Annotated in this window: 85 protein-coding genes, 1 tRNA gene and 3 pseudogenes; 50 read left to right on the forward strand and 39 right to left on the reverse strand. The window is 67.3% G+C overall.

Going from position 1 to position 88,916, the window contains the following annotated elements:
* Positions 1–69 precede the first annotated feature (69 nt).
* A complete protein-coding gene (locus FOZ70_RS30970; protein WP_219707488.1) occupies positions 70–873 on the reverse strand; it encodes a phosphoribosyltransferase family protein in 804 nt (267 codons plus the stop codon).
* An 81-nt stretch (positions 874–954) separates the two neighbouring features.
* Here FOZ70_RS30970 and FOZ70_RS30975 point away from each other — a divergent pair, with 81 nt between their 5' ends.
* From FOZ70_RS30975 to FOZ70_RS31010, 8 genes are all read left to right on the forward strand, one after another.
* The gene (locus FOZ70_RS30975; protein WP_042978153.1) at positions 955–1,920 is read left to right on the forward strand and encodes a methyltransferase domain-containing protein; all 966 of its coding nucleotides are present in this window, start codon (positions 955–957) and stop codon (positions 1,918–1,920) included.
* Between the two features lie 195 nt (positions 1,921–2,115).
* Entirely contained in the window at positions 2,116–2,640 is a 525-nt protein-coding gene (locus tag FOZ70_RS30980) for a DUF2244 domain-containing protein (RefSeq protein WP_021163744.1), read from the forward strand.
* A gap of 57 nt (positions 2,641–2,697) precedes the next feature.
* Positions 2,698–4,296 (forward strand): cytochrome c oxidase subunit II, encoded by a 1,599-nt coding sequence (coxB, locus tag FOZ70_RS30985; RefSeq protein WP_059489832.1) that lies wholly within the window; start codon positions 2,698–2,700, stop codon positions 4,294–4,296.
* 43 nt (positions 4,297–4,339) lie between these two features.
* On the forward strand, positions 4,340–5,947 hold the full coding sequence (gene ctaD, locus FOZ70_RS30990) for a cytochrome c oxidase subunit I (protein ID WP_021163746.1): 1,608 nt from the start codon (positions 4,340–4,342) through the stop codon (positions 5,945–5,947).
* An 80-nt stretch (positions 5,948–6,027) separates the two neighbouring features.
* Positions 6,028–6,168 carry a cytochrome oxidase small assembly protein gene (locus FOZ70_RS30995; protein ID WP_027789063.1) on the forward strand — a complete coding sequence of 47 codons (141 nt, stop codon included), beginning with the start codon at positions 6,028–6,030 and terminating at the stop codon, positions 6,166–6,168.
* Positions 6,169–6,203: 35 nt separating this feature from the next.
* Positions 6,204–6,812, forward strand: coding sequence for a cytochrome c oxidase assembly protein (locus FOZ70_RS31000; RefSeq protein WP_011353276.1), 609 nt, complete (start codon positions 6,204–6,206; stop codon positions 6,810–6,812).
* Positions 6,813–6,828: 16 nt separating this feature from the next.
* On the forward strand, positions 6,829–7,029 hold the full coding sequence (locus FOZ70_RS31005; protein ID WP_021163748.1) for a DUF2970 domain-containing protein: 201 nt from the start codon (positions 6,829–6,831) through the stop codon (positions 7,027–7,029).
* 166 nt (positions 7,030–7,195) lie between these two features.
* The gene (locus tag FOZ70_RS31010; protein ID WP_021163749.1) at positions 7,196–8,053 is read left to right on the forward strand and encodes a cytochrome c oxidase subunit 3; all 858 of its coding nucleotides are present in this window, start codon (positions 7,196–7,198) and stop codon (positions 8,051–8,053) included.
* A gap of 174 nt (positions 8,054–8,227) precedes the next feature.
* Here the strand turns inward: FOZ70_RS31010 and FOZ70_RS31015 are convergent, their stop codons facing one another.
* Positions 8,228–8,437 (reverse strand): twin transmembrane helix small protein, encoded by a 210-nt coding sequence (locus FOZ70_RS31015; RefSeq protein ID WP_011353273.1) that lies wholly within the window; start codon positions 8,435–8,437, stop codon positions 8,228–8,230.
* Between the two features lie 84 nt (positions 8,438–8,521).
* Between FOZ70_RS31015 and FOZ70_RS31020 the strand changes: the two genes are divergently transcribed.
* The 5 genes and pseudogenes from FOZ70_RS31020 (at position 8,522) to FOZ70_RS31040 (ending at position 12,603) form a co-directional block, all read left to right on the forward strand.
* On the forward strand, positions 8,522–9,232 hold the full coding sequence (locus FOZ70_RS31020; RefSeq protein ID WP_042978157.1) for an SURF1 family protein: 711 nt from the start codon (positions 8,522–8,524) through the stop codon (positions 9,230–9,232).
* Between the two features lie 114 nt (positions 9,233–9,346).
* Positions 9,347–9,919: pseudogene (locus FOZ70_RS31025) on the forward strand (cytochrome C oxidase subunit I); the annotation flags it as partial.
* 24 nt (positions 9,920–9,943) lie between these two features.
* Positions 9,944–11,056 (forward strand): COX15/CtaA family protein, encoded by a 1,113-nt coding sequence (locus FOZ70_RS31030; protein WP_021163752.1) that lies wholly within the window; start codon positions 9,944–9,946, stop codon positions 11,054–11,056.
* 8 nt (positions 11,057–11,064) lie between these two features.
* A complete protein-coding gene (cyoE, locus tag FOZ70_RS31035) occupies positions 11,065–11,967 on the forward strand; it encodes a heme o synthase (protein ID WP_006477738.1) in 903 nt (300 codons plus the stop codon).
* A gap of 18 nt (positions 11,968–11,985) precedes the next feature.
* On the forward strand, positions 11,986–12,603 hold the full coding sequence (locus FOZ70_RS31040) for an SCO family protein (protein WP_042978155.1): 618 nt from the start codon (positions 11,986–11,988) through the stop codon (positions 12,601–12,603).
* A 144-nt stretch (positions 12,604–12,747) separates the two neighbouring features.
* Here the strand turns inward: FOZ70_RS31040 and FOZ70_RS31045 are convergent, their stop codons facing one another.
* Complete coding sequence (locus FOZ70_RS31045; protein WP_021163754.1) at positions 12,748–13,038, reverse strand: YciI family protein; 291 nt, start codon at positions 13,036–13,038, stop codon at positions 12,748–12,750.
* A 225-nt stretch (positions 13,039–13,263) separates the two neighbouring features.
* Here FOZ70_RS31045 and FOZ70_RS31050 point away from each other — a divergent pair, with 225 nt between their 5' ends.
* Positions 13,264–14,901 carry a methyl-accepting chemotaxis protein gene (locus FOZ70_RS31050; RefSeq protein WP_219707489.1) on the forward strand — a complete coding sequence of 546 codons (1,638 nt, stop codon included), beginning with the start codon at positions 13,264–13,266 and terminating at the stop codon, positions 14,899–14,901.
* 204 nt (positions 14,902–15,105) lie between these two features.
* On the forward strand, positions 15,106–15,921 hold the full coding sequence (locus FOZ70_RS31055) for a MetQ/NlpA family ABC transporter substrate-binding protein (RefSeq protein ID WP_048025688.1): 816 nt from the start codon (positions 15,106–15,108) through the stop codon (positions 15,919–15,921).
* Positions 15,922–16,029: 108 nt separating this feature from the next.
* Here FOZ70_RS31055 and FOZ70_RS31060 read toward each other — a convergent pair whose 3' ends face one another.
* Positions 16,030–16,338 carry a VF_A0006 family four-cysteine protein gene (locus tag FOZ70_RS31060; RefSeq protein WP_021164244.1) on the reverse strand — a complete coding sequence of 103 codons (309 nt, stop codon included), beginning with the start codon at positions 16,336–16,338 and terminating at the stop codon, positions 16,030–16,032.
* A 333-nt stretch (positions 16,339–16,671) separates the two neighbouring features.
* Between FOZ70_RS31060 and FOZ70_RS31065 the strand changes: the two genes are divergently transcribed.
* The 11 genes from FOZ70_RS31065 to nagE all read left to right on the forward strand — a co-directional run bounded on the left by FOZ70_RS31065 (position 16,672) and on the right by nagE (position 32,870).
* Positions 16,672–17,637: an ABC transporter substrate-binding protein gene (locus FOZ70_RS31065; protein WP_059498612.1), complete on the forward strand. Its 966-nt coding sequence runs from the start codon at positions 16,672–16,674 to the stop codon at positions 17,635–17,637.
* 139 nt (positions 17,638–17,776) lie between these two features.
* Entirely contained in the window at positions 17,777–18,673 is an 897-nt protein-coding gene (locus FOZ70_RS31070; RefSeq protein WP_021163152.1) for an ABC transporter permease, read from the forward strand.
* Between the two features lies 1 nt (position 18,674).
* The gene (locus FOZ70_RS31075) at positions 18,675–19,469 is read left to right on the forward strand and encodes an ABC transporter ATP-binding protein (protein WP_021163153.1); all 795 of its coding nucleotides are present in this window, start codon (positions 18,675–18,677) and stop codon (positions 19,467–19,469) included.
* A 322-nt stretch (positions 19,470–19,791) separates the two neighbouring features.
* Positions 19,792–20,499, forward strand: coding sequence for a translesion DNA synthesis-associated protein ImuA (gene imuA, locus FOZ70_RS31080; RefSeq protein ID WP_027789072.1), 708 nt, complete (start codon positions 19,792–19,794; stop codon positions 20,497–20,499).
* On the forward strand, positions 20,432–21,937 hold the full coding sequence (locus tag FOZ70_RS31085) for a DNA polymerase Y family protein (RefSeq protein ID WP_219707490.1): 1,506 nt from the start codon (positions 20,432–20,434) through the stop codon (positions 21,935–21,937). Before imuA ends, FOZ70_RS31085 begins: the two co-directional genes overlap by 68 nt.
* A 6-nt stretch (positions 21,938–21,943) precedes the next feature.
* Positions 21,944–25,147, forward strand: coding sequence for an error-prone DNA polymerase (locus FOZ70_RS31090; RefSeq protein WP_175896558.1), 3,204 nt, complete (start codon positions 21,944–21,946; stop codon positions 25,145–25,147).
* Positions 25,148–25,467: 320 nt separating this feature from the next.
* Complete coding sequence (locus FOZ70_RS31095; RefSeq protein WP_048025682.1) at positions 25,468–26,202, forward strand: GntR family transcriptional regulator; 735 nt, start codon at positions 25,468–25,470, stop codon at positions 26,200–26,202.
* 99 nt (positions 26,203–26,301) lie between these two features.
* Positions 26,302–27,405 carry an N-acetylglucosamine-6-phosphate deacetylase gene (gene nagA / locus FOZ70_RS31100; protein ID WP_048025681.1) on the forward strand — a complete coding sequence of 368 codons (1,104 nt, stop codon included), beginning with the start codon at positions 26,302–26,304 and terminating at the stop codon, positions 27,403–27,405.
* On the forward strand, positions 27,398–28,405 hold the full coding sequence (locus tag FOZ70_RS31105) for an SIS domain-containing protein (protein ID WP_048025680.1): 1,008 nt from the start codon (positions 27,398–27,400) through the stop codon (positions 28,403–28,405). The genes nagA and FOZ70_RS31105 overlap by 8 nt, the downstream gene beginning before the upstream one ends.
* A gap of 15 nt (positions 28,406–28,420) precedes the next feature.
* Positions 28,421–31,003 (forward strand): phosphoenolpyruvate--protein phosphotransferase, encoded by a 2,583-nt coding sequence (gene ptsP / locus FOZ70_RS31110; protein WP_059498607.1) that lies wholly within the window; start codon positions 28,421–28,423, stop codon positions 31,001–31,003.
* Between the two features lie 97 nt (positions 31,004–31,100).
* Positions 31,101–32,870 carry an N-acetylglucosamine-specific PTS transporter subunit IIBC gene (gene nagE, locus FOZ70_RS31115; protein ID WP_175926825.1) on the forward strand — a complete coding sequence of 590 codons (1,770 nt, stop codon included), beginning with the start codon at positions 31,101–31,103 and terminating at the stop codon, positions 32,868–32,870.
* Between the two features lie 154 nt (positions 32,871–33,024).
* Here the strand turns inward: nagE and FOZ70_RS31120 are convergent, their stop codons facing one another.
* The 6 genes from FOZ70_RS31120 to rpoH all read right to left on the reverse strand — a co-directional run bounded on the left by FOZ70_RS31120 (position 33,025) and on the right by rpoH (position 40,601).
* The gene (locus FOZ70_RS31120) at positions 33,025–35,508 is read right to left on the reverse strand and encodes a family 20 glycosylhydrolase (protein ID WP_219707491.1); all 2,484 of its coding nucleotides are present in this window, start codon (positions 35,506–35,508) and stop codon (positions 33,025–33,027) included.
* Positions 35,509–36,098: 590 nt separating this feature from the next.
* Positions 36,099–36,215, reverse strand: a complete 117-nt coding sequence (cydX, locus tag FOZ70_RS31125) for a cytochrome bd-I oxidase subunit CydX (protein WP_021163033.1) — start codon at positions 36,213–36,215, stop codon at positions 36,099–36,101.
* 55 nt (positions 36,216–36,270) lie between these two features.
* On the reverse strand, positions 36,271–37,407 hold the full coding sequence (gene cydB / locus FOZ70_RS31130) for a cytochrome d ubiquinol oxidase subunit II (RefSeq protein ID WP_059498605.1): 1,137 nt from the start codon (positions 37,405–37,407) through the stop codon (positions 36,271–36,273).
* A gap of 31 nt (positions 37,408–37,438) precedes the next feature.
* The gene (locus FOZ70_RS31135; protein WP_021163035.1) at positions 37,439–39,019 is read right to left on the reverse strand and encodes a cytochrome ubiquinol oxidase subunit I; all 1,581 of its coding nucleotides are present in this window, start codon (positions 39,017–39,019) and stop codon (positions 37,439–37,441) included.
* Positions 39,009–39,293 carry a cytochrome oxidase putative small subunit CydP gene (cydP, locus tag FOZ70_RS31140; RefSeq protein ID WP_175849481.1) on the reverse strand — a complete coding sequence of 95 codons (285 nt, stop codon included), beginning with the start codon at positions 39,291–39,293 and terminating at the stop codon, positions 39,009–39,011. Before cydP ends, FOZ70_RS31135 begins: the two co-directional genes overlap by 11 nt.
* A gap of 372 nt (positions 39,294–39,665) precedes the next feature.
* The gene (gene rpoH / locus FOZ70_RS31145) at positions 39,666–40,601 is read right to left on the reverse strand and encodes an RNA polymerase sigma factor RpoH (RefSeq protein WP_021163037.1); all 936 of its coding nucleotides are present in this window, start codon (positions 40,599–40,601) and stop codon (positions 39,666–39,668) included.
* Positions 40,602–40,959: 358 nt separating this feature from the next.
* Between rpoH and FOZ70_RS31150 the strand changes: the two genes are divergently transcribed.
* Positions 40,960–41,529, forward strand: a complete 570-nt coding sequence (locus FOZ70_RS31150) for an acyloxyacyl hydrolase (RefSeq protein ID WP_021163039.1) — start codon at positions 40,960–40,962, stop codon at positions 41,527–41,529.
* A 45-nt stretch (positions 41,530–41,574) separates the two neighbouring features.
* On the forward strand, positions 41,575–41,958 hold the full coding sequence (locus FOZ70_RS31155; RefSeq protein ID WP_027789089.1) for a nuclear transport factor 2 family protein: 384 nt from the start codon (positions 41,575–41,577) through the stop codon (positions 41,956–41,958).
* A 140-nt stretch (positions 41,959–42,098) separates the two neighbouring features.
* Here FOZ70_RS31155 and leuA read toward each other — a convergent pair whose 3' ends face one another.
* Together leuA and ybiB are read right to left on the reverse strand one after the other, a co-directional pair.
* Entirely contained in the window at positions 42,099–43,745 is a 1,647-nt protein-coding gene (gene leuA / locus FOZ70_RS31160) for a 2-isopropylmalate synthase (RefSeq protein ID WP_124590258.1), read from the reverse strand.
* A 380-nt stretch (positions 43,746–44,125) separates the two neighbouring features.
* Positions 44,126–45,100: a DNA-binding protein YbiB gene (gene ybiB, locus FOZ70_RS31165; protein ID WP_021163043.1), complete on the reverse strand. Its 975-nt coding sequence runs from the start codon at positions 45,098–45,100 to the stop codon at positions 44,126–44,128.
* A 193-nt stretch (positions 45,101–45,293) separates the two neighbouring features.
* Between ybiB and maiA the strand changes: the two genes are divergently transcribed.
* A complete protein-coding gene (gene maiA / locus FOZ70_RS31170; protein WP_059498604.1) occupies positions 45,294–45,938 on the forward strand; it encodes a maleylacetoacetate isomerase in 645 nt (214 codons plus the stop codon).
* An 83-nt stretch (positions 45,939–46,021) separates the two neighbouring features.
* On the opposite strand, the gene ftsY is transcribed toward maiA, so the two are convergent.
* Positions 46,022–47,176: a signal recognition particle-docking protein FtsY gene (gene ftsY / locus FOZ70_RS31175; protein WP_021163045.1), complete on the reverse strand. Its 1,155-nt coding sequence runs from the start codon at positions 47,174–47,176 to the stop codon at positions 46,022–46,024.
* A gap of 216 nt (positions 47,177–47,392) precedes the next feature.
* Here ftsY and rsmD point away from each other — a divergent pair, with 216 nt between their 5' ends.
* From rsmD to FOZ70_RS31190, 3 genes are all read left to right on the forward strand, one after another.
* Positions 47,393–48,007, forward strand: coding sequence for a 16S rRNA (guanine(966)-N(2))-methyltransferase RsmD (gene rsmD / locus FOZ70_RS31180; RefSeq protein ID WP_048025675.1), 615 nt, complete (start codon positions 47,393–47,395; stop codon positions 48,005–48,007).
* 111 nt (positions 48,008–48,118) lie between these two features.
* Positions 48,119–48,616: a pantetheine-phosphate adenylyltransferase gene (gene coaD, locus FOZ70_RS31185; RefSeq protein WP_021163047.1), complete on the forward strand. Its 498-nt coding sequence runs from the start codon at positions 48,119–48,121 to the stop codon at positions 48,614–48,616.
* A 59-nt stretch (positions 48,617–48,675) separates the two neighbouring features.
* Positions 48,676–48,942, forward strand: coding sequence for a YfhL family 4Fe-4S dicluster ferredoxin (locus FOZ70_RS31190; RefSeq protein WP_006477774.1), 267 nt, complete (start codon positions 48,676–48,678; stop codon positions 48,940–48,942).
* 84 nt (positions 48,943–49,026) lie between these two features.
* Here the strand turns inward: FOZ70_RS31190 and hisC are convergent, their stop codons facing one another.
* From hisC to FOZ70_RS31230, 8 genes are all read right to left on the reverse strand, one after another.
* Positions 49,027–50,094: a histidinol-phosphate transaminase gene (gene hisC / locus FOZ70_RS31195; RefSeq protein WP_219707492.1), complete on the reverse strand. Its 1,068-nt coding sequence runs from the start codon at positions 50,092–50,094 to the stop codon at positions 49,027–49,029.
* A gap of 113 nt (positions 50,095–50,207) precedes the next feature.
* Positions 50,208–50,807, reverse strand: coding sequence for an aminoacyl-tRNA hydrolase (pth, locus tag FOZ70_RS31200; protein ID WP_021163050.1), 600 nt, complete (start codon positions 50,805–50,807; stop codon positions 50,208–50,210).
* Between the two features lie 132 nt (positions 50,808–50,939).
* Positions 50,940–51,545 (reverse strand): 50S ribosomal protein L25/general stress protein Ctc, encoded by a 606-nt coding sequence (locus FOZ70_RS31205; protein WP_021163051.1) that lies wholly within the window; start codon positions 51,543–51,545, stop codon positions 50,940–50,942.
* Between the two features lie 161 nt (positions 51,546–51,706).
* Entirely contained in the window at positions 51,707–52,669 is a 963-nt protein-coding gene (locus FOZ70_RS31210) for a ribose-phosphate pyrophosphokinase (RefSeq protein ID WP_027789096.1), read from the reverse strand.
* 44 nt (positions 52,670–52,713) lie between these two features.
* Positions 52,714–52,790: transfer RNA gene (locus tag FOZ70_RS31215), tRNA-Gln, on the reverse strand.
* Positions 52,791–52,845: 55 nt separating this feature from the next.
* A complete protein-coding gene (ispE, locus tag FOZ70_RS31220) occupies positions 52,846–53,727 on the reverse strand; it encodes a 4-(cytidine 5'-diphospho)-2-C-methyl-D-erythritol kinase (protein WP_219707493.1) in 882 nt (293 codons plus the stop codon).
* Between the two features lie 25 nt (positions 53,728–53,752).
* Positions 53,753–54,373: a lipoprotein insertase outer membrane protein LolB gene (gene lolB / locus FOZ70_RS31225; protein WP_021163054.1), complete on the reverse strand. Its 621-nt coding sequence runs from the start codon at positions 54,371–54,373 to the stop codon at positions 53,753–53,755.
* Positions 54,373–56,196: a tetratricopeptide repeat protein gene (locus FOZ70_RS31230; RefSeq protein ID WP_059587262.1), complete on the reverse strand. Its 1,824-nt coding sequence runs from the start codon at positions 56,194–56,196 to the stop codon at positions 54,373–54,375. Before FOZ70_RS31230 ends, lolB begins: the two co-directional genes overlap by 1 nt.
* Before the next feature lie 86 nt (positions 56,197–56,282).
* Here FOZ70_RS31230 and mutM point away from each other — a divergent pair, with 86 nt between their 5' ends.
* Together mutM and mutY are read left to right on the forward strand one after the other, a co-directional pair.
* Positions 56,283–57,110, forward strand: coding sequence for a bifunctional DNA-formamidopyrimidine glycosylase/DNA-(apurinic or apyrimidinic site) lyase (gene mutM, locus FOZ70_RS31235; RefSeq protein WP_042977157.1), 828 nt, complete (start codon positions 56,283–56,285; stop codon positions 57,108–57,110).
* A gap of 38 nt (positions 57,111–57,148) precedes the next feature.
* The gene (gene mutY, locus FOZ70_RS31240; RefSeq protein ID WP_219707494.1) at positions 57,149–58,255 is read left to right on the forward strand and encodes an A/G-specific adenine glycosylase; all 1,107 of its coding nucleotides are present in this window, start codon (positions 57,149–57,151) and stop codon (positions 58,253–58,255) included.
* A gap of 107 nt (positions 58,256–58,362) precedes the next feature.
* Here mutY and FOZ70_RS31245 read toward each other — a convergent pair whose 3' ends face one another.
* The 11 genes from FOZ70_RS31245 to kdsD all read right to left on the reverse strand — a co-directional run bounded on the left by FOZ70_RS31245 (position 58,363) and on the right by kdsD (position 67,610).
* The gene (locus FOZ70_RS31245; protein ID WP_021162603.1) at positions 58,363–58,998 is read right to left on the reverse strand and encodes an LON peptidase substrate-binding domain-containing protein; all 636 of its coding nucleotides are present in this window, start codon (positions 58,996–58,998) and stop codon (positions 58,363–58,365) included.
* A gap of 27 nt (positions 58,999–59,025) precedes the next feature.
* Positions 59,026–59,934: an RNase adapter RapZ gene (gene rapZ, locus FOZ70_RS31250; RefSeq protein ID WP_021162602.1), complete on the reverse strand. Its 909-nt coding sequence runs from the start codon at positions 59,932–59,934 to the stop codon at positions 59,026–59,028.
* Positions 59,935–60,009: 75 nt separating this feature from the next.
* A complete protein-coding gene (hprK, locus tag FOZ70_RS31255) occupies positions 60,010–60,978 on the reverse strand; it encodes an HPr(Ser) kinase/phosphatase (RefSeq protein WP_011353227.1) in 969 nt (322 codons plus the stop codon).
* 131 nt (positions 60,979–61,109) lie between these two features.
* Positions 61,110–61,649, reverse strand: coding sequence for a PTS sugar transporter subunit IIA (locus tag FOZ70_RS31260; RefSeq protein ID WP_034195946.1), 540 nt, complete (start codon positions 61,647–61,649; stop codon positions 61,110–61,112).
* Between the two features lie 169 nt (positions 61,650–61,818).
* Positions 61,819–62,178 carry a ribosome-associated translation inhibitor RaiA gene (gene raiA, locus FOZ70_RS31265; RefSeq protein ID WP_006477786.1) on the reverse strand — a complete coding sequence of 120 codons (360 nt, stop codon included), beginning with the start codon at positions 62,176–62,178 and terminating at the stop codon, positions 61,819–61,821.
* 158 nt (positions 62,179–62,336) lie between these two features.
* Positions 62,337–63,842, reverse strand: coding sequence for an RNA polymerase factor sigma-54 (locus tag FOZ70_RS31270; protein WP_042977154.1), 1,506 nt, complete (start codon positions 63,840–63,842; stop codon positions 62,337–62,339).
* Positions 63,843–64,013: 171 nt separating this feature from the next.
* Positions 64,014–64,790 carry an LPS export ABC transporter ATP-binding protein gene (lptB, locus tag FOZ70_RS31275; protein ID WP_021162599.1) on the reverse strand — a complete coding sequence of 259 codons (777 nt, stop codon included), beginning with the start codon at positions 64,788–64,790 and terminating at the stop codon, positions 64,014–64,016.
* Positions 64,787–65,452 (reverse strand): lipopolysaccharide transport periplasmic protein LptA, encoded by a 666-nt coding sequence (lptA, locus tag FOZ70_RS31280; protein WP_021162598.1) that lies wholly within the window; start codon positions 65,450–65,452, stop codon positions 64,787–64,789. The genes lptB and lptA overlap by 4 nt, the downstream gene beginning before the upstream one ends.
* 20 nt (positions 65,453–65,472) lie before the next feature.
* Positions 65,473–66,087 (reverse strand): LPS export ABC transporter periplasmic protein LptC, encoded by a 615-nt coding sequence (gene lptC, locus FOZ70_RS31285; RefSeq protein WP_021162597.1) that lies wholly within the window; start codon positions 66,085–66,087, stop codon positions 65,473–65,475.
* 3 nt (positions 66,088–66,090) lie between these two features.
* Positions 66,091–66,627 (reverse strand): HAD family hydrolase, encoded by a 537-nt coding sequence (locus FOZ70_RS31290; RefSeq protein WP_021162596.1) that lies wholly within the window; start codon positions 66,625–66,627, stop codon positions 66,091–66,093.
* Positions 66,627–67,610 carry an arabinose 5-phosphate isomerase KdsD gene (kdsD, locus tag FOZ70_RS31295; RefSeq protein WP_021162595.1) on the reverse strand — a complete coding sequence of 328 codons (984 nt, stop codon included), beginning with the start codon at positions 67,608–67,610 and terminating at the stop codon, positions 66,627–66,629. Before kdsD ends, FOZ70_RS31290 begins: the two co-directional genes overlap by 1 nt.
* Before the next feature lie 126 nt (positions 67,611–67,736).
* Between kdsD and FOZ70_RS31300 the strand changes: the two genes are divergently transcribed.
* The 5 genes from FOZ70_RS31300 to purU all read left to right on the forward strand — a co-directional run bounded on the left by FOZ70_RS31300 (position 67,737) and on the right by purU (position 72,878).
* Positions 67,737–69,743 carry a monovalent cation:proton antiporter family protein gene (locus FOZ70_RS31300; RefSeq protein WP_048028905.1) on the forward strand — a complete coding sequence of 669 codons (2,007 nt, stop codon included), beginning with the start codon at positions 67,737–67,739 and terminating at the stop codon, positions 69,741–69,743.
* A gap of 82 nt (positions 69,744–69,825) precedes the next feature.
* Positions 69,826–70,392, forward strand: a complete 567-nt coding sequence (locus tag FOZ70_RS31305; RefSeq protein WP_219707495.1) for an adenine phosphoribosyltransferase — start codon at positions 69,826–69,828, stop codon at positions 70,390–70,392.
* A gap of 41 nt (positions 70,393–70,433) precedes the next feature.
* Positions 70,434–71,048, forward strand: a complete 615-nt coding sequence (locus FOZ70_RS31310) for a LysE family translocator (RefSeq protein ID WP_021162592.1) — start codon at positions 70,434–70,436, stop codon at positions 71,046–71,048.
* Between the two features lie 5 nt (positions 71,049–71,053).
* Positions 71,054–71,920 carry a DUF4743 domain-containing protein gene (locus tag FOZ70_RS31315; protein ID WP_060225309.1) on the forward strand — a complete coding sequence of 289 codons (867 nt, stop codon included), beginning with the start codon at positions 71,054–71,056 and terminating at the stop codon, positions 71,918–71,920.
* Positions 71,921–71,993: 73 nt separating this feature from the next.
* On the forward strand, positions 71,994–72,878 hold the full coding sequence (purU, locus tag FOZ70_RS31320; protein ID WP_021162590.1) for a formyltetrahydrofolate deformylase: 885 nt from the start codon (positions 71,994–71,996) through the stop codon (positions 72,876–72,878).
* Between the two features lie 86 nt (positions 72,879–72,964).
* Here the strand turns inward: purU and FOZ70_RS31325 are convergent, their stop codons facing one another.
* Together FOZ70_RS31325 and uvrA are read right to left on the reverse strand one after the other, a co-directional pair.
* The gene (locus FOZ70_RS31325; RefSeq protein ID WP_048025668.1) at positions 72,965–74,050 is read right to left on the reverse strand and encodes an AI-2E family transporter; all 1,086 of its coding nucleotides are present in this window, start codon (positions 74,048–74,050) and stop codon (positions 72,965–72,967) included.
* 253 nt (positions 74,051–74,303) lie between these two features.
* On the reverse strand, positions 74,304–77,189 hold the full coding sequence (gene uvrA / locus FOZ70_RS31330; protein WP_219707496.1) for an excinuclease ABC subunit UvrA: 2,886 nt from the start codon (positions 77,187–77,189) through the stop codon (positions 74,304–74,306).
* Positions 77,190–77,454: 265 nt separating this feature from the next.
* Here uvrA and FOZ70_RS31335 point away from each other — a divergent pair, with 265 nt between their 5' ends.
* The 4 genes from FOZ70_RS31335 (at position 77,455) to FOZ70_RS31350 (ending at position 80,206) form a co-directional block, all read left to right on the forward strand.
* Positions 77,455–78,642: an MFS transporter gene (locus FOZ70_RS31335; protein WP_219707497.1), complete on the forward strand. Its 1,188-nt coding sequence runs from the start codon at positions 77,455–77,457 to the stop codon at positions 78,640–78,642.
* Between the two features lie 101 nt (positions 78,643–78,743).
* On the forward strand, positions 78,744–79,295 hold the full coding sequence (locus FOZ70_RS31340) for a single-stranded DNA-binding protein (RefSeq protein WP_175865171.1): 552 nt from the start codon (positions 78,744–78,746) through the stop codon (positions 79,293–79,295).
* A gap of 300 nt (positions 79,296–79,595) precedes the next feature.
* A complete protein-coding gene (locus tag FOZ70_RS31345; protein WP_244113407.1) occupies positions 79,596–79,826 on the forward strand; it encodes a hypothetical protein in 231 nt (76 codons plus the stop codon).
* 98 nt (positions 79,827–79,924) lie between these two features.
* Positions 79,925–80,206, forward strand: coding sequence for a hypothetical protein (locus FOZ70_RS31350; RefSeq protein ID WP_021162582.1), 282 nt, complete (start codon positions 79,925–79,927; stop codon positions 80,204–80,206).
* 12 nt (positions 80,207–80,218) lie between these two features.
* Here FOZ70_RS31350 and FOZ70_RS38280 read toward each other — a convergent pair.
* Positions 80,219–80,369, reverse strand: a pseudogene (locus tag FOZ70_RS38280) (IS5/IS1182 family transposase); the annotation flags it as partial.
* 229 nt (positions 80,370–80,598) lie between these two features.
* On the opposite strand from FOZ70_RS38280, the gene mug reads away from it, so the two are divergent.
* The 7 genes from mug (at position 80,599) to FOZ70_RS31390 (ending at position 86,464) form a co-directional block, all read left to right on the forward strand.
* Positions 80,599–81,147 (forward strand): G/U mismatch-specific DNA glycosylase, encoded by a 549-nt coding sequence (mug, locus tag FOZ70_RS31360; RefSeq protein ID WP_219707498.1) that lies wholly within the window; start codon positions 80,599–80,601, stop codon positions 81,145–81,147.
* Positions 81,134–81,757: a DNA-3-methyladenine glycosylase gene (locus tag FOZ70_RS31365; RefSeq protein WP_219707499.1), complete on the forward strand. Its 624-nt coding sequence runs from the start codon at positions 81,134–81,136 to the stop codon at positions 81,755–81,757. The genes mug and FOZ70_RS31365 overlap by 14 nt, the downstream gene beginning before the upstream one ends.
* 101 nt (positions 81,758–81,858) lie before the next feature.
* Positions 81,859–82,623, forward strand: coding sequence for a ParA family protein (locus FOZ70_RS31370; RefSeq protein ID WP_048025661.1), 765 nt, complete (start codon positions 81,859–81,861; stop codon positions 82,621–82,623).
* Positions 82,624–83,130: 507 nt separating this feature from the next.
* Positions 83,131–83,715: a TIGR01841 family phasin gene (gene phaP, locus FOZ70_RS31375; protein WP_021162577.1), complete on the forward strand. Its 585-nt coding sequence runs from the start codon at positions 83,131–83,133 to the stop codon at positions 83,713–83,715.
* Between the two features lie 291 nt (positions 83,716–84,006).
* Positions 84,007–85,188, forward strand: a complete 1,182-nt coding sequence (locus tag FOZ70_RS31380; protein WP_219707500.1) for an acetyl-CoA C-acetyltransferase — start codon at positions 84,007–84,009, stop codon at positions 85,186–85,188.
* A 217-nt stretch (positions 85,189–85,405) separates the two neighbouring features.
* Positions 85,406–86,149 (forward strand): acetoacetyl-CoA reductase, encoded by a 744-nt coding sequence (gene phbB, locus FOZ70_RS31385; RefSeq protein ID WP_219707501.1) that lies wholly within the window; start codon positions 85,406–85,408, stop codon positions 86,147–86,149.
* Between the two features lie 108 nt (positions 86,150–86,257).
* Complete coding sequence (locus tag FOZ70_RS31390) at positions 86,258–86,464, forward strand: hypothetical protein (protein ID WP_048025658.1); 207 nt, start codon at positions 86,258–86,260, stop codon at positions 86,462–86,464.
* A gap of 91 nt (positions 86,465–86,555) precedes the next feature.
* On the opposite strand, the gene FOZ70_RS31395 is transcribed toward FOZ70_RS31390, so the two are convergent.
* The 4 genes and pseudogenes from FOZ70_RS31395 to FOZ70_RS31410 all read right to left on the reverse strand — a co-directional run.
* On the reverse strand, positions 86,556–86,846 hold the full coding sequence (locus tag FOZ70_RS31395) for a hypothetical protein (RefSeq protein WP_059589684.1): 291 nt from the start codon (positions 86,844–86,846) through the stop codon (positions 86,556–86,558).
* Between the two features lie 30 nt (positions 86,847–86,876).
* Positions 86,877–87,380: a hotdog family protein gene (locus FOZ70_RS31400; protein ID WP_219707502.1), complete on the reverse strand. Its 504-nt coding sequence runs from the start codon at positions 87,378–87,380 to the stop codon at positions 86,877–86,879.
* Positions 87,380–88,195, reverse strand: a complete 816-nt coding sequence (locus FOZ70_RS31405) for a beta-ketoacyl synthase chain length factor (RefSeq protein ID WP_219707503.1) — start codon at positions 88,193–88,195, stop codon at positions 87,380–87,382. Before FOZ70_RS31405 ends, FOZ70_RS31400 begins: the two co-directional genes overlap by 1 nt.
* A gap of 8 nt (positions 88,196–88,203) precedes the next feature.
* Positions 88,204–88,704 (reverse strand): annotated as a pseudogene (locus tag FOZ70_RS31410) (beta-ketoacyl-[acyl-carrier-protein] synthase II); the annotation flags it as partial.
* Positions 88,705–88,916 lie beyond the last annotated feature (212 nt).

Here is an 88,916-nt window from a genome sequence, read left to right on the forward strand (position 1 = left end):
GCGCGCGTTCCCGGCCGGCCGGTTCGTGACGGCCGCCGCCGTGTCCGGTCGGTCGGCCTCTCTATCTAATTAATCCCTGGCGGTGCGCAGCGCAACCAGATTCGTCACGCGTGCGGCACCCGCCGCCTTCAGTGCGTGCGCGGCGGCCGCGAGCGTCGCGCCGGACGTCATCACGTCGTCGACGAGCGCAACGTGGCGGCCGGCGACGCCGCCCGCCACTGCGAATGCCGCGATCACGTTGTCGCGCCGTGCGTGCCGGTCGAGCCGCGACTGCGGCGCGGTGTCGGCGATGCGCGCGAGCAGCGCCGCATCCGCGCGCACGCCGAGCCGCCGCGCGAGCGGGCGCGCGATCGCCCACGCCTGGTTGTAGCCGCGCGCGACGAGCCGCCGGTGCGACAGCGGCACCGGCGCCACCAGGTCGAAGCCGCTGGCGCCGGGCGTATCGTCGATCAGCCGCGCGAGCCGTGCCGCGAATTCGGTGCCGAGCGCGAGTTGCCGGTGAAACTTCAGGCCGCGCGCGAGCCCGTCGAGCGGCGCGCGGTAATCCGCCAGCGCGAGCGTCGCATCAAACGGCGGCGGTGCCGCACGGCACGCGTCGCAACGGTACGCGGCCGCGCTGCCGGCGCCGGCGTGAGCCCCGCGTGCCCGGTGCGAACGCGGTTGCCCGATGCCCAGCGGTATCGCGCAGACGCCGCAGCGCAGCCGCGCTTCGTTCCAGTACGCGGCGTCGCAGGCGACGCAAATCATCGTGTGTGACAAATTGCCGCACAGTGCGCAGCGATTCGGCAGCGCGACCGCGGCGACGCGCGCGGCCAGCGCGCGAACCTGCGACAAAGCGACGCGCATCGTGCGCCGGGCGGAACTGCGGATCATCGCAACACTCCTGACACCCCGCCTCAATGAAGCCTGCGGGGCGAGCGAGTATACTTCGGGCTCTTCGCCAGTGTGCCCGACATGTCCCCAGCTTCGACTTCAACCGGCCGTCCGGCCAATGACGCAAGGCGCCTGCGGCGGATCTTCGACCGCCGCGCCGCCACGTTCGACGCGGTCGCGTTCCTGCCGCGCGAGATCGCGCAGCGGATGAACGAGCGCCTCGAATACATCAAGGTCAGCCCCGCGGCCGTGCTGGACGCGGGCTGCGGCCCGGGGGACGACCTGCCGGCGCTGCGCGCGCGCTTTCCGGAGGCACCCGTATTCGGCGTCGACCTGTCCGGCGCGATGCTCGCGCGAGCCGGTCAGCGCGAGGTCGAGCAGACGAGCTGGCGCCGCTGGCTGCCGGCCTCGCTCGGCCGTGCGCTCGGCCAGCGCGGCCCCCGCGTCGCCCAGGCCGACTTCGCCGCGCTGCCGTTCCCGGGCGGCGCGTTCGACCTGATCTGGTCGAATCTCGCGCTCCACTGGCATTCGCGTCCGGACACGGTGCTGCCCGAATGGCAGCGCGTGCTGCGCGTGAACGGGCTGCTGATGTTCAGCACGCTCGGCCCCGACACGCTGCGCGAACTGCGCGCGGCCTGCGCGGATGCGGAAGCGGCGCTCGGCATCGTGCCGTCCGCCGCGCGCGTGATCGATTTCGTCGACATGCACGACCTCGGCGACATGCTCGTCGAGAGCGGCTTCGAGATTCCCGTGATGGATCAGGAAGTGCTGACCGTCACCTACAAGACCCCCGATTCCCTGCTGGCCGACGTGCGCCGCTGGGGCGCCTATCCGTTCGAGCGCGAGGCGCCGCAGCGCGCGACCCGGCGCTTTCGCGCGGCGCTCGGCGACGCGCTGGAGGCGCGCCGGCGCGCGGACGGCACGATCGCCCTGACGTTCGAAGTGATCTACGGCCACGCGTGGAAGGCCGTGCCGCGCACGACCGCCGAGGGGCACGGGATCGTGCGCATCGAGGACATCGGAAAGGGGCGTCCGAAGAATCGGTAGAGCGGTAAAGAGGGGTTTTGTTATGTCTGAAATTAGCGGCGCAAAGCGGGGTCGAATTGGCGTCTGAAATGGCCGGAAAGCTTGTCGCGCTTGGCTTGCGGGGCGATAGCCGCTTGCTTGTGGATGCCATTGAACCCGCCTATAATGCGTCAGCTTGTCGTCCCGGGGTCCCCGCAATACGGGGCGACGAGTCCGATGCAGGCATGCATCGCATGCCATTCGCGTGAGGCGGCGATGGAAGCAGCGAGGGTTTTGGCGGAGACGACGAACGGCGAGCCGGTCCTCGAAGACTGGCTGATGAAACGCAACTGTTCGGCGTCGCCGCGCCAGTTCGTGCTGTTTTACGCGTCGCTCGCGGGCTTCTCGCTGGTGATCGCGACATTGCTGATGTGGCGGGGGGCCTGGCTCGTCATGCCCTTCACCGGAATCGAGTTGCTGGCGGTGGGTGTCGCATTTGCGATCTATGCTCGCCATGCGGTCGATTACGAGCGCATCAGGCTGTATCCGCACCGGCTCGTGATCGAGCGGATGGATGCGGAGCGGCTCACGCAGATCGAATTCAACCCGCGCTGGGTGCGGGTCGAGCCGGGTGCGACGCCACGCGATCCGATTCGGCTGGTATCGCGCGGGCAGACCGTCGTAATCGGGCAGCATCTCGCGCAGTACAAGCGTGCGCAGTTCGCCGACGAACTGCGTGCATCGCTCAGGCGCTGCGGCTGACGAGGCGCGGGCACTGGCCGGAAACGGGCCGGGGGCTTGCGACGGGGGAGGGTTTGAATGGAAATTTTGGGTAAGGATGCTATGAAAACAATCAAGCGAGCCCTCACGGGCGTGCTGGCATGCAGCGGATTGCTCTTTGCCGGTGCCGCCCTGGCGGTCGGTGATAGCCCGGGCGGCCCCCGCGTCAACGAGATCAACTTTCAGCCGCCGGTCACGAAAATCGCCGAGGAGCTCTACGATCTCCACACGATGATGCTGATCCTGTGTACGGTGATCTTCGTCGGCGTGTTCGGTGTGATGTTCTATTCGATCTTCGCGCACCGCAAATCCAAGGGCCACAAGGCCGCCAATTTCCATGAAAGCACGACCGTCGAGATCATCTGGACGATCGTGCCGTTCGTCATCGTCGTGCTGATGGCGCTGCCGGCGACGAAGGCCGTCGTCGCGATGAAGGACACGACCAACGCCGATCTCACGATCAAGGTCACCGGCTACCAGTGGAAGTGGGGCTACGACTACGTGAAGGGCCCGGGCGAGGGCATCGGCTTCCTGTCGACGCTGTCCACCCCGCGTGACGAAGTGATGGGCAAGAAGCCGATCACCGACACCTACCTGCAGGAAGTCGACAACCCGCTCGTCGTGCCGGTCAACAAGAAGATCCGCATCATCACGACCGCGAACGACGTCGTCCACTCGTGGTACGTGCCCGCGTTCGGCGTGAAGCAGGATGCGATTCCCGGCTTCGTGCGCGACACGTGGTTCAAGGCCGACAAGGTCGGGACGTTCCGCGGTTTCTGTACCGAGCTGTGCGGCAAGGAACACGCGTACATGCCGGTCGTCGTCGAAGTCCTGTCGGACGACGACTACGCGAAGTGGGTCACCGCGCAGAAGGCCAAGCTGGCCGGCGCCGCAGTCGATCCGAACAAGGTCTACACGATGGCCGAACTCGTCGCGCACGGCGAGGAAGTCTACAAGGCGAACTGCGCGGCCTGCCACCAGGTGAGCGGCAAGGGCCTCGGCGCATTCCCGGCCATGGACGGCAGCCCGATCGTGAACGGCCCGATCGCCGGCCACGTCGAGCGCGTGCTGCACGGCAAGGGCGCGATGCCGTCGTGGGCGTCGCTGTCGGATCTCGACATCGCTTCGGTCATCACGTACGAACGCAACTCGTGGGGCAACCACAAGAACGACCTGCTGCAGCCGAAGCAAGTGGCCGACGCGCGTAACGGCAAGATGCCGGAAGATGCGGCGGGCGCGGCAGCGGCACCGGCAGAAGCGGCTTCGGCGCCGGCGCAAGCCGCGTCGGGCGCCGCTGAACAGCCGGCGGCGGCAGCGGCATCGGCCGCGCTGTCGACGATCTACTTCGAGACGGGCAAGAGCGTGCTGCCGGCCGACGCGAAAGCGGCGATCGCCGCCGCGGCCGACTATGCGAAGGCACATCCGGACGCGAAGCTCGCGCTGTCGGGCTTCACCGACAAGACGGGCTCGGCCGACGCGAACGCCGAACTGGCGAAGCATCGCGCGCAAGCCGTGCGCGACGCGCTGAAGGCAGCAGGCGTGGCGGAAGACCACATTATTCTCAAAAAGCCGGAAACGATCACGGGCGGGGCGGACGCGAAGGAAGCCCGGCGTGTCGAGATCGGGCCGGCGGCTTGACGTGTCGCTGAGTTAGTCGACGTATTCGCATTAGGAGATTCTCATGTCTAGCATCGGGCACGACGTAGCCGCGGACCACGCGCACGACGACCACGCGCACGAAATGCCGCACGGCTGGCGGCGCTGGCTGTTCGCCACCAACCACAAGGACATCGGTACGCTGTACCTGCTGTTCTCGTTCATCATGTTCCTGTCGGGCGGCGTGATGGCCCTCGGCATCCGGGCCGAGCTGTTCGAGCCGGGCCTGCAGATCATGCGTCCGGAGTTCTTCAACGAACTCACGACGATGCACGGCCTGATCATGGTGTTCGGCGCGATCATGCCGGCGTTCGTCGGCTTCGCGAACTGGATGATTCCGCTGCAGATCGGCGCATCCGACATGGCGTTCGCGCGGATGAACAACTTCAGCTTCTGGCTGCTGCCGGTCGCTGCCGTGCTGCTGGTCGGTTCGTTCTTCGCGCCGGGCGGCGCGACGGCCGCCGGCTGGACGCTGTACGCGCCGCTGTCGACGCAGATGGGCCCGGGCATGGACTTCGCGATCTTCGCGGTGCACATCATGGGTGCGTCGTCGATCATGGGCGGGATCAACATCGTCGTGACGATCCTGAACATGCGCGCACCGGGCATGACGCTGATGAAGATGCCGATGTTCGCATGGACGTGGCTGATCACGGCGTACCTGCTGATCGCGGTGATGCCGGTTCTGGCGGGCGCGATCACGATGGTGCTGTTCGACCGTCACTTCGGCACGTCGTTCTTCAACGCGGCAGGCGGCGGCGACCCGGTGATGTACCAGCACATCTTCTGGTTCTTCGGCCACCCCGAGGTGTACATCATGATTCTGCCGGCGTTCGGGATCGTGTCGCAGGTGATCCCGGCGTTCGCACGCAAGACGCTGTTCGGCTATAGCTCGATGGTGTACGCGACGGCTTCGATCGCGATCCTGTCGTTCATGGTCTGGGCGCACCACATGTTCGCAACGGGCATGCCGGTCACCGGCCAGCTGTTCTTCATGTACGCGACGATGCTGATCGCGGTGCCGACGGGCGTGAAGGTGTTCAACTGGCTCGCGACGATGTGGCGCGGCTCGATGACCTTCGAAACCCCGATGCTGTTCGCGATCGGCTTCCTGTTCGTGTTCACGTTCGGCGGCCTCACGGGCCTGATGCTCGCGATGGCGCCGCTCGACATCCAGTATCACGGCACCTACTTCGTGGTGGCGCACTTCCACTACGTGCTGGTGGCGGGCTCGCTGTTCGCGCTGTTCTCGGGCTGGTACTACTGGGCGCCGAAGTGGACGGGCTGGATGTACAACGAGACGCGCGGCAAGATCCACTTCTGGGCGTCGATGATCTTCTTCAACCTGACGTTCTTCCCGATGCACTTCGTCGGTCTCGCCGGCATGCCGCGTCGTTATGCGGACTACCCGGCGCAGTTCACGGACTTCAACCAGGTCGCGACGATCGGCGCATTCGGCTTCGGCCTCGCGCAGGTGTACTTCCTGTTCGCGGTCGCGCTGCCGGCCTACCGTGGCGGCGGCGAGCTGGAAAAGGCGTCGGACAAGCCGTGGGACGGCGCGACGGGCCTCGAGTGGACGGTGCCGAGCCCGGCTCCCTTCCATACGTTCGAGCAACCGCCGCACGTCGAATAAGTTTCACCCTGCGCTCCGCCGTTGCCTGCCGCGCAGGCAGGCGCGGCGGGCGCGGAATTGAAATGTCAGCGAAGTTTCAGATGAACCGGAATCCACAACAAAGACGAACGCCCGAGCAGATCCGCGCGGGCAACAAGCGGCTCGGCCTCATCCTGCTCGTCATCGCCGCCGTTTTTTTTGTGGGTGTCGTGATCAAGCAGTGGTGGCTGTCCACTCACTGATGCAGCAACAGACGCAGTAGCGAGGAAGTTGTCGTATGTCGAAGCCGGAAGAGGGCGCCGTCGATCGCGCGTTCAATCGTTCGATGCTGGTGAAGCTCTTCGTCGTGGCCGGGCTGATGTTCGGTTTCGGCTTCGCGCTGATCCCGATGTACCGGGCGATCTGCCAGATCACCGGCATCAACAACCTGGTGCAGCGCGATGTGAGCGAGCGCGAGGTGAAGAATTCGCAGGTCGACACCAGCCGCACGGTGTCGGTCGAGTTCGACGCGAATGCGCGCGGCCCGCTCGGTTTCAAGCCGGAGCACAACAGCCTCGACGTGCATCCGGGTGAGCTGACGACGATCGTGTACGACGTGACGAACGGGCAGGGCAGGCCGGTCGTTGCACAGGCGATTCCGAGCTACGCGCCGAAGCAGGCGACGGAGTTCTTCAAGAAGATCGAGTGCTTTTGCTTTACGCAGCAGACGCTGGCCGCGAACGAATCGCGCAAGATGCCGGTGGTGTTCGTGATCGATCCGAAACTGCCGAAGGACGTGAAGACGATCACGCTGTCTTACACGTTCTTCGAGCTGAATACGCCGGCCACGCCGGCGCCGGCGCCGGGCAAGACCGCGGCGCAGGGCGCGGCGAAGCCGGACGCATGACGACGGAGGCGGGGCGATGACGGAGGTCAAGCGGGGCGGGTCGTTCGGTCAGGCGCTGAAGGCCGTGCTGTGGTCGTTCTTCGGGGTGCGCAAGCGGCGCGACCTGGAGGCCGACGCGACGCAGCTGAATCCGCTGCACGTGCTGATCGTCGCGTTGCTGGCGGCCGGTGTGTTCATCGGCGTGCTGATCCTGATCGTGCGTGCCGTCGTGGGCTGAGGCGTGCGGCTAGCGGCGCGCGGCTAGCGGCCCACGGCCACGAAAGAATGCAGTGCGCGGCGCCACGGCGCCGCGTGCAGGAAAGAGCGGTGGCGGTCACGCCGCGCAAGAAATAAAGCCGGAGCGGTTTCCGGTACACAAATTGGACAGAAGTGGAGAATCAAGCATGAGCGGTCAAAACCAGACCCCGTACTATTTCGTGCCGCATCCGTCGCACCATCCGATCAGTGCGGCCACCGGCCTGCTGGTCATGCTCGGATCGGCGGCGCTGTGGATCAACGGTCACGACTGGGCGCCGTTTACGGCACTGCTCGGCCTGCTGTGGTTGCTCTTCACGCTGTATCACTGGTTCGGCGACGCGATCGCCGAGTCGGAAGGCGGTCATTACGGCAAGAACGTCGACAAGTCGTACCGCTGGAGCATGAGCTGGTTCATCTTCTCGGAAGTCATGTTCTTCGGCGCGTTCTTCGGCGCGCTGTTCTATGCACGTGAAATCGCGCTGCACCAGCTCGGCAGCCTCGACTACAAGCTGATCTGGCCGGATTTCTCCGCCGTGTGGCCGAACGAAGGCCCGGCAGCACTCGCCGGTCACTTCAAGACGATGGGCCCGTGGCCGATCCCGACGCTGAACACCGCGTTCCTGCTGTCGTCGGGCGTGACGCTGACGATCTCGCACCACGCGCTGCGTGACGACCATCGCAAGAAGGCGATCGCATGGCTGGCCGCGACGCTCGTGTTCGGTATCTGCTTCCTGTTCCTGCAGGGCTTCGAGTACTACCACGCGTACAACGAACTGAACCTGACGCTGAACTCGGGCGTGTACGGTTCGACGTTCTTCCTGCTGACGGGCTTCCACGGCTTCCACGTGTTCCTCGGCGGCACGATGCTCGCGGTGGTGCTGGTGCGGATGATCCGCGGCCACTTCAAGCCCGATCACCACTTCGCATTCGAAGGCGCCGCGTGGTACTGGCACTTCGTCGACGTCGTCTGGCTCGGCCTGTACGTCGTCGTCTACTGGCTGTAAATGGAAAAACGGCCCGCGCAGCAATGCGCGGGCCGTTTTCATTGGTGTCGTGGGCGCGGCAGCGAGGCTGCGAGCGACACCACCCTGGCGCCGCCGCGACTCAGTCAGGCGGCGCTTTTGCTTGGTGGCGCGGCCGTGCGGCGAAATGTCACAGCGGCAGCCGCGGCAGCGACATCAACGCCCGATCGGCAGGCCGGTCGAATGGATCCAGCCCATCCAGTTCGCGATCAGGATGAGCAGGAACAGCGAGACCGACAGCCCGACGCGGGTGGCGAGCGACCAGACCATGCGTTTCGTGTGGCCGCGGTCGTGCATCATGAAGTAGAGCGCCGAGCCCATGCTGGCAATGATGAGGACGAAGGCGATGGGAACGAGTATGTGCATGACACGAACCGGACGACGGCAATTCGGAAGGAAGAGGATAATTATCGCACTTCGCATTCCGGCACATGCCGGGCGGGCCGCATGATGAAGATTCGCTGGCTGCCTGCGCTGCTGATTCTCGTCGTCGTCGCGGTCACGATCCGTCTCGGTTTCTGGCAGCGCGACCGCGCGCACCAGAAGGAAGCGCTGCAGGCGAGCATCGAGCGCTACGAGCAGGCGGCGCCCGTCGACGTCGGCGCGCAGCCGATGCCGCTCGCGTCGATCGAGTTTCACCGCGTGCGGGCGAAGGGCCGTTTCCTGCCTGAACAGGCGGTGTTCCTCGACAATCGGCCGTATAACGACCAGCCGGGTTTTTACGTCGTGATGCCGTTTAAACTCACGGGCGGCGGCGTCGTGCTCGTGAACCGCGGCTGGCTGCCGCGCAATATCGCCGATCGCACGGCGATCGAGCCGTTCGCGACGCCGGCGGGCGACGTCGAGATCGTGGGCATCGCGCGTGCCGACGCGTCGCGTGCGTTCGAGCTCGGCGAAGGCGGGTCGGCGGCGCACCAGAAGATCCGGCAGAACCTGGACGTCGCCGCGTATGCGAAGGAAACCGGGCTGCCGCTGCAGCCGTTCGTGATCCAGCAGACGAGCGACGACGGCGACAAGCTCGTGCGCGACTGGCCGGCGGCGACGACCGGCGTCGAGCGCAATTACGGTTACATGTTTCAGTGGTGGGCGATGGCGGCGGCCGCGCTCGGCTTCGGCCTGTACGCCGCGCGGCGTGCGGCGAAGAAGTCGTCCGGCGCGTGAGCGCCATGCCAGGACGCGGCGCCGGCGCCGCGGGTTCGTTTCGAGAGGTCTGATTTGTCCATGCAATCTTCCCGTCAGGGTTCGGCCGCTGCGCCGATGTCGCCGGCGGCCCGCAAGCGCGGCCGCTGGATGCTCGTGCTGCTGGGTCTCGTGTGCGCGGCACCGATGATCGCGTCGTACTTCACCTATTACGTGATCAAGCCGAAGGGCGGCTCGACGAACTACGGCACGCTGATCGAGCCGCAGCGTCCGATCCCCGCGGATCTGCAGGTGACCGACGAAACCGGCAAGACCGTGCCGCTGTCGTCGCTGCGCGGCGTGTGGCTGTTCGTGATGACCGACCGCAGCGCGTGTGACGACGCATGCGCGCAGAAGCTCTATTTCATGCGCCAGATCCGCGTCACGCAGGCAGGCGAGCGGCACCGGATCACGATGGTGTGGCTGCGCAGCGACGCGGGCGCGATGCCGCAGAAGGTGCTGGATGCCTATCCCGACACGCGCCGGCTCGTCGCCGATCCGGCCGCGGTGGCCGCATGGCTGCCGGCCGATGCCGGCACGAAGGACAGCGACCACCTCTACTTGGTCGACCCGAACGGCAACCTGATGATGCGTTTCCCTAAGGATCCGAACCCCAGCAAGATCAAGTCGGACGTGACGAAGCTGCTGAAGTGGTCGAGCATCGGCTAAGGCAAGACGAGAGGCAAAGAACCGATGTCGTATCTACTGCAACTCGGCCTGATCGGCCTGTGCATCGCGCTGCTGCCGCTGTCGTACGTGTGGGTGAAGGCCGACGACAACAAGTTTCGCAAGCTGGTGTGGATCACCACCTTCCTGACGCTCGACCTCGTGATGTTCGGCGGCTTCACGCGGCTGACCGACTCGGGGCTCGGCTGCCCTGACTGGCCGGGCTGCTACGGCACGTCGTCGCCGTTCATCGCGCACGCCGCGATCACGGCCGCGCACCAGGCGATGCCGACGGGCCCCGTCAGCATGACGAAGGCGTGGATCGAGATGATCCACCGCTATTTCGCGATGGCGATCGGCGTGCTGATCATCGCGCAGGTCGTGATCGCGTGGTCCGCGAGGCTGCGCCGCCGCCCGCTGCACGTGTCGCCGTGGTGGCCGACGAGCCTGCTGCTGCTGATCCTCGTGCAGGGCGCGTTCGGCGCGTGGACGGTCACGATGAAGCTGCAGCCGGTGATCGTCACGATCCACCTGCTGCTCGGCCTCACGCTGCTCGGCACGCTCGGGTGGCTTGCGGCGCGGCAGACGCCGCTGCCGTCGTACGATCCGGAAGCCGGCCGTTATCGCGCGGCCGCGCTCGCGGCGCTCGTGCTGCTGGTCGTGCAGATCGCGCTCGGCGGCTGGGTGAGCACCAACTACGCGGTGCTCGCATGCACCGACTTCCCGACCTGCAACGGCCAGTGGATTCCGCCGATGGACTTCCAGCACGGCTTCCACCTGTGGCGCGCGCTCGGAATGACGAAGGACGGCGACGCGATCACGCAGGACGCGCTGGTCGCGATCCACTGGACGCACCGCACGTTCGCGTTCGTCGTGGTCGCGTATCTGGTCGCGTTCGCGCTGAAGATGCGCCGCTTCGAATCGCTGCGGCGGCCCGCGAACGGCGTGCTGCTGGTCGTCCTGCTGCAGTTCGTGACGGGCCTGACCAACATCGTGCTGCAGTGGCCGCTGCCGGTCGCCGTCGCGCACAACGGCGGGGCCGCGATCCTGCTGCTGCTCGTCGTCATGTTAAACTTTCGCATCCTTTCAAGCCGCCCCGGCCGTGTCGCGCAGCCTGCGCGCGACGCCGCCCCGGCGTGACCGCCCCCATGCAAAGCACCCTCTCCCAATCGCCCGGTAGCCGCTTTTCCCAGTACATGGCGCTGACGAAGCCGCGTGTCACGCAGCTCGCGGTGTTCTGCGCGGTGATCGGCATGTTCCTCGCGACGCCGGGCATGGTGCCGTGGCACGTGCTGATCGGCGGTACGGTCGGCATCTGGCTGCTGGCCGGCGCGGCGTTCGCGATCAACTGCCTCGTCGAACAGAAGATCGACGCGATGATGCGCCGTACCGCGTGGCGCCCGTCCGCGCGCGGCGAGATCACGACGCCGCAGATCCTGCTGTTCTCGGCCGTGCTCGGCAGCGTCGGCGCATGGACGCTCTACACGTTCACGAACCCGCTGACGATGTGGCTGACGATCGCCACCTTCGTCGGTTATGCGGTGATCTACACGCTGCTGCTCAAGCCGATGACGCCGCAGAACATCGTGATCGGCGGCGCGTCGGGCGCGATGCCGCCGGCACTCGGGTGGGCCGCGGTCACCGGCGCGGTGCCGGGCGACGCGTGGATCCTCGTGCTGATCATCTTCGTGTGGACGCCGCCGCATTTCTGGGTGCTCGCGCTGTATCGCCGCAAGGATTACGAAAACGCGGGGCTGCCGATGCTGCCCGTCACGCACGGCGAGAAGTTCACGCGGCTGCACATCCTGCTGTACACGGTGATCCTGTTCGCGGTCACGCTGATGCCGTTCATCTCCGGGATGAGCGGGGCCGTCTACCTGACGAGCGCGGTGCTGCTCGGCGCGGTGTTCCTCGCGTATGCGTGGAAGATCCATCGCGACTATTCGGACGAACTCGCCCGCAAGGCCTTCCGCTACTCGATCGTCTACCTGTCGCTGCTGTTTGCCGCGCTGCTCGTCGATCACTATGCACGCCCGCTGCTCGGCGTGTAACCGCACGGTTTGAACGCAATGCTCCAATCACGGTTCGGGCGCCGCGCGCGCCAAGGCTGGATGCTCGCATGCGCATTCACGGCAGCGCTGCTGCTCGCCGGATGCGACAACGCGCCGAAATTCCAGAATCTCGACATCACCGGCAACACGCAGTTCGGCAGCGACTTCTCGCTGCCCGATACGGCCGGCAAGGTGCGCACGCTCGGCGATTTCAAGGGCAAGGCCGTCGTGATGTTCTTCGGTTATACGCACTGCCCGGACGTGTGCCCGACGACGATGGCCGAGCTGTCCGAAGCGTTGAAGCAGCTCGGGCCCGATGCCGCGAAACGCGTGCAGGTGCTGTTCGTCACCGTCGACCCGGAGCGTGACACGCCGGCGCTGCTCGGCCAGTACGTGCCCGCGTTCGATCCGTCGTTCATCGGCCTGCGGCCGGCCGACGAAGCCGCGCTGAAGAAGGTCACGAAGGATTTCCGCGTGTACTACGCGAAGGTGCCCGGCAAGACGCCCGGCAGCTACACGATGGATCACACCGCCGCGAGCTACGTGTTCGACCGCGACGGCAAGCTGCGCCTGTTCGTGCGTGACGGCCAGGGCCCCGGCCCGTGGGTCCACGACCTGAAGCTGCTGGTCGACTGACCGGCAGCCGCCGGGCGCCCGGCCCGGCGTTGCGTGTGACGGCCGTCACGCGCCGTCACCCTGGTTCTCTCCTCGTTGTTCGCATGCGCCGCCCGTCGGGCGGCGTGTCGGCGCGCGCGCATCGCGCACGCGTCGCATGTCGCGTTACGGCAGCGCGGGTACGTTGAAGCCGGATGCGGCACGCGTGATCCGGAATTCCGTCACGCGATACGTGGCAAGCCCCTCGGTGACGAACGGATCGGTCTTCAGGATCGCGTCCAGCTCGTCGCGATCGATGCGGGCCGCGAGGATCACGCCGCCTTCGCGCGGCACCTTCGGCCCGGCCGCGATGAAGATGCCCTTGTCGAACTGCGGCTGCAGGAATGCGCGATGGCGTTCGAGCGCATCGTCGATGTGTTCGAGCGATGCGGTGTAGTGGATGTCGATGACGTACATGGATGGCCCCCGGAATGGTGCCGGCTCCTCGTGTGCCGGCGAGCCGGTCTTTTTAGCACAGCGGATGCGGGCTGTCGCGCTGCGGGCGGCCGGCCGACCGGCGGTTTGCCGCACCCGCGCGTATTCAAGTTGTAAGCCTCGGTGCCGTAAATAAAAAGGCAAGCGTTTGCGCGGGGCGGGCCGTTCGCGCGCAGCGTGCGCATCGACATCGACAAAGGCACGCAGATGAGCAGAATGAGTTTGAACCGCAAGCTGTGGCTCGCGCTTGCGCTGGTATGGGTCGGTCTGCTGGGCGTCGGCGCATGGAGCGCATACGAGACGCGCGCGACGATGCTCGCCGAACGCAAGGCAGGCATCGCGAATCTCGTCGACTCGGCGGCGGGCATCGTGAAGGCGTATCACGCACTCGCGCAGGGCGGCACGTTGCCCGAGGCCGACGCGAAGCGCGACGCGCTCGCGAGCCTGGCCGCGATGCGCTATGGCGATTCGGGCTATGTGTTCGTGATGGACTCGAAGCCGGTCGTGCTGATGCATCCGACGCTGCCGAAGCTGGTCGGCACGCAGGTCGGCGACTATCTCGACCCGGACGGCAAGCCGCTGTTCGTCACGATCCTGAACGCCGCGAAGGAAACCGGCAGCGGCTTCGCCGAGTACCGCGGGCGCCTGCCGCACAGCGAAACCGCCGTGCCGAAGATCAGCTACGTCACGCGCTTCACGCCGTGGGACTGGAACATCTCGAGCGGCGTCTTCCTGAAGGACATCGACACCATCTATTACCGGACGCTGCTCGGCCACCTCGCGGTCGTGTTCGTGATCGGCTTCGTGATCAGCGCGGCGATGCTGGTGATCATCCGCAACGTGCGCGGCAGCCTCGGCGGCGAGCCCGACGAAGCGGCCGCGCTCGCGGCGCGCATCGCGCAGGGCGACCTGACGCAGCCGGTGCCCGTGCGCGCGGGCGACCGTACGAGCATGATGGCCGCGATGCACGACATGCAGGCCCGCCTGCAGGCGACGATCGGCGGGATTCGCCAGTCGGCCGGATCGATCGCATCGGCGAGCCGCCAGATCTCCGCCGGCAACGACGACCTGTCGCAGCGCACCGAGGAGCAGGCCGCGTCGCTGGAGGAAACCGCCGCGAGCATGGAGCAGCTGACCGCGACGGTGAAGCAGAACGCCGACAACGCGCGACAGGCGAGCGGGCTCGCGAACAACGCATCGGAGATCGCGCGCACGGGGAGCGACGTCGTGAACCGCGTGATCGGCACGATGGGCGAGATCGACGACAGCTCGCGCAAGATCGCCGACATCATCGGCGTGATCGAGGGCATCGCGTTCCAGACCAACATCCTCGCGCTGAACGCGGCGGTCGAAGCCGCGCGCGCGGGCGAGCAGGGCCGCGGCTTCGCGGTGGTCGCGGGCGAAGTGCGCTCGCTCGCGCAGCGCAGCGCGACGGCTGCGAAGGAGATCCGCGAGCTGATCGTCGACTCGGTCGAGCGCGTGCGCAACGGCTCGACGCTGGTCGGCCAGGCCGGCACGACGATGGGCGAGATCCTGCAGGCCGTCGCGCGCGTGACCGACATCATGGGCGAGATCGCGGCCGCGTCCGAGGAGCAGGCGAGCGGCATCACGCAGGTCGGGCGCGCGGTCACGCAGATGGATCAGGTGACGCAGCAGAACGCGGCGCTCGTCGAAGAAGCGGCGGCGGCGGCCGCGTCGCTGCAGGAACAGGCCGCGCGGCTGCGCGATGCGGTCGGCGCGTTCCGGGTCGTCGATGCAGACGGCCTGTCGTCGCGCCGGGCCGGCGGGCAGACGGGCGAGCCTGCATTCGGCACGAAGGCGGCCGACCATGCGACGGCGGCGTGACGCGCACCGGCTGACGCGCACGTCGCTCAAACGCAACTAACGGCCGAGTCGCGCAGCTTCCGCCGGCACCGCTGCGGTGCATACCCATATGAGCGGGATGTATTTCACTTCCCGCCGATCCTGTGACACCATTTGCCCCTTCCTGCGAGTCGGGGCTTACCCGTATCGCGCCCTATTTTCAGTAAGCAAGAAAGCGAGAAACAGATGAAGCGTCGCAGTCTCCTGAAGGTATTTTCCGTGCTGGCCACCGGCGCAGCGCTGACGCTGTCGGCAGGCGCGCACGCCGAAGACAAGGTGATCAAGGTCGGCACGGTGGCCGGCCCGGATGCGGAAGTGTGGCAGCTCGTGCAGAAGGTCGCGAAGGAGAAGGAAGGCCTGAACGTGAAGGTCATCGAGTTCAACGACTACGTGCAGCCGAACGCGGCGCTCGATTCGGGCGACCTCGACGCGAACAGCTTCCAGCACCAGCCCTACCTCGACAGCCAGGTGAAGCAGCGCGGCTACAAGATCGTCAGCGCGGGCCTGACCTACATCTCGCCGATCGGCGTGTACTCGAAGAAGTTCAAGACGCTGAAGGACCTGCCGCAAGGCGCGAAGCTCGCGGTGCCGAACGATCCGTCGAACGAGAACCGCGCGCTGCTGCTGCTGCAGACGCAAGGCGTGATCAAGCTGAAGGCGGGCGCCGGCACGGGCGGCAACAACGCGACGGTGCTCGACATCGCCGAGAACCCGAAGAAGCTGAAGATCTCCGAACTCGACGCCGCGCAACTGCCGCGCGTGCTGTCGGACGTCGACGCGGCCGTGATCAACACGAACTACGCGCTCGCCGCGAACCTGCAGCCGACCAAGGACGCGATCGCGCTCGAATCGCTGACGAGCCCGTACGCGAACCTGATCGCCGTGCGCGCGAAGGACAAGGACCAGCCGTGGGTGAAGAAGCTGGTCAAGGCGTACCAGTCGCCGGAAGTGCGCGAATTCATCAAGAAGCAGTTCAAGGGCTCGATGGTCGCGTCGTTCTGAACGCCGCACACCGGCCAGACAGCTGAACGAAAGGGCCTGCATCGCGCAGGCCCTTTTTCATTGGCGCGGCCGGGCGGGGGGCCGCGGGATGCCGCGTTCGGCGCCGTCTCACATCTCGCCGCGCCGCGAGCAGATCGACATGATCTGCTGGATCGCATAGTTGTCGCGCACGCCTGGCAGCGACTGCACGACGCACTCGTGAAAGCGCCGCTCGCGCGGCAGCAGCATCGCGTTGTTGCGGTACAGCGCGTCGCACGAGCGCTGGATCAACTGGGCCGCCGCACCGTTGCGGCTCTCGCGCAGCGCATTGAGCATGCAGTCGTCGTATTGCGCGCTGCCGTCGGTCAGCGCGAACGCCGCTCCCGGCAACGCCAGCGCGACAGCCGCGAATGCGATGGCTCGGATCCCCCGTTTCATGTCGCCTCCGATGGCGTGGACTGGGTCGGCCGACAGCATAACGTAAAGCCGCGAGCACGGCTGACGCGTTGCGCCGGCCCCGGCCGAAACCGCCGCCGGCCGGGCTTCGCGCGCGGTCGCGGCGCCCCGGCGGGCGCCGCGGCCCGGCCTCTTCAAGAAAGCCGGGAGTCAGGCGGTGGTCTGCGGAAATGGTATCCTCGTGCGTTCGCCGCTGCGCGCCTTCCCGGGGCGCGCACGGGCCGGCCGCCACCGCGTCGCACGCGTGGCGGCGCCCGCACGACGGCGGCGGGAATCCATCATCCAGAACCGACACAATACGGGGGAGACACACCCATGAAGCGTTTCAAGACTTTCGCGATCCGTTCGATCACGGCCGGCGTGGCCGCACTCGCGCTGGCCGGTGCCGCGCACGCCCAGACCGTCAAGGTGCTGTCGATCGTCGACCACCCGGCGCTCGATGCGATCCGCGACGGCGTGCGCGCCGAACTGAAGGCGGAAGGTTACGGCGACGACAAGCTCAAGTGGGAATACCAGAGCGCGCAGGGCAATACGGGCACGGCCGCGCAGATCGCGCGCAAGTTCGTCGGCGACCAGCCCGACGTGATCGTCGCGATCGCGACGCCGGCCGCGCAGGCGGTGGTTGCATCGACGAAGAGCGTGCCGGTCGTCTATTCGGGCGTGACCGATCCGGTCGCCGCGCAGCTCGTGAAGGGCTGGGGCCCGTCGGGCACCAACGTGACGGGCGTGTCCGACAAGCTGCCGCTCGATCGCCAGGTCGCGCTGATCAAGCGCGTCGTGCCCAACGCGAAGACGGTCGGCATGGTCTACAACCCGGGCGAGGCGAATTCGGTCGTCGTCGTGAAGGAGCTGAAGGACATCCTCGCGAAGCAGGGGATGACGCTGAAGGAAGCGGCCGCGCCGCGTACCGTCGACATCGGCCCGGCCGCGAAAAGCCTGATCGGCAAGGTCGACGTGATCTACACGAACACCGACAACAACGTCGTGTCCGCGTACGAAGCGCTCGTGAAGGTCGCGAACGAAGCGAAGATCCCGCTCGTCGCCGGCGACACCGACAGCGTGAAGCGCGGCGGCATCGCGGCGCTCGGCATCAACTACGGCGACCTCGGCCGCCAGACGGGCAAGGTCGTCGCGCGCATCCTGAAGGGCGAGAAGCCGGGCGCGATCGCGTCGGAAACGAGCAGCAACCTCGAGCTGTTCGCGAACACGGGCGCGGCCGCGAAGCAGGGCGTGACGCTCGCGCCGGATCTGCTCAAGGACGCGAAGACGGTCATCAAGTAAGCCGCGGCCCGAGCGCCGCGCCTGCAGGCCCGATCCGGGCCTGAACGACACCGCCGGACGGGCGGCTCCCACCCGGGGCCGCCCGTTCGCTTCGCCCGGCCGTACACGTCCGGCCGGGAAGCAACAGGATTTCCCCATCATGTCTCTGTTCTCGTTTCTGGGCGCCCTGGAGATCGGCCTGATCTTCAGCCTCGTCGCCCTCGGGGTGCTGATCTCGTTTCGCATCCTCAACTTCCCCGACCTCACCGTCGACGGCAGCTTTCCGCTCGGCGGCGCCGTCGCCGCGACGCTGATCTCCGCCGGCTACGACCCGTTCAGCTCGACCTGCATCGCGATCGTCGCGGGCGCGGTGGCCGGCTTCATCACCGGCTGGCTCAACGTGCGCCTGAAGATCATGGACCTGCTCGCCAGCATCCTGATGATGATCGCGCTCTATTCGGTGAACCTGCGGATCATGGGCCGGCCGAACGTGCCGCTCATCACCGAGCCGACCGTCTTCACCGTGCTGCAGCCCGACTGGATGCCCGATTACGTGCTGCGCCCCGCGCTGCTCGCGATCGTCGTCGTGGTCGCGAAGCTCGGCCTCGACTGGTTCTTCTCGTCGCAGCTCGGCCTCGCGATGCGCGCGACCGGCGCGAACCCGCGGATGGCGCGCGCGCAGGGCATCGCGACCGGCCGCGCGACGCTCGCCGGGATGGCGCTGTCGAACGCGCTCGTCGCGCTCGCCGGTGCGTTGTTCGCGCAGACGCAGGGCGGCGCGGACATCTCGATGGGGATCGGCACGATCGTGATCGGGCTGGCCGCGGTGATCATCGGCGAGACGCTGCTGCCGGCGCGCCGGCTCGTGCTGACGACGCTCGCCGTCGTGCTCGGCGCGATCGTCTACCGCTTCTTCATCGCGCTTGCGCTGAACAGCGAATTCATCGGGCTGAAGGCGCAGGACCTGAATCTCGTGACGGCCGCGCTCGTCACGATCGCGCTGGTGCTGCCGGCAACGCGCAAGAAGCTGTTCGCGCGCAAGAACGGAGGGGCCTGACATGCTGTCCGCACAAGACCTGAAACTGACGTTCAATCCCGGCACGCCGATCGAGACGCGCGCGCTGCGCGGGCTGTCGCTCGAGATTCCCGACGGCCAGTTCGTCGCGGTGATCGGCTCGAACGGCGCCGGCAAATCGACCTTCCTCAATGCGATCAGCGGCGACCAGGCCGTCGATGCGGGACGCATCTCGATCGACGGCACGGACGTCACGCGCAAGGCCGCGTGGGATCGCGCGCACCTCGTCGCGCGTGTGTTCCAGGATCCGATGGCCGGCACCTGCGAGGCGTTGACGATCGAGGAGAACATGGCGCTCGCGATGGCGCGCGGCGCGCGGCGCGGCTTTCGCGCGGCGCTCGACCGGCCGTCGCGCGAGCTGTTCCGCGACAAGCTGCGGCTGCTGAACCTCGGGCTGGAAAACCGGTTGACCGACCGGATCGGGCTGCTGTCGGGCGGCCAGCGGCAGGCGGTGAGCCTGTTGATGGCGTCGCTGCGGCCGTCGCGGATCCTGCTGCTCGACGAGCACACGGCCGCGCTCGACCCGAAGACGGCCGCGTTCGTGCTGGAGCTGACCGCGCGCATCGTCGCCGAGAGCAAGCTGACGACGATGATGGTCACGCACAGCATGCGGCAGGCGCTCGACTACGGCGACCGCACGGTGATGCTGCACCAGGGGCAGGTCGTGCTCGACGTGTCGGGCGACGCGCGCAAGGGGCTCGACGTGCCGGACCTGCTGCAGATGTTCGAGAAGGTGCGTCACGAGCAGCTCGACGACGACGCGCTGCTGCTCGGCTGACGGGCGGCTGGCGGGCCGGCGCGGCGCGGGGTGTTGCATCGTGCCGGTTCGCGTGAGGGGTGGCGTGCCGGCCCGGCGAATCAGCCCGACGAGTCAGCCCGACGAATTGGGGTGGCGCGGTGGGGCGGCAATTCGGCCCGGTTGGCGGTGGCGCGCGTTCGGGCGGCACGATCCGGCCATACCCGCTCCGGTGCGGCGTAACATGACGACCGCGCCGGCTTGCCCGTCGTTTTTCCTCTGACGAAAACCGGTTTCGCGCCGGTGCTGTGCGACGCGAGCGCATTGCCATATACTGTATATCCATACAGTTGTGGGTGGCGTCATGCTCGCATCCTCCATTTCTCCCGAATCCCTTCATCCGTCGCTTTGGCGCGGTTCCCAGCTCGCGCGCGGCGGCCCGCGCACGATCGATACCGGCTTCGCCCCGCTGTCGGCCGAGCTGCCGGGCGGCGGCTGGCCGGTCGGCGGGCTCGTCGAACTGCTGGCCGCGCAGCCGGGCTGCGGCGAGATGCGGCTGCTCGCACCCGCGCTCGCCCGCACCGTCAGCGCGCGCCGTCCGCTTGCGCTCGTCGCGCCGCCTCAAGCGCCGCATGCGACCGCGCTCGCCAGCCTCGGCGTACCGTCCGACGCACTGCTGTGGCTGCGTGCCGGCAGCCGCACCGATGCGCTGTGGGCTGCCGAGCAGGCGCTCAAGACGGGGTGCTGCGGCGCGCTGCTGCTCTGGCAGGACGCCCGGCCCGATGCGCTGCGGCGCCTGCATCTCGCGGCCGCGCGCACGGGCGACACGCTGTTCGTGATGCTGCGTCCGCTGTCGGCCGCGCGGCAACCGTCGCCGGCCGTGCTGCGTGTCGCGCTGTATCCGGTGCCGGGCGGCGTGTCGCTCGACATCGTCAAGCGTCGCGGCCCCGCACGCGGCGAGCCGCTCGTGCTCGACCTGCCGTCGCCCATCGTGGAGAGCCGCTATGCGCGTCTTGCTCGGCATCCATCTGCCGCGCCTGCCGCTCGACGTGTGCGCCCCGCCGCCGTCTGACGGCGCGGCGCAACGCGTAGACGAAGCGGACGAAGCAGGCTGCGCGGTGCTCGAGCAGGGTGTCGTGCTGATCGCCGATGCACCCGCGCGCCGGCAGGGCGTGCGCGCGGGCATGAAGCGCGGCGGCGTGCTCACGCTCGCGCCGCACACGCGGCTCGTCGAACGCGACTCCGCGCGCGAGGCCGATGCGCTGCGCGCGGTCGCGCTCGCGTTGCTGCGCTTTTCGCCGTGCGTCGCGCTCGACGACGAAGCCACGCTGATCGTCGACGTCGGCCCGAGCCTGCGCCTGTTCGGCGGCCTGCCGTCGCTGTGCCGACAGGTGCGCGCGACGCTCGCGGCGCTCGGTTATGCGGCGCGCCTGTCCGCCGCACCGACCGGGCGGGGCGCGTGGCTGCTCGCGCGCGTGTCGGCCCGTGCACGCATCCGGCGCCGCGTCGCCGGCCAGGTGTCGCTCGTGCGTTCGCTCGACAGGCTGCCGTGCGTGCTGCTGCCCGAGGCGCGTCCGTATGCGGGCTGGTTCGACGGCCTCGGCTGCCGCACGCTCGCCGACCTGCGCAACCTGCCGCGCGCGGGGCTGCAGCGCCGCTGCGGTCCCGCGTTGCTGGCCGCGCTCGATCGCGCGTACGGCGATGCGGTCGAGCCGCTCGCATGGATGGCGGTGCCGCCGGTGTTCGACGTGCGGCTCGAATTGCCGGAGCGCGTCGAATACGCGGAAGCCGTGCTGTTCGCCGCGCGGCGGCTCGTCGTGCAGCTGTGCGGCTGGCTGGCCGCGCGGCAGCTGTCGCTGGCCGCGATGACGTTCGATCTCGAGCACGAGCGCGGCCGCCAGGCCGTGCCGCCGACGCCGCTCGAATTCGCGTTCGCCGCGCCCGTGCGCGACGAGACGCACTTCATGCGGCTGCTCGGCGAGCGGCTCGCGCGCGTCGAGTTGCCGGCCGCGGTGATCGCGGTGCGTCTGACGGCCACGCGCGTCGAATCGGTCGCGCCGCCGGCCGACGATCTGTTCCCCGAGCCGGGCGGCACGAAAGAGACGCGCGCGCGGCTGTTCGAGCTGCTGGTCGCACGGCTCGGCGCGGAGAACGTGCTGCGCGCGGCACCCGTCGCCGATCACCGGCCCGAGGCCGCGAACCGCTGGCTGCCGCTCGATGCGCAGGCCGGCAAGCCGGCCGGCGGGCCGCCGGCCGTGCCGCCGAGGCCCGCATGGTTGCTGGACGAGCCGCTGCCGCTGTTGATGCGGGGGGAGCGGCCGGTATTTCATACGCCGCTCAGGATGATGTCGTCGGTGGAACGGATCGAGGCCGGGTGGTTCGATGGGCAACTCGCCGCACGCGATTACCACGTCGCGCAGGACGAAACCGGTGCGTGCTACTGGGTGTTCAAGGAGCGGGCAGCGAGCGAGGCCGAGCCGCGCTGGTTCCTGCACGGCCTGTTCGGGTGAACGGTCATGGTTGCGGAATTCAGCTGGCTGCCCGATTACGCGGAGTTGTTCTGCCGTTCGAACTTTTCGTTCCTGCATGGCGCGTCGCATGCGGAAGAACTGGTCGAGCGTGCGGTGGAACTCGGCTATCGCGGGATCGCGATCACCGACGAATGCTCGCTCGCCGGTGCACCGCGCATGCACGTCGCGGCGAAGGCGAAAGGGTTGCCGCTCGTCATCGGTTCGTACTTCGAAGTCACACCGGATGAAGTTGCACCGGGCCACGATCCGGGCCCCGGCGCGTTCGGGCTCGTGCTGCTCGCGCAGAATCGGGAAGGCTACGGCAACCTGTCCGAGCTGATTTCGTGGCGGCGGATGGAAGCGCCGAAGGGGACGTACACGCTGACGTCGCACATGCTGTCGAGGCCGCCCGAGGCATTCGCACACCTGCGCGGCATGCCCGACTGCTTCGCGATTCTCGTGCCCGCGTACCCGGTGCGCGCGGACGTGCTCGATGCACAGGTCGCGTGGTTTCGCGCGACGTTCGGCGAGCGTGCACGGCTCGGGCTCGTGCAGTTGCAGCGCGCGCTGGACGGTGCGCAGCGCGAGGAGATTCGTGCGGCCGGCGAGCGGCGCGGCGTGCGCATCGTCGCACTCGGCGACGTGACGATGCACCGGCGCTCGTGCAAGGAACTGCAGGACGTGATGACGGCGATTCGTGTCGGGATGCCTGTCGCGGAATGCGGTTATGCGCTCGCGCCGAATGCGGAGCAGCATCTGCGTGCGCGCGGGCGGATCGGGAAGCTGTTTGCGCCGGAGGAGATCGCGCAGACGTGCGCGATGCTCGACGGCTGCAATTTCTCCCTCGACGACCTGAAGTATGAATACCCGCTCGAACTCGTCCCGCGCGGGCATACGCCGACGAGCTACCTGAAGCAGGAGACCTGGGCGGGTGTGGCCCGGCGTTACTGGAATGGTGTGCCGGAGAAAGTCGCCAGGCAGATCCGGCATGAACTCGCCCTGATCGCGAAACTGAATTACGAGCCGTTCTTCCTGACCGTCTACGACATCGTCAAATTCGCGCGCAGCCAGAACATCCTGTGCCAGGGACGCGGCTCGGCGGCGAACTCGGTGGTCTGCTATTGCCTCGGCATTACCGAGGTCGATCCCGATCAGAGCACGATGCTGTTCGAGCGCTTCATCAGTGTGGAACGCGGCGAGCCGCCCGATATCGACGTCGATTTCGAGCATCAGCGCCGGGAAGAAGTGATTCAGCATATCTACGAGAAGTACGGGCACGATCGCGCCGCACTGGCGGCCGCCGTATCGACCTATCGTCCGCGCGGCGTGCTGCGCGAGACCGGCAAGGCGCTCGGTGTCGATCCGGTGCTGGTCGATCGCGTCGCGAAAGCGCATCGCTGGTTCGACGGCAGTCGCGACCTGCTGCAGCAATTCTCGACGACCGGGCTCGATCCCGAGACGCCGCTCATCCAGGCGTGGGCCCGGCTCGCCGCGCGGCTGCTGAACTTCCCGCGCCATCTGTCGCAGCACTCGGGCGGTTTCGTGATCAGCCGCGGCAAGCTCACGCGGCTCGTGCCGGTCGAGAACGCGGCGATGGACGGGCGGCGCGTGATCCAGTGGGACAAGGACGATCTCGAAGCACTCGGGCTGATGAAGGTCGACGTGCTCGCGCTCGGCATGCTGTCGGCGCTGCATCGCGCGTTCGACATGCGCACCGCATGGCGAGGCCCGCCGAAGGCAGACGGCAAGCCGTTCACGTTGAAGCACATTCCGAAGGATGACGTCGCAACCTACGACATGATCTGCCGCGCCGACACGGTCGGCGTGTTCCAGATCGAATCGCGCGCGCAGATGTCGATGCTGCCGCGCCTGCGGCCGCGCACTTATTACGACCTGGTGATCGAGGTGGCGATCGTGCGGCCGGGGCCGATCCAGGGCGGGGCAGTGCACCCCTATCTGAAACGACGCCAGGGCCTCGAAAAGGTCAGTTATCCAAAGGAGGACCTGAAGCCCGCACTCGAACGGACGTACGGCGTGCCGATCTTCCAGGAACAGGTGATGCAGATCGCGATGATCGCGGCCGGCTTCACGGCCGGCGAGGCCGACCAGTTGCGTCGCGCGATGGCCGCGTGGAAGCGCAAGGGCAATCTGGAGCAATATCACGGCAAGATCGTCGACGGGATGCGCGAGCGCGATTACCCGCCCGAGTTCGCCGAACAGATCTTCGAGCAGATCAAGGGTTTCGGCGATTACGGTTTCCCCGAGAGCCACGCGGCGAGCTTCGCGAAGCTCGCCTACGCCAGCAGCTGGCTCAAATGCCACGAACCGGCGATCTTCCTCGCCGCATTGCTGAACAGCCAGCCGATGGGTTTCTATCCGCCGTCGCAACTCGTGCAGGACGCGAAGCGTCACGGCGTGCAGGTCCTGCCGATCGACGTCACGCAAAGCGGCTGGGAGGCATCGCTCGAAGCGCTGCCCGGCCAGCCGCCTCCGCACGGACAGCCGGCCGTCCGGCTCGGGCTGTCGCTCGTGAGCGGTCTGGGAGAAGCCGCTGTCCGCAGGATCGAAGCCGCACGCGCGGCAGGCCCCTTCGACAACGTCGACACTCTCGCGCGCCGCGCGCAGCTCGAACGCCGCGATCTCGAGGCGCTCGCCGCCGCGAACGCGCTCGCGACCCTCGCCGGCCACCGCCGCGACGCGCTGTGGCAAGCGGTCGCCGCGGCACCCGAGCGCGACCTGCTCGCGACCGCACCGATCGACGAAGCGGAGAAGCCGGCACTCGGCGCGCCGTCGGAGGCCGACGACATCCTCGCCGACTATCACACCACCGGCCTCACGCTGAACCGCCACCCGGTCGCACTGCTGCGGCCCGAGCTGCGCGCGCGGCGGCTGTCGTCCGCGGCCGAACTGCACGACCGCCCCGACGGCCGGCTCGCGCGCGCGTGCGGGCTCGTGACCGCACGGCAGATGCCGGGCACCGCGAAAGGCGTGATGTTCATGACGCTCGAGGACGAAACCGGCTGCGTGAACCTGATCGTCCGGCCCGAGCTGCTCGCGCGGCAGCGCCGTGAAACCCTCGATTCGCGGCTGCTCGCCGTGTCCGGCGTGTGGCAGGTCGCGAGCGACGTGAGGCACCTCGTTGCGCAGCATTTCGAGGATCTGACGCCGCTGCTCGGCGGCCTGCGCACGTCGAGCCGCGAGTTCCATTGATGCCGGGGTGCACCCGTCGTACCGGCCCCCCTACGCCGATGCATACCAGTCGGCCGAACTGGTTCTATTCCGGTATCGTTTCCACCCCTCCAAGCCCGGCAAATCCGGCTCTTGAACTGTCCCCTTGCATACCAATCCGGGTAAATCCCTATCCCGCATCGCGTTGTAAACAAAGGCTTTCTCGCAACTAAAACGCTTACCGGGCAAGGCTTTCGGCGATTTCCGCGTCGCTAATACCAGTTCGTTGACTGGTATTATTGTGGTTATATAATGCCCTCACTTTCGACGGCCCGAGGTCGTCGTCCGACACCCGGAGGCACATGGAAACCGGCTGGTCCGAACTGGCGCCCGATCCCCTCAGCGACACGCCGCTCTATCTGCAGCTCGCCCGCAATCTGGCGAGCGCGATCCACGCCGGCGCGTGGCGGGCCGGCGAGGCGCTGCCGTCGGAGCGGCTGCTGTCGGTGTCGGTCGGCGTATCGCGGATCACGGCCCGTCGCGCACTCGCGCTGCTGGTCGAGCAGGGGCTGATCAAGCGGGCGCGCGGGGCGGGCAGCTTCATCACGCCGCGCGTCGCCGATCCGCTGTCGCGTCTCGTCGGCTTCACCGCGAAGATGAAGCAGCGCGGCTTCGTGCCCGATTCGGTATGGCTGTCGCGCACGCTGCGCGCCGCGACCCGCGACGAGATTACGCATCTCGGCCTCGCCCCCGGCGCGACGGTGGCGCGGCTCGAACGGCTGCGCCGCGCGGACGGCATCGTGATGGCGGTCGAGCATTCGACGCTGCCGGCCGCGGTGGTGCCCGATCCGCAGGCGCTCGGCGCGTCGCTGTACGAGTACCTCGACACGCGCGGGATGACCGTCGTGCGCGCGCTGCAGCACTTTCGCGCGGCGAACGCGACCCACGCGATCGCGAAATGGATGGCGGTGAAACCGGGCTCGGCGCTGCTGGTGATCACGCGGATCGGCTACGGTGCCGACCAGCGCGCGATCGAAGTGAGCGAAACGTATTGCCGCGACGACTACTACGACTTCGTCGCCGAACTGAAACGCTGACGCGCGAGACTTGCCCGCGCGCGACAGCCGTGAAGCAACGACACGGAATTGCAAATCACGACGCGGATACCCGCGTCACCAGATCATCAAGAGAACGTCATGCTGACTGGAAACATCCTTACCCCCGACGGCTGGATTCAGGGTTCGCTCGATAGCGAGAACGGCCGCATCACGACACTCGACGGCAAGCCCGTCGATCCCGCGAAGAACGACGCGCCTTACATCCTGCCCGGCTTCATCGACCTGCACGTGCACGGCGGCGGCGGCGCCGACGTGATGGAAGGCGGCGACGCGATCGAGACGATCGCCCGCACGCACGCGCAATTCGGCACGACGAGCCTGCTCGCGACGACGATGACCGCGCCGCGCGACGAACTGATGAAAGTCGTCGGCAACCTCGGCAGCGTCGCGCGTACCCGCACGCCGGGCGGCGCGCGCGTGCTCGGCGTGCACCTCGAAGGCCCGTACATCAACCCCGGCAAGCTCGGCGCGCAGCCCGACGCGGCCGTCTCGGCCGTGCTCGACGAAGTGCTGAAGTACCTGTCGATCGCGCCGATCCGCGTCGTCACGCTCGCGCCGGAAATCGCCGGCCACATCGAGATCATCGGCGAGATGGCCGCGCGCGGCGTGCGCGTGCAGCTCGGCCACTCGCTTGCGACCTACGACGACGCGGTGGCCGCGCTCAAGCACGGCGCGTGCGGTTTCACGCACCTGTTCAACGCGATGTCGCCGCTGCATCACCGCAACCCCGGCCTGGTGGGCGCGGCGCTTGCTCACGCCGAATACGCGGAAATCATTCCCGATCTGCTGCACGTGCACCCGGGCGCGATTCGTGCGGCGCTGCGCGCGATCCCGCGCCTGTACGTCGTGACCGACAGCACGTCCGCGACGGGCATGCCCGACGGCGAATACCGGCTCGGCAGCCAGCACGTGACGAAGTGCCTCGGCGGCGTGCGTCTCGCCGACGGCACGCTCGCCGGCAGCACGCTGACGATGGACCAGGCGCTGCGCAACCTCGTGTCGCTCGGCCTGCCGATCGCCGACGTGTCGAACCGGATGTCGCGCTATGCGGCCGACTACCTCGGCATCGCCGATCGCGGCCGCCTCGAGCGCGGCGCATGGGCCGACCTCGCGGTGTTCGATCGCGACCTGAACCTCACCGCGACCTATGTCGAAGGAGAATCGATTGTCGAATATGCTTAAGGAAGCGCGCGAGTCCGCCCAGGTCGTCGCCGCGCAGATCGCCGACACCGCGCGCGTCGAAGCGCTCGCCGGCCAATTGCTCGATCACCCGCCGGCCGTCGCGCTGACGGTCGCGCGCGGCAGCTCGGATCACGCCGCGAGCTATTTCGCGAGCCTGACGATGAGCCGCCTCGGCGTGCCGGTCGCGTCGCTGCCGATGTCGGTCGCCACGCTGCAGCAGGCGCCGCTGAAGGTGCAGGACCAGCTCGCGATCGCCTTCTCCCAGTCGGGCAAGAGCCCCGATCTCGTCAACACGATGGCCGCGCTGCGCGAAGCCGGCGCGCGCACCGTCGCCGCCGTGAACGTGCTGCCGTCGCCGCTCGCCGACGCGTGCGAGCACCAGTTGCCGCTGCTCGCCGGCCCCGAATTGTCGGTCGCCGCGACGAAGAGCTATATCGCGATGCTGTCGCTGTCCGCGCAGATCGTCGCGTACTGGCAGCGCGACGCCGCGCTGATGACCGCATTGCGCGGCCTGCCCGACGTGCTCGCGCAGGCCGGCCGGCTCGACTGGTCGCAGGCCGTCGCCGCGCTGGCGGGTGTCGAGCGGATGATCGTGATCGGCCGCGGCCTGGGCCTCGCGATCGCGCAGGAAGCCGCGCTGAAGCTGAAGGAAACCTCCGGTATCCAGGCCGAGGCGTTCTCGAGCGCCGAAGTCCGTCACGGCCCGATGGAGCTGATCGACCGAGACTATCCGCTGCTCGTGTTCGCCCCGCCGGGCCCCGAGCAGGCCGGCCTGCTGCAGCTCGCGCAGGACATGCGCGCACGCGGCGCGGCGGTGCTGCTCGCGGCGCCCGCCGGCACGCCGGGCGCGACCTTGCCGCTCGCGCAGTCCGCCCATTCGGCGCTCGACCCGATCGCCGCCATTCTTTCGTTCTACGTGATGGCGGCGGATCTCGCCGTCGCGCGCGGCCGCAACCCCGACACGCCGCGCCACCTGAACAAAGTCACCGAAACGCACTGATAGCCGAGACAGCCGATGAGACGCGCCGAGGAGTCCCAGTTGAAGAGTTCCACCCATGATCAGATCGTCCTGCTCAGCCCCTTGACCGGGCCGATCGTCGCGCTGGCCGACGTGCCCGATCCGGTGTTCTCCGGCGGGATGTTCGGCGACGGCATCGGCATCGACCCGCTCGCGGGCCAGCTCGTCGCGCCGTGCGCGGGCGTCGTGTCGCATCTCGCGCGCACCGGCCACGCGGTGACGATCACGACGCCGCAAGGCGCGGAAGTGCTGCTGCACATCGGCATCGACACCGTCGAGCTGAACGGGCAGGGCTTCACCGCGCACGTCGAGGCCGGCGCGCGTGTCGAGGCGGGAGCGCTGCTGATCGAGTTCGACCAGGACGCGGTGGCGCGCAGCGCGCATTCGCTCGTGTCGGTGATCGCGATCGCGAACTCGGATGCGTTCGAGGTCGTCGATCGTGCCAGCGGCTTCGCGACGGCCGGCAAGACGCCGCTGCTCACGCTGCGCGGCAAGGGCGAAGCGGCTGCGCAGGCGGCACAAACCGGCGCAGCGGCGCATCACGAAGTGCGCCGTGAAATCGTGCTGGCCCAGCCGGGTGGCCTGCACGCACGGCCGGCCGCGCGGGCGCGGGAAGCCGTGCGCGGGTTCGACGCGACCGTCGACGTGCTGTTCGACGGCCGCAAGGCGTCGATCGCGAGCGTCGTCGGCCTGCTCGGCCTCGGTGCGGGCGAAGGCGCGACGGTCGAACTGGTCGGCCGTGGCGCGCACGCACAGCAGGCCGTCGATGCGGTCGAGCACGAGCTGCTGCGCGAAGCACACGGCGAAGTCGAGGAAAAGCCGGCGCGGCTGAGGTCGCCCGCGCCGCAGACGGTTGCGCGCAACGTCGGCGCACCTATTGATCCGAACACGCTCGCGGGCGTGTGCGCGGCACCCGGCATCGCGGTCGGCACGCTGGTGCGTCTCGACGATGCGGAGATCGTGCCGCCCGAACAGGCCGCCGGCACGCCCGCGTCGGAGAGCCGCCAGCTCGACCAGGCGCTGAAGGCCGTCGACGCCGAACTCGACGAAACGGTGCGCCACGCATCGGCGCGCGGCGCGGTCGGCGAAGCGGGCATCTTCGCGGTGCACCGCGTGCTGCTGGAAGACCCGACGCTGATCGACTCAGCACGCGACCTGATCAGTCTCGGCAAGAGCGCGGGCTTCGCATGGCGCGCGACGATCCGCACGCAGATCGACACGCTGTCGAAGCTCGACGACGCGCTGCTCGCCGAACGCGCGGCCGACCTGCGCGACATCGAGAAGCGGGTGCTGCGCGCGCTCGGTCATACGAACGGTGCCGCGCGTGCGCTGCCCGACGAAGCGGTGCTCGCGGCCGAGGAATTCACGCCTTCCGATTTGTCGTCGCTCGATCGCCAGCGCGTGACCGCGCTCGTGATGGCGCGCGGCGGCGCGACGTCGCACGCGGCGATCATCGCGCGCCAGCTCGGCATTCCGGCGCTGGTGGCGGTCGGCGATGCGCTGTACGCGATCCCGGACGGCACGCAGGTCGTCGTCGATGCGAGCGCGGGCCGGCTCGAACATGCACCGACCGCGCTCGACGTCGAGCGCGCGCGGCACGAGCGCCAGCGCCTGGACGGCGTGCGCGAGGCGAACCGGCAACTGGCGGGGGCCGCGGCCGCCACCGTCGACGGGCGCGCGATCGAGGTCGCCGCGAACATCGCGACGCTCGACGATGCGAACACCGCGGTCGACAACGGCGCCGACGCGGTCGGCCTGCTGCGTACCGAGCTGATGTTCATCCATCGCCAGGCCGCGCCGACGGTCGTCGAGCACCAGCAGAGCTACCAGTCGATCGTCGACGCGCTGCAGGGCCGCACGGCGATCATCCGCACGCTCGACGTCGGCGCCGACAAGGAAGTCGATTACCTCACGCTGCCGCCCGAACCGAACCCGGCGCTCGGCCTGCGCGGCATCCGTCTCGCGCAGGTGCGCCCCGACCTGCTCGACGATCAATTGCAGGGCCTGCTCGCGGTGAAGCCGTTCGGCGCGGTGCGCATCCTGCTGCCGATGGTGACCGACGCGGGCGAGCTCGTGCGCCTGAAAAAGCGCATCGACGAATTCGCGCGCGCCCAGGGCCGCACCGAGCCGGTCGAGGTCGGCGTGATGATCGAGGTGCCGTCGGCCGCGCTGCTGGCCGACCAGCTCGCGCAGCACGCGGATTTCCTGTCGATCGGCACCAACGACCTGACGCAGTACACGCTCGCGATGGACCGCTGCCAGGCCGATCTGGCCGCGCAGTCGGACGGCCTGCACCCGGCCGTGCTGCGCCTGATCGACATCGCGGTGCGCGGTGCCGCGAAGCACGGCAAGTGGGTCGGCGTGTGCGGCGCGCTCGGCGGCGATCCGCTCGCGGTGCCGATCCTGGTGGGCCTCGGCGTGACCGAGCTGTCGGTCGACCCCGTATCGGTGCCGGGCATCAAGGCGCGTGTGCGCCGTCTCGATTACCAGTTGTGCCGTCAGCGCGCGCAGGATCTGCTCGCGCTCGATTCGGCACAGGCGGTAAGGGCAGCAAGTCGCGAGGCCTGGCCGCTCGACTGAGCGTCGACGGCAGGTTCGCGACCCGTATTACGACGAAGGCAGTCAGCTCAACGACGATTAACGACGCTTAACGACGAGACAAGGATTGGAGGACTGAATGAACGGGAATCCGTTTCTGAAAATACAGGGCCTGGGCCGGGCACTGATGCTGCCGATCGCGGTATTGCCGGTCGCCGGCATCCTGCTGCGACTCGGCCAGCCTGACGTGTTCAACATCAAGATGATCGCCGACGCCGGCGGCGCGATCTTCGACAACCTGCCGCTGCTGTTCGCGATCGGCGTGGCGGTCGGTTTCGCGAAAGACAACAACGGCGTGGCGGCACTCGCGGGCGCGATCGGCTACCTGATCGAAACCGCGATCATGAAGGACATCGATCCCAAGCTGAACATGGGCGTGCTGTCCGGGATCATCGCGGGTGTCGTCGCGGGCCTGCTGTACAACCGCTACAAGGACATCAAGCTGCCGGACTACCTGGCGTTCTTCGGCGGCAAGCGGTTCGTGCCGATCATCACGGGGCTGGTGTGCGTGGTACTCGGCATCGCGTTCGGGTACGTGTGGCAGCCGGTCCAGCATGCGATCGACGCGGCCGGCCAGTGGCTGACGACGGCGGGCGCGATCGGCGCGTTCGTGTTCGGCTTCCTGAACCGCCTGCTGCTCGTCACGGGCCTGCACCACATCATCAACTCGCTCGCGTGGTTCGTGTTCGGCAACTTCACGCCGCCCGCCGGCGGCGAGATCGTGCACGGCGACCTGCACCGCTTCTTCGCGGGCGACCCGACCGCGGGCACCTTCATGGCCGGCTTCTTCCCGATCATGATGTTCGGCCTGCCGGCCGCGTGTCTCGCGATGCTGCACGAGGCACCGAAGGAGCGCCGCGCGATGGTCGGCGGCCTGCTGTTCTCGATGGCGCTCACGTCGTTCCTGACCGGCGTGACCGAGCCGATCGAATTCAGCTTCATGTTCCTCGCACCGGTGCTGTACGTGATCCACGCGGTGCTGACGGGGCTGTCGCTCGCGATCTGCCAGATCCTCGGCGTGAAGCTCGGTTTCACGTTCTCGGCGGGCGCGATCGACTACGTGCTGAACTACGGGCTGTCGACGAAGGGCTGGATCGCGATCCCGCTCGGCATCGCGTACGGCGCCGCGTATTACGGGCTGTTCCGCTTCTTCATCCGCAAGTTCAACATGGCTACGCCGGGCCGTGAGCCGGCATCGGCCGACGCGGCCGCCGAATCGTACGCATCGGGCGGCTTCGTCGCGCCGGCGGCGGGCGCCGCTGCGGTGGCCGCCGCGCCGCGCGCGCAGCGCTACATCGCCGCGCTCGGCGGGGCGGGCAACCTGTCGGTCGTCGACGCATGCACGACGCGCCTGCGCCTGACCGTCGTCGATCCGGAGAAGGTCTCGGAGCCGGAACTGAAGTCGATCGGCGCGCGCGGCGTGCTCAAGCGCGGCGGCAACAGCGTGCAGGTGATCATCGGGCCCGAGGCGGACATCATTGCCGACGAGATGCGTGCCGCGATCGGCAGCGGCGCGACCGGTGCCGCGTCGACGGCGACGGCCGCCGCGGCGCAACCCGTGACGGGTGCGGCCGCCGGTCCGCTCGATCCGGAGCCGACGCGCTGGCTCGCGGTGTTCGGCGGCGCGACCAACGTCGTGTCGCTCGACGCGATCGCGACCACGCGCCTGCGTGTGGTCGTGCGCGATCCGTCGGCGGTCGATCGCGATCGTCTCGGCGCGCTCGACGTCGCGTGGGTGTCGCCCGACACGTTCCACATCGTCTGCGGCAATGCGGCGGCACGCTACGCCGAACAGCTCGGCGCGCGCCTGCCGCCGTCGGGCAGCGGGGCGGCCGCGCAGCCGGCCTGATGTGACCAGGCCGGCCCGATCCGCGATGCGGATTCGGGCCGGCCGGCAAAACGAAAACGGCTTGCGATCCTTGCGTCGCAAGCCGTTTTTTCTTGGTGCGGGCGATGGCGCGATGCACGTGCTTGCATCGCGCGTCGCCCGGTCGTTCAGCCGATCACGGATTCGTCAGCGTGAAGGTCGGCTTCCGGTAGCCGACACCGGCCCGGTCGAGCTTCGGCAATTCGCGTTGCGTGAGCAGCGTCGCGAAACCGGCCCAGTCGCGCTGCAGCGCGGCCGTGTCGACGTGATGCGTGTCGCCGCGCTTGTAGCGCACGCCGGCCGCATACGGCAGTTCCCAGTCGGCGCGGTGCCAGGCGCGCTCGGCGAGCGCGAGCAGCCGCGGATAGGCCATGTACTCGAGGAAGGTGTCGTTGCGCATCACCTCGCCCCATGCCTGGCCCTGCATGCCTTCGATGCGCGGCGCGGGGCCCGTGCCGGTTACCTCGAACGGGTTGCCGTCACGGTCGCCCATCACTTCGGCGTTTTGCGGCAGGTTCTCCGGCGCGAGCGAGAACACCTTGTACTCGTCCGTCGCGTGCGAGCCCCAGTAGTAGCCGCGCTCGCGCGGGTTGAGCGTGTACGGGAAGTCGAAGTACAGGTAGTCCGGCAGCGCGAGCACCGTCAGGTAGCCCTTGCCGCTCAGGTCGCGCGCGCTGTCCGACGCCCCCCAGAAGATCGTGTCCCACAGCGACACCATCACGTGGCGCGTGCTGAAGTCCTGCGGCCCGTTCGCATGCTTGATGCCGTCCTGCCACGCGGCCATCGTGTCGATCCCGTTCGCGCTGACCGCCGCGCTCACCTGCTGCGCGAAACGCGTCGGCAGCTCGTCGATCGACTTGATCTCGCCGCGCTGGAGCAACGCCGTGCATGCGGGCGAACGCGCCCACGGCTTGTCCTGCGCGGCGAGATCGATGCGCCCCTTGGTCGGATCGGTGCCGTTCAGCGGCTGGAAGCCCGCGCCGAGGAAGATGTTCTTCGCCTCGTCGCCGCCGTAATGCCAGATGTGCAGCGGCGCCTGCGCATCCGCATGCATCGCCGCGATCTCGCGGATCACCTTCGATGCGAAATTGAGCGCGCCCGGCACGCACGGGTTCAGGTCGCTGCGGCGGTCGTAGAACTGCACCGTCGTCAGGTTCGACGTGTCCTGCGGATCGAGCAGCCGGTATGCGTTCGCCTCCTGCTCGCGCCCGGCCGCATGCAGCCGCCGGTAACGTGCCTCCATCGTCACGACGGCCGCGCGCGCATGCGCGGGCATGTCGATCTCGGGGACGATCTCGACGAAATGCGCGGCCGCGTAACGCACGAGCGCCACGTAGTCGTCGCGGGTCAGGTAGCCGCCGCCCGAGCGGTTGTCCGGGCCGGAGCCGAGCTGCGGCAGCAGGCAGCGCGTCTCGCTCGGGTCGTGACAGCGGCGCGAGCCGATCCCGGTCAGTTCGGGCAGGCCGGGAATCTCGATGCGCCAGCCCTCGTCGTCCGACAGGTGCAGGTGCAGGCGATTGAGCTTGTACGCGCTCATCTGGTCGATCAGGCGGCGCAGCGTCGCCGGGTGCTTGAAGTTGCGTGCGAGGTCGACGTGCATCCCGCGATGCGTGAAGCGCGGCGCATCCTCGACGAGCATCGCCGGGATCGGGCCGCCGCCGGCCGGTGCGAGCGAGTAGAGCGTCTGCACGCCGTAGTAGAGGCCCGCGCGATCGTAGCCCTCGATCAGCACGCCGCGCGGCCCGATCGCGAGCCGGTAGCCGCCCGGCGTCGCGATGTCGGCCGGCAGCCGGCGCGGCGCGACCGCGCCCCGCACCGGCACGCGCGCGCCGTCGAGCCCGAGTGTCGTCGCACGTTCGCGCAGCGCCGCGACCTGCGCGTCCGGCAGATCGGGCAGGGCGAGCTCGACACCGCGCAGCTCGAGCGTGCCGGGCAGCGGCTGCTCGCGCTTCACGCTCGGCAGCGCGCGGCTCGGGTCGGGCCGTGCGGCCACCGGCGGCGCGTTGCCCGTCGAGTTGTTCTGCGCGTCGGCCGGCAGCGATTCGACGTAGCGCAGCTCGTCGTCGGTGTCGTCGTAGCGGAGCACGGCGGGCGGCGCACCCTCGACGACCACGTACGGGCGCGGGATCACGTCGCTGTAGCGCAGCAGCCAGTATTCGGCGACGAACGGCAGTTCGATGCGTTCGCCCGGCGCCAGCCGCACCGAGCCGGGTTGCGGTGTCAGCTCGTACAGGTCGCCGGTGAGCCGCCGCAGCGCGAAGCCGGGGCGATCGATTCGCAGCAGGCGGCGGATGCTGTGCAGGTAGAGCTTCCAGCCGCCGTCGGCGATTGCCTGGTGGCCGCGGTTCTGCAGGATCAGGCGGCCCGTCGCGCAGGCCGCGCCGTCGGCGCCGAGGTCGGCGCACGGCACGCCGGCCGAGGCCGCGTGATTGTTGTCGACGGCGACGCGCAGCGCGAGGCCGTTCGACAGCCGCGCCGCGAGATCGGCCGGCGGCACGGGCGGGCGGACGGCACCGGCCGCCGCGACCGCCGCACTCGACGCGGGCAGCGCGCCGAGCGCGACCGGCGGCAGTGCCGCGATCAGCACGCCGGCAAACAGGGTGGACAAGGTTCGGCTCATGCGGACTCCTGAGAAAAAAGGGGGGCGTAGCGGCGTCACGGGATGACGTCGCTGCGGGCGGGTCTTTCAACGGAGCTGCGGGGACAACAGGATGCGCGGGCGATGCGGCTGCCCTGCGCGCAGTCGGCACGCGGATGCGTGCGTTACGGAACGGGGGGCGGGCAGGCGTGCCGGTCGGATCGGCGCGGGCGGGTGCGCGTCCTCATCGGCCGGGCACGGCGGCGGCCGCGGTTGCGGACGATGCTGACCCTGACGCGGTGGCGACGCGCCCGGTGACAAAGGCGCACGCGTGACCGGCGCGGACGACGGCGGCGCCGGTCGTGGACGAAGCGCAACCGGCCGCCGCGCGGCGACGGCGAGATGGCGCGCACGTGCGCGCCGCATACGGGATTCGCATGTCTCCCCCACCCAGATGGATTCGGCCTGTCAGCGGCCGTGTCCAAAGATCTTATGAAACCTTTTATTGGTATTCAAGTGGTATCAATCTGGCGCTAAATTGGCATCGGTGTGTCCGGGCCGCCGGGGCGAAAAAAAACCTCGCGCGAGGCGAGGTTCCTTCCGGGCGGCGGCCGCTCGATCGGCCGAACGCGTCAGTTGCGGGTTACGCGTGCTTCCTGCGTTTTCTGCCGTGCTTCGAGCCACATCGCATTGACGATGCCGAACGACAGCGCGACGCCGATACCGAGAATCCAGCTGAAATACCACATGATCCGACTCCTTGCGAAACGGGGGCGGCGGGGCGCCTGCGCGCCCCGGCCGGGTTCAATACATCGAATGCGTGTTCTCTTCGAGCACCTCGCGGGTGACCTTGCCGCGCATCACGCGATACACCCAGCTCGTGTAGAGCAGGATGAGCGGCAGGAACACGATCACCGCGAACAGCATCACCTGCAGCGTCATGTGGCTCGACGTCGAATCCCACACGGTCAGGCTGCTCCTCGGGTCGAGCGACGACGGCATGATGAACGGGAACATCGAGAAGCCGGCGGTCAGGATCACGCCGACGATCATCAGCCCCGTGCAGAGGAAGGCCGTCTTTTCCTGCTTCGAGCCGGCGAGCAGCATCGCGAGCAGGCCGCCCGCGATCCCGACGACGGGCGCCGCGATCATCCACGGGAATTCGCCGTAGTTCGCGAGCCACAGGCCCGAGCCCGCGGCGACGTCCTTGAGCAGCGGGTTCGCGACCGTATCGGTCGGCGCGGCGTGCGTGATGTGGAAGCCGCCGACATACGAAGCGATCAGCACGCCGGCCAGCACGAACAGCACGACGGCGAGGAACGACGCCACGCGCAGCGCGATCGATGCGCGGCGCGCGATCACGCCTTCCGTCTTCATCTTGATGAAGGCCGCGCCGTGCGCGACGAGCATCGTGAGGCTGACGAGCCCGCACAGCAGCGCGAACGGATTCAGCAACGCCCAGAAGCCGCCGTAATAGGTCACGCGCAGGTCGCTGTCGAACTTGAACGGCACGCCTTGCAGCAGGTTGCCGAACGCGACGCCGAACACGAGCGCCGGCACGAAGCCGCCGACGAACAGGCCCCAGTCCCAGCCCGCGCGCCAGCGCGGGTCAGGACGTTTGCTGCGGTAGTCGAAGCCCACCGGCCGGAAGAACAACGCGAACAGCACGAGCAGCATCGCGAAGTAGAAGCCGGAGAACGATGCCGCGTAGACGAGCGGCCAGGCCGCGAACATCGCGCCGCCGGCCGTGATCAGCCACACCTGGTTGCCTTCCCACGTCGCACCGACGGTGTTGACGATGATGCGGCGTTCCTCGTCGGTCTTGCCGAGGAACGGCAGCAGCGCGGTCGCGCCCATGTCGAAGCCGTCGGTGACGGCGAAGCCGATCAGCAGCACGCCGACGAGCAGCCACCAGATCACCTTGAGAGTTGCATAGTCCATAGCGATTCCTTGTTCCGTTTCAGGTGCGTGCTCAGGCCGGGGCGCGCTCGCTGGCGGCCACGAGTTCGTGGTGATAGCGGCCGGTATGCAGCGACGACGGGCCGAGGCGCGCGTACTTGAACATCAGCTTGATCTCGATGACGAACAGCGCCGTGTAGAACGCGATGAAACCGGCGAGGCTCAGGTACAGGTCCGTCGACGTCAGGCTGGACGCGGACAGATGCGTCGGCAGGATGCCCGCGATCGTCCACGGCTGGCGGCCGAGCTCGGCGACGACCCAGCCGAATTCCGCGGCGAGCCACGGCAGCGGGATCGCCCACACCGCATAGCGCAGGAACCAGCGGCGGTTGTCCTGCAGCAGCTGCCGGCGCGCACAGAGCCAGAACGCGGCGACGAAGGTCGCGAGGAACAGGAAGCCGAGGAACACCATGATCCGGAACGAGAAGAACACGGGCGCGACCGGCGGGATCGTCTTCTTCGCGGCGGCCTTGATCTGCTCCGGCGTCGCATCGACCACGTTCGGCGTGAACTGCTTGAGCATCAGCCCGTAGCCGAGATACTGCTTGTGCTGGTCGAACAGTGCGCGGGTCGCATCGCTCGTGTCGCCTTCCTTGATCTTCTGCAGGGCGCCGTACGCGAGCATCCCGCTCTGGATGTGCTCCTCGCTGCGCTTCGCGAGCTCGCGCAGGCCGATCACCGGCTCGTCGATCGAGCGCGTCGCGATCAGGCCGAGCGCGTACGGGATCTTGATCGCGTAGTCGGTGCGCTCTTCCTTCTGGTTCGGAATGCCGATCAGCGTGAACGAGGCCGGTGCCGGCTGGGTTTCCCATTCCGATTCGATCGCGGCGAGCTTCATCTTCTGCACTTCGCCGGTCGTATAGCCCGACTCGTCGCCGAGCACGATCACGCACAGCGTCGCCGCGAGGCCAAAGCCGGCCGCGACCGCGAACGAACGCAGCGCGAAGTCGGTGTCGCGTTTCTTCAGCAGGTACCACGACGAGATGCCGAGCACGAACATCGCGGCCGTCACGTAGCCGGCCGACACGGTGTGCACGAACTTCACCTGCGCGACCGGGTTGAACAGCACGTCGAACAGGCTCGTCAACTCCATGCGCATCGTCTGGTAGTTGAACTCGGCGCCGACCGGGTTGTTCATCCAGCCGTTCGCGACGAGGATCCACAGCGCGGACAGGTTCGAGCCCAGCGCGACGAGGAACGTGACCATCAGGTGCTTGACCTTCGACAGGCGGTTCCAGCCGAAGAAGAACAGGCCGACGAACGTCGATTCGAGGAAGAACGCCATCAGGCCTTCGACCGCGAGCGGCACGCCGAAGATGTCGCCGACGTAGTGCGAGTAGTACGACCAATTCGTGCCGAACTGGAATTCGAGCGTGATGCCGGTCGTCACGCCCATCGCGAAGTTGATCCCGAACAGCTTGCCCCAGAACTGGGTCATGTCCTTGTAGACCTGTTTGCCGGTCATCACGTAGACGGCTTCCATGATAACGAGCAGCCAGGACAGGCCGAGCGTCAGCGGCACGAACAGGAAGTGGTAGAGCGCCGTGATGCCGAACTGCAGACGCGACAGATCGACGACTTCGCTACTTATCATGGTGGTCTCCCTCGGTGGGTGCAGGCGCCGGCACCGAGAGCAGCTTCTCGGCGACGGCGGCAGGCGGAAGCGACATGTGCTCGGCCTGCGGATGATTGAAGAATGCGTATTTGAGCGACATCAGGAGGATCAGCTTGACGATCAACACCAGGCTGATGTCGCGGGCGAGGGTCGGGCCGCGTGCCCACGCGGCGATACGCGCACGCCAGCCGATCGTACCGGCCGACCGCGGGGGAGGCGGCGCAGGCTCTTTATTGATCGAGATCAAGGCGATTATCCTGAATCGATGTAGGTCGGAATTGGGGCGACTTTACGTCGGATTTATGACGGCCGTGAAGCTGTTTTAATCCTTTTGCGCCTGACATGCCAATTTTAAAAGGACTGCTTTCCGATGCCGAGTGCTGCGCTGCGGCAGACCGTCGCGAAACACGGGCCGAAACTTGAGGCAGATCAAGCTTATGCGGAAGGGGCCCGCGAACCGTCCAATACCTGATCAAACAGGTCGATTAATCGACGGAGAAACGAGCGAAGAGGCGGGCGGAAAGGCGAGTGATAAACCGGCCAAAAACCGGTGAAAAAGGCGGGCAAAAAAAACGCTGCCGGTCAGGCAGCGGTTTTCGATGAGGCGCTTTGAATCGCCAGTGATTTACGCGTATTCGGCGAGGGCAGTGCGCATCTTTTTCATTGCGCTCGCCTCGATCTGGCGGATGCGTTCCGCCGACACGCCGAACTCGGCGGCGAGATCGTGCAGCGTCGAGCCGCCCGAGCCGTCGTCGTCGACGTGCAGCCAGCGTGCCTCGATGATGCGGCGGCTGCGCGCGTCGAGCGCGTCGAGTGCCTGCGCGATGCCGTCCGTCTGCAGCGAGTCGCGCTGACGCGCGGCGAGCACGGCGGTCGGTTCGTTGTGCGAGTCGGCCAGGTAGGCGATCGGCGCGTACGACTCCTCGCCGTCTTCGACCTGCCCTTCGAGCGCGATATCGCCGCCCGACAGGCGCGTTTCCATTTCGGTCACGTCTTCGCGCTTGACGTTGAGCTCTTGTGCGAGGCCGTCGATTTCCTCGGGCGTCATCGCCTGCATGCTCTTCTTGTGGCTGCGCAGGTTGAAGAACAGCTTGCGTTGCGCTTTCGTCGTCGCGACCTTCACCATGCGCCAGTTGCGCAGGATGTACTCGTGAATCTCGGCCTTGATCCAGTGGATCGCGTACGACACGAGACGCACGTTCTGGGCCGGATCGAAGCGCTTCACGGCCTTCATCAGGCCGATGTTGCCTTCCTGGATCAGGTCGCCGTGCGGCAGGCCGTACCCGAGATAGTTGCGCGCGATCGACACGACGAGCCGCAGGTGCGACAGCACGAGGCGGCGTGCCGAGTCGAGATTGTTGCTTTCGCGGAATTCGGTCGCGTACTGGCGTTCCTCTTCTGCCGTCAGCAGCGGAATGCGATTGACGGCCTGGATATACGCGTCGATGTTGCCAAGCTGGCCCGGCAACATCGATTGAGCTGCGAGCGCCAGCGAGCCTGCCGATTCGGCCTTGGCCGGCGTCGGGCTCAGGGTGTTCGGGAGGGTCAGGGCGTTGCTCACTAAAAACTCCTTTGGAATCAGGGACAAACCCCCGGTCTCGAATGAGATTCCGTGGGGCATCTTAGCACTCCCGCAAGCTGAGTGCTAATTCCTTAGAGCGCGCGTGGGCATCGGAGTTCCCGTTTTTCTATCGAGTTAGTCGAGTCGATAGTCTATTCTGCGACAGGGGAGGTGGGGCGAAGTTCCGTAAGCCGTTGTTTCAGATGGAAATCAGTAGACGATTTCAATTTTTGTTGTTTTGGAAGGAAGCCATTTCGCTTCGTGATGCCGATCCGAAAAGTCCTTTACCATACCATTCAGTTCGCTCGAACCGGCCGCAGCGGCAGGTTCCATTCAACCCACAAAGTTGGAGTGTCAGATGAACAATAAGAAGAATCGCCGGCCCCGCAGCCGGCTTGTCCTGCACGCGATGCTGGCGGCGTCCCTTCTGGGAGGATCGGGCGCGGCATTCGCGGATCGGTGGGGGATTCAGGCGGGCGGCGGTTTTTCGGATCGCCACGGGGTCGACAAGGGCGATCTCGGCGTGGTGTGGGATCCGGGCTGGAACTGGTGGGAAATGGGCGGTTGGCACTTCGCGTTCGTCGTGGAAGGGCACGCCGGCTACTGGCACACGGGCGGCAACGTTCACGGCAGCATCGGCGAATTCGGCGTGACGCCGTTGTTCCGCTTCATCAAGAGCGCCGGGGAGATTCGCCCGTTCATCGAGGCCGGCGGCGGCGTCCGGCTGCTGACGCACCCGACGATCTCGGATCATTTCTCGCTCGGGACCGCGTTCCAGTTCTCGCCGACCGCGGGGGTGGGCGTGCAGTTCGGCCAACGGCAACAGTATCAGGTCGGCTACCGTTTTGAACATGTGTCTAACGCGGGTATCAAAGAGCCGAATCCTGGTATAAATTTCCACCAGTTCTACGTGCAGTACAACTTCTGATCCGCACGCCCGCGCACGGCGTGCGCGTTGCCGAGGAGTCAGGCGATGGCGAAGGTGATCGATGCGATCCGCGCGCTCGAGCGCGATCGGTTCCGGGCGATGGTGGACGGCGACGGCGAGGCGCTCGGCGCGCTTTTGTCGGACAAGGTGTTCTTCGTGCACACCAACGGCAAACGCGAAACCAAGCAGCAATTCATCGACGCCATCGTCGCCGGCCGCCGCCGCTATCGCCAGATCGAAATCCAGTCGCAGGACGTGCTGCCCGTCGGCGATGAAACCTGCGTCGTCACCGGGCGTGCGTTGATCGAGATGGAAACGAACAACGGCGGCCTGGTCTTCCCGATTGCGTATACCTCCGTCCACACCCACGAACAGGGCCGCTGGAGCCTGTTCGCGTGGCAGGCGACGCGGTGCGCGACCGAGACATGAGCGCGCGTGGCGCCCGTTTTCATGTCCCTCGAAGCGGCCTTCTGGGCCGCTTTTTGCTGCCTCGTGCGGCGCGGATCGCGCGGCGCACGAGCGGTCACGCACCGCTCGCTGACGTTTGAACCCTGAAACGGAACCGGCCGTCAGGCCGCCGCGCGGCGATCCGCGCAGTGCCAGGCCGAGCGGTTGATCGCGCTGACGAGCGCATCGAGCGCGGCGCCCGCCGCATCGGCGTGCAGGCCGACGCCGTGCCGCAGCGGTGCATCGCCGACCCGGCAGCCCACCGATACCGCGATCCGCCCGTCCGTCGTGCGCGCGTGTTCGCACGAAGCAATGTCGATTGCGACGCCGGCGGCGGCCGCGAATGCCGCGGCCAAACGTCGCACGGCATCGTCAGGCGCGATATCCGCCGCGGGCGCCGTCGCGATCTCGCGGTTCCGCCAGCGTGCGCCGTTGCCGTGGCGCGCGGCCGGGCCGTCGGTCTCGAAGAATTCGCGCGCGAACAGCGCGCAGATCGCGTCGCCCGTCACTTCCTCGCCCGACGAGTCGGCAAGCGTCTGCACTGCGTGGCTGAATTCGATCTGCACGCGCCGCGTCGGCGTGAAGCCCATCCCGCGTTCGAGCAGGAACGTCGCGCCGCCCTTGCCTGACTGGCTGTTGACGCGGATCACCGCGTCGTAGCTGCGGCCGAGGTCGGCCGGGTCGATCGGCAGGTACGGCACTTCCCACGGCGCGTCGGGGCGCTGCTGCGCGAAGCCCTTGCGGATCGCGTCCTGGTGCGAGCCTGAGAACGCGGTGAACACGAGGTCGCCCGCGTACGGGTGGCGCGGATGCACCGGAATCTGGTTGCAGCGTTCGACGACGCGGCGCACCGCGTCGATGTCGGAGAAATCGAGGCCCGGGTCGATGCCCTGCGTGTAGAGGTTCAGCGCGAGCGTGACGAGATCGACGTTGCCGGTACGCTCGCCGTTGCCGAACAGGCAACCCTCGATGCGGTCGGCGCCCGCGAGCAGCGCAAGTTCGGCCGCCGCGACCGCCGTGCCGCGGTCGTTGTGCGGATGCACGGACAGCACGATGCTGTCGCGATACGCGAGGTTGCGGTCCATCCATTCGATCTGGTCGGCGAACACGTTCGGGCTCGCGGCTTCGACGGTGGCCGGCAGGTTGACGATCATCTTGTGGTCGCGGGTCGGGCGCCAGGTTTGCGCGACCGCGTCGCAGATCTCGCGTGCGAACGTCAGCTCGGTCATGCTGAAGGTTTCCGGCGAGTACTGGAAGGTCCACTGCGTGTCGGGGCGCGCGGCGGCGTGCTCCTTGATGATGCGCGTGCCGTCGATCGCGAGCGCCTTCACGTCGGCCTTCGACATCCCGAACACGATGCGGCGGAACGACGGGCAGACCGCGTTGTACAGGTGCACGATCGCGCGCGGCACGCCCTCGAGCGCGTCGAACGTGCGTGCGATCAGGTCCTCGCGCGCCTGCACGAGCACTTCGATCGTCACGTCGTCGGGAATCCGCTTGTCGTCGATCAGCTTGCGGACGAAATCGAAGTCGGTTTGCGACGCCGACGGAAAGCCGACTTCGATCTCCTTGAACCCGATCGCGACCAGCATCTCGAAGAATTCGAGCTTCTGCTCGATGCTCATCGGCTCGATCAGCGACTGGTTGCCGTCGCGCAGGTCGGTGCTCATCCAGACGGGCGCGCGCTCGATGGTGCGCGACGGCCATTTGCGGCCATTGAGGCGGACGGGCTCGAACGGACGGTACTTGTCTTGCGGATTGCGCTGCATCTTCTGGACCTCGGGTCTCAAGTCGCGAGCGAAGACGGGCGGCATGGGCGACGGTTGGCGCTGCCTCGCTCCGCGGCACGTGAGCGCGCTGCGGATGCGGATGATCTTCGCGAATCGGCCGACGGATAGACGGACGAATGCTGACGACTTCGGGTTGTAAAAACTGCGAGAGGGGTACTGCGAGGAACTGCTGGGAGGGACCGTGCGGACAGCACACGGCGCTACGACAGCCTTAGGCTAGTCGTAGCGATAGCGGCCGCGCTAGGCGGCCGGAGGTAATTCGGAGGGTGTTCGGAAAGGAACGCATGACGGCAACTCTATGCCAGGATGCGCCCGCGTGTCAAATGCCCGGCGCGCGGGGCCGGTTCGCGGGCGTGCCGTCAGCGCGCGATGCGGGTGATCTGCACGATCGTCGCGACCTGGCGGGCGACGGTGTCGGGCACCGGCACCTCGCCGCGCAATACGGCGTCCGTCCACGCGGCCGTCGTGGCCGCATCGCGCGATTCGGGCAGGGCGACGGGGGGCGCATCGGTCGACGAGCGCTCGGCCTCGATCAGCGTGTCGCACACGCCGTCGTGCAGCCAGTCGACCTGTACCTGGCGCCGCGTGTCGGCAACGGCTTCGCCCTCGGTGCCGCGCGCCAGCAGCGCGCCGCCGAGTGCGGCGTCCGGATGGTCGCGGAACAGCTGCGCGAGGCTGTCGCGGTACGGCGGATGCGTGTAGTTGACGAGCCGCAGGCCGGCCGGTGCGAACGGCTGCAGAATCTTCACGAGCGTGTGCGTCGAATTGCGCACGCCGAGCACGCGACGCATCGACAGCAGGCGGGCGATGCGCGGCGCCAGCACCTCGATCGACGCGAACGCGACGCGGCGCTCGGCAAGTGTGTCCTCGATCGCATCGTGCGACGCCGACGGCGCGAGCGACAGCGCCGAGAAGATCTCGGCGCTCGTCACGCGGCCCGGATCCTGCTCGACACCATGCACGAGCACCGGCACGCCTTCGCGTGCGAGCAGCAGTGCGAGCAGCGGCACGAGGTTCGGCTGCTTGCGCGCGCCGTTGTAGCTCGGGATCGCGACGGGGCGGAACGCCGCGTCCTGTACGTGCACGGGCTCGAACGACGCCTGCGCGGCGGCGAGCATCGCGGCCAGCTCGTCGGCGGATTCGCCCTTCAGCCGATAGGCGATCAGGATCGCGCCCAGTTCGACATCCGACACGCGCGCGTCGAGCATCGCGCGATAGAGCTCGAACGTGTCCTCGGCGGACAGCGCGCGTGCGCCGTTCGGGCCGCGGCCGATTTCCTTGATGAAGCGGGCGCACGGGAACGGGACGGCGGCGGGATCGTGGGAAGCGGTCATCGGGGCGTGGGGCGGGCGGCCGGCATCGGGCCGCGCTGTGAGCGGTGAGGAATGCCCGAGTATCGCATGGGCACGGCCGGCGCAAGCAAGGGGGCGCATCGCGGCGCGCTACACTCTGGTTCCCGGCGGTGCGCGTGCCGGCTGCGCCGCGCCCGTGCCGTTGCCGGCCGAATACGACTACGAGAGACATCCCATGAAGCTTTACAGCTATTTCCGCAGTTCCGCGTCGTACCGCGTGCGGATCGCCCTGAACCTGAAGCAGCTGCCGTTCGACTACGTTCCCGTGCACATGCTGCGTGACGGCGGCGAGCAACTGAAGGACGCGTACCGCGCACTGAATCCGGACGCGGTCGTGCCGACGCTGACCGACGGCGACGCGACGCTGCAGCAGTCGCTCGCGATCATCGAATATCTCGAGGAAACCCATCCGGAACCGGCGCTGCTGCCGAAGCAGCCGGTCGATCGCGCCTATGTGCGTGCGGTCGCGCTGCAGATCGCGTGCGAAATCCATCCGCTCAACAACCTGCGCGTGCTGAAGTACCTGAAGCACACGCTGAAGGTGTCCGAAGAGGCGAAGAACGCGTGGTACCGGCACTGGATCGAGGCGGGCTTCGAATCGCTCGAGACCCGTCTCGCGAGCGATCCGCGCACCGGCAAGCTGTGTTTCGGCGACACGCCGACACTCGCCGACGTGTGCCTCGTGCCGCAGGTGTTCAACGCGAACCGCTTCTCGATCGATACGACGCGTTATCCGACGATCCAGCGGATCGTCGACCATGCGTCGACGCTCGATGCGTTCAAGGCCGCCGAGCCCGGCGCGCAGCCCGACGCCGAATGAGCGCGGTGCGCCCGGCATGCATGACCGGGCGCGCATGAAAAAGGGCGCCCGAAGGCGCCCCGTGCGATGCGTGCCGGCGGTGTTCAGCCGAGCAGCGCGTCCGCGAATTCGACCGCGCTGAACGGCTGCAGATCCTCGACCTTCTCGCCGACGCCGATGAAGTAGACCGGCACCGGGCGCTGCCGCGCGATCGCGGCGAGAATCCCGCCCTTCGCGGTGCCGTCGAGCTTCGTGACGATGAGGCCGGTGAGGCCGAGCGCGTCGTCGAATGCCTTGACCTGCGTGAGCGCGTTCTGGCCGGTGTTCGCGTCGATCACCAGCAGCACTTCGTGCGGCGCGCCGTCGTGCGCCTTCGAGATCACGCGCTTCACCTTCTTCAGCTCTTCCATCAGGTGGAGCTGCGTTGGCAGGCGGCCGGCCGTGTCGGCCATCATCACGTCGATCTTGCGCGCGCGCGCGGCGCTGACCGCGTCGAAGATCACCGCGGCCGGATCGCCGCTTTCCTGCTGCACGACCGTCACGTTGTTGCGCTCGCCCCAGACCGCCAGCTGTTCGCGCGCGGCCGCGCGGAACGTGTCGCCTGCGGCCAGCAGCACCGACTGGTCGAAGCTCTGCAGATGCTTTGCGAGCTTGCCGATGCTGGTCGTCTTGCCTGCACCGTTCACGCCGGTGATCATCATCACGAGCGGCTGCGCGCGGCCGAGCATCAGCGACTTCTCGAGCGGCGTCAGCAATTCGACGAGCAGGTCGTGCAGCGCAGCCTTCACCTGCTGCGGGTCGGTCAGGCGGCCCGCGCGCACCTTTTCGCGTAGCGCGCCGAGCAGGTACTCGGTCGCGTCGACGCCCGCGTCGGACATCAGCAGCGCGGTTTCGAGCTCCTCGTACAGATCCTCGTCGATCTTCGTGTTGACGAAGACGCCGGTGATGCTCGAGCCCGTCTTGGCGAGCCCCGTTTTCAGGCGGGCGAGCCACGATTTCTTCGCGGTGGCGTCCTGCAGCGGCGGCGGAACGATTTCGACCGTCTCGACGACTTCGTCGCGCCCGTCGTTGGTCGGCGTGACCGTCATCACGACGGCCGGCGCGGCCGGCTGCGCGGGCGCTTGCGGCACCTCGGCCGCGGGCGGAGCCTCGACCGCGGGCGCATCGGACGGTTCGTCCGTTTGCTGCGCGTCGGCCGATTGCGATTCCGCCGGATCGGGCTCCTGCGTTTTCTTGAATCGTTTGAAGAAGCTGAACATGGTCTGACGTCGGGAAGAGGGCGGGCCGCCGCCAGAAGCGGGGCACCGGACGGGCCGTCCTGCGTTCGCGCGGGCGCGGCGCACGGCGGCCGAAACCGTGCATTTTATCAGTGCGGCGTGGCGCTCGCGTCAGTGCGCGCCGCCGCTGTGGTAACGTGCGCCTGTTTGGCGGTGCGCCCCTGCGCGCGCCCGGTCCCTCCGTCGTCGATATTCCGTATGTCCCGTTCCTCTTCCGGCCGCCCGGCGGCCCCTTCCAGCCGCGGCAAGCCGCACACGATCCGCATCATCGGCGGCGACTGGAAACGCACGCCGCTCGCGGTGCTCGATCTCGATGGCCTGCGGCCGACGCCCGATCGCGTGCGCGAGACGCTGTTCAACTGGCTCGGCCAGGATCTCGAAGGCCGCCGCTGCCTCGACCTGTTCGCGGGCACGGGCGCACTCGGTTTCGAGGCCGCGTCGCGCGGCGCGGCGAGCGTCGTGATGGTCGAGCGCCATCCACGCGCCGCGCAGCAGCTGCGTACGATCAAGGACAAGCTCGGCGCGCGTGCGGTCGAGGTCGCGGAGGCGGACGCGTTGCGGCTCGCGGCCGGGCTCACGCCGGGCGCGTTCGACGTCGTATTTCTCGATCCGCCGTTCGGCGAACCGGCGGTGCTCGATCGCGCGGTCGCGCTGGCGGCGCCGCTCGTCGCGGCGGGCGGCGCGCTGTACGTCGAAACGGGCGCGGAACTCGACCCGGCCGCGCATGATGCGCTCGCGGGCTGGGAGGTGGTGAAGCACGGCAAGGCCGGTGCGGTTCACTATCATTTGCTGCGGCGCGAAAATGATGAATAATGCGCGTTCCATACGAGGCGGCGCGCTGCAAAGGCGACGCATGCCCATCTCGGCAGTCGCGTGCGCATGGCACCGCTGCCATCCCGTTTGCGTGATGACAGGAGGAGCGACATGGTAGTCGCCGTGTATCCCGGTACGTTCGATCCGCTGACGCGCGGGCACGAAGACCTCGTGCGGCGTGCGTCGAGCATTTTTGATACGCTGGTGGTCGGTGTGGCCGACAGCCGCGCGAAAAAGCCGTTCTTCTCGCTGGAAGAACGTCTGACGATTGCGAACGAGGTGCTCGGCCATTACCCGAACGTGAAGGTGATGAGTTTCACCGGCCTCCTGAAGGACTTCGTCCGCACCAACAACGCACGCGTGATCGTGCGCGGCCTGCGTGCCGTGTCCGATTTCGAATATGAGTTCCAGATGGCGGGGATGAACCGCTATCTGTTGCCCGACGTCGAGACGATGTTCATGACGCCGTCCGACCAGTACCAGTTCATCTCGGGCACGATCGTGCGCGAAATCGCGCAGTTGGGCGGTGATGTCAGCAAGTTCGTGTTCCCGTCCGTCGAGAAGTGGCTGACCGAGAAAGTGACGGCGATGGGAGGCCCTGCCGCGTGACGCGGTGCCGGCCGGTTTCGTCGCGAAGCCGGCCGCCGGCCTGAAGAAGTGAGATCAGTATGGCTTTGATGATTACCGACGAGTGCATCAATTGCGACGTGTGCGAGCCCGAGTGCCCGAACGGCGCGATTTCGATGGGCCCGGACATCTACGTGATCGACCCGAACAAGTGCACCGAGTGCGTCGGCCATTTCGACGAACCGCAGTGCCAGCAGGTGTGTCCGGTCGAATGCATTCCGCGCGATCCGCAGCATGACGAATCGCACGCGCAATTGATGGAGAAGTATCACGCGTTGATCGCCGTGAAAGGCGACGACGCGTCGTGACCCCGTGGTGACGCGCGTGCCTGGGTTGTTCGGCACGCACGTCACGCATCCGGATCGGCGCCGCCTGGCGCCGGTTCCTTCATGTCAGGCCAGCAGCTCGCGCAACGCCGCGACGAGCGTACCGCATTCGGCATCGGTGCCGACGGTGATGCGCAGGTGCTGGTCGATTCGCGGCAGTCCGAAGTGCCGCACGAAAATTTCCCGTTCCTTCAGTTTTGCCGCGATGGCGCCCGCGTCGTGCGCGGGATGGCGCGCGAACACGAAATTCGCGGCCGACGGCACGACGTCGAAGCCGAGCGTGCCGAGCGCGTGCGTGAGCCGCGTCCGGCTGTCGATCACGCGCCGGCAGGTTGCGCTGAAATAATCGGTGTCTTCGTATGCCGCCTGCGCGGCGACTTGCGCGAGCCGGTCGAGCGGGTACGAGTTGAAGCTGTCCTTCACGCGGTTCAGCGCGTCGATCAGCGCGGCGTCGCCGAATGCGAAACCGACGCGCATGCCCGCGAGCGAGCGCGCCTTCGACGTCGTGTGCACGACGAGCAGGTTCGGGTAGCGGTCGATCAGCGCAATCGCGGACTGCGCGCCGAAGTCGACATAGGCTTCGTCGATCACGACGACCGACGACGGATTCGCGGCCGCGATCCGCTCGACATCCGCGAGCGGCAGCGCGCGCCCGGTCGGCGCGTTCGGGTTCGGAAACAGCACGCCGCCGGCATCGTCGAGATAGTCGTCGACACGGATCGAGAGGTCATCCGCGAGCGGGACGACCGTCGTCTCGACGCCGTACAGGCGTGCATAGGTCGGATAGAAGCTGTACGTGATATCGGGGAAGCGCAGCGGCCGGTCGTGCTTGAGCAACGCCTGGAATGCGTGCGCGAGCACCTCGTCGGAGCCGTTGCCGACGAACACCTGCTCGGGCTGGATGCGGTGATGGGCCGCGACCGTCTCGCGCAGTGCGCGTGCAACCGGGTCCGGATAGCGGCGCAGCGTGTCGCCGGTCGCGCCGAGTTCGCGCGCGATCGCCGCGACGACGCGTGGCGACGGCGGATAGGGATTTTCGTTGGTGTTCAGCTTGACCGGGTGTGCGAGCGCGGGCTGCTCGCCCGGCACGTAAGGCACGAGTTGCTGAACGACGTCGCTCCAGTAACGGCTCACCGCTTGGCTCCTGTCGGGCAAAGCGACCAGATTACCGCAAGTGTGCGCAGGATGGGGCGGACCGGGCCGCCCGGCGACGCCGGACGGCGCGACGGTCGTGGTGGAGCGTGCGGTCAGTTGCGATGCAGCTGCATCGTCGCGCGGTCGAGTTCGCCCTTGACGACCATCGGCATCACGGCGAGCGCGCGTTCGATCGACGCGTCGATCACGTCCTGTTCCTCGCGGCGCGGCGGCTTCAGCACGAAGTTCGCGACATCGGGCTTCGCGCCGGCGCGGGCGCTTTCCGGAATCAGGTCGCGCGGATGGCCGATGCCGATCCGCAGCCGCCAGTACTGTTGCGACGACAGGTGTGCGGTGATGTCCTTCAGGCCGTTGTGGCCGCCGCTGCCGCCGCCGAGCTTCAGCTTCACGGTGCCGGGCGGCAGGTCGAGCTCGTCGTGTGCGACGAGGATCTGGTCGGGCAGGATCTTGAAGAACTGGGCGAGCGCGACGACCGACTGGCCGGAGCGGTTCATGTAGGTTTGCGGCTCGAGCAGGTGGACTTCTTCACCGTGCAGGCGCGCTTTCGCGTAGAAGCCATGGAAGCGGCGTTCGTCGCGCAGCGTCGCGCCTGCTTCGCGGGCGAGCTGGTCGATCAGCCAGAAGCCGGCGTTGTGGCGCGTCGCGGTGTATTCCGCCCCGGGATTGCCGAGGCCGACGATCAATTTGATCATGACGTTTCGAAGGCGGCAGCCGCCGCCTGGGCGCAGAAAAAGAAAAACCCGCCGGGCAAGCCGCGGCGGGTTGCGTCGACCGTTTCGTGAAACGGATCGATGGGGCGCGTAGGCAGCCGCGTAGGCAGCCGCTTAGGCAGCCGGCGTTTCGCCTTCGGCTGCGTCCGACACGGCACCAGCCGGGACCGTCGCCGATGCGACAACCGGGTTTTCCGCGTCGACGTGCGCGACCAGCGCGACGCCCTTCGGCAGTGCGATGTCCTTCGCGTGCAGCGATTGACCGGCTTCGATCTTCGACAGGTCGACTTCGAGGAACTCCGGCAGGTCAGCCGGCAGGCACTCGATTTCGATTTCCGTCGCGACGTGCGAAACGATCGCGCTCGACAGCTTCACGGCCGGGCTGATTTCAGCGTTCAGGAAGTGCAGCGGGGCCTTCGTGTGCAGCTTCTTCTTCGCGTCAACGCGCTGGAAGTCCACGTGCAGCACCAGTTGCTTGAACGGGTGGTATTGCACGTCGCGCAGCAGAACCTGTTGCGACTGGCCAGCCACTTCGAGGTCGAGGATCGACGAGTGGAAAGCTTCCTTCTTCAGGGCGTGCCACAGGGCGTTGTGATCGAGTTCGATCTTTTGCGGGGCAGCTTCGCCACCGTAAACGATACCCGTGGTCTTACCGGCGTTGCGCAGGCGGCGGCTCGCACCCGTACCTTGCTGTTGGCGCTCGAAAGCGACGACTTTCATATGATTCTCCAATGGCTGCCCGCGACCAGGCAGTAAAACGGGGCCGTCAAATGTCGGCCCCCGATGAAGCGGACGGGGTTTCGTCTATCCCGTCCGATTGTGCAAAAAGCGAAGCGTTGCCGCTTCGCTTTCTGCGCATGCTTTGTTCAGTCGATTCGCGATCAGGATTCCGCGAACAGCGACATCACCGAATCGCCGCGGCGGATCCGCGAGAACGTTTCGGCCAGCAGGCTCGCGCTCGTCAGTGCACGGATCTTCGAGCAGCCGAGCGATTCGGCGGACAGCGGGATCGTGTCGGTGACCACCAGCTCGTCGAGTGCCGACGCGGCGATGCGGTCACCGGCGCCACCCGACAGCACCGGGTGCGTCGCGTAGGCGAAAACCTGTTTCGCGCCGCGCTCCTTCAGCACTTGCGCGGCCTTGCAGAGCGTGCCTGCCGTATCGACCATGTCGTCCATGATCACGCAGGTGCGGCCTTCGACTTCACCGATGATGTTCATCACCTCGGAGACGTTCGCCTTCGGGCGACGCTTGTCGATGATCGCGAGATCGCAGTTGAGCTGCTTCGCGAGTGCCCGGGCACGCACCACGCCGCCGACGTCCGGCGACACGACGAGCAGATCCGGGTAGTTCTGCTTGCGCAGGTCACCCAGCAGGATCGGCGTTGCGTAGATGTTGTCGACCGGGATGTCGAAGAAGCCTTGAATCTGGTCGGCGTGCAGATCCATCGTGATGATCCGCTCGACGCCGGCGATTTCCAGCATGTTCGCGACGACCTTCGCCGAGATCGCAACGCGCGCCGAACGCGGGCGGCGATCCTGACGGGCGTAGCCGAAGTAGGGGATGGCTGCAGTGATCCGGCCGGCGGATGCGCGCTTGAGCGCATCGACCATGATCATCAGTTCCATCAGGTTGTCGTTCGTCGGTGCGCACGTGGATTGCAGGACGAAGACGTCCTTGCCGCGCACGTTTTCCTGGATCTCGACCTGGATCTCGCCGTCGGAGAAACGGCTGACCATTGCTTTGCCGAGGGGGATACCAAGGATATTGACGACTTCCTGGGCGAGCGCGGGATTCGCGTTGCCAGTAAAGACCATCAGGCCATCATGGCTGTGGCTGCTCATCGTGCACCTGCTTCAGGCTTGGGCGGGAAATGCGGGAAAATTTTTGGCAGGGGAGGAAGGACTCGAACCCTCGCATGCCGGAATCAAAATCCGGTGCCTTGACCAACTTGGCGACTCCCCTACACTTAACTGACTGCTTCACCGAACTCGTGTAGGCCGTTCGGCAAAGTAAAACTTCATGACGCGAAAGCGAAGAGCGGATGCTCGTTCAGGCTCTCGGCAACTTCACCCTTCCAACTGGCGGGCAGCTTGGCTTTCGCCGCTTCTGCCTCGTGCTTGCTGTGAAACGCTGCAAACACGCTTGCTCCGGAGCCGGTCATCCTCGCGGGGGTCAAATCATACAACCTTTTAACCACCTGCGCAACTTCCGCGTACTTCCTTGTTACAACTTCCTGCATGTCGTTCCGGCCGAAGCTATCTGGCCATCCCGCATCGCTGGTTTGCTGTGCAAGAAAGTCAGCAATTGTGACGGGCTTCGTATCTCTTGTCAACAACTCATCTGAAAATATTTCAGCGGTCGGGACATGAACGCTTGGCGTCACAACCAAGAACCAGCGAGTCGGTAATTGTACCTCAGCTAATTCTTCTCCGATACCCTCTGCGAACGCATTTTTTCCAAAAATAAAAAACGGAACGTCTGCGCCGAGTTTGACCGCGAGTGACTGAAGCTCGGCGCGCGGCAGGTCGAGTCGCCACAGGCGGTTCAGTGCGAGCAGCGTCGTTGCGGCGTCGGAGCTGCCGCCGCCAAGGCCGGCCCCCATCGGCAGGCACTTGTCGATCTCGATGTCGACGCCGTGCGCGGTGCCCGTATGTGCTTTCAGCAGGTTGGCCGCGCGCACGACGAGGTCGCTTTCCTCGGGCACGCCGGGCACGTCGGTGACGCGCGCGACGCGATCGTCGTCGCGCAGCGTGAAATGCAGCGTGTCGCCCCAGTTCAGCAACTGGAACACGCTCTGCAGATCGTGATAGCCGTTCGGGCGGCGGCCGGTGATGTGCAGGAACAGGTTGAGTTTCGCGGGCGCAAGGCAATTGCGCAGCGAGCGGGTCGAATCGGTCATGCGTATGTCTGGGCTGGGCCGGTGCTCACTGGTCGAGCACGAGCTTGATGTCGAGCGGCGGGGTCGCGCGCACGAGGTTGACGCGTTTGACGCCCGTGGCCGGGGCATCCGCGTAGGCGAGGTAGTCGATCGTCCAGCCGTCCTGGCGGATCTGCTTGACGCGCGTGCCGTCGGCCGGGTCGCGCACCGTCTCCGCAGGGGTCGCGGGCGCGGCCGTGGGCAGCAGCCAGTAGCGCAGGCCCGCGAGCGGCAGTTCGAAGCCGAGCGTTTTCTGCATCAGGTCGCCGACGTCCGGCGCATATTGCGTCGGACGGTTCGGCAATTCGAGCGATGCCGCCTGCGGCGTCGATTTCACGACCGCGAGCGTCTGGCCGAGCGGGCTGCGCAGCTCGAGCGACACGTCGTCGCCGTGCTCCTGCCAGTCGAAGTTGCCATACACGTTCTGCTGCTTGCCGAGACGGTCGTCGTACTGCACCGCGAAGCGGCCATGGTAAGCGTGCGTTGCGGCGGTCTGCAGCGGCGCGCCCGTCGGCGCGCTGGCCGACGGCGGCGTGCTCGCGCAGCCGGCGAGCGCGAGCGCCGCGCCGGCTGCGGCCAGCGTGCGCTGCGCGCGGGAGGACAGGGAAAACGTCGGGAACATCTGCATCAGAGGCCGTTGATCTGGAGGCGCTTCAGCGTCTGCACGAGCGTTTCGTTGTCCGGCTCGAGCTTCTGCGCGTCACGCCACGCGGAACGCGCGTCGTCCTGCGCGCCGCTCTTCCACAGCACTTCGCCGAGATGCGCGCCGATTTCGGCGTTCGGCTGCAGTTCGTACGCGCGCCGCAGCACCTTCGCCGCGCCGGCCGTATCGCCCATCCGGTACTTCACCCAGCCGAGACTGTCCATGATGTAGGCATCGTTCGGCGCGAGCGCCATTGCCTTGTCGATCAGCTTGCTGGCTTCGGGCAGCCGCTGGTTGCGGTCGGCGAGCGAATAGCCGAGCGCGTTGTACGCCTGCGGATTGTCGGGCTGCGTGCGGATCAGCTCGCGCAACTGCTTTTCCATCGTCGTGTAGTGGCCGGTTTTTTCGGCCGCCATCGCGTAGTCGTAGCGCAGGTCGGGATCGTCCGGGAAGTCCTGGACCGCCTGCCCGAGCCGGGCCTCGGCTTCCGGATAGCGCTTCGCGGTGAACAGGATCGACGCATCGGTGCGAGCGACCACGGCGGCATCGCGCGGATCCGTGATCGGCAGGTTGTCGAGCACCTTGCGCGCCTCGTCGGTCTTGCCCTGTTTCTGCAGCAGTTGCGCGCGCGTGATCTGCGCCGGGAGATAGTGCTGGCTCGTCTGGTCGACCTTGTCGAGCCATTGCGACGCCTGCGCATCGTTGTTCTGGTCGATCGCGATCTGCGCGAGGTAGATGTAGCCCTGGCCGACGTCGAGGTTCGGCTGCTTGTCGCCGAGCTGCACGTACTGCTTCAGGTAGGCGGTGGCTTCGTCGAGCTTCTTCTGCTGGATCTTGATCAGCGCGAGCGCCATCAGCGGCGTCGGATCCTTCGAGTCGAGCTTGCGCATCGTCTCGAACTGCTTCTGCGCGTCGTCGAGGCGATCGTCGGCGAGATAGAGCTGCGACAGCGCGAGCCGCGCATCGCGCGACTTCGGATTCTGCTGAACATACTTCTCGAACGACGCGATGCCCGCCGCGCGTTCCGCAGGCCCCATCTGCGACAGCATCAGGGCCGCCGGCAGGTAGTCGGGGCGGATCTGCAGCGCTTGCTTCAGCGACTGCGCGGCGCCGTCCTTGTCGTCGACCGCAAGCTGCTGGCGCGCGATCGCGAGCTGAGCCTCGGGCCGGTTCAGGTCGTTCTTCAGCATGTCCTTCAGCACCGCGAGGCCGCCGACGCGGTCGGGGCCGCGCACGAGCAGCGCCTGCAGCGCGAGGATCGCCGGGCCGCGCGTCTCGCCGGTCGCCCGGGCCAGCTCGCGCGCGAGCATCGGCTGCGCGTCGGCCGGCTTGCCGGCGAGCACCAGCAGCGCGGCGTCGACTTGCGACGCCCGGTTCGATTCCGGTGCGTACTGGCGCCACAGGTTCGCGGCGGACAGCGCATCGGCCGGGCTCTGCGCACCGAGCGCGATCTCGGTCGCGCGCTGGGCCATGCGCGGATCGCGCGTGTCGCGGGCAAGCGCGAGGTAGGTCTGGTAGGCCGGCGCGGGCTGGTTGCGCTGGAGCGCGACCTCGGCGGCGAGCACCTGGTAGACGATCTGGCTCGTCAGCGGAACGCCGGGGAGATTCTTCTGCTCGTCCGGCATCACGTGCTCGAACGCGCCCTGCGGTTCCGCGTCGTCCGATGCCGGATCCTGCGCGTGAGCCGGGAAGGCGGTGAGGGTCCAGGCGGCGAACAGCGCGGCGCCGAGCGCACGGCGGACCGGGAAGGCACGCGCGCCGCGCACGGCGGCGGGGCGCTTCAGAAGCAGCTTCGAGGGCAGGGTCATGGAAATCCGTTCGATGTTTCAACCGATTGTAACGCGCTCGCTACAATACACGCACGATCGTGAATCCAGCCTCAGACCCGTAAAACATGCCAGAGTTGCCAGAAGTCGAAGTCACGCGCCGGGGCATCGAGCCCTTTGTCGCGGGCCGCCGCGTCGAGCGAGTCGACGTCCGTACCGAGATGTTGCGCTGGCCCGTGCCGGCAGGGCTCGCCGAGCAGTTGCGCGCGCGCGAGGTGCTCGCCGTCGAGCGTCGCGGCAAGTACCTGCTGTTCGAGGTCGACGCCGGCTGGTTCATCGTCCATCTCGGCATGACGGGCACGCTGCGCGTGCTGCCCGCCGACGGCGTGCCGGTCGCCGCCAGGCATGACCACATCGACTGGATCTTCGACGAATTCGTGTTGCGGTTCCGCGATCCGCGCCGTTTCGGCGCGGTGCTGTGGCACCCGCGCGAAGCAGGCGACGTGCATGCACATCCGCTGCTCGCGAGCCTCGGCGTCGAGCCGTTCTCGCCGGCGTTTACCGGCGCGCTGCTGCACGCGCGCACGCGCGGCCGCACCGTGTCGGTCAAGCAGGCGCTGCTCGCGGGCGACATGGTCGTCGGCGTCGGCAACATCTATGCGTCGGAGAGCCTGTTTCGCGCGGGCATCCGGCCGACGACGGCCGCCGGCAAGGTCTCGCTGCCGCGCTACGAGCGGCTGGCCGACGCGGTGCGCGCGACGCTCGCCGACGCGATCGAGCGTGGCGGCAGCACGTTGCGCGATTTCGTCGGCAGCAACGGCGAAAGCGGCTATTTCCAGCTCGACTGCTTCGTCTACGACCGTGCCGGCCAACCGTGCCGCGTATGCGGCACACCGATTCGCCAGATCGTGCAGGGCCAACGGTCGACTTATTTTTGCCCGACCTGCCAGCGTTGAAACCTCAGCGTTGAAACCTTTTTCCCCGATCAGATAACTTGAAGCCGCCCCGCATCGCCCCCGCTCCGTTCCCCGTCACGCCGCTGCATCGCACGTTCGCCACGCGCCTGGTCGCATGGCAGCGCGAGCATGGCCGCCACGACCTGCCGTGGCAGAACACGCGCGATCCGTACCGGATCTGGCTGTCGGAAATCATGCTGCAGCAGACGCAGGTATCGACCGTCATCCCGTATTACACGCGCTTTCTCGAACGCTACCCGGACGTCGCCGCGCTCGCGGCCGCGCCGACCGACGACGTGATGGCGCTGTGGGCGGGTCTCGGTTACTACTCGCGCGCGCGCAACCTGCACCGCTGCGCGCAGGCCGTCGTCGCCGAGCACGGCGGCGCGTTTCCGGCGACGCCCGACGCGTTGGCCGAACTGCCGGGCATCGGCCGTTCGACGGCCGCGGCGATCGCGTCGTTCGCGTACGGCGCGCGCGCGACGATCCTCGACGGCAACGTGAAGCGCGTGCTTGCCCGGGTTTTCGGCGTCGAGGGCTTTCCGGGCGAGAAGCGTGTCGAGAACGACATGTGGGCGCTCGCCGAATCGCTGTTGCCCGACGCCGCGAATGCGGCCGACGTGAGCGCGTACACGCAGGGGCTGATGGATCTCGGCGCGACACTGTGCGTGCGCGGCAAGCCCGATTGCGCGCGTTGCCCGTTCGCGGGCGATTGCGTTGCGCAATCGACGGGCCGCCAGCGCGAGCTGCCGGCCGCGCGGCCGAAGAAGGCGGTGCCGACACGCAAGACCTGGATGCTCGTGCTGCGCGACGGTGACGCCGTGCTGCTCGAGCGCCGGCCGCCGACCGGCATCTGGGGCGGGCTGTGGAGCCTGCCGCAAGCGGACGGCGACGCCGCGCTTGCGGAACTCGCGCGCGGCTTCGGCGGCGGCGGCACGGCGCCGCTCGCGCCGCTCACGCACACGTTTACGCATTTCCGGCTCGAGATCGAGCCTCGGCTGAGCGACATGGCCGACGGTGGCGGCCTGCCTTCGGGGGCGCGGGATGCGGATACCGCGTGGGTCCCGCTGAGCCGGCTCGACGCGTACGGCGTGCCGGCGCCCGTGCGCAAGCTGCTCGATGCGCTGAGCGGGCCGCTGTTGTAACGAACGGGAAGGGCGCGGTGCGGGCCGCGTTCGGGAGCGCGCCGGGATGCCGCTGGCGGGAAGGGGCTTCCGGCGGGTGCGACGCGCGACGGAATCGGCCGCGGGAGTTACAGCCAGCCGTGCCGGTCGAGTACGTGGTGCACGGCATCGATGCGTGCGCCGACGTCCGGAAACTCCATCAGCTTCTGCCGCGCGCGCAGGTCGAGCGGCAGCAGTTCCGCGAGGCGGTTCGACACCCAGCTCGGATCGTCGAGGCGGAACGGTTCGCCGAACGGCATTTTCTCCGGATCGGACTTCTTCAGCGCGTCGATGATGCGCTCGAGCACCTCGGCGCACGAGCCGAATTGAGCGAGCGCCTGCTCGCCTTCGAGCGGGATGTCGTCGGGCAGCGGCTCCGCGATGCCGACCAGCAGCCCGTTGCCTTCGACGCGATACGACAGCAGCTCGAAACGCTGCGTGCCGACGGCCTGCAGATAAAGCATGCCGAATTCGCCGGTGTCGCACTCGGTGATGCGCGCCATGCAGCCGATGGTCTCGGGCACCGACACGGCGCCGTCCTGCGCGACTTCGGGCCCGCTCTTCAGCAGGCACACGCCGAACGGCGCGTTGTCGCGCAGGCACGCGCGGGACATGTCGAGATAACGCGCCTCGAACACCTTGAGCGGGAGCAGCCCCCCCGGAAACAGCACCGTGTGCAGCGGAAACAGCGGCAGGTCGATCAGGGTGGTCGATAGGGAGGACATGGCGCGCGGGCGTTGGGGCGTGCGTCGCTAGGGTCGGTCGACCTCTGAGACGAGCCGCGACGACGCGTCGACATCCACTGGCGCGTCACGATGCCGCACGATCACGTTCGCCTCGCGCGCAAGGCGCGCGGCAAGCGTTTCCGCGATGAACACCGAACGATGCTGCCCGCCCGTGCAGCCGATGGCGACGGTCAGGTAGCTGCGGTTGTCATCGCGGAAGTGCGGCAGCCATTTCATCAGGAACGCATGGATGTCGTCGATCATCTGGTGGACGATCGGCAGTGCGTCGAGAAAGGCGATGACCGGTTGGTCGAGCCCGGTGAGCGGGCGCAACTCGTGGTCGTAGTAAGGGTTCGGCAGCGCGCGCACGTCGAACATCAGGTCGGCGTCGAGCGGCACGCCGCGCTTGAAACCGAACGATTCGAACATCACCATCAGGTCGTTGTTCTTCTGCTCGATGAAGCGCTTGACCCACGTACGCAGCGCGTTCGCGCGCAGCGTGCTCGTGTCGATCTGGTGGCCGAATTCGGCGAGCGGCGCGACGAGGTGGCGTTCGCGCTCGATCGCTTCCTCGAGAGACGACAGCAGGCCGACGTCCGCATCGTGCGACAGCGAGCCGGACAGCGGATGACGGCGGCGCGTTTCGGAGAAACGCTGGATCAGCGACTGGGTGCTCGCGTTGAGGAACAGCACGCGGACGTCATGCTCGCGCGACAGCTCGCGAATCAGGCCGGGCATTTCGTCGAGCGATGCGCTCGAGCGCGCGTCGATCGCGACCGCGAGCCGGTGCTGGCCGTCCTCCGCGAGGTAGCGGGCAAGTTCGGGGAGCACGTGCGGCGGCAGGTTGTCGACGCAGTAATAGCCTGCGTCTTCGAGCGCGTTCAGCGCGACGGACTTGCCTGAGCCGGAGATGCCGGTGATGAGGACGATGCGCATGGGAAGCAGAGAATCCTAACGTTTCATCATAGCACCGGCTCGACGCGTCGGCGTTGCGTGGCCGGCGCGTGCGGGTTACACCAGTTTGCCGGGGAATTGACTGTCGGGATCTTGCATCGCGAGTCGTTGCCGATCCATGAAATCGCGCAACGTGTCGATTCCGCGCAACTGCAGGATCGTGTTCCGGACGGCTGCCTCGACGAGCACCGCGAGGTTGCGGCCGGCTGCAACCTGGATCGTGACCTTGCTGATCGGCAAACCGAGCACGTCGACGGTCTGGCTTTCGAGCGGCAGGCGCTGGAATTCGCCGTCGGGGCGCCGCACGAGCTGCACGATCAGCTTCAGCTTCATTTTCCGCCGCACGGCGGTTTCACCGAAGATCGTCTTGATGTCGAGCAGCCCGAGGCCGCGCACTTCGAGCAGGTTCTGCAGCAGCGGCGGACAGCGCCCTTCGACGAAATCGGGGCCAAGTCGGACGAAATCGACCGCGTCGTCGGCGACGAGGCCGTGGCCGCGGCTGATCAGCTCGAGGCCGAGTTCGCTCTTGCCGAGGCCCGAATCGCCGGTCAGCAGCACGCCCATCCCGAGGATGTCGATGAACACGCCGTGCAGCGTCGCGCGCGGCGCGAGGATCCGCGACATGTAGAGCCGCAGGCTGTCGATCACCGCGGCGGCCGACATCGGCGTCGTGAACAGCGGGGTCGACGAGCGCGTACAGCGCAGCACAAGTTCGGGCGGGGCGGCGGCGCCGCCCGCGACGACGAGGAACGGCGGTTCGAGGGCGATCAGCTCGGCCATGTGGCGCGAGCGGTCTTCGTCGGTCTGCCGCTGGTAGTAGTCGATTTCGGCTTCGCCGAGCACCTGGATCCGGTTCGGGTGGATCAGGTTCAGGTGGCCGACGAGGTCGGCGCTCGAGGTGGCATTGCCGACGGTGTCGGCCGAAAAGCCGCGTTCCCAGCCTTCATGCCCCGTCAGCCAGCTCAGTTTCAGCGTGGCCGCGTTGTCGTCGAAGATGCTCTGGGCGTTGATGCTGGACGTATCCATGACTGCTCCGTCACTCCAATGGGCCGGTGCATGCGCGCGGCGACGGACGTCGCCATGCCGGGCCGGCGCCGGGCGGCCCTGGACGGCGGCACGTGCCGCCTCGTACGGGAAAATAATCCGCCCGGATCAACTCAAGGTTGCCACTGAGTGAGCAGGCGATGCAACTCGGCGATATCCGTTTCGTTGTGCAGACGCTCGCGCGCGTCGCGATCGGACAGCAGTTGCGCGATTTCCGAAAGGATCTCGAGGTGTTGCTGGGTGGCTTGCTCGGGCACGAGCAGGAAGATCAGGAGGCCGACCGGCTGGCCGTCGGGGGCTTCGAACGGGATCGCATCGGCGAGCCGGACGAACGCGGCGAGCGGGTGCTTGAGACCCTTGATGCGCCCGTGCGGAATCGCGACGCCCTCGCCGAGCCCGGTCGAGCCGAGGCGCTCGCGCGCGAACAGGTTGTCCGTGACGGTGCTGCGGGCGATGCCGTTCTGATTCTCGAACATCAGCCCGGCTTGTTCGAACACGCGTTTCTTGCTGGTGACTGAGAGGTCGATGACGACGTTCTCTATGGGCAGGATTTTGGCTAGGCGATTCATGTTGGCAGGCGATTGGGCGGCCTGGGGTCTCCTTGCGGCGGCAGACTGATCATCCATGTTCGGCGATATCAAGGCGTTCTGCATCGGCAATCTGCAAGGCAGCTACCGCATCCAGCGCCCCCCCGGCGATAACCGGAACATTATAGAGCACAGCTGCGTGCGTGGCGCAGCGTGGACGGACCGGTTGCACCACCGCGCGGAGTCGCAAAAAAAACGCCCGGCGAGCCGGGCGACGTGTGTGTTGCGGTGAAGGTTACTGCGGCGGCAGTTCGATCTGGTCGATCGACGGTTGAAGCTTGATCGGGTCGTGCGCGTGCGTTTGCAGGCGCTCCATGTGCTTGACGACTTGACGGTCCAGCTTGTCGATCAGCAGGTCGATCGCCGCATACAGATTACCGTTCGCGCTTTCGACGAAGATGTCCTTGCCCTTCAGGTGCAGATTGATTTCCGCGCGCTGCTGCTTGTCCTTTTCCTTGTGATTGTCGACCGAGAGGATCACAGTGCCATCGATCACCTGATCGCTATGCCGTAGCACCCGGTCCAGCTTGGTGATCACGTATTCGCGAATTGCAGGCGTGACTTCGAGATGATGTCCACTGATCTTCAGGTTCATAGTGCTTCTCCAAGCGAGTGACCACCCGGCCGCATCGAGGCGGCGCTCCGGTCGACTTGCCCATGCCGCACGAGGCGGCGTATCGCGGACAGGTCGCCCGGCCTGTTCCCCGTGTGCGCGGTGGCCGGAACACGCCCGCCGCCGGGCAGGCAGCAGGCTTAAAGAGACTTGCGCAGATTCACTGCCGGGATCTTGAGGGCTTCGCGATACTTCGCAACCGTGCGGCGCGCGACCACGAACCCCTGTTCTGCCAGCAGCTCGGCAATGCGGCTGTCCGAAAGTGGCGATTTTGGGTCTTCAGCTCCTATCAGTTGCTTGATGAGGGCTCGGATGGCGGTCGACGAGGCGGCGCCACCGGTGTCGGTCGAGACGTGAGATCCGAAGAAGTACTTAAATTCAAGCGTCCCGAACGGGGTCAGCATGTACTTCCCGGTTGTCACACGGCTGACAGTCGACTCGTGTAGGCCCAGCGTATCAGCTATTTCCCGCAAAACCAAGGGGCGCATGGCAATTTCACCGTGCGCAAAGAAGTTCTTTTGACGCTCGACAATCGCCTGCGCGACACGCAGGATCGTGTCGAATCGCTGCTGGATGTTCTTGATCAGCCAGCGTGCTTCCTGGAGCTGCTGCTTGAGCGAGCCGGCCGACGGATCGCCGCGGCTGTTGCGCAGGATGTTCGCGTAGAGGTTGTTGATCCGCAGGCGCGGCACGACCTCCGGATTGAGCTCCGCGAGCCATCCCTGGCCGGCCTTCTTCACGATGATGTCGGGCACGACGTAGTCGGCCTCGGCCTTGCCGTATGCGGCGCCGGGAAACGGCTCCAGCGAGCGGATCAGCGTGTGCGCGTCGCGCAGCGCGTCGTCGCTCGCCTTCAGGTGCTTGCGCAGCCGCGTGAAGTCACGGGCGGCGAGCAGTTCGAGATGCTGCGACACGATCTCGAGTGCGAGCGTGCGTGTCGGGGACGGATCGAGGCGCAGCAACTGCAGCTTCAGGCATTCGGATGCCGAGCGGGCGCCGACCCCGGCCGGGTCGAAGCTGTGCAGCAGCGCGAGCGCCGCGTTCAGTTCGTCGCAGTCGATTTCCAGCTCGGGCGGCAGGTCGGCGAGCACTTCGTCGAGCGTGGCGGTCAGGTAGCCGTCGTCATCGAGCGATTCGATCAGGAACATCACGAGCGCGCGATCGCGCGGGCTGGCCTGCGTGACGCGCAATTGCGCGGACAGGTGGTCGCGCAGCGACGTCGCCGCTTCCTGCACCTGCAGCGGCGGGAGGTCGTCGTCGTCGGACGCGCCGCTCGCGCGGCCGAATTCGTCGAGATTCCACTGCGGGCCGTCGTTGCCGTCGCCGGACGCGTAACCGTCGTATTCGTCCGCGCCGGCCGGTTCGTCGCGCTCGGCGCGCTCGCTCGACGAACTGCTACTGTTTGTCGCAGCGGGCTCGGTGTTCTGGGCGGGAGGCGTCTGCGCGATCAACGATCCGTCCGCTGCGACACGCAGCGGGCTCGCGATCCATTCATCGTCGTTCTCGAGCAGCGGGTTCTGCGCGACGGCCATCGCGACTTCCTGCTGCAATTCGAGCGTCGACAACTGCAGGAGCCGGATCGACTGCTGTAGCTGGGGCGTCAGCGCCAGATGTTGCGACAGGCGGAGTTGAAGGCTGGCTTTCATGGCAAGGAGGGAGTCATACCGGCAGTTTGCCACGACCCAGGCGCGTTGAGCCATCCGCGATTACGCGCGGCGCGCCGCCCGGCCGCGGGCACGGCCGCGGGCGTGGTTGCAGAGCAGGGCGCGGCCCCGCGCGGCGATGCCGGGCGGGGTGCAGCCAGCCACGAAGGGGAGTTACATCCGGAAGTGTTCGCCGAGGTACACGCGGCGCACGCTTTCGTTTTCGATGATTTCGCTCGGCGCACCGGCGGCGAGCACCGAACCGTCGCTGATGATGTATGCGTGGTCGCAGATGCCGAGCGTTTCGCGGACGTTGTGATCGGTAATCAGCACGCCGATGTTGCGCTGCTTCAGGAACTTGACGATCTTCTGGATCTCGAGCACCGCGATCGGGTCGACGCCGGCGAACGGTTCGTCGAGCAGGATGAAGTTCGGGTTGGTCGCGAGCGCGCGCGCGATTTCGACCCGGCGCCGCTCGCCGCCCGACAGCGACAGCGCGGGGTTCTCGCGCAGGTGGCCGATCTGCAGCTCGTCGAGCAGCGCTTCGGTGCGCGACGCGATCGCGTCCTTCGACAGCCGCTTGCCGTCTTCGCCGTGCTGCAACTCGAGCACCGCGCGGATGTTTTCCTCGACGGTCAGCTTGCGGAACACCGACGCTTCCTGCGGCAGGTACGACAGGCCGAGCGATGCGCGCTTGTGGATCGGCAGCAGGCTGATCGAGCTGCCGTTCAGCGAGATCTCGCCCGCATCGAGCGGCACGAGGCCGACGATCATGTAGAACGACGTGGTCTTGCCGGCACCGTTCGGGCCGAGCAGGCCGACGACTTCGCCGCTCTTCACGTCGAGCGACACGTCCTTGACGACCGTGCGCGAGCCGTAGCGCTTCTTCAGGTTGCGGACCACGAGCGAACTCGTGGTGCCGGCCGGCTGGCGGTTCGGTAGTGCGTTCATTGGCCCGGCGCCCCCTGGATCGTGGTCGACGGCGACAGCTTCGCCGGCGCGCCGTTCAGCGGCGCGGGGCCGCCGTTCTTCGGCGACAGCATCGCGCGCACGCGGCCGTTCGGGTTGCCCGGCGCGGCGACGTCCTTGCCGCCCTTCGCGGTGTAGAAGTCGCGCTGGCCGTCGTACGTGATCACGCTGCCGTGCACGGTATCGGCGACGGTCGACGTGCCCTGCAGGCGGCGCACGGTCGCGGCGGTGGTCAGCGTGGTCAGGTCCTGCTTGCCGTCGTAGTCGATGCGCTCGGCGTCGCCGTCGATGTACTCGTCGAGGCCTTCGCGCTTCTGGCGGAACGTCGCGTGTTTCTTGCCGCTGCCGAACGAGGTGGCGTACTGATAGCCTTCCGGGTCCTGGCGCACTTCGACGCGATCGCCCTTGATGATGATCGTGCCCTTCGTGATCACGACGTTGCCGGTCGCGACCGTGACCTGCTTCAGGTCGTCATAGGTCAGGTTGTCGGCCTCGACGTTGATCGGCTTGTTCTGGTCGGCCTTCTCGGCATGGGCGAGCGGCGCCAGCCCGGCCAGCGGGAGCGCCACGAGCGCCGCGGCAAGCGCGGCGCGGACGGCGCGCGCAGCGCCGCCGGAATTCTGTCGAGGGAACGGTTCGTTCATGCAGTCACGTGAGGGATGCGTCACTTGGGTTGACCTTTCGAGCCGCCGGACGTGTCCGCCGCGGCGATCGTGCCGCGCACGTTGCCGTAAAGCTCGATGACCCGGGTGACGTTGTTGTACTTCATGCCGTCGGTCGCGTTGACGAGCGACAGGCCGCGCTGAAGTTTAACCGGCTTTTCGGTCTGGATCACATCGTCATTGACGAAGATCCGGAAATGCTGGGAATCGGCCTGCATCTGCGGATCGCCGCCGCCGGCCGCGCGCAGGATGCGCGCGTCGTCGTACAAGTCGACGATCGACACGTCGCCGTTGACGATGCCGCGCTTCGCGGTGGTCGTCACGACCGGCTTGCCGGGCTGGAACGCGCGCATCGCCGGATCGGTCAGGTCGCTGTTTTCGGTGTCTTCGTAGTGGATCAGCTTCGCGGCCGTGAGCCGGTACTGGGTCGAGCCGGACTGGTCGAGCTCGGTGACCGAGAAGTTGTCCGCGAAATAGTCGGGCGTGTGGCGCTTCGGCTGCGCGGTGCCCTCGCCGGGCGGCGGCAGCGTGGCCTGCAGCAGCCACCACGTGATGCCCGCGAGCGCGGCGACCGCGACGAGCGGCAGCAGCTGGGTCCAGCGGAAATGCGTGTTCATCCGTCAGGCTCCGCAGGCGGCCGCGAGCAGCGCGTCGTAGCGGCGCTGCGCGCGCAGGATCGCATCGCAGACTTCGCGTACGGCGCCGTGGCCGCCGCGGGCCTCGGCCACCCAGTGCGCGCGGGCGATCACCTCGGGGTGCGCATTCGCGGGGGCGGTCGCGAAGCCGCAGCGCAGCATCACGGGCAGGTCGGGCCAGTCGTCGCCCATGTAGCCGCATTGGTCGGCGGCGAGGCCGAGCGATGCGATGAGATCGGCGAACACGGCAAGCTTGTTCTCGACGCCCTGGAACAGGTGCGCGATTTTCATTTCCTTCGCGCGTGCCGCGACGATTTCCGAGCGGCGGCCCGTGATTATCGCGGTTGCGATGCCGGCTTCGCCGAGCAGCTTCACGCCGTGGCCGTCGAGGGAATTGAACGACTTCATCGTGTCGCCGGCCGCTGTAAACAGCAGGCCGCCGTCGGTCAGCACGCCGTCGACGTCGAAAATCATCAGCTTCACGCGGCTCGCGCGTTCGGCCGCAGTCAGCGCTGCGCTCATCAGATCACCTTCTTCGAAAACAGGTCGTGCATGTTCAGCGCGCCGATCAGCGCGCCGTCGGCATCGACCACCAGCATCTGGTTGATCCGGTGGCGCTCCATCAGTTCCACGGCCTCGACCGCCAGGTGGTCCGGTGCGATCGTGCGCGGGTCGCGCGTCATCACGTCGGTGATCGACAACGTGCGGAAGTCGCCGTCGCGCGCGAGCACGCGGCGCAGGTCGCCGTCGGTGAAGATGCCGGCGACCTTGCCGTCGGCGTCGACCACGGCAGTCATGCCGAGGCGCTTCGCGGTGATCTGGAACAGCGCGTCCGACAGCGTCGCGTCGAGCCCGACGGACGGGACGTCGTCGCCCGAGCGCATCACGTCGCGCACGTAGGTGAGCAGGCGCCGGCCGAGCGCGCCGCCCGGGTGCGAGCGCGCGAAATCTTCCGAACCGAAGCCGCGCGCGTCGAGCACCGCAACGGCGAGCGCGTCGCCGAGCGCGAGCGCGGCGGTCGTGCTCGCGGTGGGCGCGAGGTTCAGCGGGCAGGCCTCTTTCGAGACCGCGGCGTTCAGGTTCACGTCGGCGAGCGTGCCGAGGCTCGATCCCGCGCGGCCCGTGATCGCGATCAGTTTCGCGCCGATCCGCTTCACGAGCGGCAGGATCGCGACGAGTTCTTCCGATTCGCCGGAATAAGAGATGCCGATGAAGACGTCGTCGGAGGTGACCATCCCGAGGTCGCCGTGGCTGGCCTCGGCGGGGTGGACGAAGAAGGCCGGCGTGCCGGTGCTGGCCAGCGTGGCCGCGATCTTGCGGGCGATATGCCCCGATTTGCCGATACCGGACACCACCACGCGGCCGCGGCAGCCGAGCAGCAGCGCGACGGCCTGGACGAAGCCGCCGTCGAGCTGGTCGCGCAGCGCGCGCACGGCGTCCGCCTCGATGTCGAGCACGTCGCGGGCGAGCGCGAGCGCCCGATCATCATTGATTTTCGCTATCATGCGCGGAGTATAGCAAAGGCGTTTGTTCGCCGCGCCGGGCCTTCGGACTCGTCCGATGTCGCCTGTCCACCGCCACCCTGCCGCGCCCGCTTTCCCGTGGCCCCGACGAACGAGGACGCTTTGCCCGTGATTTCCCCGCTCGAAATGACGCTCCTGCTGCTGCTGGCATCGGTGGTGGGCGTCGTCGTATTCCGTTCGCTGAACCTGCCGCCGATGCTCGGCTACCTGACCGTCGGCATCCTGGTCGGCCCGCACGCCTTCGGCATCGCGGCCGACCTCGAGCGCGCGGAGCATCTCGCGGAATTCGGCGTGGTGTTCCTGATGTTTTCGATCGGCCTCGAGTTCTCGCTGGCGAAGCTGAGGGCGATGCAGCGGCTCGTGTTCGGGCTCGGGCTGCTGCAGGTCGTCGCGACACTCGTGCTCGCGCTCGTGCTCGGCATGCTGTTCGAGCACTGGGTGCACATCACGTGGCAGGGCAGCATCGCGCTCGGCGGCGCGCTCGCGATGTCGTCGACGGCGATCGTGTCGAAAATGCTCGCCGAGCGGCTCGAGATCGAGACCGAACACGGCCGCAACATCTTCGGCGTGCTGCTGTTCCAGGATCTCGCGGTGGTGCCGCTGCTGATCGTGATCGCCGCGTTCGGCGCCGAATCGTCGAAGGACCTCGCGCTCACGCTCGGCTTCGCGGCCGTCAAGATCGTGATCGCGCTCACGCTGCTGCTGGTCATCGGCCAGCGCTTCATGACGCGCTGGCTCAACGTCGTCGCGCGGCGCCGCTCGCAGGAGCTGTTCGTGCTGAACCTGCTGCTCGTCACGCTCGGCGCCGCGTTCATCACCGACCGCTTCGGCCTGTCGCTCGCGCTCGGCGCGTTCATCGCGGGGATGCTCATTTCCGAGACGCCGTTCCGCCATCAGGTGGAAGAGGACATCAAGCCGTTCCGCGACGTGCTGCTCGGCCTGTTCTTCGTGACGACGGGGATGCTGCTCGATCCGCGCGTGATCTGGGAGCATCCGTTCCTCGTGCTCGGTTTCTTCGTCGGGCAGATCCTGTTCAAGGGGACGATGATCGCCGGGCTCGCACGGCTGTTCGGCGCGACGCCGGGTGTCGCGATGCGCACCGGCATCGGGCTCGCGCAGGCCGGGGAATTCGGCTTCGTGCTGCTGAACTTGATCCTCGACCGGCATCTCGTCGATTCGACGCTGCTGCAGGCGATCCTCGCGTCGATGCTGCTGTCGATGCTCGCCGCACCGTTCCTGATCCAGAACGCCGACCGGATCGTGATGCGGCTTTCGTCTACGGAATGGATGCAGCAGTCACTGCAGATGACGCGGATCGCGACGCAAAGCCTCAAGCAGCGCGGCCACGTGATCATCTGCGGTTATGGCCGCGCGGGCCAGAACCTCGCGCGGATGCTCGAACAGGAAGGCATTTCGTACGTCGCGCTCGACCTCGACCCCGATCGTGTGAGCGCGGCCGCGGCGGCCGGCGAATCGGTCGTGTTCGGCGACGCGGCGCGCCGCGAGTCGCTGCTCGCGGCCGGTATCCATCGCGCGGCGGCGGTGGCGATCACCTATGCGAACACGCCGTCCGCGCTGCGCGTGCTTCACCACGTACACGAACTCGAGCCGACGCTGCCCGCGATCGTGCGCACCGTCGACGATGCCGATCTCGAGAAGCTGCTCGCGGCGGGTGCGACCGAGGTGATTCCGGAGATCGTCGAGGGCAGCCTGATGCTCGCATCGCACACGCTGGTGCTGGTGGGCGTGCCGATGCGCAAGGTCGTGCGGCGCGTCGAGGAAATGCGCGACGAGCGCTACAGCCTGCTGCGCGGCTATTTCCGCGGCGCGGACGATGCGGACGACGACGACCACGAGCAGGTGCGGCTACAATCGGTGCCGGTCGATGCGCGCGCGGACGCGGTCGGGCGTTCGCTGGAAGAACTCGGGCTGTATGCACTCGGGCTCGAAGTCACGGCGATCCGCCGGCACGGCATCCGCGGCGTCGAACCCGATCCGCAGACCAAGCTGCGCGCGAGCGACATCGTCGTGCTGCGCGGGTTGCCCGAGGCACTCGCGCTCGCGGAGGAGCGGCTGTCGCGCCATCGGCGCGATCCGCCGGCCGCGGCAGCCTGAGCCGCGCATGGATTGATAACCTGACCCGTATTTATTCGAAACGGTGCCCGATCTTCGCGCACCGTTTTTTTCGGAGAGTTTCATGCCGCATTCGTCGTCGGGCGCACCGCTCGATCCGGTCGCCTTCATCCACAGCCAGATCCGCACGGTGCCCGACTGGCCGCAGCCGGGCGTGATGTTCCGCGACATCACGACGCTGCTGCAGAGCCCGAAGGCGCTGCGCATCCTCGTCGACCTGTTCGTCGAGCGTTATGTCGATGCGAAGCTCGACTACGTCGCGGGCCTCGACGCGCGCGGCTTCATCATCGCGCCGATCGTCGCGTACGAGCTGAGCGTCGGCTTCGTGCCGATCCGCAAGCTCGGCAAGCTGCCGTACAAGACGCGCTCGGAATCGTACGACCTCGAATACGGCAGCGCGACGGTCGAGATCCATGAAGACGCGTGCCGCCCCGGCGACCGCGTGATCATCATGGACGACCTGATCGCGACCGGCGGCACGATGATGGCGGGGCGCAACCTGCTGCAGCGGCTCGGCGCGGAGGTCGTCGAAGGCGCGGCGATCATCGACCTGCCCGATCTCGGCGGCTCGGCGCTGCTGCGCAACGCGGGATTGCCGGTTTATACCGTCACCGAATTCGCCGGCCACTGATCGCCGGCACGCCTGATTCCACGTTACACAGCGAGGTCTCGATGCCCAACTTCATGCTGTTTCTCGCCACGTCGATCGCGATTACGTTCGCGCCGGGTCCCGACAACCTGCAGGTGCTCGCACGCGGCATCTCGCAGGGCCGCGCGGCCGGTTTCGTCGCCGCGCTCGGCTTCACCGCCGGGATCCTGTTCCACACGACGCTCGCGGCGCTCGGCGTCGCGGCCGTGCTGCGTTCGTCGCCGGTCGCGTTCGAGATCCTGAAGCTCGCGGGCGCCGCGTACCTCGTGTGGATCGGCATCAAGGCGCTGCGCAGCCAGGGCCTCGCGAACGCGCACGAGCGCCCGCCGCAGCCGCTTGGCACGATCTTCCGGCAGAGCGTGATCGGCAACCTGATGAACCCGAAGGTCACGCTGTTCTTCGTCGTGTTCCTGCCGCAGTTCGTCGATCCGCACGGCGGGCAGGGCGTGACGCTGCAGATGTTCGAACTCGGCGCGCTGTTCATGCTGCAGACGGCCGTGGTTTTCTCGCTGTTCGGCGTCGGCGCGGGCATGATCGGCGCGTGGCTGAAGCGCCGCCCGAAGGCCGGCGTGTGGCTCGACCGGATCGCCGGTGCGACGTTCATCGCGATCGGCATCCGCGTGGCGCTGAAGGACTGACGACGATGACGTTTCCGTGCATTGCGGCCGCGCGCCGTTTCGACCCGGCTGCGCACCTGCGTTTCGAGATGGCCGGCCAGGCGGTCGGCTGGGTGCGCCGCCAGGATGTCGCGATGCTCGCCCGCTGGCCCGACGTGTTCGAGCTGACTGACGAGCGCGTCGTGCTGTCGTCGCGCTACGACTCGGTCGACGCACGCAGCATGGCGCTGGCGAGCGCCATCGGCGCGCTCGCGGCCGATGGCGCGATTCCCGGCTGGCGCGACGAGATCTACGCGATCCGCAACCGCTTCGACGATCCGCCGCTCGCGTACATCGAGCGCGCCGCGTCGCGCTTCTTCGGCACGCAGACTTACGCGGTGCATCTGAACGGCATCGTAGAATATGCGGTTGCGCCGGGCGAGTCGTCCGCCGCGGCCGTCCCGCAGATGTGGCTCGGCCGCCGCAGCGAGACCAAGGCAACCGACCCCGGCATGCTCGACAACGTCGTCGCGGGCGGGATCGGCTGGGGCCTGGGCGTTCACGAGACGCTCGCGAAGGAATGCTGGGAAGAAGCCGGCATTCCCGCCGAGCTGGCCGCGCGCGCGATCGCGGGCCGCGCGGTGCAGGTGCTGTGCTCGCTGCCGGAAGGCACGCAGTCCGAACTGATCTTCGTGTACGACCTGCCGCTGCCGCGCGACTTCGCGCCGCGCAACCAGGACGGCGAAGTGGCCGAGCACCTGCTGGCCGGCGTGCCCGAGGTGATCGGCTGGCTGCGCGCCGGCCGCGCGACGATGGATGCGAGCCTCGCGACGCTCGACACGCTGCTGCGCCACCGCTGGATCCCGGCGGCCGACGCGGCGGGCATCGACGCCCTGTTCGCACCGGCCGCGTGACGCGTGCCGCGCACGCAGTCCGGCGGCGCGAACGGGCAATTTGACGAATACGGAAACGAAGGGAGTAGCGGTCATGCCGACCGATCACAGCTTTATCTTGAAACTGTCGTGCCCCGACCGGCACGGCATCGTCCATGCGGTCTCGGGCTTCCTGTTCGAGCGCAGCAACAACATCCTCGATTCGGCGCAGTTCGGCGACAGCCGCACCAGCGAATTCTTCATGCGCGTGCACTTCGAGCAGGACGGCGGCGGCGCGGATGCCGCGACGGCGCTCGACACGCTTCGCAAGGAATTCGCGCCGCTCGCCGAGCAGTTCTCGATGCGCTGGGAACTGCATGACGCGGCCGTGAAGCCGCGCGTCGTGATCATGGTGTCGAAGATCGGCCACTGCCTGAACGACCTGCTGTTCCGCTATCGCACCGGCCAGCTGCCGATCGAGATCCCGGCGATCGTGTCGAACCACAAGGAGTTCTACCAGCTCGCCGCGAGCTACAACATCCCGTTCCATCACTTTCCGCTGATCGGCGGCTCGTCCGATGCCGCGAAGGCCGCGCAGGAAGCGCGCGTGCTGGAAGTGATCGACGAGCACCAGGCCGATCTCGTCGTGCTCGCGCGCTACATGCAGATCCTGTCGCCGAACATGTGCGAACAGCTCGCCGGGCGCGCGATCAACATCCACCATTCGTTCCTGCCGAGCTTCAAGGGGGCGAAGCCTTATTACCAGGCGTTCGATCGCGGCGTGAAGCTGATCGGCGCGACCGCGCACTACGTGACGACCGATCTCGACGAAGGCCCGATCATCGAGCAGGAAGTCGAGCGCGTCGACCACAGCATGACGCCCGACCAGCTGACCGCGATCGGCCGCGACGTCGAGTGCGTGACGCTCGCGCGTGCGGTGAAGTGGCACGTCGAGCACCGGATCGTGCTGAACGGGACGAAGACGGTCGTGTTCCGCTGATTCGCCAGCGCAGGCCCGTTACAAGCAAAAACGCCGCACCCTTTACGGGGCGCGGCGTTTTTTGTTGCTTGAGCGCGCCGGCTGCTTCAGATCAGCCGCAGCAGGTACAACTCGCGCTTCAGGTACGCATAGAAGATCGGCGCGGCGATCACGCCGGGCAGCCCGAACGCGGCTTCCATGATCAGCATCGCGAGCAGCAGCTCCCACGCGCGCGACTCGATCTGGCCGCCGATGATCTTCGCGTTCAGGAAGTACTCGAGCTTGTGGATGACCACGAGGAACGCAAGCGACGCGATCGCGGTGCCCATGCTGACCGACAGCGACACGGCGACGATCAGCGTGTTCGAGATCAGGTTGCCGATCACGGGCAGCAGGCCGACGATGAACGTGACGAGCACGAGTGTTTTCGACAGCGGCAGCCGCTGGTGGAAGATCGGCAGCGCGACGAGCAGGTAGATGCCGGTGAACACCGCGTTGATCGCCGAGATCTTGATCTGCGCGAACACGATCCGGCGGAATGCGTCGGCGAAGCGCGACACGCGCGTGACGAGCGCGGTGGACAGCGGCCGGCGCACCTTGCCGTGCTCGACGCCGATCGCGATCATCGCGCCGATGATCATCCCGAACAGCACGTGGCCGAAGCCGCGCGCGACGCTCTTGCCGCTTTGCTGAAGCTGGTCCATGTGCGAGTGCATCAGCACGGCGGCCTTCGTCTTCATCTGCTCGACGTCGACGGGCAGCAGGTTCGCGATCCAGGCCGGCGTGCGCGCGCGGGTCTGCTCGACGATCTGCATCAGCTGGTCGAGCAGGCTCTGCAGGTTCGGCACCGTGCGTTCGAAGTGTTCGATGATGCCGATCGTCAGGCCCGTCAGCGCGCCGACGATCGCGATGGCCAGCAGCACGACGGCGACCCAGCGCGCGCGCATGCTTGTGGTGTGACGTTCGATCACGGGGGCGATCGTGTGGATCAGCTGGTAGACGAGCAGGCCGGCCAGCAGCCCGCCGAGCAGCTTGAGCTCGATCACGAGCCACATCGCGAGGATCGCAAACACATAGCTGCCGATCTCGAGTGCCGACAGCTTCGGCAGGCTGAAGTCGCTCGTCAGCCGCACGCTGCGCAGGTGCGGTTCGCGATTCTGCGTATCGCGAGACGAGTCTGGTTGCTTCTCCATCGTGGATTCCTGTCGTTCGTGTGTCATGCCGCGGAATGCGCGGCAGAGCCGTGTTCGCCCGGCGCCGCACCGGATTGGTGCGTACGGCGAACCTTACGACCGTAAAGTATAGCCGCCATTATGGGCCGCAACGGGGCCGTTTGGCGCATGGTGTAAACGCAGAAGGGAAAACGAGAGGAGGCCGGTTGCGCGGTGCGCAGAAGCGCGCGCGGCCGGGCGGCCGCGCGCGGGAGGGGCAGGGCGGTGCGAAGCGTCAGCCCGCCGCGACCTTGCGGGTCGGGCGCTTGAGCAGCGGTGCGAGGTACTTGCCGGTAAAGCTCGCTTTCGTCTTCGCGACCTGCTCGGGCGTGCCCTGCGCGATGATCTGGCCGCCGCCGGCACCGCCTTCGGGGCCGAGGTCGATCACCCAGTCGGCCGTCTTGATCACGTCGAGGTTGTGCTCGATGATCACGACCGTGTTGCCCTGGTCGCGCAGCCGGTGGATCACTTCCAGCAGCAGTGCGATGTCGTGGAAGTGCAGGCCGGTGGTCGGCTCGTCGAGGATGTACAGCGTGCGGCCGGTGTCGCGCTTGGAGAGTTCGAGCGACAGCTTCACGCGCTGCGCCTCGCCGCCCGACAGCGTGGTGGCCGACTGGCCGAGGCGGATGTAGCCGAGGCCGACGTCGAGCAGCGTCTTCAGCTTGCGCGCGATGACCGGCACCGCGCTGAAGAACGCGTACGCGTGCTCGACGGTCATGTCGAGCACTTCGCTGATGTTCTTGCCCTTGTACTGCACTTCGAGCGTTTCGCGGTTGTAGCGCTTGCCGTGGCACACGTCGCACGGCACGTAGACGTCCGGCAGGAAGTGCATCTCGACCTTCAGCACGCCGTCGCCCTGGCACGATTCGCAGCGGCCGCCCTTCACGTTGAACGAGAAGCGGCCCGGATCGTAGCCGCGTTCCTTCGAGGTCGGCACGCCCGAGAACAGCTCGCGGATCGGCGTGAACAGGCCCGTATAGGTGGCCGGGTTCGAGCGCGGCGTGCGGCCGATCGGCGACTGGTCGACGTTGATCACCTTGTCGAAGTGCTCGAGGCCCTCGATCGCCTCGTGCGGCGCCGGTTCGGCCGACGAGCCGTACAGGTGGCGCGCGACCGCGTGATACAGCGTGTCGTTGATCAGCGTCGACTTGCCGGAGCCCGACACGCCGGTGATGCAGGTCAGCAGGCCGACCGGCAGCTCGAGATCGACGTGCTTCAGGTTGTTGCCGTGCGCGTCGACGATGCGCAGCATCCGCTCGGGATCGGGCGCGAGCCGCTCGTCCGGGTACTCGATCGTGCGCTTGCCGACCAGGTACTGGCCGGTGAGCGACTGCGGGTTCGACTGCACCTGCTTCGGCGTGCCTTCGGCCACGATCACGCCGCCGTGCTCGCCGGCGCCCGGGCCCATGTCGACGACGTAGTCGGCCGTGCGGATCATGTCCTCGTCGTGCTCGACGACGATCACCGAGTTGCCGAGGTCGCGCAGGTGCTTGAGCGTCGCGATCAGGCGGTCGTTGTCGCGCTGGTGCAGGCCGATCGACGGCTCGTCGAGCACGTACATCACGCCCGTCAGGCCCGAGCCGATCTGCGACGCGAGCCGGATGCGCTGCGCCTCGCCGCCCGACAGGGTCTCGGCGCTGCGCTCGAGCGACAGGTAGTCGAGGCCGACGTTGTTCAGGAACGTCAGGCGCGCGACGATTTCCTTGATCACCTTGTCGGCGATCTCGCGCTTCGCGCCTTCGAGCGTCAGGCCGTCGAAATAGCCGAGCGCGTCGCGCAGCGGCCAGCCGCTGATTTCATAGATGCCGCGCGCGTGGTCGCCGGTGCCGATGCGCACGTGGCGCGCTTCGCGGCGCAGGCGCGTGCCTTCGCACGCCGGGCACGGCTGGTTGTTCTGGTACTTCGACAGCTCTTCGCGCACCGCGACCGAGTCGGTCTCGCGGTAGCGGCGCTCGAGGTTCGGGATGATCCCTTCGAACACGTGCTCGCGGATCGTCGTGCGGCCGTGCTCGTTGATGTACGAGAACGGGATCGTCTGCTTGCCCGAGCCGAACAGCAGCACCTTCCGGATCTTTTCCGGCAGGTCCTCGAACGCGGCGTCGATGTCGAATTCATAGAAAGCCGCGAGACTCTGCAGCATCTGGAAGTAGAACTGGTTGCGGCGGTCCCAGCCTTTCACGGCACCGGCCGCGAGCGACAGCGACGGGTGCGCGACGACCCGCTTCGGGTCGAAGAACGTGATCTGGCCGAGGCCGTCGCATTCCGGGCACGCGCCCATCGGGTTGTTGAACGAGAACAGGCGCGGCTCGAGCTCCTGGAGGGAGTACGAGCAGATCGGGCACGCGAACTTCGAGCTGAACAGGTGTTCCTTGTCGGTATCCATCTCCAGCGCGATCGCGCGGCCGTCGGCGAGGCGCAGCGCCGTCTCGAACGATTCGGCGAGGCGCTGCTTCATGTCCGGGCGCACCTTGAGGCGGTCGACGACGACGTCGATCGTGTGCTTGTCGTTCTTCTTCAGCTTCGGCAGCGATTCGACTTCGTAGATCTTCCCGACGCCTTCGTTCGCGGTGCCGCCGCCCGAACGGACGCGAAAGCGCACGAAACCCTGCGCCTGCATGTCCTCGAACAGCTCGGCGTGCTCGCCCTTGCGGTCGGCGACGACGGGCGCGAGGATCATCAGCTTGGTTTCCTCGGGCAGCGCGAGCGCCGCGTCGACCATCTGCGACACGCTCTGCGCCTCGAGCGGGATCTCGTGGTCGGGGCAGTACGGCGTGCCGACACGTGCGTACAAAAGTCGCAGGTAGTCGTGGATTTCCGTGACCGTGCCGACGGTCGAACGCGGGTTGTGGGACGTCGCCTTCTGCTCGATCGAGATCGCGGGCGACAGACCCTCGATCAGGTCGACGTCGGGTTTCTCCATCAGCTGCAGGAACTGGCGGGCATACGCGGACAGGCTTTCGACGTAGCGGCGCTGGCCCTCGGCATAAAGGGTGTCGAACGCGAGCGACGACTTGCCCGACCCGGACAACCCGGTAATCACGATCAGCTTGTGGCGCGGCAGGTCGAGATTGACGTTTTTCAGGTTGTGGGTACGTGCCCCACGGATACGGATCTGTTCCATGAACCTGGCGAAAATGGAGGGAACCAAACCTGCTACTATAACGGCTTTTCGAGGCCGTCGTTTGGGGCCCCCGGCCTTGGCCGCAGGTGGCAGCAAGGCGGCGCCTGCGCCGGGAAAGCGGCCGCGCCGCGCGGTTCCGGGTAGCCCGCGGGCTGCCTGAATCCTGCCCCCGACGTGTCGCCCGCCAAGCCTCCCGGGCCGCTGGTCCTGATCTTCCGCCGCCCGGTGTCGGGCGGTCATCCCGATCATTCGAAATTCATTCCCGATGTCCAATCCGTCTGCCACGTCTTCCCGCATGACTGCGCCCGAATTGCGCGCGACCACGTCGCTCGCGGCGATCTTCGCGCTGCGCATGCTCGGCCTGTTCATGATCATGCCGGTGTTCTCGGTCTACGCGAAAACCATCCCGGGCGGCGACAACGTGCTGCTCGTCGGCATCGCGCTCGGGGCCTACGGCGTCACGCAGTCGCTGTTCTACATCTTCTACGGCTGGGCGTCGGACAAGTTCGGCCGCAAGCCGGTGATCGCCACGGGCCTCGTGATCTTCGCGATCGGCAGCTTCGTCGCCGCGTTCGCGCACGACATCACGTGGATCATCGTCGGCCGCGTGATCCAGGGGATGGGGGCGGTTTCGTCCGCGGTGCTCGCGTTCATCGCCGACCTGACCTCCGAGCAGAACCGCACGAAGGCGATGGCGATGGTCGGCGGCTCGATCGGCGTGTCGTTCGCGGTCGCGATCGTCGGTGCGCCGATCGTGTTCCACTGGGTCGGGATGAGCGGGCTGTTCGCGATCGTCGGCGTGCTGTCGATCCTCGCGATCGGCGTCGTGCTGTGGATCGTGCCCGACGCGGCGAAACCCGTGCACGTGCCCGCGCCGTTCGCCGAGGTGCTGCACAACGTCGAGCTGCTGCGCCTGAACTTCGGCGTGCTGGTGCTGCACGCGACGCAGACGGCGCTGTTCCTCGTCGTGCCGCGCCTGCTCGTCGACGGCGGCCTGCCGGTCGCCGCGCACTGGAAGGTCTACCTGCCGGTGATGGGGCTCGCGTTCGTGATGATGGTTCCGGCGATCATCGTCGCGGAAAAACGGGGCAAGATGAAGCCGGTGCTGCTCGGCGGCATTCTGGCTATCCTGATCGGCCAATTGCTGCTGGGCAGCGCGCCGCATACCATCCTGATTGTGGCGGCGATCCTGTTCGTCTACTTCCTCGGTTTCAACATCCTGGAAGCGTCGCAGCCGTCGCTCGTGTCGAAGCTCGCGCCCGGTTCGCGCAAGGGCGCGGCCACGGGTGTCTACAACACCACGCAGTCGATCGGGCTCGCGCTCGGCGGCATCGTGGGCGGCTGGCTGCTGAAGCACGGGGGCGCCAACACGGTGTTCTACACGTGCTCGGGGCTCGTTGCCGTGTGGCTTATAATCGCGGCCAGCATGAAAGCGCCGCCGCGCAAGGCCTGAACTTACTTCGGGCAGGCACCGGCGGCGTTCGCCGGCTTGCCCGGCGGGCCGCACCGGCAGCGTGAGCGGGCGGCCCGGCATCGAATTTACTGGAGAAACACATGGCATCCGTCAACAAGGTCATCCTCGTCGGCAATCTCGGCGCCGATCCTGAAGTCCGTTACCTGCCGAGCGGCGACGCGGTTGCGAACATCCGTCTCGCGACGACCGACCGCTACAAGGACAAGGCCAGCGGTGATTTCAAGGAAATGACCGAGTGGCATCGCGTCGCGTTCTTCGGCCGTCTGGCGGAAATCGTCAGCGAATACCTGAAGAAGGGTTCGTCGGTCTATATCGAAGGCCGCATCCGCACGCGCAAGTGGCAGGGCCAGGACGGCCAGGATCGTTACTCGACCGAAATCGTCGCCGACCAGATGCAGATGCTCGGCGGCCGCGGCGGTGCGGGCGGCGGCGGTGGCGGCGGTGACGAAGGCGGTTACGGCGGCGGCTACGGTGGTGGCGGCGGCGGCGGTCGCGGCGAACAGATGGAACGCGGCGGCGGCGGTCGTGCCGGCGGCGCGGCGCGTGGCGGTGCTGGCGGCGGCGCGCAAAGCCGTCCGAGCGCACCGGCAGGTGGCGGCTTCGACGAAATGGACGACGATATCCCGTTCTGATTTCCCGTATCCGAGAAATGTAAAGATCAACCCCGCCCTCTGGTGGGGTTTTTCTTTTTGTATTCGCGATTCCGCGAATTTTCCTTCCCCGCAAGACGGAAGCCGAGACCCGGCCGGCAGGAACCAGGGGGGGGCTACGAACCCCCGAACCCGACAGCTGGCTCGATTTTTGAGCCTGCATCGTGAGCGGTGCGGTTCAGCGATTTCGTTGTGGATTTCTTCATTCCCGTGAGAAATTCCATATTTATCGAGACAGCTCCCGCGGATAGAGTGCGTTGTCGGCGCTGAATGTGATCGCAGATGCAGCCGGCCCAAGTCAACTTTTATCAGGATGCCGAATCGATGCTTGAGCTCAAACGAAGCGACCTGAACCAGGTCAGTGGCGCTTTTTCGTGTCAACTTAATCCGGCACCCATCAACTGGGCGGCGGTTGGTGGGGCAGCCCTGGTGGGCGCCGCCCGTGGCCCGCAAGCAGCACTTCTGAGTGGCGCGGGCGCGTTCCTCGGACAGGCCTGGATCTGCAAGTTCTGAATATCGACGGGCAGTTTTGCCTGTCCGTAGGGTGTGTGCGAGCATTTCGATGCTCGCACGCCTGTCGTGTTCGATGTATTGAAATGTCGGGAGTCGTCATGCATTTTCGTGATTTGCGAAGCCCGGTCAGGAAGTTCTTGAGGTACGGCCTTTATCCCGAGCGCTTCAGCAAGGAGTTCGGCGATGGATGGTTTGCCGTCTTGCTGGGTGCGTTCGGCAGAACGCTTCCGATGTCGGTCGGGGTGGCCGCGTTGAGCAGTGTCGTGGCGCCGGGCGTGCTCACGACGGGGCGTCTGGCATTGACGTCGGCAATCCTGTTCGGACACAGCGCCTACCTGGAGTGGCATTTGATTCGCCGGTCCCGACGCGAAGGGGACTAGGATGTGTTCGCACTAACGAAGGGCTTCGACGATCAAGGCGAAGTTGATAAAGGCAGTGAACATCAGATCGAGTTTGTCGACGCGGGAAGATGCGACGAAAGCCCTTCAATCGACGGAACGGCCCCCCGACTTCGTTGCGACGTTTGTACAACTCCCGGTCGTACTCCCAAGGCTCAACGTGTGTGCTCAACGGAGGAACGACGGGGATGAAGCCGAGATCGAGCGCGAGTTGTCGGGTTTCGTTGCCTTCGTACGCCTTGTCCATCAGCAGGTGCAGCGGCCGATTCGGCGCTTCCAGACGTTCGAGCAGTGCTCGTCCGTGCGGCGCGTCGCCGGCCGAGCGCCTGGTTCCTTTTCATTGATGTCCTTGTCCCTCGCAATCCAGACGAACCGTGGCTGACGAACTTCCCGACCTCATCGCTCCGTATCTCGACGTGTTGTTCTGCGGGATCAATCCCGGCCTGACCGCTGCGGCAACAGGTCATCACTTCGCCGGGAGAAGCAACCGCTTCTGGCGCGTGATCCATCTCGCAGGCTTCACACCGGCGGAAATTTCGCCGCAGGACGATCGCGCGATACTCGGCCATGGCTGCGGCCTGACGGCGGTGGTGAAGCGGCCGACCGCAAGCGCCGATCAGCTTTCGCGCGCGGAATTCATCGCCGCGGCCGCGGGGTTCGAGCAAAAGGTGGCGCGTTATCGGCCGCGCTTCGTTGCCTTTCTCGGCAAGGCGGCGTACTCGGCGCTTTCCGGCCAGCGTGAGGTCGGGTGGGGATTGCAGCCGGCCCGCATGGAGGGGGCAAGTGTCTGGGTGCTGCCCAATCCCAGCGGGAGAAATCTCGCGTTCGGCCTCGACGATCTTGTCGACGCCTACCGTCAACTGCGCCTGCACGCGAAGGCCGGTTCCGGTCTTCAACCGGAGAGGCGGGATGCGGCGCGGTGAACCCGCGCCTGCGTGGCCGGGCGCCGTGCTGCCCCGCGCGTTCTTCGACCGCGTGGCCACCGACGTCGCGCCGCAACTGCTCAACAAGATCCTCGCGGCCGCGGACGGCCGGGCAGGGCGGATCGTCGAAGTGGAAGCCTATGCCGGCGCGATCGACCCGGCCGCGCATACCTATCGCGGCAAGACGCCGCGCAACGCGACGATGTTCGGGCCGCCGGGGCACCTGTACGTCTATTTCACCTACGGCATGCACTGGTGCTGCAACTGCGTGTGCGGCCCGGACGGCACGGGGACGGGCGTGCTGATCCGTGCGCTCGAGCCGCTGCACGGGATCGAACGAATGCGTGCGGCCCGGCCGCCGCAGACGCGCGATCGCGACCTGTGCCGCGGGCCGGCGCGGCTGACCCAGGCGATGGGCATCAGTGGTGCGCAGGATGGCGTCGATCTCGTCGCTGCGCGCGAAGGATTCGCGATCGTCGACGACGGTGCGGCGCCGCCCGCGAACCTGGCGGGCGAGCCGCGCATCGGCATTCGCGTCGGCATGGACTTCCCGTGGCGGTGGTGCGTGCCCGGCAGCCGGTACGTGTCGGGGGCGCTGCCGCGCACCTGATGCGTGCCGTACACAAGTCGCACGCAATTCGACCTGCGTCACGCGGTCGCCATTATTGACCGGCTAAGCTGCTCTTTTCGACGTTCGATCGAGGGGGCACCATGCGGCGGGTCGTATTCAACCAGAAGGGCGGCGTGGGCAAGTCGACGATCGTCTGCAACCTGGCGGCGATCAGCGCGAGCGAAGGATTGCGCACGCTCGTCATCGACCTCGACGCACAGGCGAACTCCACGCGCTACCTGCTCGGCGACGCCGCGGCCGACGCGCAGCCGGGTGTCGCCGATTTCTTCGAAACCGCGTTGACCTTCAACTTCCGTCCGGTCGACGTCGCATCGTTCATCCATCCGACCCCGTTCGAAGGGCTCGACGTGATGCCCGCGCATCCGGATCTCGACACGCTGCACGGCAAGCTCGAATCGCGTTACAAGATCTACAAGCTGCGCGATGCGCTGAACGAGCTCGATGCCTACGACGCCGTGTACATCGACACGCCGCCCGCGCTGAATTTCTATACGCGCTCGGCGCTGATCGCGGTCGAGCGCTGCCTGATCCCGTTCGACTGCGACGATTTTTCACGTCGCGCGCTGTACACGCTGCTCGAGAACGTGAAGGAGATCCAGCAGGACCACAACGCGACGCTCGAGGTGGAAGGGATCGTGATCAACCAGTTCCAGCCGCGAGCGAGCCTGCCGCAGCGGCTCGTCGACGAACTCGTCGAAGAAGGGCTGCCGGTGCTCGCGTCGAAGCTGTCGGCCTCGGTGAAGATCCGCGAGTCGCATCAGCAGTCCAGGCCGGTGATCCATCTGGAGCCCGGGCACAAGCTTGCGCAGGAGTTCCTCGCGCTGCATCGCGAACTGGCCGGCTGATCTTCCGCGCCTGCCGGACCCCGCACGCGGCCGCATCATGCGGCCGTTTTCTTTATTGCGACCCGCAATTCGTCCGATCATTGATTTCGTCATTAATAATCCCGGAAACGATTTCATAATAAATCCGGAAAAAACGATTACATAGGCGACTGCTCCATTTTCAATGTGCGCCGGTTTTCTAATAAACGGAATAATGAATTGGTAAATGTTGCGCGACGTCATGATCGGCTATCCTGTAAAAAGGTAAAAACGCATTGTGGGACAGAGTGAAGCGCCGCCCCGTCTGCGATGTCGGCGCATCATGGGTTCCAGCGGTCGCTCGGGATTGGATTAGGGGTTTACACCTAGCATTAATGCCATTTAATTGACAATTAATCGATCTAGAATGGGCTCCTTCAACCTCCCGTACTCAAACAAGTGACGGGTTGTCAATAAGGAAGTCTGCTATCGAACCGGCTTCCGATTTTCCTTACGTCGTCTCTCGCATTGCCAACAGGAGCGTGCCCGATGTCCGTATTTGCCCCCGAAAAACTCAACGCCGATTATCAGTCCGGTATCGCCGCGTGGTTTGCGATCGCCCGTCCGGCTATCCAAGGTTTCGAGGCTGTCGTCGAACTCAACCTGCAAGCGGCCCGGACGGCGCTCGAGGAATATGAGGACAAGCTGAAGAACGCGTTCAACAGCAGCAATCCGGCCGCGGGCTTCGCGCAACAGATCGCCGTGCCGCAGGAAGCGGCCGGCAAGGCCGTGTCCTATGGCCGCCACCTGTTCGACATCGCGGTGTCGACGCAATCCGAATGGGCAAAGGTCGCGCAAGCCCAATACGAACAGAACGACAAGCGCCTGAAGGACGTGCTGGGCGAGCTGTCGAAGCACGCGCCGGCCGGCTCGGCGCCGGTGGTGGCCGCGCTGAACTCGGCGTTGTCCGCGGCGACCGCCGCGGCCGACTCCGTACGCGCAGCGACGGGGCAGGCGATCGAAGCCGCCCAGAGCGGCTTCGACGCGGTCAGCGAAACGGCAACGCGTGGTGCGAAGCAAACGGCGGCCGCAGCGCGCAAGGACGCCGCGGCCGCCCGCGAATCGGCTGCGTGATCGCGTAGCCGCGCAAGCATGTGTCGCGCACGGGCGCGACACGATTGATCGGCGCCGGATGGCGCCGGACGCCGCGTGTGCCGCGCGGTGTCCGGCTCGCGTCTGGTCTGCCGCAACGCGCCGGTGACCCGGCGAGCCGTGCTGGTGTGCCGCCCGTGCGAACGGGTGTGGTTCGCCGTACGGAGGCATGCGACCGCTACCGCGCCGGATGGCCCGGGGGCGCGTTCGCCGGCCGAGACCGGCTCGCACCGGCGTCGGAACGACGAACTGATTTCAATGCAGGAACTGGACATGACGGACGTAGTGATCGTATCGGCCGCGCGGACCGCGGTCGGCAAATTCGGCGGTTCGCTTGCGAAGATTGCGGCGCCCGAACTGGGCGCGACGGTGATCCGCGCGGTGCTGGAGCGCGCGGGCGTGAAGCCCGAGCAGGTGAGCGAAGTGATCATGGGCCAGGTGCTGACGGCCGGCTCGGGACAGAACCCGGCGCGGCAGTCGCTGATCAAGGCCGGGCTGCCGACGGCAGTACCGGGGATGACGATCAACAAGGTGTGCGGCTCGGGCCTGAAGGCCGTGATGCTGGCGGCGAACGCGATCGTCGCGGGCGACGCGGACATCGTGATCGCGGGCGGCCAGGAGAACATGAGCGCGTCGCCGCACGTGCTGCCGGGCTCGCGCGACGGCTTCCGGATGGGTGATGCGAAGCTGGTCGACACGATGATCGTCGACGGCCTGTGGGACGTGTACAACCAGTACCACATGGGCATCACGGCGGAGAACGTCGCGAAGGAATACGGGATCACGCGCGAAGAGCAGGACGCGTTCGCGGCGCTGTCGCAGAACAAGGCGGAAGCCGCGCAGAAGGCCGGGCGCTTCGACGACGAGATCGTGCCGGTGTCGATCCCGCAACGCAAGGGCGAGCCGCTGCAGTTCGCGACCGACGAATTCGTGCGTCACGGTGTGACGGCGGAATCGCTGGCGGGGCTGAAGCCGGCGTTCTCGAAGGACGGCTCGGTGACGGCGGCGAACGCGTCGGGGCTGAACGACGGCGCGGCGGCGGTGCTGGTGATGTCGGCGCAGAAGGCGGCGGCGCTGGGTCTGACGCCGCTGGCGCGGATCAAGGCGTACGCGAACGCGGGCGTGGATCCGAGCGTGATGGGCATGGGCCCGGTGCCGGCCTCGCGCCGTGCGCTGGAGCGCGCGGGCTGGACGCCGGGCGACCTGGACCTGATGGAGATCAACGAAGCGTTCGCGGCGCAGGCGCTGGCGGTGCACAAGCAGATGGGCTGGGACACGTCGAAGGTGAACGTGAACGGCGGGGCGATCGCGATCGGTCACCCGATCGGCGCGTCGGGCTGCCGGATTCTGGTGACGCTGCTGCACGAGATGGCCAAGCGTGACGCGAAGCGCGGGCTGGCGTCGCTGTGCATCGGCGGCGGGATGGGCGTCGCGCTCGCGGTCGAGCGCGCGTGAGCGGGGCCTGACGATTCGTCCCGCGTGCGGCGCCGGTGAGCGCCGCACGTGGGTGAAGCGGTTTTCGCGCACGACAAGTGGTCAACAACACGCGCGAGGTGCCGGTGCGTGCCGTGCCTGCAACGCGGGCGGTTGCGCATCGAAGCGGTGGGGCGGCAGCATGTGCGATGCCGTCGCCCCGCTTTCATCGATTACTTTTTTGTCGGTAATTTATAGGATGACTAAGCGAATTGCAGTTGTGACTGGTGGAATGGGCGGCCTCGGCGAAGCGGTCAGCATCAGGTTGAACGACGTGGGCCACCGGGTAGTCGTCACGTATTCGCCGAGCAACACCGGCGCGGACCGCTGGCTGACCGAGATGCATGCGGCCGGCCGCGAGTTCCATGCGTATCCGGTGGACGTGGCCGACCACGATTCGTGCCAGCAGTGCATCGAGAAGATCGCCCGGGACGTCGGCCCGGTCGACATTCTCGTGAACAACGCGGGCATCACGCGCGACATGACGCTGCGCAAGCTCGACAAGGTCAACTGGGATGCGGTGATCCGCACGAACCTCGATTCCGTGTTCAACATGACGAAGCCGGTCTGCGAAAGCATGGTCGAGCGCGGCTGGGGCCGCATCGTCAACATCTCGTCGGTGAACGGCTCGAAGGGTTCGGTCGGCCAGACCAACTACGCGGCCGCGAAGGCCGGCATGCACGGCTTCACGAAATCGCTCGCGCTCGAGATCGCGCGCAAGGGCGTGACGGTGAACACCGTGTCGCCGGGCTACCTCGCGACGAAGATGGTCACGGCGATCCCGCAGGACATCCTCGACTCGAAGATCCTCCCGCAGATTCCGGCGGGCCGGCTCGGCAAGCCCGAGGAAGTCGCGGCGCTGGTCGCTTACCTGTGCTCGGAGGAGGCCGGCTTCGTGACGGGCTCCAACATCGCGATCAACGGCGGCCAGCACATGCACTGACGCACGGCGGCCCGGACGGCGCGCATGCCCGTGCCGGGCCGTGTTCCGCTGGTTTCAGTGCCGCGGCGGCACAGGTGTGCCGGTGCGGCCCCGCATTCCGGAGAAGGCATGAGCGACACCTGGATGGGACTCGCGATCGGCGGCGCGGCACTGGCCGTCGCGCTGACGATGGCGATCTCGCTCTTCTGGCTCGAACGGCGCCGTGCGCGGCTGCTGCGGAACTTCGATCATCGCGATTGCTGGCTCGTCGCTTACGGCAAGTGTTTCGCGCGCGTGCGGGCCAGGCCGGCACGCCGCATGCGCGGCGCGCGTTGACGGCAGCGGGATGGCGGCAGTCGCGCATCACCGTTGACGCGCGGTCACGCGTCGCGCGCATGCCGCAAGGCGGTGCGCGCGATGCCCGTCGTCAATCGCTCTTTCCGCCCGACTCGCCGGAGCCGTTCTTGTGGAAGATCCGCTTCGTCGTGCGCTTGGTGGCATCCCAGCCTTCGCGCGAGACGTGTGCGACGCCGTGCCCGACCGCCTTCGCCGCACTCGCGGTCGCGTGGCCGAAGCTGCGGGCCGCCTCGCCGGTCTTGTGCGCGGCTTCCTTCGAATCGCGCTTGATGTCCTGCTTCACTTCCGACATGTCCGCGTGCGCGATCGGGCTGATCAGCGCCAGAACGAGCGCGGTACCAATGAACTGACGAACTTTCACGACCTGGTTTCCTTCCGTTGAAAAGCCTCTTCAGCGAGGATTCGCGTCGCCGGCGGGCGCCGGGCGAAGCACGCCGGCCGCCGATGCGTCGAGCATCACCGCGGCGCGGCCGGACAGCAGCACGCGCTCGCCGCAGCGCAGCGCGAAGCCGTACAACACCGAGCGGGCGTCGCCGCTCACGCGTTCCGCTTCGACGACGAGCGGCTGCGTGAAGGTGTCGAGCCGGTCGACGAACGCGTCGACGTTGCGCACGCTCGCCAGATAGCCGACGCGCGGGCGCGCTTCGTGCGCACCGAGCAACGCGCCGTGCACGGCCATCGCCTGCGCCGCGTATTCGATGCCGCAGACGGACGCGAGCCGGCCGTGCGCGCGCAGCGGGTTGTGCGGATCGCGGTGGCTCGTCGCGGTGCAGCGGATGCGGGCGGCATCCCACGCATCGACCGTATCGAGCACGCACATCGCGCCGTCGTGCGGAATGTGCGCGGCGATCCACGCGTGGTCGAGCGGCGGCGCGAGCGGGGCCGTCGCGGTCATCACGCACGCTCCACGAACGTATCCGGCATCGCGACATCGACCTGCACGCGTGTATCGGCCAGGTAGTCGAGCACGACGCGTGTCGAACGCCGCGCGGCGAGCGCCTCGAGCAGCGGCAGCACGCGCGCGGCCGGATTGCCGGCGCGCAGGGCGTCGAGCCCGGCGTGCGCGAGCGTCGTGGCGGGGGTGTCGGCGAGTTGCACGTCGATGCGGGCGAGCGCGTGTTCGCTTGCTTCCGGCGCGAGCACGAGCGCGACGCCGAACGCATCGTCGATCGGCCGCACCGCGCGCAGCGGTTCCGGATAGTCGGTGTCGTACGCGATCAGCAGCGTCGGCACGCGATCGACGACGACCTGGCACAGGCTCTCGAGCAGCCCGGCCGCAAAGCTGCCGTCGTGCGCGCACAGCACGTTCGACGTCGCCATCGCGCGGGTCGCGATGCTCCAGTAGCCTGCCGGCGCGTTGTGCACGGAGTTGTGGAAGCGCGTCGGCGACAACTGACGATCGTCGCCGGCGAGGGTTTCGCAGATCGCGTGGCAGTTCTGGCCGTCGCCGCCCGACGCGCTGAACACGGTCGCGAGCGTCGCGGCGTCGCGTGCGCTTGCGGCCACCGCTTCGTGGCCGGCCGCGAGCGCCGTGCGCACGACGGGGCCCGTGCGGCGCCGCTCGGCCGACGGCAGGCCGGCCGGCGGCGGCAGCTCGGTGCGGGCGGGCGCATACGGCGCGCGGCCCGCGAGCACGTCGGCCGCGTGCGGCCAGCCGCTCAATCCCGGGCCGACGAGGCCGATGCTTTCGATGAAGGCGGTCAGTGTCATGGCGGGCCTCAACGGCGTGCGTGGTCGGCGCGGCCGAGGATCAGGCTGCAATTCGTGCCGCCGAAGCCGAACGAATTGGAGAGGGCGGCGCGCACGCGCGCATCGCGGCTCGCGAGCACGTAGTCGGCGACGAGTGTCGGGTCGGGTTGCGCCGTGTTGACGCCGGCCGGCACGAACTGTTCGCGCAGCGCGAGCGCGGCGACGACCGCCTCGAGCGCGCCCGCCGCGCCGAGCGTATGGCCGGTCGCGCCCTTCGTCGAGCTGCACGGCGTGCCGGCGAACAGCGCGCCGATCGCGCGGCTTTCGGCCGCGTCGTTGCTCGGCGTCGCGGTGCCGTGCAGGTTCACGTAGTCGATGTCGTTCGCGCCGAGGCCGGCGGACGCAAGCGCCTGCTCGATGGCGACACGCGCGCCGAGCCCGTCCGGATGCGGCGACGACATGTGATGCGCGTCGCTCGATTCGCCGATGCCGAGCAGCAGGATCGCATCGGCGTCGAGCGGGGCGGGCGGTGGGTGGGCGGGGGGCGCGGCCGGGCGGAGGGGCGGGGCGCAGAGGGGGGGCGGGGGCGGGCGGGGAGGCCGGGGGAGGGGGGGGGGGGGGTGGAGGGGGAGGGTTTAGCCCGGGGGGGGGAAGGCGGGGGGGATTGGGGGTGGGGGGGACGGGGCGAGGCTCGGCGGGAAGGGGGCGAGCCGGTGGGAGCGGGAGGAGGGGGTGGGTGGAG

Origin of the sequence: Burkholderia sp. COPS (assembly GCF_019425585.1) — a bacterium.
Lineage (GTDB): Bacteria > Pseudomonadota > Gammaproteobacteria > Burkholderiales > Burkholderiaceae > Burkholderia > Burkholderia cepacia.

What these genes read in the sequence shown, in the direction of transcription:
- FOZ70_RS31305 (WP_219707495.1), top strand. Translation starts at nt 69,826, where the DNA reads ATGCCGCATTCGTCGTCGGGCGCACCGCTCGATCCGGTCGCCTTCATC.
- phbB (WP_219707501.1), top strand. Translation starts at nt 85,406, where the DNA reads ATGACTAAGCGAATTGCAGTTGTGACTGGTGGAATGGGCGGCCTCGGC.
- cydB (WP_059498605.1), bottom strand. Translation starts at nt 37,407, where the DNA reads ATGGACTATGCAACTCTCAAGGTGATCTGGTGGCTGCTCGTCGGCGTG.
- FOZ70_RS31095 (WP_048025682.1), top strand. Translation starts at nt 25,468, where the DNA reads ATGGAAACCGGCTGGTCCGAACTGGCGCCCGATCCCCTCAGCGACACG.
- pth (WP_021163050.1), bottom strand. Translation starts at nt 50,807, where the DNA reads ATGATCAAATTGATCGTCGGCCTCGGCAATCCCGGGGCGGAATACACC.
- mutM (WP_042977157.1), top strand. Translation starts at nt 56,283, where the DNA reads ATGCCAGAGTTGCCAGAAGTCGAAGTCACGCGCCGGGGCATCGAGCCC.
- FOZ70_RS31310 (WP_021162592.1), top strand. Translation starts at nt 70,434, where the DNA reads ATGCCCAACTTCATGCTGTTTCTCGCCACGTCGATCGCGATTACGTTC.
- FOZ70_RS31075 (WP_021163153.1), top strand. Translation starts at nt 18,675, where the DNA reads ATGCTGTCCGCACAAGACCTGAAACTGACGTTCAATCCCGGCACGCCG.
- ptsP (WP_059498607.1), top strand. Translation starts at nt 28,421, where the DNA reads ATGAGACGCGCCGAGGAGTCCCAGTTGAAGAGTTCCACCCATGATCAG.
- FOZ70_RS31340 (WP_175865171.1), top strand. Translation starts at nt 78,744, where the DNA reads ATGGCATCCGTCAACAAGGTCATCCTCGTCGGCAATCTCGGCGCCGAT.
- FOZ70_RS31335 (WP_219707497.1), top strand. Translation starts at nt 77,455, where the DNA reads ATGTCCAATCCGTCTGCCACGTCTTCCCGCATGACTGCGCCCGAATTG.
- FOZ70_RS31155 (WP_027789089.1), top strand. Translation starts at nt 41,575, where the DNA reads ATGGCGAAGGTGATCGATGCGATCCGCGCGCTCGAGCGCGATCGGTTC.
- FOZ70_RS31365 (WP_219707499.1), top strand. Translation starts at nt 81,134, where the DNA reads ATGCGGCGCGGTGAACCCGCGCCTGCGTGGCCGGGCGCCGTGCTGCCC.
- FOZ70_RS31315 (WP_060225309.1), top strand. Translation starts at nt 71,054, where the DNA reads ATGACGTTTCCGTGCATTGCGGCCGCGCGCCGTTTCGACCCGGCTGCG.
- FOZ70_RS31405 (WP_219707503.1), bottom strand. Translation starts at nt 88,195, where the DNA reads ATGACACTGACCGCCTTCATCGAAAGCATCGGCCTCGTCGGCCCGGGA.
- FOZ70_RS31210 (WP_027789096.1), bottom strand. Translation starts at nt 52,669, where the DNA reads ATGAGCAGCCACAGCCATGATGGCCTGATGGTCTTTACTGGCAACGCG.
- lptA (WP_021162598.1), bottom strand. Translation starts at nt 65,452, where the DNA reads ATGAACGAACCGTTCCCTCGACAGAATTCCGGCGGCGCTGCGCGCGCC.
- lolB (WP_021163054.1), bottom strand. Translation starts at nt 54,373, where the DNA reads ATGCAGATGTTCCCGACGTTTTCCCTGTCCTCCCGCGCGCAGCGCACG.
- FOZ70_RS31150 (WP_021163039.1), top strand. Translation starts at nt 40,960, where the DNA reads ATGAACAATAAGAAGAATCGCCGGCCCCGCAGCCGGCTTGTCCTGCAC.
- FOZ70_RS30970 (WP_219707488.1), bottom strand. Translation starts at nt 873, where the DNA reads ATGATCCGCAGTTCCGCCCGGCGCACGATGCGCGTCGCTTTGTCGCAG.
- hprK (WP_011353227.1), bottom strand. Translation starts at nt 60,978, where the DNA reads ATGGATACGTCCAGCATCAACGCCCAGAGCATCTTCGACGACAACGCG.
- FOZ70_RS30980 (WP_021163744.1), top strand. Translation starts at nt 2,116, where the DNA reads ATGCAGGCATGCATCGCATGCCATTCGCGTGAGGCGGCGATGGAAGCA.
- FOZ70_RS31000 (WP_011353276.1), top strand. Translation starts at nt 6,204, where the DNA reads ATGTCGAAGCCGGAAGAGGGCGCCGTCGATCGCGCGTTCAATCGTTCG.
- FOZ70_RS31030 (WP_021163752.1), top strand. Translation starts at nt 9,944, where the DNA reads ATGTCGTATCTACTGCAACTCGGCCTGATCGGCCTGTGCATCGCGCTG.
- FOZ70_RS31055 (WP_048025688.1), top strand. Translation starts at nt 15,106, where the DNA reads ATGAAGCGTCGCAGTCTCCTGAAGGTATTTTCCGTGCTGGCCACCGGC.
- FOZ70_RS31390 (WP_048025658.1), top strand. Translation starts at nt 86,258, where the DNA reads ATGAGCGACACCTGGATGGGACTCGCGATCGGCGGCGCGGCACTGGCC.
- FOZ70_RS31085 (WP_219707490.1), top strand. Translation starts at nt 20,432, where the DNA reads ATGCGCGTCTTGCTCGGCATCCATCTGCCGCGCCTGCCGCTCGACGTG.
- uvrA (WP_219707496.1), bottom strand. Translation starts at nt 77,189, where the DNA reads ATGGAACAGATCCGTATCCGTGGGGCACGTACCCACAACCTGAAAAAC.
- imuA (WP_027789072.1), top strand. Translation starts at nt 19,792, where the DNA reads ATGCTCGCATCCTCCATTTCTCCCGAATCCCTTCATCCGTCGCTTTGG.
- nagE (WP_175926825.1), top strand. Translation starts at nt 31,101, where the DNA reads ATGAACGGGAATCCGTTTCTGAAAATACAGGGCCTGGGCCGGGCACTG.
- FOZ70_RS31230 (WP_059587262.1), bottom strand. Translation starts at nt 56,196, where the DNA reads ATGACCCTGCCCTCGAAGCTGCTTCTGAAGCGCCCCGCCGCCGTGCGC.
- coaD (WP_021163047.1), top strand. Translation starts at nt 48,119, where the DNA reads ATGGTAGTCGCCGTGTATCCCGGTACGTTCGATCCGCTGACGCGCGGG.
- FOZ70_RS31045 (WP_021163754.1), bottom strand. Translation starts at nt 13,038, where the DNA reads ATGTACGTCATCGACATCCACTACACCGCATCGCTCGAACACATCGAC.
- FOZ70_RS31070 (WP_021163152.1), top strand. Translation starts at nt 17,777, where the DNA reads ATGTCTCTGTTCTCGTTTCTGGGCGCCCTGGAGATCGGCCTGATCTTC.
- FOZ70_RS31345 (WP_244113407.1), top strand. Translation starts at nt 79,596, where the DNA reads ATGCAGCCGGCCCAAGTCAACTTTTATCAGGATGCCGAATCGATGCTT.
- FOZ70_RS31065 (WP_059498612.1), top strand. Translation starts at nt 16,672, where the DNA reads ATGAAGCGTTTCAAGACTTTCGCGATCCGTTCGATCACGGCCGGCGTG.
- FOZ70_RS31060 (WP_021164244.1), bottom strand. Translation starts at nt 16,338, where the DNA reads ATGAAACGGGGGATCCGAGCCATCGCATTCGCGGCTGTCGCGCTGGCG.
- ftsY (WP_021163045.1), bottom strand. Translation starts at nt 47,176, where the DNA reads ATGTTCAGCTTCTTCAAACGATTCAAGAAAACGCAGGAGCCCGATCCG.
- FOZ70_RS31370 (WP_048025661.1), top strand. Translation starts at nt 81,859, where the DNA reads ATGCGGCGGGTCGTATTCAACCAGAAGGGCGGCGTGGGCAAGTCGACG.
- FOZ70_RS31010 (WP_021163749.1), top strand. Translation starts at nt 7,196, where the DNA reads ATGAGCGGTCAAAACCAGACCCCGTACTATTTCGTGCCGCATCCGTCG.
- FOZ70_RS31205 (WP_021163051.1), bottom strand. Translation starts at nt 51,545, where the DNA reads ATGAAAGTCGTCGCTTTCGAGCGCCAACAGCAAGGTACGGGTGCGAGC.
- FOZ70_RS31245 (WP_021162603.1), bottom strand. Translation starts at nt 58,998, where the DNA reads ATGTCCTCCCTATCGACCACCCTGATCGACCTGCCGCTGTTTCCGCTG.
- FOZ70_RS30995 (WP_027789063.1), top strand. Translation starts at nt 6,028, where the DNA reads ATGAACCGGAATCCACAACAAAGACGAACGCCCGAGCAGATCCGCGCG.
- FOZ70_RS30975 (WP_042978153.1), top strand. Translation starts at nt 955, where the DNA reads ATGTCCCCAGCTTCGACTTCAACCGGCCGTCCGGCCAATGACGCAAGG.
- rapZ (WP_021162602.1), bottom strand. Translation starts at nt 59,934, where the DNA reads ATGCGCATCGTCCTCATCACCGGCATCTCCGGCTCAGGCAAGTCCGTC.
- FOZ70_RS31040 (WP_042978155.1), top strand. Translation starts at nt 11,986, where the DNA reads ATGCTCCAATCACGGTTCGGGCGCCGCGCGCGCCAAGGCTGGATGCTC.
- ispE (WP_219707493.1), bottom strand. Translation starts at nt 53,727, where the DNA reads ATGACCGATTCGACCCGCTCGCTGCGCAATTGCCTTGCGCCCGCGAAA.
- lptC (WP_021162597.1), bottom strand. Translation starts at nt 66,087, where the DNA reads ATGAACACGCATTTCCGCTGGACCCAGCTGCTGCCGCTCGTCGCGGTC.
- rsmD (WP_048025675.1), top strand. Translation starts at nt 47,393, where the DNA reads ATGTCCCGTTCCTCTTCCGGCCGCCCGGCGGCCCCTTCCAGCCGCGGC.
- FOZ70_RS31400 (WP_219707502.1), bottom strand. Translation starts at nt 87,380, where the DNA reads ATGACCGCGACGGCCCCGCTCGCGCCGCCGCTCGACCACGCGTGGATC.
- FOZ70_RS31290 (WP_021162596.1), bottom strand. Translation starts at nt 66,627, where the DNA reads ATGAGCGCAGCGCTGACTGCGGCCGAACGCGCGAGCCGCGTGAAGCTG.
- FOZ70_RS31380 (WP_219707500.1), top strand. Translation starts at nt 84,007, where the DNA reads ATGACGGACGTAGTGATCGTATCGGCCGCGCGGACCGCGGTCGGCAAA.
- FOZ70_RS31020 (WP_042978157.1), top strand. Translation starts at nt 8,522, where the DNA reads ATGAAGATTCGCTGGCTGCCTGCGCTGCTGATTCTCGTCGTCGTCGCG.
- FOZ70_RS31270 (WP_042977154.1), bottom strand. Translation starts at nt 63,842, where the DNA reads ATGAAAGCCAGCCTTCAACTCCGCCTGTCGCAACATCTGGCGCTGACG.
- FOZ70_RS31135 (WP_021163035.1), bottom strand. Translation starts at nt 39,019, where the DNA reads ATGATAAGTAGCGAAGTCGTCGATCTGTCGCGTCTGCAGTTCGGCATC.
- FOZ70_RS31050 (WP_219707489.1), top strand. Translation starts at nt 13,264, where the DNA reads ATGAGCAGAATGAGTTTGAACCGCAAGCTGTGGCTCGCGCTTGCGCTG.
- maiA (WP_059498604.1), top strand. Translation starts at nt 45,294, where the DNA reads ATGAAGCTTTACAGCTATTTCCGCAGTTCCGCGTCGTACCGCGTGCGG.
- purU (WP_021162590.1), top strand. Translation starts at nt 71,994, where the DNA reads ATGCCGACCGATCACAGCTTTATCTTGAAACTGTCGTGCCCCGACCGG.
- kdsD (WP_021162595.1), bottom strand. Translation starts at nt 67,610, where the DNA reads ATGATAGCGAAAATCAATGATGATCGGGCGCTCGCGCTCGCCCGCGAC.
- FOZ70_RS31015 (WP_011353273.1), bottom strand. Translation starts at nt 8,437, where the DNA reads ATGCACATACTCGTTCCCATCGCCTTCGTCCTCATCATTGCCAGCATG.
- leuA (WP_124590258.1), bottom strand. Translation starts at nt 43,745, where the DNA reads ATGCAGCGCAATCCGCAAGACAAGTACCGTCCGTTCGAGCCCGTCCGC.
- cydX (WP_021163033.1), bottom strand. Translation starts at nt 36,215, where the DNA reads ATGTGGTATTTCAGCTGGATTCTCGGTATCGGCGTCGCGCTGTCGTTC.
- FOZ70_RS31005 (WP_021163748.1), top strand. Translation starts at nt 6,829, where the DNA reads ATGACGGAGGTCAAGCGGGGCGGGTCGTTCGGTCAGGCGCTGAAGGCC.
- ctaD (WP_021163746.1), top strand. Translation starts at nt 4,340, where the DNA reads ATGTCTAGCATCGGGCACGACGTAGCCGCGGACCACGCGCACGACGAC.
- ybiB (WP_021163043.1), bottom strand. Translation starts at nt 45,100, where the DNA reads ATGACCGCTTCCCACGATCCCGCCGCCGTCCCGTTCCCGTGCGCCCGC.
- FOZ70_RS31260 (WP_034195946.1), bottom strand. Translation starts at nt 61,649, where the DNA reads ATGCAGAACGCCTTGATATCGCCGAACATGGATGATCAGTCTGCCGCC.
- lptB (WP_021162599.1), bottom strand. Translation starts at nt 64,790, where the DNA reads ATGAACGCACTACCGAACCGCCAGCCGGCCGGCACCACGAGTTCGCTC.
- FOZ70_RS31350 (WP_021162582.1), top strand. Translation starts at nt 79,925, where the DNA reads ATGCATTTTCGTGATTTGCGAAGCCCGGTCAGGAAGTTCTTGAGGTAC.
- cyoE (WP_006477738.1), top strand. Translation starts at nt 11,065, where the DNA reads ATGCAAAGCACCCTCTCCCAATCGCCCGGTAGCCGCTTTTCCCAGTAC.
- FOZ70_RS31090 (WP_175896558.1), top strand. Translation starts at nt 21,944, where the DNA reads ATGGTTGCGGAATTCAGCTGGCTGCCCGATTACGCGGAGTTGTTCTGC.
- FOZ70_RS31190 (WP_006477774.1), top strand. Translation starts at nt 48,676, where the DNA reads ATGGCTTTGATGATTACCGACGAGTGCATCAATTGCGACGTGTGCGAG.
- nagA (WP_048025681.1), top strand. Translation starts at nt 26,302, where the DNA reads ATGCTGACTGGAAACATCCTTACCCCCGACGGCTGGATTCAGGGTTCG.
- FOZ70_RS31120 (WP_219707491.1), bottom strand. Translation starts at nt 35,508, where the DNA reads ATGAGCCGAACCTTGTCCACCCTGTTTGCCGGCGTGCTGATCGCGGCA.
- raiA (WP_006477786.1), bottom strand. Translation starts at nt 62,178, where the DNA reads ATGAACCTGAAGATCAGTGGACATCATCTCGAAGTCACGCCTGCAATT.
- FOZ70_RS31325 (WP_048025668.1), bottom strand. Translation starts at nt 74,050, where the DNA reads ATGGAGAAGCAACCAGACTCGTCTCGCGATACGCAGAATCGCGAACCG.
- phaP (WP_021162577.1), top strand. Translation starts at nt 83,131, where the DNA reads ATGTCCGTATTTGCCCCCGAAAAACTCAACGCCGATTATCAGTCCGGT.
- coxB (WP_059489832.1), top strand. Translation starts at nt 2,698, where the DNA reads ATGGAAATTTTGGGTAAGGATGCTATGAAAACAATCAAGCGAGCCCTC.
- FOZ70_RS31105 (WP_048025680.1), top strand. Translation starts at nt 27,398, where the DNA reads ATGCTTAAGGAAGCGCGCGAGTCCGCCCAGGTCGTCGCCGCGCAGATC.